Origin of the sequence: Streptomyces sp. NPDC053513, assembly GCF_044544765.1 — a bacterium.
In the GTDB taxonomy this organism is placed as follows: Bacteria; Actinomycetota; Actinomycetes; order Streptomycetales; family Streptomycetaceae; genus Streptomyces; species Streptomyces litmocidini.
On the sequence record NZ_JBITXP010000001.1, the window covers coordinates 548,183 to 661,815 of the forward strand.

Sequence of the window (113,633 nt, forward strand, 5' to 3'; positions counted from 1 at the left end):
AGCCGGTCGAGGTCGAGCGCGTGGTCTCCCATGTCACGCCACCGGGGCCTGGGGCGCGGGGATGCCGTAGGTCTCGGGCTCGGCTCCGACGCCGCCCGGCCACTCGACGGCGATCGCGTCGGCGGTCCAGCCGCCGTCGGCGAGGGCGACGGACTTCTCCTTGGGGTGGGCCCAGAGGGCGAGCCGGTCGCCGCCGATGCCGATGGCCTGGCCGGTCACTCCGTCGGAGTCGTCCGAGGCGAGGAAGGTGATCAGTGCGGCGACGTCCTCGACGGTGCCGAGGCCCTCGTCCTTGCGCAGCCAGTCCGGCAGCGGCTCGCCCGTGCGCTCGGACTCCTCGATGACCGGGGCGAACGCCGGGATGGTCTTGGTCATCTCGGTGGCGGCGACCGGGACGACGGCGTTGACGGTGATGCCGGCGCGGCCCAGCTCCATGGCCCAGGTCCGGGCCATGGCGACGATGCCCGCCTTGGCGGCGGCGTAGTTGGTCTGGCCGAAGTTGCCGCGCTGGCCGGCCGGGGAGGAGATGAGGACCAGCCGGCCGCCGGTGCCCTGCTCGCGCATGCGGACGGCGGCGGCGCGGGCGCAGGTGAAGGTGCCGCGCAGGTGGACGCGGACCACGTCGTCGAAGTCCTCGTCGGTCATCTTCCACAGCACGCGGTCGCGCAGGATGCCGGCGTTGGTGACGAGCACGTCCAGGCGCCCGAACTCCCGCACCGCCGTGTCCACCAGCTCCTGCGCGGCCGCGCTGTCGCCCACCGCCGCGACGACGCCGGTCGCCCGGCCCCCCTCGGCCGTGATGGCGGCGACGGCGTCGTCGACGACGGCCTGGTCGACGTCGTTGACGACGACGGCGGCGCCGGCCGCGGCGAGAGCCTGGGCGTAGGCCAGTCCGAGACCGCGTCCGCTGCCGGTGACGACGGCGACCTTGCCGTGAAGATCCATGAGAGGTGCCTCCCGTGAAGGGGGTGGAAGGGAAGGGGGATGCGCCGAGAGTCCCGGCACGAGCCGGGATCGACAGGAATCCTGATGAACGCCAGTCTGAGCATTAACAGGATTCCTGTCAATGTTTTAGGGTGAGAGGTGCCGCCACCCCGGCGGCAGCCGGTTCGGGAGCGGTACGGCCGTCCCGGGCGCACCTTCACCACGGGAGGACGAACGTGAGCACCTCACTGCTCTACCTGCTCAAGAGGACGGAGCTGGCGGTGCGGGCCCGCCTGGAGGAACTGGTCAGGCCCGCCGGGATCACGGCCCTGCAGTACACCGCCCTGACGGTGCTGGAGCGGCACGACGGCATCTCCGCCGCCCAGCTCGCCCGCGACTCCTTCGTCACCGCCCAGTCGATGGCCGACATGGTCCGCGCGCTGGAGGGCCGGGGCCTGATCCGCCGCGAGCCCAACCCCGCCAACCGCCGCGAACGCCTCATCCTCCTCGCCGACCCGGGGCGGCGACTGCTCGCCGAGTACGCCGGACCGGCCCGCGCCCTGGAGGAGCGCATGGTCGCCGACCTGAGCGCCGAGGAGATCGAGGTGCTCAGGACGGCCCTGATCGGGGCGTGGCGCTCTCTGTCCTAGAAGGGGACAGGGGAAGGGGTCAGCCGCGAGGGGCGTCGTGCTCGACGTACCGGCGGATCTTCCACAGCGTCTCGGGGCGCGGTTCCTTCGCGCCGTAGGTGCGGTCGGCGGTCACCGGGGCGATCGCGATGCGGCCGTCACGGAACAGGGCCGCGGAGTCGGCGTCCTTCACGGTCTCGGTGCAGGGCTCGCCCGGCGTCTCCTCGCAGAACCCGAGCCCGATCTCGAAGGAGTCGTCGCCGGTCCGTTCGTACGCGTGCCAGACGACGGCCCCGTGGCCGACGCTCGTCCAGGCGGGGGCCTTGGCGGGCGTCCCGGTGCTGACGTCGGGGTAGTCGACCTTGAGTGCGAAGTCGTCGGTGAGCAGTCCGCGCTGCCTGAGTCCCGCGACGAAGCGGGCACCGAACTCCGCGTTGGCGCGGTAGTTGACGCGCGGGAAGGACGTGTTCGTCTCGTCGCCGGCCGAGGAGAAGGCGATGGCGGGGACGTCCTCGTCGATCGCGGCGACGGCGGCCCCGACCGTACCGGAGTCGTTGACCTGCGCGGAGACGTTGGGGCCGGAGTTGATGCCGGTGAGGACGAGGTCGGGGGCCTCCGTCCAGCCCGCCTCGGCCTTCAGACCGGCACGGAGGGCGAGCTTGACGGTGTCGGCCGGGGTGGCGGACGGGGAGTCAGCGGCGCAGTGGCCGTCGGCGAGGCAGACGCCGTAGACCGCGCCGCCGGACGGCGCCTGGGCGCAGTCGTTCTCGTATCCGGCGGGCAGGGCGGTGCGGCGCTGGGCGGTGAGGACTCCGCCGTTGGTGACGGCGGTGCCCTTGCCGGACTGGGCCTGCCACGGGGCCATGACCACGACGTCGGCCCCGGCGGCGCACATCGCGCGGCGCAGCTCGTACAGGCCGAGGCCGTCGGAGTTGCTCGCCTTCGCGGCCCGCATCGAGTCGTCGTTGGAGATCAGGATCCGCATCCCGGCGAGCGGGCGGGCCGGGGGCGCCGTGGGGGTGGTCGCGTACGCGGTCACTCCGGCCGCGGCGATCAGCACGGCCCCCACGGCCGCGAGTCCGAGTCTGCGCGAGGTCGGTGACATCGACGACATGGGCGTGTTCCCTTCGGTGGGGAGAGGGTGCCGGGCGGCGCTCGGTCAGGTGGCGCCGCCCGGCGTCGCGGCCCCGGTGAGGCCGCGAGTCCGGGAAAGGAGGTGCGGGGCCGCCGCCTCAGCGCACCGACTTGACCGGGATCACCGCCGCCGCGCCGAGCAACGTGAGCAGGGCGGCCGTGAGGTAGAGCCCGTCGTAGCCGATCGCGCCGACGAGCAGGGCGGCGAGGAACGGGGCGAGGATCTGCGGGCCGGCGTTGGCGATGTTCAGGACTCCCATGTCGCGGGCCGCGTCGTCGGCGCTGGGCAGGACCAGGGTGACGAGGGCGGTGTCCACCGCCATGTAGCAGCCGAACGCGAGGCCGACGACGACCGTGAAGATCAGCATGCCGGTCCAGTCCGGCTTGACGACCGGTACGAGCATCGCGACGCCGCAGAGGGCACAGGAGAGGCCGACGAGCGGCTTGCGGCGGCCCGTGCGGTCGGAGAGCAGGCCGCCGAGGACCGTGGCGAGCAGGGTGACGCCGGCGTCGACGGGGGCGATGAAGGCGACGGCCCCGGTCGCGTCGAGTCCTTCGGGGAGCTCGATGTGGTCCTGGAGGATGTACATCTGGAAGAGGGAGACCGAGAAGAAGCCGAGCATCATCAGGAAGCGGCCGATGAAGACCCAGCGGAAGTCGGCCGACTTGAGGGTGTCGGCGAAGGCGGCCAGCTGCCTGCCGAGCGGCACCGGTTCGGCCTTCGGCCGGCGTCGCTCGCGCATCGCGGCGGTGAAGAGGACGGCCGCGCCGGCGACCGCGGCGCCGAGCACGAGGTACCCCGGGGCGATGTCGCCGGGGACGAACAGGGCGGCGGTGGAGATGCCGACGGCGGACCCGATGGGGGTGCCGATGCCGACCATCGCCGAGGCCAGGCCCCGGCGTTCGGCGGGGACGCGGTCGGGGACGACGGCGGTCAGAGCGGCCTGGTAGACGTTCATCATCGCCTGGACGAGACACCAGCCGATGGTGACGAGGAGGACCGTGCGGGCGGCGCCGAGGAGCGCGAGCGCGCCGAGTGCCGCGAGGCCGCCGCACAGGATCCAGGGGTTGCGCCGTCCCGAGCGGTCGGAGAGGAGCCCCGCCAACGGGTTGAAGAGGGTGGCGAAGATCGCGGCGACGCCGGAGACGAGACCTAGGTTGGCGACCTTGTCCGCCGGGTCGACCAGTTCGACCTGGACGGGCAGCAGCACCACGCCGACGCCCATGTAGACCATGAACATGGCGGCGTTCGCCACGGTGAGCAGCGGCATCAGACGCGGCAGGGCGCCTCGGTCGGCGACCGGGCCGGGGGCCTTCGGCTCCGACTCCCCCAAGGCGGCCGGTCTGACTTCGGATGCGTTCATGTCGTTCTCCTCGGCCGCGGCCCCCGGGAGACGGGGCGTGCGACGGGTCATGCGCGAGCGGGGCGGGGGGCACGGGGGTGTGGTGCTGGCGGTGCGGTGTCCTGCGGGTGGTGCGGTGGGGTGCCGGTGGTGCGGCGTGCTGCCGGTCAGCTGTCGAAGCCGAGTCCGAAGCGGTCGAGGGTGCGGAGCCAGAGGTTGCGTCGCCCCTCGTTCAGGTCGGCGCGCGCCATGGACCACTTGGTGATGTTGATGCCGATCGAGCGGACGGGCTCGGGCGGGAACGGCAGCGGCTTGCGGCGTACGAGTTCCAGGCCGGTCCGTTCGGTGTACTCGCCGGCCAGGAGGTCGAGCATCACCTCGGCGCCGAAGCGGGTGGCGCCGACGCCGAGTCCGGTGTAGCCGGCGGCGTAGGCGACCTTGCCTTGGTGACACGTGTCAAAGAAAACGCAGAAGCGGGTGCTGGTGTCAATGGCCCCGCCCCAGGCGTGACTGAAGCGAACCGCTTCCAGCTGCGGGAACGTCGTGAAGAAATGTTCGGCGAGTGTCGCGTACGTCTCGGGCCTGCGGTCGTGTTCGGGACGGACCCGCCCCCCGTGGTAGACGGCGTCGTAACCGCCCCAGAGGATGCGGTCGTCCGCGGAGAGCCGGACGTAGTGGAACTGGTTGGCGCAGTCGGCGAAGCCCTGCCGGTTCTTCCAGCCGACGGAGGCGAGCTGGTCCTCCGTGAGGGGTTCGGTCATCAGCGCGTAGTCGTACACGGGGACGGTGTACGGACGGTGACGCCGGATCAGGGACGGGTAGGCGTTGGTGGCGAGCGCGACGCGGCGGGCGGTGATCCGGCCGTAGGGGGTGCCGACGGCGACGACGGCGCCGTGTTCGTCGAGCGAGGTGGCGGGGGTGTGCTCGTGGACGCGGACGCCGAGGTCGAGGCAGGCCCGCTTGAGGCCCCAGGCGAGCCGGGCCGGATTGACCATGGCCACGTCGCCCTTGTTCCAGACGCCGCCGAGGAAGGTCGGGGAGTCGATCTCGGCGCGGACCGCGTCGGCGTCGAGCAGGAGGGGCTCGCCGCCGTGTCGGGCGGCGGCCTCGGCCTCCTCGGCGAGGCCGTCGAGCTGGTAGCGCTCGGTGGCGACGACCAGGGAGCCGGTGCGCTCCCAGTCGCAGTCGATGCCGTAGCGCTCGATCGCGTCCTCGATGGCCTGGAGGTTCTCGCGTCCGAGGCGTTCCAGGAGGCCGATCTCCCCGGGCCAGCGCTGGAGCCCGTTGGCCAGGCCGTGGGTGAGGCTGGACTCGCAGAATCCGCCGTTGCGGCCGGAGGCGGCGCCGCCGACCTCGTCGGCCTCGACCAGTACGACGTCGGCGGAGGGATCGCGTTCCTTGGCAACGAGTGCGGTCCACAGGCCGGTGTAGCCGCCGCCGACCACGAGGAGGTCACAGGTGGTGCCGCCGACGAGGGCGGGGGCGGGTTGCGGCCGGCGGGGGTCGTCGAGCCAGAACGGGGTGTGGTCGACGTCCCGGAGCGCGTTGAGGTGGTCCATGGGTGTTCCTTCGGGGTCGCGGAGACGCCCGAGCGCGGGAAGCCTCCGAAGTGCCGCCCATGAGACTCCGCCGCGCGGAACAAGGTCAATGGTGTTGACGTAAGCGCCGCGTCACCCTTCCGGGCCCGGCTCCGGTCGCAGTGCCGCCACCGCGTTCAGCATCAGTTCCAGGGCGAACGGATAGCCGCTGTCCCGCATGTCGGCGGCGAGCAGGGGGAAGGTCGCGGCGACGTTCGGGTGGGTGTCGGGCGACAGCCTGCCGTAGACCGCGTGCCAGACCTGCTCCTCCTTCTCCCGGGCGGCGGGCGGCAGGGCGAGCGCGGCGGCGTCCTGGGCCGCGAAGGCGAGGGCCTGGTCGACGAAGGCGTGGTAGATCCGCACGGCGAGGGCGTCCGGGAAGCCGGCCGAGCGCAGCACGCCGAGGATCCGCTCGACGGCCCGGGTCTCGTAAGGCCGGCCGGTGGTGCGGTGGGCCGCGAGGGCCGCCGCCCGCGGGTAGGCCTGGTAGCAGCCGTGGATGCGGAGTCCCAGCTCCCGCAGGTCCGTTCGCCAGTCGCCGGTGGCCGTCCAGCCCTCCTGCGCGCGGCCGATCAGCTCGTCGGCCACGGCGAGGAGCAGGGCGTCCGTGTTCCGGAAGTAGCGGTACAGGGCCGTGGGGTCGGCGCCGAGCGCGGCGCCCAGCCTCCGTACCGACAGGGCCTCCGCGCCGTGTTCGCCGATCAGGCGCAGCGCGGTCTCGACGATGAGCCGCTCCGAGAGGACGGCTCCCTGCTTGGTGGGGCGGCGGCGCTGCCGCCTGCCTTCGGGGACCACGCGTTCGGACATGGCCGGAACCTTACGTCAACACCATTGACGTGTAAACGGCCGCCCGCTTGCATGACGCCACCAACCGACACACATGTTCTGGAGCGCCCATGACCACGGCCGATCTGGTCTTCACCCACGGCCCCGTCTTCACGGCGGACCCGGCCCGCACCCGGGCGACCTCGCTCGCCGTCGTCGGCGAGCGGATCGCGGCCGTCGGCCACGACGAGGTGCGGGATCTCATCGGGCCCGGCACGGAGGTCGTCGACCTGACGGGGAAGCTGCTGCTCCCCGGCTTCCAGGACGCCCACGTCCACGCCGTCGGCGGCGGCAAGGAGTTGGCGGAGTGCGATCTCACCGGCACGGTGGGCGTCGCCGACTACCTGGAGCGGATCCGGGAGTACGCGGACGCCCACCCGGAGCGCGCCTGGATCACCGGCGGCGGCTGGTCGATGGAGAGCTTCGAGGGCGGCCTGCCCACCCGGCAGCTGCTCGACTCCGTCGTCCCCGACCGGCCGGTCCTGCTGTCGAACCGGGACCACCACGGCGCCTGGGTCAACTCCCGCGCCCTCGAGCTGGCCGGGCTCACCGCCGCCACTCCCGATCCGGCCGACGGCCGGATCGAGCGGGAGGCGGACGGCTCCCCCAGCGGCATGCTCCAGGAGGGCGCGATCGGCCTGGTCGGCCGGCTGGTGCCGGAAGCCACCGCCGAGGACCGGCTCGCCGGACTGCTGCGCGCCCAGAAACTGCTGCACTCGCTGGGCATCACGGCCTGGCAGGACGCGCTGCTCGGCTCCTTCGGCGGCATGGCCGACCCCTCGGAGGCGTATCTGACGGCCGCCGGCGACGGCTCGCTGACCGCCCGGGTGACCGGGGCGCTCTGGTGGGACCGGGAGCGGGGCTCCGAGCAGATCCCCGAACTGGTCGCCCGCCGCGAGAAGTTCACCCTCGGCCGGTTCCGGGCCGGCTCGGTGAAGATCATGCAGGACGGCATCGCGGAGAACTTCACCGCCGCCATGACCGCCCCGTACCTGGACGGCTGCGGCTGCGCCACCGCCAACAGCGGGCTGAGCTTCGTCGACCCCGGGGCGCTGCGCGGGTACGTGACCGAGCTCGACGCCCTCGACTTCCAGGTCCACTTCCACGCCCTGGGCGACCGGGCCGTCCGCGAGGCCCTGGACGCGCTGGAGGCCGCGATCACCGCGAACGGGCGGCGCGGCAACCGGCACCACCTCGCGCACCTCCAGGTCGTCCACCCCGACGACCTGCCCCGCTTCGCGGCGCTCGGCGCCATCGCCAACATCCAGCCGCTGTGGGCCGCGCACGAGCCGCAGATGGACGAGCTGACCATCCCGTTCCTGGGCCCCGAACGCGCCGCCTGGCAGTACCCGTTCGGAGATCTGGTGCGGGCCGGGGCCACCCTCGCCGCCGGCAGCGACTGGCCGGTCAGCAGCCCGGACCCGATCGCGGGCATCCACGTCGCCGTCAACCGCCGCGACCCCGAGGCCACCGACGACCGGGTCTTCTACGCCGAGCAGCGCCTCGACCTCCCCACGGCGCTCGCCGCCTACACGGCGGGCACCGCGCACGTGAACCGTCTCGACGACACCGGCAGCCTGCGCCCCGGCCACCTCGCCGACCTGGTCGTCCTGGACCGGGACGTCCTCACCGGCCCGCCGGAGGAGATCGCCGAGGCCCGGGTGGAGCGGACGTACGTCGGCGGGCGGTTGGTGCACTCCCTCTGACCGCGTCTACGCCCGCGGCCGCACCGACGACGCCCGGACGTCGAGGCGCGTCGGTACGAGCGTCCCCGCGGGCTCCCGGCGGCCGTGCTCCAGGACCGCGACGAGGTGCTCGACGCCGGCCTCCGCGACCGCCTCGGGCCGCAGGCTCAGGGTGGTGACCGGCGGGTCGGTGTGGAGGGCCGTGGCGTCCTCGCTCACCAGGACGACCAGCAGGTCGTCCGGGACCTCGTAGCCGTGGCGGCGCGCCGCCTCCAGGACGAGGGGCGGGCTCGCCTCGGCCACGACCAGGAGGGCGTCGGGACGCTCCGGCCCGTCGGCGGTCAGGGCGGTCTCGACGCCGCGCACCACCGGCCCGTTGCCGGCCTCCTCGACGCGTACGGTCCGTTCCGGCAGGCCGTGGGCGGCGCACCACTCCCGGTGGGCGGCGAACACCTCGGTGTGGAAGCGGGTGGTGCTGTCCGGCACGACGAGGACGGGCCGCCGGGCCCCCTGCTCCCGGAGGTGGTCGAGGGCCTCGCGGACGGCGCCGCCCGCGTCGACGTCCACCCAGTAGGCGCCCGGCGTCCCCTCGACGGAGCGGTCCGTGAAGACGGGGACGCCGGCGGCGAGCAGGCCCTCGACGACCGGGTCGTCGGCGACGGGGTCGGCGACGACCACCGCGTCGAGGGACAGGTCGGCCCACTCGCTCTGCAGGGAGCCGGCGGGCAGCAGCACCACGGCGTAGCCGCGGCGCAGCGCGGTGGCCGCGGTGGCGCCGGTCAGCCGGGCGAAGTACGGCGACTCGAGAAAGGTCCAGGGAGTGGCGGCGAACTCGCCGACCACGTATCCGATCAGCCTGGCCCGTCCCGCGCGCAGATGGCGCGCGGTGGCGTTGGGCCGGTAGCCCATTCTGCGCGCGGTCTCGCGGGCCCTCTCCCGTACCTCGGGGGAGAGTCTGCCGGTGCCGTTGAGCGCCGCCGAGACGGTCGTCTTGGACAGGCCCGCCTCGCGGGCCACGTCGACGAGGCGGACGCGCGGGGTGGGCGGCGAGGGCTGCCCGCCGTGCCGTGAAGCTTCGGTCATGGGGGTGATGCTGCCACCCTCGCGACCTCTGCAAAACCGTTCCCGCAAAGTCGGGTGCGGGTCTTGTGCGGGAACGTTCCCGCACCAATACTCGCCCCATCCCCCCGAGCCCGTCACTACACCCGTAAAGGGGTGGGTCCCATGCGCATGCCCAGAGCCATCGCGCTTCTCGTCTGTACCGCCGCACTCGCGGCCACCACCGGCGCCTGTTCCGGCGCCACGAACCCGCCCGCGGCCGGCGGCGGCACGACCTTCAAGGCCGACCCCACCTCACCGCCCGCGCAGGGCCCGCTGGACTCCTTCACCTGGTCCCTGTACGCCGAGCCGTACACGCTCGACTACGCCCTCGCGTACGACTACCCGCCGAACACCGTCCTCGCCAACGTCTGCGAGCAGCTGCTGCGGGTCACCCCCGACATGAAGATCGTCCCCGGTCTCGCCGTGAAGTGGTCGCGGCCCGACCCGCGCACCCTCGTCTACACCCTGCGCCCCGGGGTGAAGTTCCACGACGGCACCACCATGACCGCCGACGACGTCGTCGCCTCCCTCAAGCGCCAGATGGACCCGAAGACCGGATCGCCCTGGGGCTCCTCCTTCAAGACGGTCGACTCCGTCGAGAAGACCGGCCCCCTGGAGGTGACCATCCGCCTCGGCAAGGCCGACGTCCTCTTCCACGAACTGATGGCCGCCTCCCCCGGCACCGTCGTCAGCGCCGCCTCCCTCGCGAAGGAGGGCAAGGACTACGGCACCCCCGCGGGGAAGCTGAACTGCACCGGCCCGTACGCCCTCGACCGCTGGGCCCAGGGCGACAGCATCACCCTCAGGAAGAACCCCGCCTACTGGGACAAGACACTCTCCCCCAAGTCCGAGAAGGTGCGGTTCACCTTCGTCGAGGACGCCGCGGCCCGCTCCAACGCCTTCCTCTCCGGCACGGCCGACGGCGGCTACATGGTCCCGTCCTCCTCCTTCAGCCAGCTGCGGGGGAGCAACAAGGGCACGCTGCTCTTCGGCCCGAACACCGCCGCCGCGAACCTCGCGGTCCTCGACTTCCACGGCGCGCTCGGCAACCTCAAGGTCCGCAGGGCCCTGTCGATGGCCCTCGACCGGAAGAACATCGTCAAGGCCGCGGCCGGCGGCGTCGGCGTCCCCGCCAAGGCCCCCGCCGCGCGCGGCGCCTGGGCGCTGGCCCCGGAGAGGACGGCGGAGCTCTACGACACGCTGCCCGAGCCCGTGTACGACGTCGAGGCGGCGAAGAAGCTCGTCCAGGAGGCCCACGCGAGCGGCCGCAGGGTCACCCTCGTCACCAGCACCCTGGCGCCCGAGATCAGCGTCGTCGCCAACGCCGTCCAGGCCGCGGGCCGCCAGATCGGGCTCGACGTCGTCCTGAAGCCGGTCTCGCCCGACGCGTACAGCAGCATCTTCGTCGACCCGGACGCGCGCGAGGGCCTCGACCTCGTCATCACCAACGGCTACGACAACACGCCCGACCCGCTGGAGTTCTACCAGTACCTGCGCACCGGCGACTTCGGGAACTACGGCCGCTGGTCGAACGCCGAGTTCGACGTCGCCTTCGACCGGGCGAACTCCGAGCCGGACCCGGCCAAGCGCGCCGAGCTCACCGCCAGGCTCCAGAAGATCGCCCTGGACGAGCTGCCCGTCATCCCCGTGTACGAGGCGCCCTACTCGGTCTTCCTCGGCAAGCGGATCACCGGCGCCCCGACCGGCATCGCCCAGCTCTACTTCCCGTGGGCCGCGACGATCGGGGCCCCGAAGCGATGACGCGCTACCTCGTCGGACGGCTCCTCGGCCTGGTGGCGGTGCTGTTCACGACCTCCCTCGTGGTCTTCGGCTCCGTCCACCTGGCCCCCGGCGACCCGGTGTCGTTCCTGCTGCACGGCCGCCCCGCGACCCCCTCGGCCGTGGCGGCCCTGCGGGCGGAGCACCACCTCGACGACCCGCTGGTCACCCAGTACGCGAAGTGGCTCGGCTCCGTGCTGACCGGCGACTTCGGCCGCTCCTCCCAGTACCACCAGGACGTGGCCTCGCTGATCGGCTCGCGCCTCACCGGCACCGCCCTGCTCGTCGGCTGTGCCGCCGTGCTCGTGGCGGTGCTCGGGGTGGCCGCCGGCGTCCTCGCCGCCCTGCGCCCCGGCCTGCCGGACCGGTTGGTGCTCATCGGCACCGGAGTCGCCACCGCCACGCCCTCGTTCGTGACGGCCATCGCGCTCGTCTCGCTCTTCTCCGTGCGGCTCGGCTGGTTCCCGGGGCCGGGCGGCGGCGCCCCGGCGGACCTCTCCGAGCGGCTGTACCAGCTGACGCTGCCGGCCCTCGCCCTGGCGCTGTCCTTCGCGGGGCTCCTCGCCCGGGTGACCCGCTCGGCGATGCTCGACGAACTGGGGCGCGAGCACGTCGAGGTGGCGCGCGCCCGGGGCGTCGCGGGCCGGTCCGTGGTCCGCCGGCACGTGCTGCGGAACGCGCTCGGGCCCGTCGTCACCGTCGGCGGCACGATGCTCGCCGGCCTCCTCATCAGCACCTCGATCGTCGAGACCGCCTTCGACGTCCCCGGCCTCGGCTCGCTGCTCGTGCAGTCCGTCACCGCGAAGGACTTCGCGGTCGTGCAGGCGATCACGCTGCTCAGCGTCGCGGCCTTCGTCCTCGTCAACCTCGTCGTCGACCTGCTCGCCCCGCTCATCGACCCCCGTCTCTCCCTCGGGGAAGGCTCCTCATGACCTCCACCACCTCCGCGCTGCCGTACCGCAGACCCGGGTCACGCGCCCTGCGCCTCTTCGGCCGGGGGCCGCTGTTCGCGGTCTCGGTCGCGGTGCTCGCCGCACTCGTCCTGGTCGCCCTGCTGGCGCCGCTCCTCACCCCGTACGACCCCGAGGCGCTCGACCTGTCGGCGAGTCTCGTCGGCACCACCGGCGACCACCTGCTCGGCACCGACCAGTCGGGCCGGGACATCCTGTCCCGGCTGCTGGTCGGCGCCCGCACCGGGCTGCTCGGGCCGCTGCTCGTCGTCACCGTCTCCACGCTGCTCGGCACCCTCCTCGGCGTGGTGGCGGCCTGGCGCGGCGGCTGGGTGGACACGCTGCTCTCCCGCTCCATGGACCTCGTCTTCGCGATCCCCGGCCTGCTGCTCGCGATCCTGCTGGTGTCGGTCGTCGGCTCGGGACTCACCGCGCCCGTGATCGCCATGTCCGTCGCCTACACCCCGTACGTGGGCCGGCTGGTGCGGGGCATCGCGCGTCAGGAGAAGGCCCGGCCGTACATCGAGGCGTACCGGGTGCAGGGCTGGTCCGGCTGGACGGTCTGCGTGCGCCATCTGCTGCCCAACATCGCGCCGACGGTCTTCGCGCAGTCCGCGATGAACTTCGGGTACGCGCTGATGGACCTGGCGGCGCTGTCCTTCCTCGGCTTCGGCGTGCAGCCGCCGGCCGCCGACTGGGGCGCCATGATCAACGAGGGGCAGGCGGCCGTCCTGCAGGGGGCGATGCTGCCGGCCCTCGCGCCCTCCGCGTGCATCGTGCTCGCCGTGGTGGCGTTCGGCATCGTCGGCGAGGGGCTCGCCGACCGGATCGCGAAGCGGGAGCGGTGAACGCGATGAAGACGGCCACGCCTTCCCCGGTCCTGGAGATCGAGGGCCTCGGCGTCCGCCTGGCCGACGACCGGGCCGCCCGGCCGATCCTGGACGGGGTGAGCCTGAGCGTGCGGCCCGGGGAGACGGTCGGCCTGGTCGGCGAGTCCGGCTCCGGCAAGTCCGTGGCCTGCCGCAGCGTCCTCGGACTGCTGCCCGCCGGCGCCCGCACCGAAGGGCAGGTCCGGGTCTCGGGGCGGGACGTCCTCGCGATGGACCGCGCGGAACTGACCGCGCTGCGCGCCCGGCGGGTCTCCATGGTCTTCCAGGACCCGCGCGCCTCCGTCAACCCGCTGCGGCGGGTGGGCGACTTCCTCACGGAGGGGCTGCGCGCGGCCGGGACGCCCGCCGCCGAGGCGACCGCCCGCGCCGAGGAACTCCTCGACGCGGTCGGCATCCGCGACCCGCGCGGCGCCCTGCGCCGCCGTCCGCACCAGTTCTCCGGCGGCATGCTCCAGCGGGTCGTCATCGCGGCGGCCCTCGCGAGCGAGCCGGCCCTCCTCGTCGCCGACGAGCCGACGACGGCGCTCGACGTCACCACCCAGGCCGAGATCGTCTCGATCCTGGCCCGGCTGCGGGCCGAGCGGGGCACCGGGATGCTGTTCGTCACCCACGACCTCGAACTGGCCGCCGCCGTCTGCGACCGGGTGTACGTCATGTACGCGGGCCGGATCGTGGAGACCCGGTCCACGGACGAGCTGTTCGACGCGCCGCGCCACCCGTACACGGCGGGCCTGCTGGCCTGCACCCCGCGCATCGAGCCGGGCGCGCCGGCCCCCCGGCCCATCCCGGGCCGCCCCGTCTCCCTCGCGGAGGCGCCGCCCGGCTGCTCCTTCGCCGCGCGCTGCGCCCACGCGGTGCCGCGCTGCGCCGAGGAGACGCCCGCGCTCGTACGCCACGGGGACGGGCTCGCCGCCTGCCACCGCGCCGAAGAAGGGATCACGCTGTGACCGTCGCGCTCAAGGAGGGTCTCGTCGTCGACGGACTGCGCAAGCGGTACGGGGACCACACGGCCGTCGACGGCGTGTCCTTCGCGCTCACGCCCGGCTCCTGCCTCGCCCTCGTCGGGGAGTCCGGCAGCGGCAAGACGACCACGGTCCGGATGCTCGTGGGTCTGGAGCGCCCGGACGGCGGCACGGTCCGCCTCGACGGCCGGGACCGCTCCACGCGGGCCCGGGGCCGGGCCGAACGGCTCGCCAGGGCCCGGGAGATCCAGATGGTCTTCCAGGATCCTTACCTCTCGCTCGATCCCCGGGTGACCGTCGCGGGCTGCCTGGACGAGGTCCTGCGCCTCCACACCGGCCTCGACCGGGACGGGCGCCGGGCGCGGGTCTCCGAGCTCCTCGACCAGGTGGGGCTCGGGGCGCGCGAGGCCTCGGCCCTCCCCCGGGGCCTCTCCGGCGGGCAGCGCCAGCGCGTGGCGATCGCGCGCGCCCTCGCCGTGGAGCCCCGGGTCCTCGTCCTCGACGAGGCGGTCGCCGCGCTCGACGTGTCGATCCAGGCGCAGATCCTCGAACTCCTCGGCGCGATCCGCCGCGAGTCGGGCATCGGCTATCTGTTCGTCACCCACGACCTGGCCGTGGTCCGGCACGTCGCGGACGAGGTCCTGGTGCTGAGGTCCGGCCGGGTCGTGGAGACGGGCCCGGTCGCGCGCGTCCTCGACGCGCCGGAACACCCGTACACCCGGCTCCTGCTCGACTCCGTCCCCCGCCGCGGCCGGCGGCCCGCGGGGCGGTGACGGGCGGGACGCGGCGGCGGGCCCGTCCCCTGTGCGGGCCCGCCGCCACGACCGCCCCGTCCGCCGGACCGGACTCGGGCACCCCGGGGTCGGGCGCGACCGGGCCGCCTCCCGGGCGCGCGCCGGTCAGTCCTCCAGCCGGGCGAGGACCGCGCGCATCGAGCGCTCCAGGACCGCCCGGGACTCGTCGGTGGGATCGACGAGTTCGAAGGCGTGGTGGGCGTGCGGCGCGTCGATGACCTCGACGTCGGCCCCGCGCTTCTCGGCGGCGGCGAGGAACTCCTCGACGGTCGCCGCGAGGACCTCGTGCTCCAGGCCTGCGCGGGTCAGGACGACCGGCGGCCCGTCCGCCGTGCCCACGGTGTCCACCGGTCGGAAGCGGGACTCCACCGTCTCCCAGCCGGGCAGCGGCGCCAGGGCGGGGTAGTTCGCCGCCACGCACCGCAGCCACGGCGGGGGCGCGGCCAGCCAGTCCGCCGCGAGGAGCCCGCCGGTGGAGAAGAACCAGAGCGCGATCCGGTCCCCGTCGACGCGCGGATCGGCGCGGACCCGCTCGACGGCGTCGGCGAGGTCCTGGGCGGCCAGCGGGTAGTCGACGAGGCCGTGCAGCCGGAGGTCCACCGTGACGCCGACGACGCCCGCGCCCGCCGCGTAGCGGCCGTATCCCAGGAAGCACGGCGTGTCCCGCGGGGTGGGCCGCCGGTCGGGTTCGATGGGCCCGCCGTGGACGAAGACGACCGCCGGCCGGGGCCCTTCGGCGTCCGGGAGGTGGAGGTCGGCCCGTCCGAGGCGCTCGCGCGGCCGCTCGGGCACGTCGACGAGGAAGGGCAGGAGGTGGGACGGCAGTTCGTGGCCGTTCTCGGGCGCCGTCACCCGGTGGCCCTCGCCGGCGGCCGCGCGGAGCAGCGCCTCGGCCAGTTCCCCGGGCGCGGAGAGCATCGGCCAGTGGCCGGTGGCGAGTTCGAGGAAGCGGAACCGGTCCTCGGTCAGCACCCGGAACTGGGGCGGCCCGGAGGCCACCGCCATCTCGACCAGGGCGATGCTCTGTCCGTTCGCGGTGCACAGGACGCCGGTGGTCGGCAGGGTGTCCGTGGCGCCGGTCAGGCGGAGCGGCTCGGTGAGCGTGCGGCCCGGCTGGGGCGCGGCCTCGCGCTCCAGGCGCGCGAGGGCGTCGGCGGGGATCCCCTCGACGCTGCCCCACCGCGACCAGGTGCCCGGGGCGGGCGGCGGGACCGCCGCCTCGGGCCGCCCGGCGAGCAGTTCCCGGACCTCGGGGTCGGGTACGGAACGCACGGCGGGCTCGCCGGCCCGCGGGGGTCCCGTGTCCACGGAGACGATCCGGGCGACGCGTCCGGCCCGCCGGTCGGCGGCGCCGAACACCGGGTGCAGGCCGTAGCCGTGGCCGACGAGGACCACCTCGTCGGCCGTGATCCCGTCGAGCAGCCGGACGAGCTCCTCGACGTGGGTCTCCAGGCCGGTGTCGGGACCGGCCCCGGCGCGGCGGTCCCCCGTCCCGGTCAGGGTCACCGGGTACGCCTCCGCCCCCGCCCGCCGCAGCCGGGCGGCGGTCTCCTCCCACACCCAGCCACCGGTGAAGGTGTCCGACACCAGCACGAACGCCGTCATGACCGTCTCCTCGTCACTCCTCGGGGATGTCTCGCGGTCACGTTAGGAACTCCCCCTGCGGGAGATTCAAGTCCGCCGGTCGCACGGCAGAATGGACGGGCCCGGAGATCATCGGATCGGGCTGGAGGAGGTTCGTCCCGTGTCGTCCGACGGTCTGTGGAGCATCGGCGAGCTGGCCGCGCGGGCGGGTGTCACCGTCAAGACCGTGCGGTTCTACTCCGATCGCGGTCTGCTGCCCGAGGCGGCCCGCAGTTCCGGCGGGCACCGCAGGTACGGGGCCGAGGCTCTCGACCGGCTGCGGTTCATCCGGTCGCTGCGCGCCCTCGACCTGCCGGTGCCCGAGGTGGAGCGGGTGCTCAGGGACGAGGGGCCCGACGACGTGCTGGAGGAGGCCGTCGCGGGGCGGTTGCGGGACGTGGGTTCCCAGCTGGTGGCGCTGCGCTGGAAGGAGGCCTCCCTGCGGCTGCTCCAGGAGTGCGCCGCCGGGGAGCGGACGGAGCGGCTGCGGCTGCTCGGCGCGCTGCCCGCCCCTCCGGACACGGACGCCCTGGTCCGGTTCTGGCGGCGGGCCCTGCCGGTGCGGCTGCCGGGGCGGGTGGTGGCCACGGTCCTCGACGCGGTGGTACCGCAGCCGCCGGAGGAACCGGGTCCCGAGCAGGTGCTGGCGTTCGCGCGGCTGCACGCGCTCGTCACCGACCCGCGCCTCGAACGGCCGGAGTTCCGGCCCGCGCCGCCGCTCCCGGACGGCGAGTACCGGCCGGCGGTGCTCTACGAGGGCCTCGCCGAGGCGTACGGGATCGCCTCCGCCGAGGTGCGGGCCGGGCGGGCGCCGCAGGACGGCGGGGCCCTGGACTGTTTCGTCTCCGCCTACGCCCGGGCGCGCGGGGAGGCGGACACGCCGGACTTCCGGCGCCGGCTCGTCGGGCTGCTCGCCCTGGACGACGGCCCGGTGCTCCCCCGGTACTGGAAGCTGGCCGCCGGCCTGTTCGCCCCGGACCAGCCGGTCCTCGGCATGCTGCACCACCACCTCTCGACGGCCCTCCGCGGCCAGGTCCACGGGCCGGCCGCCTGATCCCTCCCACATGGTGGGCAGCCCGCCGTCCACGTGCTGGGCGCCGGGGTGGCGGATCTCGCCGCCTCCCTTCCGTCGCCGCAGGTCAGAGAGGTACGGAGGGGGTGTCAGGTGGCGCAATACTGCGGCAACACCATCGGGGCCGGTCCGCCGCTACGTTCCCTGCCATGCCCGCCGAACCCGCTCCCGCCGCCCGCCCCGTCGCCGCCGCCCGCCGTCGGCGGCTGCGCGCGGACCAGGCGCGGCAGCTCGCCGACCTGCTGCGCCACCAGATCCTCGCGGGCGGCTTCCCCGGCGGCGTCCTCCCCCTGGAGGACGCCATCGCGGCCGACTACCGAACCAGTCGCAACACCGTCCGGCAGGCGCTCGACCTGCTGCGCGGCGAGCAACTGGTCGACCGGCAGCCGGGGGTCGGGACGGTGGTGGTCTGCGAGAAGTACCCGCACGGTCTCGACCGGCTCCAGGGCCTCGCGGAGACCCTGCACGAGCACGGCAGGGTCACCAACGAGATCCGGACCATGGGCCCGGTCGGGGCCCCGGGGCCGGTGGCGCACCGGCTGGGCCTGCCCGAGCACACGGACGTGCTCTGCGTCGAGCGGCTGCGCCGGCTGAACGGACTGCCGCTCTCGCTCGACCTGTCGTACCTCCCGATGGACATCGGGGGCGAACTCCTCGGCTGCGACCTGGAGAACACGGACGTGTTCCGGCTCCTGGAGCAGTTGACCGGCGGGCCGCTCGGGCACGCCGAGATCACCCTGGAGGCCGTCAACGCCGACGCGCACTCCGCCGCCGTCCTCCAGGCGCCGCGCGGTGCCGCCGTCCTGATGCTGGAGCGGCTGACCCGTCTGCCCGACGGGCGGCCGGTGGACCTGGAGTTCATCCGCTTCCGCGGCGACCGCATCACCATGAGCGGCGTGCTCCGCCGCTCCCTCTGACCTCCCCCGCTTCCCCGTACACCCCTTTTCCGGAGACAGCCATGCCTGTGGTCCCCCAGCGCGGTGACGTGCCCGTCACCATCGACGAGTCGAAGTGCATCGACGGCTGCACCCTGTGCGTCGACATGTGTCCGCTCGACTCGCTCGCGATCCGCGAGGAGGACGGCAAGGCCTACATGCACGTGGACGAGTGCTGGTACTGCGGCCCGTGCGCGGCCCGCTGTCCCACCGGCGCGGTGACCGTCAACATGCCCTACCTGCTCCGGTGAAAGGCCGAACTCCCATGCGCACGACAAGACTTGCCCTGACCCTTCCGGTCGCCCTGCTCGTTCCGCTCGCCACCGCCTGCGGCGGCGGGACCGACGACGCGGCGGACGGGAAGACGGTCACGGTGACCGTCGGCTACCAGTCGAAGACCATCAACACCGTCACCGCCGGCACACTGCTGCGCTCCCTGGGCTACTTCGAGGAGGAGCTCGCGTCGCGCGGGAAGAAGGACGGCGTCACCTACCGGGTCGTCTGGCAGGACTACGCGACCGGCGCCCCGATCACCGCCCAGATGACGGCGGGGAAGATCGACATCGGCTCGATGGGCGACTTCCCGCTGCTGATCAACGCGGCGCGCGGCAAGCAGCTCAAGGAGCCGACGCGGCTCGTCGCGGTGACCGGGTACAACCTGCGCGGCGGCCTCAACACCGTTGTCACCGCTCCCGGTTCGCCGCTGCGGACGCTGAAGGACCTCAAGGGCCGCAAGGTGTCCACGAGCGTCGGTTCGGCCGCCGACGGCACGCTCGTCCGGGCCCTGCGGAGGGCCGGGCTCGATCCGGCGAAGGACGTCGACAAGGTCAACCAACAACCGAGCGTGGGTGCTTCGGCCCTGTCGGCGGGCACCGCCGACGCCCTCTCCCAGTTCGTCGCCTGGCCCGGTCTGCTCGCCTTCCAGGGCCGGGCGACGGCGCTGTACGACGGGGCCGAGCTGAACCTGCCGACCTTCCACGGGGTCACCGTCCGCGAGCGGTTCGCCAAGCGGCGGCCGGAGGTCCTCGACGCGTTCCTGCGCGCGCAGCGGCGGGCCACGGACGAGCTGCGCCGCCGTCCGGTGGCGTCGGCCGAGTCGGTCGCGAAGGAGACGGGGCTGCCCGCCGAGGTGGTCTACCTCTACAACGGCGCCCAGGGCATCGCCACCTTCGACCCGGCGCTCCGCCCCGAGCTGGTCGCCGCGCTCAAGGAGGACGTGCCGGTCCTGGCGGAGGCCGGTCTGGTGAAGGACGTCGACGTGGACGCCTTCGTCGACGCGGCCCCGCTGCGACGGGCGGTCCCGGGGGCCTCGTATCCGAAGGCGGGTGCCGCCAGGTCCGAGCTCTGGCTGAAGGGGCAGGAGTCGACCCGTACCTTCGACAGCCCCGGGGCGCTCCTCAAGGCCGTCAAGGGCGCGGCGGTCCGGGCCGCGTACGTGCCGGACGCGGTGACCGGGACGCTCTGGTTCGCGGACCGCGCGGTGTGGGTCCAGGGCGGCGGGCAGTGGCGCGCCTTCGTGACCCGGGAGGGCGCGGAGCGGTACGTCGCGGCACACGCCGGCTCCCGGATCGTCGGGTACGCGGACGCCGTGAGGCTCGCGTCATGAGCTGGGGCCGCCGTCTGGTCCGGATCGCCTCGCCGCTCGCGGCGCTCGGCGTCTGGCAGTTGCTGACCTCCCTGGACGTCAACCTGTGGCTGCGGTTCGAGCAGTTCCCCACGGTCGTCGAGGTGGCCTCCGCGCTCGCCGACCGGATCGGGACCGAGGCGTACTGGCAGGACCTCGGCCACAGTCTGCGCCGGATCGCGCTGGGCTTCCTGCTCGCGGCCGTCCTCGGGGTGGCCGCCGGGACGGCCGTCGCCCGGTCGCGGTGGGCCGCGGACGTCCTGGACCCGCTGGTGGAGGTGGTGCGGCCGGTGCCGGCCATCGCCCTGGTGCCGGTGGCGATCCTGCTGCTGCCCACCAACGAGCAGGGCATCGTCTTCATCACCTGCGCCGCCGCGTTCTTCCCCGTCCTCGTGTCGACCCGGCACGCGGTGCGGGCCCTGGACCCGGCGTGGGAGGAGGCCGTGCTCACCCTGGGCGGCGGCCGGTTCCGGGTGCTGTTCTCGGTGGTCCTGCCGGGCGCCCTGCCGGGTGTCTTCGGCGGTCTCTCGGTGGGCATCGGGGTCGCGTGGATCTGTGTGATCTCGGCGGAGATGATCTCCGGCGAGTACGGGGTGGGCTACCGCACCTGGCAGGACTACACGGTCGTCGACTACCCGGGCGTCTTCGTCGGCATGGCCACCATCGGCGTCCTGGGCCGGCTCACCTCCACGGCGGTCGAGGCCCTCGGCCGCCGGGTCACCGCCTGGCTGCCGAGCGCCGCGGAGGGCGGCACGGCCGGCCCGGACCGTTCGGCCCGTCCGGCGGGCTCCGCGCCGGCGCCCGCGCACCGCACGGACACGGCGGACACGGCGGGGCCCGCGCACCGCGCAGACACGACGGACACGACGACCCCGGCAGTCCCAGCGGACCCGCCGGACCCGACGGACCCGACGGACCCGACGGACCCGACGGTCTCGGAGCGGCCCGCGGGTCCCGGGGCCCTCGCCGGCCCCGCCCCCGACGCCCCGGCGGGCTCCGCCGCCGCCCGTGCCTCCGTCGCCCCGCCCGTACCCGACAAGGAGCCGGTCACATGACCACCGTGAGCCCGCCCGTCACCGCCGTGCCGACCGGCGCGGAACTCGCCCTGCACGGCGTCCGGCTCGGTCACCCGGGCGGTGCCGCCGTGTCCGGCCCCCTCGGGCTGCGGATCGCGCCCGGTGAGCTCCTCACCGTGGTCGGCCCCTCCGGCTGCGGGAAGACGACCCTGCTGCGGACGCTCGCCGGGCTGCTGCCCCCGCTGGAGGGGCGGGTCACCCAGGACGGGGAGCCGGTCCGGCGGCCCGGCGCCGACCGCGCCTTCGTCTTCCAGCACGACGCCCTGCTGCCCTGGCGGTCGGTCCGGGCCAATGTGGAGCTGCCGCTCGCGATCCGCCGCGTCCCGCGCGCCGAGCGGCGCCGCTCGGCCGAGGAGTGGCTGGAGCGGGTCGGACTCGCCGGGCACGCGCACCGGCTGCCGGGCCGGCTGTCCGGCGGGCAGCGGCAGCGCGTCCAGCTGGCCCGGGCGCTGGCCGGGCGGCCCCGCGCGGTCCTGATGGACGAGCCGTTCGGCGCGCTCGACGCGACGACCCGCGCCGGGATGCAGGACCTGCTCGTGGAGATCCTGCGCGGCACCGGCGCGACCGTCGTCTTCGTCACCCACGACGTGGACGAGGCCCTCCACCTCGGCGACCGGGTCCTCCTCTTCGGGTCCGGCGAGGTCCTGGACGTGCCGCACCCGCGCTCGCGGGACGCCCGGGACGCGCCCGTCACGGCGGCGCTGCGCCGTCGCGTCCTCGACTCCCTCTGACAACCCTCCGAAAGGCCCCCCGTGGACATCCCCCTGACCGTCCCCGATCTCGCCGACGCGACCGAGCTCTCCTGCGACGTGCTCGTGATCGGCGGCGGCACCGCCGGCACGATGGCGGCGCTGACCGCCGCCGAGCGCGGGGCGGACGTCCTGCTCCTGGAGAAGGCGCACGTCCGTCACTCCGGCGCCCTGGCCATGGGCATGGACGGCGTCAACAACGCCGTCGTGCCCGGCCGGGCCGAACCCGACGACTACGTCGCCGAGATCACCCGGGCGAACGACGGCCTCGTCGACCAGTCCACCGTCCGCCAGACGGCGACCCGCGGCTTCGCGATGGTCCGGCGCCTGGAGTCGTACGGGGTGAAGTTCGAGAAGGACGAGCACGGGGAGTACGCGGTCCGGCAGGTGCACCGGTCCGGCTCATACGTGCTGCCGATGCCCGAGGGCAAGGACGTGAAGAAGGTCCTCTACCGGCAGCTGCGGCGGCGCGAGATGCGGGAGCGGATCCGGATCGAGAACCGGGTCATGCCGGTCCGGGTGCTCACCCACCCGGACGACGGGCGGGCCGTCGGCGCGGCCGGGTTCCACACCCGCACCGGGGAGTTCGTGATCGTCCGCGCGGGGGCCGTGATCCTGGCCACCGGCCCCTGCGGGCGGCTCGGCCTGCCCGCCTCGGGGTACCTGTACGGGACGTACGAGAACCCGACGAACGCCGGTGACGGCTACGCCATGGCGTACCACGCGGGCGCGGCGCTCACCGGGATCGAGTGCTTCCAGATCAACCCGCTGATCAAGGACTACAACGGGCCGGCCTGCGCCTACGTCGCCAATCCCTTCGGCGGGTACCAGGTGAACCGGCACGGCGAGCGGTTCGTCGAGTCGGACTACTGGTCGGGGCAGATGATGGCCGAGTTCGCGGCCGAACTCGCCTCGGACCGGGGGCCGGTGTACCTGAAGCTGAGCCATCTCCCCGAGGAGACCATCGGCGCCGTGGAGTCGATCCTGCACACCACGGAGCGGCCCACCCGGGGCACCTTCCACGAGAACCGGGGGCACGACTACCGGACCCACGACATCGAGATGCACATCTCGGAGATCGGCCTGTGCGGCGGGCACTCGGCCTCCGGGGTGCGGGTGGACGATCGTGCCCGCACGACCGTGCCCCGGCTGTACGCGGCCGGGGACCTGGCCTCCGTACCGCACAACTACATGATCGGGGCTTTCGTCTTCGGCGACCTGGCGGGCGAGGACGCCTCCCGGTACCGGGCGTACGAGGGCGAGTTGGACCGGGAGCAGCTCGCGGCCGCCCACGAGCTCGTCTACCGGCCGCTGCGGAACCCCGACGGTCCGCCGCAGCCGCAGGTCGAGTACAAGCTGCGCCGGTTCGTCAACGACTACGTGGCGCCGCCGAAGACGGGGGCGAAGCTCTCCCTGGCCGTGGAGGCCTTCGACCGGATGGCGACGGAGATCGCCGGGATGGGCGCGCGGACGGCGCACGAGCTGATGCGGTGCGCGGAGGTGTCGTTCATCCGGGACTGCGCCGAGATGGCGGCGCGGGCCTCGCTGGCCCGGACCGAGTCGCGGTGGGGCCTCTACCACGAGCGGCTCGACCATCCAGAGCGGGACGACACGGGCTGGCTGCACCACCTGGACCTGCGCAAGTCCCCTTCCGGGGCGATGGAGTTCACGGCCCGGCCGGTGGAGCCGTACGTCGTGCCGGTGCCGGAGTTCTCGCCGCCCGGTGGCCCCGAGCGGCTCCTCGGCGAGGTGGATCTCGTGCCGGTGGCCACGGCCGGGGCCCGGGACGCCGCCCCGGCGGCGCCGGCTTCGCGTCCGTCCGCCGCCGAGGCACCGGACGCGGCCGGCGCGCCCGCGCCGCCCCACCCCCGGCTGCTGCGGCTGCTCTCGCTCGTCGAGGACTCCCCCGATCTGGAGGCGTTCGGGCCGTACCTGTCCGACGCCGATCCGGCGGTGCGGGCCGCCGCGGTCACCGCGCTCGGGGAGACCGCGCCGGCCGGGACCGGTCCGGTGCTCGCCGCCCGGCTGCGGGACGAGGCGGCTCCGGTCCGGGCGGCGGCCGCCGCGGCGCTGCGGGAGCTGGTCGAGGTGCTGCCCGCCGGACCGGAACTCGCGGAGGGCCTCCGGGAGGCCCTGGACGTGCCCGATCCGGCCGTGCGGGCGGCCGCGCTCGACGTCCTGCGGGCGCTGCGGCTCGGGGACGCCGGGCTGTACGCGGACGCGCTCGCCGACGCCGCCGTGGAGGTGCGCGTCCAGGCCGTGCGGGCCCTGGTGTCGGTGGACGCGGTCGGGGAGCTCGCGCGGGCCGCGGCGGACCCGGCGCGGGAGGTCCGGGTCGCGGTGGCCCGTGGGCTCGCGGCCGTGCGGAACCCCGCGCCGGAGCCGCTGGCGCCGCTGCTCGACGACTCCGATCCGCTGGTCAGGGGCGCCGCCCTGGCCGCCCTGGCGGGCACCGGCTGCCCGCCGGCGTACGCGGCGGGGGCGGGAGCGGCGCTCGGTGACCGTGCCTGGCAGGTGCGGTCCGGGGCGGCGACCGCGCTCCGGGCGGCGGCGCCCGGTCTCGCCGTCCCGGCGCTCGCGGGGGCGCTCGCCGATCCGAACGCGGACGTGCGCAAGGCCGCCGTCCTGTCGCTCCTCGCCCACCGGGCCGAACCGGCGGCGCGCGCCGCGCTCGCCGGGGCGGCCGACGACGCGGACGCCGACGTCCGCGCGTACGCCTCCCGCGCGGCCCGCTGAGCCGTTCGGGGTACCCGGGGTGGGGTGATCGGCGGCACGTGGGTGAGTGCGCGCTTGCGGGGCAGTCGGGCGGGGAAGGGGCGCACGGACTCAGGACGACGAGGAGGTGGTGCCGGTGTCGGGGCCGACGACCGGGGAGGGGATGGGAGCACCGTGCTGGCTGCATCTGTCCGCACGCGATCTGGAGGCGGCGAAGCGCTTCTACGGGGCGGTGCTCGGGTGGACGTTCCGCCGGGGCGCGCTCGGCGACGACGTGCACGTGGTGGGTGAGCGGGACGGGGTGCCGGTGGCCGGGATCGCGGCGGTGGCCGCCGAGCCGGGGGTGCCGGTGGCCTGGACGGTGTTCTTCTCCGTCGACGACGCCGACGCGGCGGTGGCGCGGATCCGGGAGCGCGGTGGCACGGTCGGCGTGGGGCCGCTGGCGTACCCGCTACGGGGCCGTGCGGCGATCGCGACGGATCTGGAGGGCGCGTTGTTCGGCGTGTGGGAGGGGCGGCTGGTCTCGCGCTGGCACGTCGGCGAGCGGCGGGCCCCGGCCTGGGTGGAGCTGCACACCCGTGACGCGTTCGACGCGGCCGTATTCTACGGCGGGGTGCTCCGCTGGGCGGACGGGAGCCCCGGCTGCTGCGAGGTGTCGTACGAGCACGACCGGGTGGTGCTGCGGCGGGACGGCGAGGCCGTCGCCCGGCTCGACAGCGGTCCGGTCGAATCCGCCTCGCCCCGGCCGCAGTCGAGGCCCCGCTGGCTGGTCCGGTTCCGGGTGCGCGATCTGGCGGCGGCCCGGGAGGCGGTCGTGGCGCACGGCGGGGAGGTGGTGCCGGGGAGCGAGTGGGGCGGCGTGCGGTCGTCGGACGGCGACGAGGAGCGCCGGGTGATGGTCCGGGACCCGGACGGGGCGCTGTTCACGCTGGAGGCGGAGGAGGAAGGGGGGCAGAGGGAGGAGGGGAAGGCCGGGGGCATGTGATCCACAGCTCTCCGTTCGAAATCTCCTTGTGAGGACCGTAGATGATCCTGCAATCTTCGTCTTGCGCAGGATCAGATTCGGCACGCATGGGATTTCAGGAAGGGCAGGGCTCCATGAGCGGCGAGCGCCCCGAGCTGTACGAGATGTTCGACGAGCGGTTCCTCACGGGACGGTGCATGTACGGGGACGACGCGCTGGAAGTCCTCCACACGGGCTGCCGCTGGGCCGAGGGGCCGATCTATCTGCCCGCCTGGCGGCAGCTGATCTGGAGCGACATCCCGAACGACCGGATGCTGCGCTGGGACGAGGAGACGGGTGCCGTCGGCGTCTTCCGCCGCGCGGCCGGGCACACCAACGGCAACACCCTGGACCGTGAGGGCCGGCTGATCTCCTGCGAGCAGGGCAACCGCCGCGTGACGCGCACCGAACACGACGGCACGGTCACCGTGCTGGCGGACCGGTGGCAGGGCAAGCGCCTGAACAGTCCGAACGACGCGGCGGTGAAGTCCGACGGCTCGATCTGGTTCTCCGACCCGGACTTCGGCATCACCAGCGACTACGAGGGCTACGTCGCGGAGAGCGAGATCGGCTCCAACAACGTCTACCGCATCGATCCCGACAGCGGCGAGGTCCGCCTCGTCTCCGACGAGTTCGCCGCGCCCAACGGGCTGGTCTTCTCCCACGACGAGAAGCGGCTGTTCGTCTCCGACACGCGGGCGGGCTTCATCCGGGTCTTCGACGTGCGCGAGGACGGCACGCTGTCCGACGGCAAGGTCTTCGCCGACGCCTCGGCCCGCGAGGAGGCCCGCTTCGACAACCTCCGCTTCGACGCGGACGGCCGCCTCTGGGCCGCCGCGATGAGCGACGGCGTGCACTGCTACGACCCCGACGGCACCCTGATCGGGCGGCTGAACGTCCCGGAGCCCGTCGCCAACATCGCCTGGGGCGGCGCCAAGCGCAACCGCCTCTTCATCGCCGCCCAGACCAGCCTGTACTCGGTCGTCATGAGCGCCACGGGCACCCACCCGACCGGCCCCGGCCACCGGCCCTGGGCGGGGACGGCGGCCTGAGGCACGGCCGGACGGCCGTCAGTCCGCCGCGGCGCGGGCGGCGACGCCGGCGAGGAGCCGCTCGCGCTGGGCCGGGTCGGTCGCCAGGTCGAGGGCGGTCCACGCCATGGCGAGGCCGCCGTCGAGGACGGCACGGTCGGCGGCGGCCGTGGTGCCGTACCGGGTGAAGTCCGGGTGGTGCATGATCGTGTCGCCGCAGTCGTACCCGATGGACGGGTGGATCGTCGGGACGAGGTGCGAGACGTTCCCCATGTCGGTCGAACCGCCCCGCAGGCCGGGATCGTGGGGAAGGACGGTCCGGCCGAGGGCCTCGGCGGCGGCCCGGTAGCTCCGGCCCATGGCGAGGTCGTGGCGGAGGTCGGCGTAGTCGTTGCCGACGGTCTCCAGGAGGAGCTCGGCGCCGGTGGCGAGGGCCCCGGCCTCGAAGCAGGCCCGCACCCGGGCCCGGAGCTCGGCGAGCTCCTCGCTGGTGCCCGCGCGGACGTCGTACGTCGCGGTGGCGCGGTCGGGAATGACGTTCGCCGCGTCGCCGGCCGAGGTGACGACGCCGGAGACGACGGCTCCGGGGACCATCTGCTGGCGGTGGGCCGCGATCGCGACCTGGGCGATCATCATCGCGTCGGCGGCGTTGACGCCCCGGTGCGGCATCGCGGCGGCGTGCGCGGGGACTCCGGTGTACGCGACGGAGAGGCTGCTGATGGCGAGGGTGTTCAGGCCCACGGCGTCCTGCGGCGCCGCGTGCACCATCATGGCGGCCGCCACGTCGTCGAAGGCCCCGGCGCGGAGCATGTCGACCTTGCCGCCGCCGGACTCCTCGGCGGGGGTGCCGAGGAGCGCGACGGTGAGGCCGAGGTCGTCGGCGAGCGGCGCCAGGGCGAGGGCGGCGGCGACCGAGGCCGAGCCGTTGACGTTGTGGCCGCAGGCGTGGCCGATGCCGGGGAGCGCGTCGTACTCCGCGCAGATCGCGACGACCAGGTCGCCGGAGCCGGCGGTGGCGCGGAAGGCGGTGGGCAGCCCGTACGCCTCGCGGGTCACGTCGAAGCCGGCGCGCTCGACGAGGTCGGTGATGCGGCGGGCCGCGCGGTGTTCCTCGTAGGCGAGTTCGGGGTCGGCGTGCAGGGCGTGGCTGAGCCCGAGGACCGTGTCCTGGTGGCGGGTCAGGGCGGCCCGGATGTGGTCGTGGGCCTTGGTCGTGGTCGTCATCGGAGGTCCTTGGGCGGGGTGCGGTAGAGGAGGGCGGCGGCGCCGCCGGCCAGGGAGATCACGGCGCACAGCACCCAGGAGGTGGTGTAGGCGTCGAGGTCGGGCAGGACGCGGCCGGCGGGGGTGTGCCCGGCGAAGACGGTGAGGACCGCGGCGGCGCCGAGCGAGCCGCCGACGTTGATGATCAGCTCGTTGATGCCGGAGCCGACGGACGTCCGGTCGTGGGGGACGGACTCGACGGCGAGGGTGCGCGTGGAGTGCTGGAGGAAGCCGTTGCCGAGCCCGGCGAGAGCCGTGCCGAGGAGGAAGAGCGGCGCCGAGGAGTGCAGGGCGAGGACGGCGCCGTATCCGACGGCCATGAGGGCGGAGCCGGTGACCAGGGTGATCCGGTCGGTGACGCGGGCGGCCACGGCGGGGGCGGCGAGCGCGCCGAGGGCCATCGCGAGGAGGTTGGGGAGCATGCCCAGGCCGATGACGGCGGGCCCGTAGCCGAAGCCGTACCCGGTCTCGTCGGGGCTCGTGCCGAGGAAGACCGGGTGGGCGACCTGGAGCCCGAGCATGCAGAAGCTGAAGGAGAGCGTCACGACGGAGACCACGACCACGTTGCGCCGGGCGAACATCCGGACGTCGATCATGGGCTCGGCGGTGCGGAGCTCCACGAGCACCCACAGGGCGGTGACGAGCACGCCGCCGATCAGGGTGGCGAGCGTCCGTGCGGAGGTCCACTCCCAGCCGGGGGTGCCGCCGAGGCCGAGGGCGAGCATCAGGGCGACGAGACCGACGCAGAGCAGCACCGCCCCGGTCCAGTCGACGGAGCCGCCGGGGCGGTCCTCGGACTCGGGGAGCAGGGGCCAGGTCACGAGCAGCGCGAGGGCCACGCCGGCGGCGGGCACCCAGAGGGCGGCGGTGGGGCTGTCGACGGTGGCGGCGACGAAGCCGCTGGCCAGCAGGCCGAGGGAGAGGCCGCCGATCAGCGCGGCCACCATGCGGCTGATGCCGCGGCGGCTCTCGGCGTCGCCGCCGTCGGGACGGTTGCGGAGGACGCCGACGAGGAGCGGGAAGAACCCGGCGATGGCGCCCTGGAGGATCTGGCCGGCGAGCAGCACCGGGAAGGAGCGGCTCAGCCCGACGAGGACCGAGCCGGCGAGGACGATCGCGAGGTTCCAGCGCAGCAGCCGGCGGTGGCCGTGGAGGTCGCCCATGCGGGCGAGGACCGGGGTGAACGCGACGCTCGCGAGCAGGTTCGCGATGCTGATCCAGTTCAGGTCGGCCGCGGTGACCTTCAGGGTGTCGGTGAGGCCTTTGAGCAGCGGCGAGAGGAAGCCCTGGGTGATGCCGCTGGAGAGCTCGACGAGTGCGACCGAGGCGATGACCGCGCCGGCGGGCACGGGGCGCACGGCTCTTCTTCGTACGGGGGCGGTGCGGGTACCGGCGTCCGTCATACGTACTACCTCTTCGGGAGGGCCGCGTGGGCTCGATGGGGAGGGGGGCCGCCCGGCGGGTGGGGCGCGGGGGCGGAAGATGCACCACAATGTGGCGAGCGGACGGCACTTCGGGCAAGAGTCGACGGTCAAGACGGCCGATTGCGGCGACAGGCGGGCTTCCCGTGGCGGATTCGGGCACACCGAGAACGCCCGGGCCGCCTTCGGGCGGGCCCGGGACGCCTCCCGGCGGGACCCGGGGCCTTCGGGCGGGCGCGGGGCACCCTCCGGCGGAGCCCGGGGCCTTCCGGCGGAGCCCCGGGACGTCTCCGGCGGGCGCGGGACGCCTCCGGCTGGCCCTGAGGCGCCTCCGGGTGGCCTCGAAGCACCTCCTGGCAGGCCCGCGGGGTGCCTTCCGGCAGGCGCGCGGGGCGCCCTTCCGGCCGGTGTGCGGGCGTGCGACCGGGAAGAGGAGAGGGAGCGGAATGGTGGCGGAGCGAGGTCCATGGCACGGCGGTGGCGCCCGGAGCGGCGGGGCCGGTGGTTCCGGCCCGGCCGGCGACCTGGACGCGCTGGACCACGGAATCCTGAAGGTCCTGCACCGCGACCCCCGCGCGCCGTTCGCCGAGGTGGCGGCGGCCGTCGGCGCGCACGAGCGGACCGTCGCGCGCCGCCTGGAGCGGATGACCGCCGACGGGCGGGTGGCGTTCGTGGCGGCGCTGATCCCCGAGTACCAGTACGAGGGGGTGACGGCGGAGATCGCCGTACGGTGCGCGCCGGGCCGCGTCCACGAGGTGGCGCTGACGCTCGCCGCCCTGGACGAGACGCGCTCGGTGGAGGTCGCCACGGGGGCGCTCGACGTGTTCGTCGAGCTCCAGGCGGCCGGTCACGACGCGCTGCTCACCCTGGTGGACACGGTGATCGGCCGGCTCGACGGGGTCGTGGACATCCACTCCGCGGTGGTGCTCCGGCTGCTGCTCACGGCCAGCGACTGGGCACCGTACGACGACGAGCCGACGGACGTGCGGCGGCACGCGATGGAGGGCACCCCGCTCCCGGAGCCGCCGGTCGTGGACGGGCTCGACCGGCGGCTCGTCGAGCTGCTCCGGCGCGACGCCCGCATGTCGACGACCCGGCTCGCCCGGGGGCTGAGCGTCGGCGAGACGACGGCCCGGCGGCGCCTGGCCCGGCTGACGGCCTCGCACGTGCTGCACCTGCGGCTGCACGCCGACCCGGCGGTCCTGGGCTATCCGGTGGAGGCGCGGTTCCGGCTGGGGGTGCCGCACCGGGAGCTCGACCCGGCGATCCGCCTGCTCGCGCGGGAGTCGGCGGTGCGACACCTGGTGGTGACGAGCGGCGGGACGAGCCTGCTCGGGTACTCCAGCCACCGGGACACCCGCGACTTCCAGGAGTTCACGACCCGGGTCTTCGCCCGCCTGGAGGGCGTGACGTCGACGGAGACGGCGCTGCTGATGCGCACGTACAAGAGAGCGGGTTTCAGGGCGGTCGGGGGCTGAGGGGAGCGGCAGGGCGGCGCACCGGGGGCACCTGGATCCGCGCCCCGCCGCCTGTGGCGAGGGCCCCGCCGGGTGGCGCGTGTCCGTGGCCGGCGGGGCCCTCGCGGGGCGGCGGGCGCCCTGCGCGGGCCGCCCGCCGGTCGGGGGTGCGCCGCCGCGGGCCGTCCCCACGTGCTCCGCGGCGGCGCGCCCCGGTCCGCGCCGCCGTCAGGCGGCCGTGGCCCGCGGGGCGGGGCGCGGGCCGGTTCCGGGCTCGGCGTCCCGGTCGTCGCCGGCGGCCGGCGCGGCAAGCCTCGCGGGGATCAGCGCGGCGACGACCGCCGCCACGAGGCCGACGCCGCAGCCGATCAGCATCGCGACCCGGAAGCCGTCCTCGGAGGGCAGCACGTGACCGCCGAGGGTGGTGGTCAGCTGGGCGAGGACGACGCCGATGACGGCGGCCGAGACGGAGGTGCCGATGGAGCGCATCAGCGTGTTGAAGCTGTTGGCGGAGGCGGTCTCCTCCTGCGGCACCGCGCCCATGATGAGCGCCGGCATGGCCCCGTAGGCGAGCCCGACGCCGGTGTTGCAGATGAGGGTCACGGTGAGCAGGCCCCAGGTGGAACCCATCAGGGCGAGGGAGGAGCCGTACCCGGCGGAGATGACGAGCGCGCCGACCGAGAGCGTGACCTTGGGGCCGCGGGCGGCGGAGAGCTTGGCGCCGAGGGGCGCCAGGATCATCATCATGAGGCCCGCCGGGGCCATCCAGAGCCCCATGGCCATCATCGACTGGCCGAGGCCGTACCCGGTCGCCTCGGGCAGCTGGAACAGCTGGGGGACGACCAGCGACTGCGCGTACATGGCGAAGCCGACGAGGACCGACGCCGCGTTGGTCATCAGGACGACCGGGCGGGCGGTGACGCGCAGGTCGACGAGCGGGTCGGCGGTACGCAGCTCCCAGGCGCCCCAGGCGAGCAGGACGACGACCGCGACGGCGAACAGGCCGAGGGTGGTGCCGCTCCCCCAGCCCCAGGTCGCGCCCTTGGAGACGGCGAGCAGCAGGGCGACGAGCCCGACGCCGAGGCCGAGGGCGCCCGGCAGGTCGAAGCGGCCGGGGGCCGCGGCGCGCCGTCCGGCGGGGACGACGCGCCAGATCAGGGCGCCGACCAGGGCGCTCAGTCCGGCGGCGACCCAGAAGAGCACGCGCCAGCTGGCGTTCTCGGCGACGGCGGCGGAGAAGGGCAGGCCGAGGGCGCCGCCGACGCCCATGGAGGCGCTCATCAGGGCGATGGAGCCGCCGAGCCTCTCGGGCGGCAGGATGTCGCGGAGCAGGCTGATCCCGAGGGGGACGACGCCCATGCCGAGGCCCTGGAGTCCGCGTCCGACGATCATGGGGACGACGGAGGAGGCGAGCGCGCAGACGACCGAGCCGGCGACGAGCGGGATCACGGAGGCGAGCAGGACGCGCCGCTTGCCGAGGGTGTCGCCGAGCCGGCCGGCCACGGGGGTTGCCACGGCTCCGGCGAGGAGGGTGGCGGTGATCACCCAGGAGGCGTCGGAGGCGGTGGTGCCGAGCAGCCCGGGGAGGTCGCTGATGAGGGGCACCACCAGGGTCTGCATGAGCGCGGCGACGATGCCGGCCAGGGCGAGGACGCCGACGACGCCGCCGGGGCGGGCCTCGGGCTTGGAGCCGTCCACGGGTTCTCCCTCGTGCTTTCTTCGGTTTTCGGGATCAGTTATATGCATCATGCACATCAATTGCTGCATACACAAGCTGTGCATGATGCACATCTTCTCGGGACAGGGGAGAATGGCCCTCATGGACAAGCCCACCCACCTGGTCGAGTTCGAGAGCATGCTGCTGGGACGGCACGCCCACCTGTACGGGCCCCGCTCACGAGCGGCCGGCGGCCACCTCGACCGCAGCGCGTACGTCCTCCTCACCCGCATCCGGATGCACGGGCCGATGTCCATCGGACAGCTCAGCGAGGCCTTCGGCCTCGACGCCTCCACCCTCAACCGGCAGACCGCCGCGATGCTGCGCGCCGGGGTCGTGGAGCGCATCCCGGACCCGGAGGGCGGCATCGCCCGCAAGTTCCGCATCACAGAGGAGGGCGAGCGCCGCCTGGACGCCGACCGGGCCTCGAACGTGGAGGGCCTGGAGCGGGTGCTGGAGGAGTGGTCCCCCGAGGACGTGGCCCGCTTCGCCGCCTACCTCGAACGCTTTAACCGGGACATCGAGCGGCTCGAAGGCCGCCCCTGGCCGCGTCCCTAGGGGGTCTCTTGCCGCATCGCGGCCCGCCGGTCCGCTGTCCCCAAGGCGGTGTTGACGAGCGCCACGGCGGCGAAGGAGAGGGCCCACACCGGCCGGTCGAGGGCCTGGAGCGCGGCCGCCGCCGCGCCGAACACCAGGGCCTTCACGAGCAGAACTCCCGGGAGCGGCACCGGGATCCGCGCCCTGGGGGCGGCGAACAGCCCCCACACCACGGCCGCGACGGCGGGCGCGGCGACCGCGAGCAGCAGCCGGAGCGCCGCGTTCTCCGCGCTCTCCCACCCCCACCGGGCCAGTACGGCCAGGGCGGCGAGTTCGAGCAGGAACGCCAGCCCCTCGTTCAGCACGTGCAGGGGCGCGGGCAGCTTCATCGGAACCTCTCGGCGTCGATCACACGGGCGACCGCGCCGAGCGTAGGCGCCACTTCGGTCAGAAGTCTTTACCCGCGGGTCCCGGCGGCGGTAACTTCCCGCCGACGCAATGAGTTTCAGAAACTTTCCGACTGTATTTCCAACGGTGCCGATCCCCGCTCCTCCCACCGGCCCGTACGGAACGCGCCTCCGTCTGGAGAATCCGATGAGCCGCATCCGCCTCCCGCTGCCGGCGCGCCCGGTGGCCGTCCTGGCCGTGGCCGCCGGCCTGCTCGGCCTGCTCGCCGCCCCGCCCGACACCCCCGCGCCCCGCACCGTCCCCGCCGCGGCCGTCGCGGAGAACACCGTGACGGTCCACTACTGGACCAGGACGAAGAACTGGGCCGCCCACCACCTGCACTACGCCCCCGACGGCGGCTCCTGGACCACGGTGCCCGGCGTCGCCATGGAACCCGCCTGTACGGACTGGGTGAAGAAGACCGTCAGCCTCGGCACCGCCGCCGGGCTCCAGGCCGCCTTCAACGACGGCAGCGGCACCTGGGACAACAACGGCGGCGCGAACTATGCCCTGGGGACCGGGAACATCACTGTCAAGGACGGGGTCGTCGCGCACTCCGACCCCTGCGCGGACACCACGCCCGCGCCCGCCGCGAAGGCGACGGTCTACTACTCCACCGAGACGCTCGGCTGGTCCACCGCCAACATCCACTACCAGCCCGCGGGCGGCGCCTGGACCGCCGTCCCCGGCGTCGGCATGCAGGCCGCCTGCACCGGCTGGTGGAAGCGGGAGATCGACCTCGGGACGGCCGCCTCCCTCAAGGCCGCCTTCAACAACGGCAACGGCACCTGGGACAACAACGGCGGCGCCGACTACGCCCTCGGCGCGGGCGTCTCCACGGTCCGGAACCGGGTGGTGACGCCGAACGCGGCCGACCCCTGCGCCGCCACCCCGCCCGACACCCGCGCCCCGACGGCCCCGACCCGGGTGACCGCCGCCGCCGACGGCGTCTCCGTACTGCTCGCCTGGGACCCCTCGACCGACGACCGCGGCGTCACCACGTACCAGGTCACCCGGACCGGCGGCAGCGGCGGCACGGTCGTGACCGACGTCGGCTCCACCGTGCACTCCGACACCGGCCTCGCCGAACGGACCACGTACACCTACACGGTGAGGGCCGTGGACGCCGCCGGGAACGTCTCCGCCGCCTCCGCCGCCGCGACCGCCACCACCGGCGACAGGCCGGCCACGCCCGCGACCGGCAAGCCGCTCGGCACCGACCCGCGCAAGGACCCGATCTACTTCGTCCTCACCGCCCGGTTCAACGACGGCGACCCGTCCAACAACCGGGGCGGCAGCCAGCACGTGAAATCGGGCAACGCGGCGAACGGCGACCCCATGTTCCGGGGCGACTTCAAGGGCCTCATCCAGAAGCTGGACTACGTCAAGGGCCTCGGGTTCTCGGCGATCTGGGTCACCCCCGTGGTCCTCAACCGCTCGGACTACGACTACCACGGCTACCACGGCTGGGACTTCTACCGGGTCGACCCGCGCCTGGAGTCCGCCGGTGCCTCCTACCAGGACCTCATCGACGCCGCGCACGCCAAGGGCATGAAGATCTACCAGGACGTCGTCTACAACCACTCCTCCCGCTGGGGCGCCAAGGGCCTCTTCGTCCCGACCGTCTACGGCGTGCGGGACAGCCAGTGGAGCTGGTACTACGACGAGAGGCAGCCCGGCTTCGAGTACGACGGCCTGACCATCGACGCGAAGACCGGCAAGTCGTACTACAACGGCGACCTGTGGTCGACGGCCGAGCCCGCCGGGAACACCTGCGTGAACTGGGGGAAGCCGACCGGCGGGAAGAGCGCCGAGGGCTACACGGTCTACAACTGCCAGTGGCCGAGCCCCACCTCGGGCATGTTCCCGAAGGAGCTCTACCACCAGTGCTGGATCGGCAACTGGGAGGGCGAGGACTCGCGTTCCTGCTGGCTGCACGAGGACCTGGCGGACCTGAACACCGAGAACCCGGCCGTCCAGAACTACCTGATCGGCGCCTACGCCAAGTACATCGACATGGGCGTCGACGGATTCCGCGTGGACACGGCCGTGCACATCCCGCGCACCACCTGGAACCGCCGCTTCCTGCCCGCCGTCCAGGAGCGGGTCGCCCAGCGTCACGGGGCCGAGGCCGCGCAGAACTTCTTCGTCTTCGGCGAGGTCGCGGCCTTCGTCAACGACAAGTGGAACCGCGGCTCGGTGAACCACTCGGCGCAGTTCTACACCTGGAAGGAGCGGAAGGAGTACGACCCCGACGACGCCGAGGCGGCGCTGGAGATGTACGACTACGAGCAGCAGCAGGGCACCGGCAACCAGCCCACGTCCACGAACGCCTTCCTGAACGGGAACAGCTACCACGCCCCCGACCACAGCCGCTTCTCCGGCATGAACGTCATCGACATGCGCATGCACATGAACTTCGGCGACGCGCAGAACGCCTTCTCCAACGGCAAGGACTCGGACGACAGTTACAACGACGCCACTTACAACGTCGTCTACGTCGACAGCCACGACTACGGCCCGAACAAGTCCTCCGAGCGGTACGCGGGCGGCACCGACGCCTGGGCCGAGAACATGTCCCTGATGTGGACCTTCCGCGGCATCCCCACGCTCTACTACGGCTCGGAGATCGAGTTCCAGAAGGGGAAGAAGATCGACTGCGGGCCGACCTGTCCGCTGTCGACCACCGGCCGCGCCTACTACGGCGACCACCTCGCCGGCTCCGTCACGGCCTCCGACTTCTCCCAGGTCTCCTCGGCCTCCGGCGCCGTCGCGACCACGCTCCAGCAGCCCCTGGTCCGGCACGTGCAGCGGCTCAACCAGATCCGGCGGGCGATCCCCGCGCTGCAGACGGGCCAGTACTCCACCGAGGGCGTCTCGGGCGGCATGGCGTTCAAGCGCCGCTACACGAGCGGCTCGACGGACAGCTTCGCGCTCGTCACGGTCTCGGGCGGCGCCACCTTCTCCGGCGTCCCGAACGGCACGTACACCGACGCGGTCACCGGCGACGTCCGCACCGTCACGAACGGCACCCTCCCGGTCGCCGCGCCCGGCAAGGGCAACCTCCGGGTGTACGTCCTGAACGGCCCCGGCAGGATCGGCACGGCCGGCCCGTACCTGAGGTAGCAAGACCCGGCGAGGGGGCGAAGGACGGGAAAATCGCCCCCTTGTCGCCATGCTCAAGTCAAGATTCTGTTACACGAACGGGCTTGTCGGACAGAAGGCTTCCTTCCGCCCCGTTTGTCTGCGATCTTGCGTCCACCCCACACATCACAGGGCCCGGTCGGCGCCATCCGCTCCACCGGGTCATCGGAGGACGCATTGTTTTCCCACATATCCGGCCGGATGAGACTCTCGGCCCTCGCGCTCGGCACGACCCTGGCGCTCGGCACGACCGCCGGCCTCGCGCAGGCCGCCCCGCTGGACAACGAGCCCCTCGGGTCCCGCGCGGCCGGCCCCGCCGCCGCCCCCGCGATCGCCGCGGCGCCCGCCGCCTGGGCCGCCGGCACCCGTGCCTACCTGGTCATCACGACCCCGGGTGACACCACCGCCGTCCGTGCCGCCGTCGCGAGCAACGGCGGTTCGGTCTTCGCCTCGTACGACGCGATCGGCGTGATCGTCGCGCACTCGACCTCCGCCTCCTTCGCCGCCACGATGCGCGGCGTCTCCGGCGTCCAGAAGGTCGGCGCGACCCGTACCTCCGACGTCCCCGCCGACGCCTACAACCCGGCGCTCCCGGCCAACCCGGCGCAGGCCGCCGCCCCCACGACGGAGCCGGTCCGCTCGGACATGACCCAGATCAAGGCCGACCAGGCCTGGGCCGTCAACCCGGGCTCCGCCACGGTCAAGGTCGGCATCCTGGACACCGGCGTGGACGACCAGCACCAGGACCTGGCGCCGAACTTCAACGCCGCCGACTCGGTCTCCTGCGCGTACGGCAAGCCGGACACCCGCGCCGGCGCCTGGCGCGACGTCGACGAGCACGGCACCCACGTGGCCGGCACGATCGCGGCCGCCAAGAACGGCAAGGGCGCCATCGGCGTCGCGCCGGGCGTGAAGATCTCCTCGGTGCGCGTCGCCGAGCCCGGCACCACGCTGTTCTTCGCCGAGAACACCGTCTGCGGCCTGGTGTGGGCCGGTGACCACGGCTTCAAGGTCACCAACAACAGCTACTACACCGACCCGTGGCAGTTCAACTGCCCGAACGACCTCGACCAGGCGGCCATCCTGGAGGGCGTGGGCCGCGCCCAGGCGTACGCCGAGAGCAAGGGCTCCCTCCAGGTCGCGGCGGCCGGCAACTCCAACGTCGACCTGGCCAACAAGACCACCGACTCGACGAGCCCGAACGACTCGACGCCGGTGAACCGGACCCTCACCAACGACTGCCTCGACATCCCGGCCGAGCTGCCGGGCGTCGTCACCGTCGCGGCGAACGGCACCAGCGGCACCTCCAAGGCCTCGTTCTCCAACTACGGCCGTGACATCATCGAGGTCTCGGCCCCCGGCGAGTCCGTCTACAGCACCGTCCCCGGCGGCAAGTACGCCTCGCTGAGCGGCACTTCGATGGCCTCCCCGCACGTGGCGGGCGTGGCCGCGCTGCTGGCCAGCGCCAACCCGGCGTACACCCCGGCGGACATCCGCGCGAAGCTCGGCGAGCAGGCCACCGACCTGGCCTGCCCGGCCGACGCCCGCTGCACCGGCACCACGGCGAAGAACAGCTTCTTCGGCGAGGGCCGGGTGGACGCGCTGAAGGCCGTCGGCGGCTCGACCCCGCCGCCGGCCGGGAAGTACTTCGAGAACCTCACGGACTACGCGATCGCGGACAACTCCACGGTCGAGAGCCCCCTCACGGTCAGCGGCGTCACCGGCAACGCGCCGGCGACCCTCAAGGTGGGCGTGGACATCAAACACACCTACATCGGTGACCTCAAGGTCGACCTGATCGCCCCCGACGGCTCGGTCTACAACCTGCACAACCGGACCGGCAGCGGCACCGACAACATCGTCCAGACGTACACCGTCAACGCCTCCTCCGAGGTGGCGAACGGCGTCTGGAAGCTCCGCGTCAGCGACAACGCGAGCGCGGACACGGGCCGGATCGACGCCTGGAACCTGACCTTCTAGGACACAACCGGATCTTCCCGTACATACCGACCCGGGAACGGGGCCGGAGCCGCGAGGGTTCCGGCCCCGTTCGCGTACCCGCGGTAACTCCCAGGGAAAGAAAGTCCGCACCGAGGGGTAGGCCTCCCCCGGGCCCTTGCTATACGTTCCGTCTAACAAGCTTGCTAGACGCGACGTCTAACAAGAGTCCGAGCCGCCGAGCGACCCCGAGGAGCCGCACCATGGCCAGCAGCACCGCCCGTCCCGACAACGAAGACCACGACGTCGCCGCGCGGCTGCTCCTGTCGGCCGCGAAGCTCTCCTACGACCCCGCCGCCGAGGTCGACTGGGACACCCCCCTCGACAAGGACTTCCACGGCCAGAGCCCGGAATGGAACAGCCTCTACGGGACCGCCTACTGGAACGAGATGACCGAGGAGCAGCGCAAGGAGCTGACCCGCCAGGAGTCCGCCTCGGTGGCCAGCACCGGCATCTGGTTCGAGATGATCCTCCAGCAGATGGTGCTGCGCGACATGTACGCCAAGGACCCCACCGATCCCCGGTTCCAGTGGGCCCTCACCGAGATCGCCGACGAGTGCCGCCACTCCATCATGTTCGCCCGGGGCGCCCAGAAGCTCGGCGCCCCCGCCTACCGGCCCAGGCGGGCGGTGCTCGAACTCGGCAGGGCCTTCAAGACCGTCGGCTTCGGCGAGGCCGCCTACGCCGGCATCCTCGTCGCCGAGGAGGTCCTCGACGTCATGCAGCGCGACTGGATGCGCGACGAGCGGGTCGTCCCCTTCGTCCGCACGATCAACAACATCCACGTCGTCGAGGAGTCCCGGCACATGAAGTTCGCCCGGGACGAGACGCGCCGCCGCCTGGCCCGTGCCGGCCGGGCCCGCCGCAACTTCCACGCCCTGGTCGTCGCCATCGCCGCGTACTACATCGTCACCAGCCTGGTCAGCCCCGACGTCTACGCGAAGGCCGGCCTCGACCCGGTGCGCGCCCGGCGCGAGGCCGCCGCCAACGAGCACTACAAGGCGCAGATGCGCGCCAGTTGCGCCGGCCTCATGGAGTTCCTGGCCTCGGCCCGCCTGCTGACCCGGCCCGCGCTCTTCTTCTACAAGCGCGCGAACCTCATCTGACCCCCTCCCCCGGATCCGAGCTGAGCCGACGACATGACCTACGCCATCACCCAGACCTGCTGCAACGACGCCACCTGTGTCGCCGTCTGCCCGGTCAACTGCATCCACCCGACGCCGGACGAGCCGGACTTCGGCACCACGGAGATGCTCTACATCGACCCGAAGAGCTGCATCGACTGCGGGGCCTGCGCCGACGCCTGCCCCGTGGACGCGATCTTCCCGGCCGACCGGCTCACCGAGCGGCTGCGGGAGTACGAGGGGATCAACGCCGCCTACTACGCGGAGCGCGAGCCCGCCCCGGTCCTCGCCTCCCCGACCTTCCACCGCTGGGGCGAGCCGGCCTTCGACCGCTCGATCCCCGCCGACTTCGCCCCGATCCGCGTCGCGATCGTCGGCACGGGACCGGCCGGCATGTACGCCGCCGAGGACCTCCTCCTGCACACCAACGCCGAGGTGACGCTGATCGACCGGCTGCCGGTCGCCGGCGGTCTCGTCCGGTACGGCGTGGCACCGGACCACCCGGCCACCAAGGGAGCCGGGGAGACCTTCGCCCGCTTCCACTCCCACCCCCGGGTCCGCATGCGGCTCGGCGTCGCGATCGGCACGGACGTCACCCCCGAGGAACTCGCCGCGCACCACGACGCGGTGGTCTACGCGGTGGGCGCGCCCTCCGACCGGCGGCTCGGCATCCCCGGCGAGGACCTGCCGGGCAGCGTCTCGGCGACCTCCGTCGTCTCCTGGTACAACGCGCACCCGGAGACCGGCGCGGACGCCGTCCGGCTCTCCGCCGAGCGGGTCGTCGTGGTCGGCAACGGCAACGTGGCGCTCGACGTCGCCCGCGTCCTCGTCACGGACCCCGAGGCCCTCGCCCGTACGGACATCGCCGACCACGCGCTGGCCGCCCTGCGGGACGCGCGGGTCCGCGAGGTGGTGCTCCTGGGCCGCCGGGGCCCCGAGCACGCCGCGTACACCACCTCCGAACTGCTCGCCCTGAAGCACCTGCCCGGGGTCGACCTGGTCGTCGACGACCACGACCCGCGCACCGGCGCGGCGATCGACGCGGCCGCGCCCGGCGCGAAGGCCGCGCTCCTGAAGGGCGTGGCCCGGGAGGCGGTGGACTGGACGCGGGCCCCGGCGCGGGACCGGCGCCGGATCGTGCTGCGCTTCCACTCCGCCCCGGTCGAGGCCCTCGGCACCGACGGCGTGCGGGCGGTCCGGGTGACGGAGGCCGGCGAGCCGTCCGGTACGGAGATCGGGGCGGGGCTCCTCGTCCGGGCCATCGGCTACCGGGGCGTACCGCTCGCGGGGCTGCCGTTCGACGAGGAGACCGGCACCGTGCCGCACGAGGCCGGCCGGGTCGTGGGGCTGCCCGGCAGCTATGTCGTCGGCTGGATCAAGCGCGGGCCCTCCGGGGGCATCGGAGCCAACCGGGCCTGTGCGGAGGAGACGGTGGGGACGCTGCTCGCGGACGCGGTGGCCGGGGCGCTGCCGAAGCCGACGGGCACCTCCCAGGAGTTCCGCCGTCTCGCGCGGAGCCGCAGCGGGCGGGGGCTCGTCGACGCGCGCGGGCTCGCCTCCATCGACCGGGCCGAGCGGGCGCGGGGCCGGGACGCGGGACGGCCGCGGGTCAAGCTGGCCACGGTGCCGGAGCTCGTCGCGGCGGCGCGGGGCAGGCGCGTGCGCCGGTCGGGCTGAACGGCCCCTCCACGGGAGCCGGCCCGGGACGGCGGGCCGGTGCGGAGCGGGGCGTCCGGGTCAGACGGAGACCGGGGCGCCCAGCGCCTGGCGGAGCACGATCGCGTTGAGCCGTACCGCGAAGGGCACGACGTCGGTCAGGTCGAGCGCGAGGGTCTCGGCCTTCGGCAGCTCGACGGTCACGTCGACGCAGAAGGCCAGGGCGTACATGTGGTCCCCGGTCTCCTCGTCCTGGAGGGCGAAGAACAGGTCCCGGTAGAAGCGGGTGCGGCCCCCGGACTCCTCGTAGAAGGAGAGTCCGGGCTGCCCCTGCTGCGCGGCGAGCCCGGTGAAGGCCTGGACGAGCTCCCGCTCGACCGTGGCCCAGAAGCCGGCCTCCGCGCACTCCGGCGGCAGCGCCTGGCGGACGGCCTCCTTGAGGGAGAGGACCATGACGAGGACGGGGGCGTGCTCCTGGAGCCCCCAGCCCCGGACCATCTTCACCACGTCGCTGTCCGGGACGGCCGAGGCCGCCCGGTGGATGGCCTCGAAGTCGAAGTTGACGGTCGCCGGGGCGATCGCCTCCTGGAACACCCGGTCGATGGACCGGGCCTGCGCGAGGTGGTCCGGTGCCACCTCGACGACGGTCCTGAAACTGGCGGCCAAAGCTCCTCCTGGATGATCTCGGTGATCAGGAGGGGTCAGTATGCCGAGGTGCCGGAGGCAGCGGCACCGACCGTCCGCCGTACGGACGGCCCGGGCGCGACGGGCGTCCGCCGTACGGGCGGTTCGGGCGCGACGGGCGTCTGCCGTACGGGCGTGACGGACGGTTCGGGCGTGACGCGCCTTCGCCGCACAGGCGGTTCGGACGTGGCGGACGGGCCGCCGCGACGGACGCTTCAGGCGCGACGGACAGCTCAGCCGTGACGGACGGTTCGGGCGTGACCGGACGTTCAGCCGCGGCCGCGGCGCGGCTTCCCGCTCCGGCCGGCGCCTCCGCCGCCCTTGCGGGACGCCGAGGGGCGGCCGGCGGTGCGGGAGCCTCCGCCCGGCTTCCCGGTCGTCCTCGCGGGCTTGGCGGCCTTCTGCGGCTTGGGCTGCTTCTGGCCCTTCTTCTCCTCGGCGCGGCGGCCCCGGGTGCTGTTCACCGTGCGGCCGCGCACGATGCCGATGAACTCCTCCACCAGGTCGGGCGCCTCCTCCGCCGCCGGCCACGACAGGGCCACCCGCGACTGCGGGACGCCGACGAGGGTCCGGTAGGTGAGGTCCTTGCGGTGGTGCAGCCGGGCCAGCGACTGCGGGACGGCGAGTACGCCGACGCCCGCGGCGACCAGTTCGATCGCGTCGGCCGTGGTCGCCGGGCGCTCCATGGCCGGGCGGCCGGGCGGCCGCTCCCAGCCGAGGGTGTCGTCGAGGGGGTGCAGGACGAGCTCGTCGGCGAGGTCCTCGGCCGACACCTCCTCCACGGCCGCGAACAGGTGGTCCTTGGGGACGACGACGACCGTCGTCTCCGTGTAGAGCGGGATCGCGCTGAGGTCGTCCCGGTCGACGGGCAGCCGGACGAGGCCCGCGTCCGCGGCGCCCTCCCGGAGCGCGCCGAAGGCCTCGGCCGGGGTCACGGAGAGGAGCGTCAGGGGTACGTCGGGCAGGCGCTCGTTCCAGATCCGCACCCACTTCGCGGGGGTCGCTCCCGGCACGTAGGCGAGCCGGAAGGAGGCGGAGGGAGAAGCGGGGGAAGAGGAGGAAGCGTCCGTGCCTGTCACCCCGCCAGGTTACCGGTAGCCGCTGTGGTCGGAGCTCGCCCGCATGCTCGATACCCTTGACACCATGACGTCGCACCAGAACACCCAGACGATGAAGCCCGCGACCGCGGCGAAGAAGCTGGGTGTGTACCTCGAGGCCACCCCCGCAGAGTTCCAGGAGGGTGTCGTCTCGCGCACCGAGCTGAACGAGCTCCAGGCCAATCCGCCGGCCTGGCTCCAGGAGCTGCGCAAGAACGGTCCGCACCCCCGTCCGGTGGTCGCGGCGCGACTGGGCGTCTCCATCGCCGGTCTCGCGCGCGGCGGCATCACCGAGCCGCTGACCACCGAGCAGATCCAGGCGCTCAGGGAGGAGTCCCCGGAGTGGCTCCAGAAGGAGCAGGCCACCCAGGCGGAGGTCCGCAAGGAGGCCGTCCGCATCAAGGAGCGCAACGAGGAGCGGGCGCGCCGGCAGCAGAGCGCCTGATCTCCCACCCCGCGGAAACGCCACGCCGGTCCGTACCGAAGCCCCTCGGTACGGACCGGCGTGGCGTTTCCGCGGGTGAGGGAGGCATTCCCTCATGAGTGACACCAGCACCGCGTACGAGCCGCCGGTCGTCGTCGGCGTGGACGGGTCCGAGCACAGTCTCCGGGCCCTGGAGTGGGCGCTGAGCGCCGCGGAGGGCATGGGCGCGCCGCTGGTGGTGGCCCATGTGCGCTCGGAGGCGCTCCAGCTCGGCGCCGCACGTATCGCCTCCCTGGGCACGGCGCCGGAGCTGCCCGACACCGTCGCGCGTGCCGTACGGACGGTGGTCGAGGAGCGGGGGCACCGCGTGCCGGTGCGGTACGACTCGCTGGACGGGTCCGTGACGGACGCCCTGCCGGCGGCGGCGCGGGGGGCGCGGCTGCTCGTGACCGGCTCCCGGGGGCACGGCGGCTTCGCGAGTCTGCTCCTGGGCTCGACCAGCCGGACGCTGGCCATGACGGCGCCCTGCCCGCTGGTGGTCGTCCCGCACGAGGCGCGCGCCGCCGCGCTCACGGACGGGGCGGAGGCGGGGCGGGTGCTGCTGGGCCTGCACGCCGAGGAGACTCCGGACGAGGCGGTGGGCTTCGCCTTCGAGACGGCTCACCACCGGGGCGTGCCGCTGGAGGCGGTGACGGCGTTCCGGCTGCCCCTGCCGCAGGGCGCGGTCCTCGCGGCGCCTTCCCCCGCCCTCCAGGTGCCGCCGCCGCCCGTCCCGGACGAGGTCGCGGAGACGGAGGAACTGGTGCGCGAGGTGGAGCGGGAGCAGGAGGAGCGGCTGCGGCCGTTCGCGGCGCGGTGGCCGGGGGTGGAGGTGGTCCCGGTGGTGGTGCCGGGGGACGCGGCGGGGCGGCTCGTGGACGGGTCTCGGGACGCGGGTCTCGTGGTGGTGGGGCGGCATCACCGGCACCGCTTCGGCTCGCTGCTCCTCGGTTCCGTGGCCCACGCCGTGCTGCACCACGCGCACTGTCCGGTGGCGGTGGTGCCGCCGGAGGCCTCGGGGGGCCGGGCATGACAGTCCCCGGCGGTCCTGATCGGTGCACGTGGGCGTCGGCCGTCGCCGGCCACTCCGTGCCCGATGGGCCCCGCCGGGGGCCTGGCCAGATACTGGTGGGGAGTCACGCGGGCCTTCGGACGTCTCCGTCGGCGGGTGCGGCTCTCTCCGGTTGTCCGGTGTAAGAACGAGTGTCCTCCCTTTTTCGCCCATTTCAAGAGGTTCGCCGTTTTTGTTACGCGCCAGGGGCGACTGTCAGAGGCGGCTGATAGACAGGTCTCATGACGACCGCAGAGCACGCCGCCACCGCCGCCCGCAACGTCCAGCCGCCGCCCGCCCGGGCCTCGCTCGGCGCGGGGGTCGTGGTGACCGACGATTCCGGCCGCGTCCTGCTCGGCCTGCACCGCTCCGGGGTGTGGGAGCTGCCGGGCGGCATGGTCGAGCCGGGCGAGTCGATCGAGGCCGCCGCCGTCCGCGAGCTGGCCGAGGAGACGACGCTGGCGGCGGACGCCGCCGACGTGGAGGTCCTCGGGCTGATCCTGGACTCCGTCACCTCGGCGCAGCTGACGCGGATGACCGCGGCGACGGCCGTGCGCGGCTTCCGGGGGGTGCCGTCGGTGGCGGAGCCGGACAAGATCGAGCGCTGGGAGTGGAGGGACCCGGACGACCTGCCGGAGGCCCTGTTCCTGCCGTCGGCGCAGGTGCTGCGGATGTGGCGGCCGGGACTCGCGATCCCCGGCGGTCCCTTCCACCGCTACGCCCTGGGCCGACTGCCCGACTGAGGCCGCGCCGGTGCGGTGCGTCACCGCGCAGGCCCCGGCGAGCGTGGCTAGCGTGGCCGGAGGAACACGTCGTCGAATCGCAAATCGAATCGGAAATCGAATCGGAAGTGGGAGTCACCGTCATGGCCGCACGACCTGAAGGCACACCGGTCTGGACCGACGCGATGTACACCGACGTCGAGGGCGCGAAGACGTTCTACGGCGATGTGCTCGGCTGGAGCTTCGGCGAAGCCTCCACTGAATACGGCAACTACACGCAGGCGTACAAGGACGACAAGGCCGTCGCGGCCGTGGTCCCGCCGATGCCGGGACAGGACGGAGAACCGGCGTCGGCCTGGTGTCTGTACCTCGCCTCGGACGACGTCGCCGCCACGGCGGAGAAGATCCGGGCCGCGGGCGGCACCGTCCTGATGGAGCCGATGCGGGTCGGCGACTTCGGCTCGATGTGCATCGCGCGGGATCCGTCGGGCGTCGCGTTCGGCGTCTGGCAGGGGGGCGAGCACGAGGGCTTCGAGCGGGAGGGCGAGCCCGGCTCGTACGCCTGGGCCGAGATCTTCACCCGGGAGCCGGCGAAGTCCGACGCCTTCTTCACCGAGGTCTTCGGCTACAACTCCAAGAAGATCAAGGACGAGCACATGGACTACCGGGTCTTCGACCTCGGCGGCCCGCAGCCGGTGCTCGGCCGGATGGTGATGTCGGGTGAGGATTTCCCGCCGGAGATCCCCTCGTACATCCAGATCTACTTCGCCGTCGACAACTGCGACCTGGCCGTCGACCGGGCCGTGGCCCTCGGCGGGAAGAAGGTCTTCGGGCCGATGGACAGCCCGTTCGGCCGGTTCGCGGCGATCGTGGACCCGCAGGGCGCCGCGTTCGCGGTGATCGACGAGAAGACGACCGTCGGCGACATGCCCGAGTTCGAGTGAACGGTGCGGCGCGGCGCCACGGGCGCCGCGCCGCCGTGCGTCAGGCGCCGTCGCGGACGGCGACGATCCCGTTGAAGACCCCCACGTACGCGGTGCCGTCGGGGCCGATGGTGATCGGCGCCCAGTTGTTGTCGTAGGCGAGCCCGGTGCCGGTGAAGCGCGAGAAGGCGCGCTGCCCGGTGCGGAAGTCGACGGCCGTGAGGTACCAGGCGTCGATCCCCCAGGCGTTGGGGCGCTTCTCGTAGAAGTAGAGCAGTCCGTTGGCGGTGGAGAGCTTCGGGACCGTGGAGGGCGAGCGGACGTCGCTCTCCCAGACGGTGTCGCAGCCGCTGCCGTCGGCGCGGACGTCGATCCGGGTCGCGCCGCCGACGACGCTGCGGCCGAGGAGGAGCGTACCGGGGTTCTCGTAGCCGTAGTTGTTCTCGACGACGAGGCTGTCGCCCCAGCTGATCAGGGAGTTGTCGGTGGTGGAGGCGCCGGAGCCGAAGACGGGCACCTTGCAGACGAGCCGCTCGGCTGCGGGCACGTCGGCGCCCCGGCGGTAGACGAGGACGTTCATCCGGTCGTCGGCGTTGTCGGTGATGGCGACGTACTGGTCTCCGGTGCCGAAGAGGTCGGGGGTGGTGCCCGAGCCCTGGTTCACCGAGCCGGGCTTGGTGCCGGTCCCCCGGTCGTACGTCTCGCGCCACTGGACGCGGGGGACGCCGTCGGCGTCGGCGCGGAAGGCGTACAGGGCGTGGTCGGTGACGATGGAGACGCCGTCCTCGGCGACGGAGAAGGAGTTCTGGATCTCCTCGCCGTCGAGCCGGATCGCGCGCAGGGCGCCCGTCGCGGGGTCGACGGTGCCGACGCGGCCGAGGCGGGTCACCCACCAGATGCGGCCGTCCCAGTCCGGCATGACGGAGGTGACGGGGTCGCAGACGCCGCTGGGGAAGAGGTTGGTCCAGGTGACGCAGTCGTGCGGCACGAGAGAGGTGAGGTCCCAGTCGTTCTCGACGGCGAACTCCCAGGAACCGTCGGTCTTCTGACGGTGGGCGATGCGCAGGACGTGCTGCCGGGAGTCGGCGAGGACGACCCGGTCCCGGTCGTCGAGGTAGAAGTAGGCGCCGCCGGAGGTGTCCTTGAAGATCTTCTCGAAGTCGAGGCGGGTGACGGCCTCGACGGTGGAGGAGCGCTGCGGCAGCTTGTACTCGGCGAGGGTGGCTAGGGTGCGGGGATCGAGCAGCTTCAGGAGGAAGCCGCTGAAGGTGCCGCAGACGGTGACGAGGCGGCCGGCGGCGTCGAAGGTGACGGTGGCGCACTCGCCGCCGAGGGCGGCGATCTTCTCGCTGGTGACCCGCGGGTCGCGCCCGAGCGGCCCGGACCAGGGGTAGGTGCCGCTGCCGGCGCCGTCGGCGTGCATGCCGCTGCGGCCGTTGGGGGCGAGGTACGGGTGCTGGGCGGGGCCCTCACCGGGCACGGGCCGCGCGGTGGCGGGGGCGCCCTCGTAGTGATCGACGAGGCGGTGGCCGGGGGCGAGGGGGATCTCCTCGGCCTGGGCGACGGGCGCGGCGCCCGCCAGAAGGGTCGCCGCGAGCGCGGCGACCAGCGCGAGCGCGCGTGCTCGTCTGCGGGGCGGTGGGGTGGTCAAAGCGGCTCCTCGGGTCCTGACGGGTGTCGCGCCGGCGGCCGACGCTAGGACCGAGTCCGTGAAATGTACATGGAAGTGCCCTGTGTTTCATGGGCAGTTCACGACACTGAAACGATCACGGTCTGAGGCTGGAGACCACGTCGGCGGTGGCGGCGACGCCGTTGTGGATGATGGGGGCCATGCCGGTGCCGGCGAAGAAGAAGCCGAGCAGGGCACAGACGAGGGCGTGCGTGACCTTCAGGCCGCCGTTCCGCAGGAAGATCTTCTCGAAGTGCACCCACGCGGACTGCGCCGTGAGCGGGGTGAAGGGCGGAGTCATCGTCTGCCCATGCCACCAGAGCAGGTTCGACATGCCAGACGGCAGCGTGAGATCCGGGCCGGCGCCCTCACCGCTACCGCCGGAGCCGATCCAGGTGGGGGGCGACGAAATCAGCCCCGACTGACGGCGCCCCGGAGCCCTGGGGAGAATCTGAGGAGAATGCGCGACGCTGGGGAGTGAACGGCTGACTGCCCCGCCTGCGGCTCCACTCCCCTGCACGGCCTGGCAGAAGCCGGAACCGCCACTGTGTTCGTCACGCAGTGTGCCGGGCGGGCTGGCATGCGCCTGCTCGATGTCGCACAGCCCGCAGCGAGAACGGGTGGCACAGCGTCTGCCATGCCACCCGTTCTCTTACGAGTTGGTGCGTGACAGCGGGTGGGCATGCCCTGCCGGTGAAAGGCATGGTGGATCGTTCGGTCCTGGCGCATCCGTTGTTCACAGGTGTCTCGAGGACTCATCTGTCGCCGCTGGTCGGGGAGTTGGCCCTGCCATGGGTGGCCGGGGACGGAGGCCGCCTGCACCAGGCTCGAGGCGGGGCCAGGAAGCGGGCGGCGGGAGCGGGTGCCCGCCATCGGCTGGTGTTCGTGAACCGGCTTGTCGCCACGCTCATCCACCTGCGTCACGGCCTCCCGCACGCGGTCCTGGCCCTCCTTGACGAAGTGGACCGCTCCACCAGGACCCGGGCGGTCGGTGAGGTGCGCCGCCTGTTGGCCGGGAGAGGATGTGCCGTCCCGGAGCGGCCCGGGCTGCGACCGCGGCCCCTGGAAGACGTCTTCGCCTACGTCCAGGCCGAAAGGGTCCGGTTGCGGCTGGACGCCACCGCCGCCCGCACGGCCGGCATCGCCAGGCGCTTCCCTACCTTCGACCTGGTCCAGGTCCTCCTCGACGACGGCTACCTCGGCCAGAACAGAGACCGTCGCGGCAAGGCTCTCACCCAGCCGCGCAAGCTACGGCCGGGCGCAACACTTCTCTTCCTCGAACACAACGAACGCCGGCGACACGAGCACTCCTCACAACGGATCACCGTCGAACACGCCCTCGCCGACCACGAACACGGGAAACAACCGACGCGCTGGACCCCCGCGGAGAGAACCTTTCTGCCACCTCCCATGCCATCGCCACCCTCGTCTCCGACCGCAACATCATCGCTTGAAGACGGCACTGAACAGGGCAGACATGTCCCACCCGCTATCACGCACCAACTCGTAAGGGTCTGGTTCTCCCATTCATTCCCATTGCAGAGACAGTCCCGATGCACCTCTTGCACGAAGGAGACCAGTCCGTCGCGGCTGCGGACTTCACTGTCAGGAGTCAGCGACATGAAGTGAAAGTACTTTGCGCCTCGGTCGCGGAGTTTTGGATGCACCTTGCACTTGGGATGCCGTGCCTGTCATCTGCGTTGACGGTCCGCCGGCGTCCGCGACTTTTCACGGCTGGCGGCACGCTTCGTGACTGGGGTGATCGTGTTCGATTTGCGAACCGCGCCCGACGGGCAGAGCATTACAAGAAAGGCGAAGTAGGCCCTCACAGGGTAGATAAGGACAGTCGCCGGGTCCGGTGCGCGCGTCATACCGGCGTGTGTCCTACGGTGAAATTCAACAAGACCCATGCGATCAGTTCGAGCGTGAACACCACGCCTGATCACCGGATCACCGGATCACCGGCAAAGCGGTGCATGAACTTCATCGTTAACGGACTGCAGTGAGGTCGGGGCACGCCGACCTGAGATACGTAACCTCTTACGTGCATAGTTATGCTTTTCGGGCTTTCCTCAATCCGGGGCGACAGCCGCCACGACTTGAGGTGTGGCACGCTTTCCTCCTATGGCTTGCTTCCGCGCGCAGGAAGGCTGCTCACCTGGCGGAATATTCGAGGCCGGGGCCATCGAATGAGAGTTCAGCCCGATTTTCCAGGAAGGCATCCATAAGATGCATTACAACCCCGTCCTTCCCCTGTACGGCATCAAGTCGAACGGTGACCTGCACTGGTACGGCCACGACGGATGGGAGGAAGGCACCGCCGACTGGTTCGGCGGTGCCGGCGGGTACAGGATCGGCGACGGCTGGGATATGTACGACACCGTCTTCGGCGGCCGCAGGGGCGCGATCTACGGCATCAAGCCGAACGGCGATATGCACTGGTACCGCCACGACGGGCGGGAGAACGGCGCCGTCCTCTGGACCGCCGGTAGCGGCGGGAACCAGATCGGCGAAGGCTGGGACATGTACGACACCGTCTTCTACGGCGGAGACAGCGTGATCTACGGCATCAAGCCGAACGGTGACCTGCACTGGTACCTCCACGAAGGATGGGAGGAAGGCACCGCCGACTGGATCGCCGGTGCCGGCGGGAACAAGATCGGCGAAGGCTGGGGCATATACGACACCGTCTTCTGCGGCGAGGCGGGCGCGATCTTCGGCATTAAGCCGAACGGTGATATGTACTGGTACCACCACGACGGATGGAGCGACGGCACCGCCCGCTGGACCGCCGGTGAGGGGTTGAAGATCAGCGGCGGCTGGGACATCTACAACAGCGTCTTCGGTGGCTATGAGGGTCACATCTATGGCATCAAGCCGAATGGCGATCTGCAGTGGTACGCCTACCGCGGGTGGCAGGGGGAGGGTGACATCAAATGGACGGCCGGTGAAGGCGGGTTGAAGGTCGCCAGTGGCTGGGACATGTACGACACCGCCTTCACCGGTCAGCTGTATTACCTCCCGATCGAGGAGTGATGAAGACGACGTCAGCTTCCTCTGCCGTGGAAGGGCGCTCAACGGTGACCAACGCCGACGACTGCCGCTACTGAACTTGATTGGGCGATGTCGGACCGTTCGCCTGACGGTGGTCGGTCCGTTCCGGTAGCCCTGAACTGTGAGATACGCGCAGGGCGGCGGGTTGACCGACGTCGGAAGGGCCGCGAGGGAGCGGGTCCGACTGCAGGCCGTGACACGCTTCCGAGGCGGGCAGAAGAACAGGGACATCGCCGCGACGCTGCGGGTCAGTGAGCGGTCCGTGGAACGGTGGCGCCGTCCGTGGCGCGAGCGCGGTGAAGCGGGGGTCCTGTCGAAGGGATCGCCGGGGCGGCCGAGGCTCGGCGAAGCACAGATCGCGAGGCTGGAACGGGAACTGGAGCGTGGGCCGCTGGTCCACGGCTGGGCCGACCAGCGGTGGACACTGGCCCGGATCAAGACGCTGATCGGCCGGCTGTTCCACGTGAGCTACACCGTGGAGGGCACGTGGCTGCTGCTGAAGCGGCACGGCTGGTCCTGGCAGCAGCCGGCTCGGCGGTCGATCGAGCGTGACGACGCGGCGGTCGAGGTACGGAAGAAGGAGACCTGGCCGCGGGCAAGAGCACTGCGGCGGCATGTGACGGCTGGATCCTCTTCGAGGACGAAGCCGGGCAGTCGATGACGCCGCCGCGAGCGAGAAGCTGGGGACGCAAGGGCTCAACGCCAGTGGTCCGGGTCCGTGGCCGGGGCTCGGGCCGGGTGCCCATAGCCGGGTCGACCTGCTACAAGCCGGGGAAGCGGTCCCGGACGTTCTACTCGGTCCGCGAGTACCGGGACCGCAAGGGCGAGCCGAAGGGCATCGGCGGGCGCGACCTGTGCGACCTGCCGGTCAGAGCGCACATCCAGCTCGGCGGCCCGATCGTGCTGGTCTGGGACAACCTGCGCATGCACCTGGTCGAGGCGATGCGCCGATTCATCGCCGACCACGCGGACTGGCTCACCGTCTTCCAACTTCCCAGTTACGCAACGGGCTTGAACCCCAAGAAGGCATCTGGTCACTGGTCAAACGTGACATCGACAACCTCGCCGCAGCCGACCTCGGCCAGATCACTCGCGCCGTCAAGCGCAGGCTCAAGCAGATCCAGTACCGTCCGGACCTGGTCGACGACTGCCTGACCGGCACCGGCCTGGTCATGTACGACTGACCGACACCACGCGTTCGGAGTCAGCACCGCCCACCGCATGACCGTTGGTACATGATCACTGCACCACTCCAAGGGGCATGACCACCTCCCGCCCCCACCCTGTCGGCACGCCTTCGCTCTCTGGACACACCGGAGCCTCGAAGCCGCCTAAAACGGATGGCCGACAGCCTCCCGCCCGGTCATCCTGACTCGATGGGAGACAGAGCCAACGTCATCGTGGTCCGCGAGAACGGCACACATGAGCTGTACCGGACCGGCTGGGCGGTCGGAATCGACCTCGACCTGCTGGAAGGGCCGACGCCGGTTCTCGCCATGCTTCCCGGACTCCGCCAGGACGGCTGGTGGTTGGACGACACCATGGCCCAGGGCGGGATACTGCTCGACCTCGGCCGGAAGGTACTCCTGTTCTTCGCCTGGGAGGGGCCCAGCACTGAGCTCCGCCACCGCGCGGCCGTGTTCGAGCTGATCCGAGCCGCGTGGCCGGGCTGGGAGGTCCGCTGGCTGTACGACGGCTCGGCCGAACTGCGTGAGTACGTGGGGCTGGACCCGGAGTACGTCCGCTGCCGCGATTCGGCCCCCTCTGTGGCCCCGTTCCTCGCCCCCGACGACGAGGACTTGGCCGGGCCCGATCCGGGCGGTGTGGTGATCACGGTCAGCACCGGCCGCTGCCACGTCGCCTCTGACGCCTTCGACCACCCTGTCCGCGAGGGCGCCACCCTGCTCGACCGCCTGGCAGACGCCCCCGGGCACGGAGGCTGCCACCTGCACGTCAACTCCGGCATCCATCTCGACCCGGAACGCCGCCGTCTGGGCTGGTGGTCCCTCTACTCCTCGCCACAGGCTTACCAGGTACCAGAGTTGTGGCCGGGCTGGACGGTGGAGTTCTGGCAGGACGACTGGGAACGCCACGTCAGAGCCAGCGACCTCTTCTCTCCGGCGGCGTTCAACGCCGGAGAGGAAGCCAGAGCCGCGGTGCTCATCGAGGCCGGGGAACGCCTGGCTGTCCGGGCCCGCAACCGTGCCTATGTCACCCGTCTACGGACCGCACCGGGTCGATCCCAGGCAGGATGAACGCAACCGGCCTGATCACGGACGACTGGCCGACATCACGCATGCAAGCTCAGGCAGTAGCTTCGAGCGTTTCTAGACAGTGACTAAAATTCGCCCTTGAATGACAGTGTGGCGGTCAGTAAATTCAGCTGCCCGCCGGACTGTTGTCCGGCGCCGTAGGTCGACATGCAGGGAGACAGGGATGCGCAGCAGGTTTCGAACCTGCCGCTGACTCGTGAAACGCGGGCCAGCGGGGTTCTTCATCAACTTGGTTGCCCTGACAAGGCACCGTCCGAGGGAGACGTATGCCCTCAGTCGGACACCAGGTGACCCCGCTCGCGTATCCGAGGAGTGCACTTTGCTGGACCGTTTGATCGACCTCCTGTCTCAGACCCGGACCCTCCGCGCCCTGCTGGACTTCTGCACCGTCGTGGTCCGTCTGCTGCCCGCGTTGGTCGTGGTCGTGGCGCTCATCCCCTCGTTCGTCGTCTTCGCGTTCATCTCCGCCGGGGCACGCAGGTCGGTTCTCGACATCGTGGACCGCCTCACGAACTGGACCCTCGCCCGCTACTGAACTCGATTGAGTGATGTCGGTGCCGTTCGCCTGACAGCTGGCCGGCGGCACCGACCTGGCCCTGTGAGCGTCGGGTCGACGGACCCGAAATCGGTCGAAGCCCGAAGCTGCTGGTCGGCTACGGTGGCGGCATGCCTGAAAGTCTGCCCGAGGATGTAGCCGACGTGCTTGGCCTCGTCCTGAACCCGGACGAGCCGATTCACGTCGCCCTCCGACGGCAGGTGCCCCGACTCAGGGTGCGATCCCGCTGCAGGTGTGGGTGCGGCACTGCCTACTTCGACCTTGACGCCGACGCGTTGGAGCCCGCGCCAACGGGCCCCGGCACCGTCGTGGCTGCCGACGTACAGCTGTTCACCGAAACCGGCGAGTGCCCTGGTGAGGTCTTGGTCTTCGCGCAAGGCGGCTACCTCTCATGGCTGGAGGTCTGTTCTTGGAGCGATGACGTCGAGGTGAACCTCTCCGCGGCGCGGCGCTGGCTACAGCCGTCGTCCTGAACCCGAGCCGGTAACAGCCGACGTCTCGGACCCTGACGCCGCCACCACGAGTCGACCGACATCACGAGTTCAAGTTCAGTAGCTCCACAGCAGGCGGGGGCGTTGTTCGTTCAGTCCGCCGCAAGTCAGACGGTGTCTCACGTGGCGATCTTGCCTGCTGTAGAGCGGTAGGCGCTCAGGGGACGGTCTGTCAGGCTGGCCGGCTGAGCCGGCCGCCCACGACGGTCGGGAGGGACGTGGGCATCTCGTCGGTGACCCAGGCGAACTCCAGGGCCGCGAGCGTGGCTCCCTGGTCCGTCCACACGAGGACCTCGCCGACGTAGGCGCCGGACGGGTCATGGACGTGCGCGTCCACGGGAACGAGCTCGGTCGGCAGTGCCGCATGCTCGCACGGTTCCCGGACCTGCAGATCGACGCTCACGGAGCCAGGCCCCCAGACAGCGGTCACCTCGGTGCGGTCCAGCTGATTCCGCAGTTGCGACGCGCCATCGAACTCCGCCGACAGGATGTGTTCAAGCACTGCGCGCTCGTCGGCGTTCAACGAGCGCGGGTCGATGGAAAGAGGAGCCATGCGCCCATTCTGAGGTGGCGAGGGCAACCAGCCCAACGACTTCACCAGCCGTCGCCGGGTGGCCGGCAGCGGCATCATGATCGTTCGTGGGTGGGGATCTGTCGCAGCGGCTCGTGCCGGATGATCTATGGGCATCGGTCGAGCCGGTGCTGCCGTCCTTCCGCTCGCGCCCGCAGGGCGGCGGCACCGCGCCGGTCGACCGAGGCAAAGCGGTCAGCAGACTGCACGTTCTGACCGACGCGCAGGGGCCACCCATGATCATGGGTTTCAGGGCCTGGCTGTCGTGGGTGTGGGCAGTCGAGAGGCCGACGAGGAGGGGCAGGCAGTTCGCGTCCGCCGGGGCGTGCGTCTTGGAACCCGGCCTGCCTCGATCCACGGGGCTCGGACCGGTGAGTTCACCCCCCTTCGCCCTGACGTGGGCGGAGTCGAGCACGTAGAGGATCGCGGCGAACAGCGTCCATCAGGTGCGTCCGGCGTCCCGCCACCCTGCGGCCGCACCCGAGAGGGCGGGATCAGCGGCTTCGCGATCTCCCACAACCCGTCCGGAACGATCCACCTCCACGTACCCCCCCGCGGGGTGTACCGATGCCCGAACGGCTGGTGGATCGGCTCGGCCACACGCGCGAGGGCCCACCTGCGGGCCTCCGCGATCGCCGGTGGCTGTGCCTGCGCGTGCGTCTGCCGAACCATCACGAACGCCGCGCCGGGCCCATGCCGACCACGTCGGGTCAAGCACGAGGACGACGGAGCCCTGCACCGCCGACTGGGCGCGGCGTCGCCCTGAGCACGTACGCGGCTTCGTACCACCGCATCCCTTGTTCGAACAGGTCCGGGGCTGCTGCGGCTCAACTCGTCTCAGAACTGAGCGAGTTCGTGATTGCGCAGTCGAGGGCCCGTCAAAGCGACGCCAAAGATCAGCAGTCATCCCGTATGCCCCTGATCGCATGACAGGTCAGCTTTATGGATCTTGAATTGGTCCCCCCGGAGTGTAGGGTGGAACCACGTTGATTTCAGCAGGCCCGGGGGGGCTCGTGCGGCCTGTATCGCAACTCATGCGAGTGTTGACGCTCGCCGTGCGGCTATCGCTCAGATGCGCACGATCCCCCTCGGCTCGGGTGAAATCAAAGGAAGCCGTTTTCCTGCCTTTGAGGTCGACCCCATACGGGCGGCGCCTATTCATTTCTTGTCATTACGCACGATCCGGCAGCGGCCCAGTAGGACGAACGAACGATCACCGTCCGCGACGGACGACTCACGGAAGAGGTAGGGAGGTGAGGCGCAAACCCACGCCAATGGTGCGACTGAGCCGAGGTCGCCACAACGTTCGGTCCCTACCCGTCACGCGATTCTCCGTACGAGACGTGCCGGCGGAGTCGAGTGCCGGCATGCTGCAGCGCCCCGCCTTCTCATTGCTCACGTCCGTGGGGACGGTTCCGGGAGTGGGCACCTTCGCGGCCGTCCTGGTATTGACATCAACAGCCTCGTCGCAGATCGACGAGCGTTTCAGCGCCCTGAGTGCGACTTCCACGATTGTCCGGGGCAGGAATTTCGATGTCTGACACGACAGAACCCGCCGGCGTATGGCAGTTGTCGGGTCAGGGATCGCCGCCCAGCTCGGTACCTCAACCGTCGAGGCCCAGCCGGCGGTCTTCATCGGCGACGAGGCGTTCACCGTGACCGGTGTGATCGGTGATTCGGCCTGGCGACCGGTCTGCCGGCCGGCCTGCATCCGGCCTGGAGAGCTCCCCGCATCACGCCGGTAGAGGCGCTGCGCCACTGAGTGCGAGGAGCACGGCCGGCATGCGCCACGCACGTGGACCACCTCACGTCACGTAGAGAAGGAAAACCCATGCACGTCCTCAGGCGAACGACCGTCGCCACCACTGTCATGCTCGCGGCAATCTCGCTCGGCGCCTGCTCCTCGTCCGGATCGGCCTCCGGTCCGGCGGAGGACAAGGCTCCGGTCGATCGGGCCAACTGGCCTGCGGAGGTGCCCACTTCCGGACTGGTCAAGGGCCTGGAGCTGCCCCTTGAGTCCTACCTGCCCTCCTACGCGGACCAGGTCGTCGTCGACACCGCGCTGCGCACCCTGCAGACGCGGTGCATGTCCGAGTACGGGCTGACCGTCGATCTGCCACGTCCCGGCGCGAACCCGCCGCCCTACAGCAACGCCCTCTCGATCGAGCGGCGTTACGGGATCAGCGACCGCGCACAGGCGCAGAAGTACGGGTACGGGCTGCCGAAGGAGCTGACCCGGAGCCTCGAACCCGTCGAGAAGGGGCTTTCAGGCGTCGAGGTGGAGGTCCTGACCGGGCAGAAGAAGCCCGAGTTCGCCCCGCCCAAGGGTGCCAAGGTCAGCGTCGGCCGTTTCGGCGGGGTCCCGGAGCCCGCGCGCGCCGAGTACAACGGAAAGAAGCTGCACGAGGGCGGCTGCGCCGGCTGGTCGAAGCGGCGGCTCAAGGTGAACGAGGGGGACGCGGGCTTCGTCTCCCACCTCGCCTCGACAAGCCTCTCCGAGTCCCGGCCGCTGAAGCCGGTCGAGAAGGCCCTCAAGAGCTGGTCGGCCTGCATGAAGGGCAAGGGCCGCAAGGCCGCCGATCCGTACCGGGCGATGGAGCAGGGCTACGCCGACGGCGACGGCACCACCAAGAACGCGATCGAGCTCGCACTGGACGACATCGACTGCAAGGAGCAGACCCGTCTGATCGAGGTCTGGTTCAAGGAGGAGTCGGCCGTCCAGAAGCGGCTGATCGAGGAGAACAAGGACCGGCTCGCCGCCGTCAAGAAGCGGATGGGCGAGGTCCTTGCGGCCGCGAAGGCCGTCAAGTAACCAGAGAAGGAACACAGTTGAGACAGATACGTTTTCGTCGGCGCGTGCCGGTCACCCTTGCGGTGACCACAGCGCTGGCGATACCGCTGAGCCTGCCCGCGCAGGCCGGGGAACCGAAGCCGCCCAAGAGCGCGGCGCAGGGGTGGAGCGATACCGCCCAGCAGCAGAAGAAGCTGCCCCAGAAGCCCTCCGTGATCCCCGCGAAGGACCGCGCCGGCCTGCTCGGCAAGGGCTACGAGAAATCCGCGGACACCGCGGTCACCACGACCGGTGACGGCACCGGCTTCCACCTCCTTGCGGGCAAGGAGAGGGACGGCTACCAACTCCGCACGGTGGCGAGCCTGTTCGAGGACGGTTTCGCCTCGGACACCTGGATCGGCAACCACTGCGTCACCGAGTCCGGCAAGTACGCGGCCGTCTCGTACGCGCCCCGGATGTTCACCAACAAGCCCGAGCTGATGGTGCGCGGTGCCTTCACCGCGGTGGTAGACCTGACCTCGGGCAAGGTCACCAAGCTGCCGTTCCAGTCGTCGCTCGCCTACTTCTCGCCCGGCTGCGGCCAGGGAGATCAGGCGGTGTTCACCCAGCTCAGCCATGACGGCGACGCAAAGCAGCAGACCCGTCTGATCACCGTCGACGCGGCCACCGGCAAGGAGTCGAAGCCGGTCACGCTCGCCGGCCAGGTCACCTCGGCGATCCCCACCCGCGAGGGCATCGTCGCCGCCCACGGCAACAAGCTGGTACGGATCAACGGCACGGCCGAGAAGACCCTGGCGTCCACCACCACGGTGCCATTCCAGATCACCGCCGACGCCGACGGCGGCATCACCTTCATCGACCGCGAGCTGGACAAGAAGGCGTCCGTCAAGCCGGCCGCCTGGGCCAAGCACCTGGACCGTACGAAGGTGAGGCAGGGCAGGAAGACCGAGCCCGTCACCGTCGCCTCCGGCGGGCTGTACGCCTGGGACCTGACCCGCTCGGCGCGCGGCGAGGTGTTCGTCACCGGTGACGCCACCTCCAAGGCCCTGCCCAAGCGGGTGCACAACCCCGGCGGGCTCCCCAAGGGCGCCGCGATCTCCAGCCACGCCCAGGCGGCCCTGACCACCACCTGGTCCGACGGGAAGACCACCCTGGTCAACCCGGAGGACGCCGCCAAGCCGCGCCCCGCCCGTACGGCCCTGCGCATGCTGGACTCGGGCAGGTCCGTCACCCTCGACCTGCGCCCCGGCGCGCACCGCGTGGGCGACGGGGCACAGGGGCACGCGCTGTCCCCCGCTCTGCGCACCGGCGGCCCGGTCGGCTCCGGCCCGGACACGGGCAGGAAGAGCACGGACGGCCCGTCCACGCGGACCGCCCGTACCCAGGCCCTCACCGCGCAGGCCGACAGCCCGAGCGAAGGCACCGGGGAACGCTACTGCGCGGTGGCCCGCAACGACCCGAAGAAGCAGGCGTTCCAGCCCACACCGCGGCAGGTCGAGTGGGCCGTGGACCAGGCGGTCGTCGGCTCGCTGAACTTCTACCGCGACAGCAACTGGAAGAACACCGGCATCGCCGGCGGTTACCAGCCCCAGGGCCTGTTCCCGCCGACCGTCCTGGCCGGTGACCCCAACGGCAAGCTCGACAACGAGGACCCGGCCGTCACCGACAAGTGGCACATTCCCGCGCAGGTGATGCTCGGCATCACCGCGCAGGAGTCGAACATGTGGCAGGCCACCCGCTTCGCCGTGCCCGGTGTCACCGCCAACTCCCTGATCGGCAACTACTACGGTGTCGACTACGCCGCTTCGGGCGAGCAGCTCGACCCCTGGCGGATCGACTGGGCGGACGCCGACTGCGGTTACGGCATCACCCAGGCCACCGACGGCATGCGCCTGGCGGGCAAGACCAAGCCGGGCGAGACCGCTCTGTCGACGGTCGCGCAGGAAGCCGTCGCCCTCGACTACACGGCGAACATCGCCGCCGGGGTGCGCATCCTGTCCGAGAAGTGGAACCAGACCTACAACGCCGGGATGAAGATCAACGGCGGCCACCCCAGGTGGATCGAGAACTGGTTCTTCGCCCTGTGGGCGTACAACTCCGGCTTCTACGACACCGCCGACTCCGCGGGGCACTGGGGCGTGGGCTGGACGAACAACCCGGCCAACCCGCTGTGGAAGGCCAACCGGGTGCCGTTCCTGCAGCACGCCACCGACCCCTCCAAGGACGACTACAGCCACGCCGCGCACCCGCAGGACTGGCCGTACGAGGAGAAGGTGATCGGCTGGGCGGCACGCCCGATCTCGGCGATGTTCGCTCCCGGTGACTTCCAGGCGGGCTACAAGGGCGCATGGTGGAACACCAACGCGGACCGCGCGAGCGCCAAGCCTCCGATCGACCTGTTCTGCAACGCGTCGAACAACTGCAACCCGGCCAAGATCGGCGACAACGACTCCAACGACCCGGGCCTGGGTGCCTGCACCCTGGACGCGGGCAACAGCAAGACCAACCCGCACTGGCTGCACTGCTGGTGGAACCAGCCGGTCACCGAGGCGCAGTGGAAGAACTGCACCACGGGGGCCAAGTGCGGCAACGGTGTGCACCGCTTCTCGACGTCCTACGGCGAGCAGCCGGATGCCGGCTCCTACCCGCCGGACTGCGCCACCACGGCTCTGCCTGCCGGCGCCCTGGTGGTCGACGACCTGGCGGACGGGACCGTACCCGCCGGCGTGGACGCCAAGCGGGGATGCGGGGCGGTGAAGTCGAGCGGCACCTTCGACTTCACGTACGTCCCGTGGGACACCCAGATGGATCTCACCAACGACGGTACGGACAACCCGACCACCGTCACCACGTATCCGGGGAAGATCGACACGCATCAGATCGGTGCGGGCTACGGCAACCACTTCTGGTTCACGCACACCCGCTCGCCCGAGGCGAACCCGGCCGACGCCGAGCGTCTGAAGGTGACCGGCACGTGGAAGCTGAACGCTCCGCTGACCAACACCACGCGCCAGGCGAAGATCTTCGCGCACATACCCGACCACGGGGCGCAGACCACCAACGCCGTGTACCGGATCCAGACGCCCGAAGGGGAAGAGGAGGCGGCGATCTCGCAGGCGGCGAACCAGGCCAACAAGTGGGTGGACCTGGGCGCCTATGAGTTCGGTGACCAGATCCCCGAGGTGCGGCTCGACAACTTCAGCGGTGGCAACGGGTCGGTGGACATCGCCTTCGACGCGGTGGCGTTCGTACCGGGCACGTACCAAGGTGAGGCGCTGACCGGCAGCATGAAGGCCGACCTGACCGCTCCGGATCCGGCGCCGGTCGAGCCGGACGAGGACGTCACCAACGGCTCCTTCGCCGCGGCCCGCAGCTTCTCGGCGAAAACCGCCACGGTGGCGCCGATGGCATCCCTGGGCACCGCGACGTGCTCGACGGTCAACCACTCCCTCGGCCGCAAGCGCACCACCGCCTGTATCCACAGCGACTACGGGATGACGGAGTACTCGAACACCGTCCCGGTCGTCCCGCTCGGAAGCGCGGCGTTCGACGTCTACGTGACGTACTTCCTCGACCCGAAGAGTGCCGAGTTCTCGCAGGTCGCCGAGATCCGGCTGAAGTCGATGGACGGTTCGGTGAACTCCGCCACCTTCGACTTCGCGGCCAAGTGCCGCGGTTACTGCGACGTCACCAGCGTCGACTGGAACGGGTCGAAGACCTTCGCCAAGGGCGACACGCTCCGGCGGACCGTCGTCACGCGGTTCAAGTGGACGCCCAGCGGGGGCGCCACCAGGAACCCGATCACCCCGTACCTGTCCCTCGGCGGCAAGGTCAACAGCACTACGGTCGTCAATCCGTCCGAATTCGAGAGTGGCCAGCTGATCATCCGCTGCGACACCGAGGTCTCCGGCGCGGGCACCGGCTGTGTGTTCCCCGGCTACAAGCCGACGTATGTCATGAACTCCAAGAAGTACCCCGGGGCCGCGGCACACATCGACATGATGTGGCGCAAGACCAACATCAAGTGGGGTCAGCGCAGCAGCGGCAAGTCGCTCACCTACCTGGGCAACAAGATGTCCGTCGACGGTTCCGGCAAGGTCCAGTCGGACCGCAACCGCCAGCTCATCTGCGCCAGGCAGTGGAAGGCCTACAGTGGCACCGGTGACTTCAGCGACATGTGGAGCCTGGAGTCAGGCTCGCCACAGACCGACTTGAAGAGCTGTGATGAGTTCGTCTTCGCCAACGCGGCCCAGAGCGCCGGAAACTCCGCGGGCCCCAACCCCGTCGCCTACAGCGGCAAGGAGTGTGTGCAGACGTACCTCCGGCGCAACGCCGACGACACCATGACGCTCCTTCTCCGCCCGGATGCCCCTGCACCGACGTGGAAGGAGCCGTGTGGCCGGTCCTCGATGTCGAACTGGCAGAACACCCAGTCGATGCGGCCGTTCGGCGCCTTCATCAAGGAACAGCGCTTGATGGAGGACGACGGCTACTGGGTCGACCTCGACGGATTCACCGCGTCCGCTCCGTAACCGGACCATGAGAAGTGCCCCCCGGCCGTTCTTCGGTTCCGGGGGGCACCTCTGTTTCACGGCGTCGCGGCCTCACGACCAGACGAGTCGCCCATCGACAACGGAACAGACCGGATGGTCACCCGCGCCGATCCTCGTCAGGATCTCCGCCACGGAGTCGAAGTAGTGGGCCAATGACGCGTACTCGCCGGTGATCGTGGGCTCACCCACGAACCATCTTCCGACACGTCCGTCCGTCGCATCGATGAACTTCCCCGTCCAGGCGTCCTGATCCGACAGGAACGGGATCCACTCCTCGCGCCATTCGTCCCCACCGGACAAGGGGTGATTCGCGTAGAGCTTCTCCATCGCCCGGATGCCCAGAAAGAAGCTCCCCTCGTCCGGGAACCCGTCGTAACCGCAGCAGGCGACGTCGTCGTCCACCTCGTCCTCGGGAAGATCCAGGTTGTTCTGCAGCAGCCACGCCCGCAGGTCCTGAGGCAAGGAGACGCCCATGCGCTCCTCGGCGTCCGCGAGCATCCGCTCCGAGGCCGGGCCGGGCAGGTCCGCGTGATCGGCCGGAGCATGCTCCCGGAGGAGATCCATGACGCGGGACCAGCTCTCCACCACACTCATTCCCCGCTGCCCCTCTCCGCACGAATTCGCTATGCCACTCAACGGGCCCGCCCACTGTAGCCGGACAGCACGGCGGGCCGGTCGAAGAGCCCTCGGGCCGCTGGAGCCTGCGCTCTCCGCGGTGTGCGCCGTAGTGCGGAAGTCCTGGCGCCACAACCAGGTGCCGCTGCCCGCGCCGTCGGCGTGCATGCCGCTGCGGCCGTCGGGGGCGAGGTACGGGTGCTGGGCGGGGCACGGGCCGCGCGGTGGCGGGAGCGGGTGAGAAGTACACGGAACCGCCCCTGCTTTCATGCGGCGTCCACGAGCGGACCGGAAGACGTCCCTGACCGGGGCCGATAATGAGGGGGTGACCGAACGATCTCTGCGCGTGGTGCTGGCCGAGGACTCCGTCGTCCTCCGGGACGGGATGGTCGAGCTGCTCGGCGCCCGCGGATGCGAGGTGGTGGCCACCGCGGGAACGGCGGACGAGCTGCTCGCCGCGGTGGCCCGGCACCGGCCCGACGTCGCCGTGGTCGACATCCGGATGCCGCCCACCCACACCGACGAGGGCATCCGCGCGGCCGTGGAGATCCGGGCGACCGCGCCCGAGGTCGGCGTCCTCGTGTTCTCCCAGCACATCGAGACCGTCTGGGCCTCCCGGCTCCTCGCCGGCGGGGCGACGGGCGTCGGATACCTCCTGAAGGAACGCGTCGCCCGCACCTCCGAGTTCGTGGACGCGCTGCGCCGGGTGGCGGGCGGCGGGACGGCGCTCGACCCGGAGGTGGTCGACCGGCTGGTGCGCGGCGGGCGCGGCGGCCGGCTGAACACGCTGACGCCGCGCGAGCGGGAGGTCCTGGAGCTGATGGCCCAGGGCCACTCCAACCGCTCCGTCGCCGAGCGGCTGGTGGTCTCGGAGCGGGCGGTGGAGAAGCATGTCGCCGCCGTCTTCACCAAGTTCGGCCTGCCGGCCACAGAGGCGGACAACCGCCGGGTGAAGGCCGTACTGGCCTATCTGTCGGAGACCGGCGGGTGAGGGCGGTGCTCGCCCCGCCGCCGGGGGCCGGCGGGTGAAGGCCTCGCTCCTCCGCCGGAGGCCGGTTGCGGAGGCGCCCCCCTCCTCGGCCCGCCGACCCTGGCCGGCGGGTGGGCGTCGGCTTCGTCCGACCGGTCGCGGCCTGCGGTCGGCAGGGGGTCACAGTCTCGCGGGCAGTTCGGCCGTGACCTCCGTCGGGCCGCCCGGCGGACTGTCCACCCGCAGGGTGCCGTCCACCGCCGCGAGCCGCTGGGCCAGACCGGCGAGCCCGGTGCCGCCGCCGGGCGCCGCGCCACCGCGCCCGTCGTCACGGACCGTCAGACGCACCCGGCCGGCCCGCACGACGGCCGCGAGGTCGGCCGTCCGCGCACCGCTGTGCCGGGCGATGTTGGTGAGCAGCTCCGCCGCGCAGAAGTAGACCGCGCGCTCGACGGTCTCGTCCGGGCGTTCGGCGAGGTCCATGCGGACGGTGACGGGGACGGGCGAGGTGGCGGCAAGTCCCGGCAGTGCCTCCCCGAGACCGCCGTCCAGGGCGACGGGATGGATGCCCCGGGTGAGGAGCCGCAGCTCGGCGACGGTCTCCTCCGTCTGGCTCCGGGCGCGGTCCAGCAGGGTCCGCAGCCGGGCGAGGTCCGGGCCGGCGGCCGGAGCGAGCGCGTCCTCGGTCAGCGAGAGGGTGATGGCCAGGGCCACGAGCCGGGCCTGGGTGCCGTCGTGCAGGTCCCGCTCCAGGCGGCGCAGCCGGTCGCCGTTCTCCGCGAGCAGCGCGGCGCGGGCCGCCTCCAGCTCCCGGACCCGGCGCTGGGCGCGGGCCGGACCGAGGAGCAGTCCCGCGAGCCGCCGGTTCGCGCCGGCGAGGAGGCGCAGGAGCCCGGGCGCAGCGGTCAGCAGGGCGAGGCCCAGGAGGACGGAGGGTCCGTCCAGCCGGACCCCCGGCGGGGAGTCGGGTTCCAGCAGGCGGCCCCAGAGCGGGAAGCCGATGAGCCATCCGCACGCGAGGGGCAGCACCACCGCCGCGGCGAAGCCGAGGACGCCGAGCGGCAGCCGCAGGACGAGGTACAGCAGGGTCCGCCAGGCGACCGGGTCGGTCAGTACGGCCCGGCCGCGGGCGAGGAGGCCGTCGGGGCACGGAAGTGCGGCCGGGGCCTCGACGCGCGCGCCGAGCAGCGCACCGACCAGACGCCGGTGCGGGGCGCCGAGGCCACGCGCGCCGAGCAGCGCGAGGACCACGAACGGAAGGCCGAGCACGGTGAGCGAGAGCAGCGTCCCCGCGTACACGACGGCCAGCGCGTACACCCCGCAGACCAGGGCGACCGGCAGCCCCAGGACGGCGAACATCCACTCGCCGGCGCGGACGGAGAAGTACCGTCGCCGGGTGGCACCGGCCGCGGGCCGGACGGCGTCGGACGACGCGGCGTCGGACCCGCCGACGCCGGACCGGCCGGCACCGGACCCGCCCGCGGCGGCCCCCGCACCGCCGGACGGCCCGGCACCGTCCCCCTGTTCACCACCGGACACCGGGCTCCGCGCCCCCGGATCGTCGCGCGGCGCGGGCTCGTCGTCGGACGGCCGGTTCTCCGGAGGGCCGCCGTGCGTCGTGTCAGTCACGGCCGCCGCCCACGAGTTCCGCCGCCGGGCCCCGGATCGCGCGCAGGCCGGAGCCGAGGATGCCCGGGACGGTCAGCGCGGCCGCGCCCGCGACGATCGCGCCGCAGGTCGCCGCGGGCACGGACGGCATCGCGGAGCCGGTCGCCGCCGCGCTGAAGGCGGCGGTGGCGAGCGCGGCGACGGTGGCGCCGAGGAGGACGCCGACCGCGGTGGTGAGCAGGGCCTCGGCGGTGAGCATGCGCAGCAGTTGGCGCCGCGTCGCACCGACCAGGCGCAGCAGCGCGAACTCGCGGCGACGCTCCCCGGTGACGGCGACGACCGTGTTGATCGTGGAGACGGCGGCGAAGCAGGTGAGGAGCGCCAGTTCGGCCTGGCGCAGCCAGACGTCGGTGGCGGAGGCGGCACCGGTCGGTCCGGCCGCTCGTTCGGCGGTACGTGTCATGATCGTCATGGTCGCCGACAGGCCCACGAGCAGCGCGACCGGCACCACGGCGGAGGTCAGCCGCCGGGCGTGGCCGCGCAGGTTGGCGTCCGCGAGCCAGCCCGTGCCGGGCAGCAGCGCCCGCAGGGGCGCGCCCAGGACGGCGACCAGGGCGCGTGCCGCGAGCGGCCCGGTCAGGCCGACCGCCACGAGCAGCACGAGCGAGCCGAGCAGCGCCGCCTGTCCCGCCTTGTCCAGCTCGTCCGGGGGCCGTGTGGCGGACAGCCGCAGCAGCAGGCCGCCGCCCGCCAGGGCGGCGACGCCGGCGACGAGGCGCGGTGGACCGGTCCGTCCTTGTTCGGTGGTGGTCGCGGTGAGCGCGGCCGCGGGCGCGATCCGGGAGATCCGCCGGACCGCCACGGCCGAGGCGGCGAGCCCGACGGCGAGGGTGATCGCCAGGGCGACGAGGGCGGGCAGCGGCGTCACGGGCACGTCCAGTGCCGGCGCGGCCATCCCCCGCCGCTGCAGGGCACCGAGGAGGCCGTGCGCGGCGTACACGCCGGCGAGCGCGCCGGGCGCGGCCACGGCGAGTGCGGTGAGGACGATCTGTACGCGGACCAGGCGCCGTACCTGACGGGGTGTCGCCGCGATCGTGCGCAGCAGCGCGAGCTCGCGGTGCTGTCGGCGCAGGGCGAAGCCGATCGCGTTGACGACGACGAAGAAGGCGACCAGGACGGCGATCTCGCCGAAGGCTCCCGCGATCACCCTCAGCCCGGGTCCGGCCACCGGTGCCCGGCGGGCGGTGGGTGCGGTGGCCTCGGTCGCGAACAGCGAGCCGAACAGGGTCGTCGTGGCGAGGAGGAGGAAGAGCGCGACGGCGAGTCCGGCGAAGGCGGCCGGACGCCGGCGCAGCTGTCCGAGGGCGAGGAGGGTCATGAAGCTCACCCGCCCAGCCGGCCGAGGCGGGCCGCGATCCCGGCGGCGGTGGGCCGGTCCAGTTCGTCGACCACGCGTCCGTCGGCGAGGAGCAGCACCCGGTCGGCGTACGCGGCGGCGACGGGGTCGTGGGTGACCATCGCGCAGGTCCGTCCGTCCCGGTCGACACCGTCGCGCAGGAGGGCGAGGATCTCGTGTCCGGTGGCCCGGTCGAGCGCGCCGGTGGGTTCGTCGGCGAAGAGGACGGGGGGCCGGGAGACGAGCGCGCGGGCGATGGCCACGCGTTGCTGCTGGCCGCCGGAGAGCTGTCCGGGGCGGTGCCGTTCGCGTCCGGCGAGACCGACGCGGGCGAGGGCGTCGAGGACGCGGCCGCGGTCCGGGCGGTCCCCGGCGAGGCGGCCGGGCAGCTCGACGTTCTGGGCGACGGTCATGGCCGGCATCAGGTTGAACGCCTGGAAGACGAAGCCGATCCGGGTGCGCCGCAGTGTCGCCAGTTTCCGTTCCGGGAGCCGACTCACCTCGGTGTCGCCCCACCAGACGGTGCCGCGGGTGGGGCGGTCCATGCCGGCGAGGCAGTGCAGCAGGGTCGTCTTGCCGGATCCGGAAGGGCCCATCACGGCGGTGAAGGTGCCGGGTGCGAGGGTCACCGACACCCCGCGCAGCGCGTGTACGGAGGCGGTGCCGCGCCCGTAGGCGCGGTGCAGGTCCTCGGCGCGGGCGGCGGTCGCCGTCCTCGTGTCCGTCGTCGTCTCAGCCATGCCCTCATCCTCGGCGGGCACGGCGGGTCGGGTCGATCGTGCCCGCCCCCGCATCGGGGGTTCGGATATCCGAACCCCCGTGGGGCGGGTCAGGGCCTGAGGCTGGAGACCACGTCGGCGGTGGCGGCCACGCCGTTGTGGATGGTGGGCGCCATGCTGGTGCCGGCGAGGAAGAAGCCGAGCAGGGCGCAGACGAGGGCGTGCGTGACCTTGAGGCCGCCGTTCCGCAGGAAGATCACGGCCAGTACCAGCAGCAGCACCACGACAGAAATGGAAACGGCCATCGCTCTCACGTCCCTCCGTCGCCGCACCGGAATTGCGGCGTTCGGCGGACAGTGTGACGGAATGCGCGGTCCGTCCGGGCGTATGGCGGGGCGGCCATACGGGTGAGATTCGGTCAGGGCCCGGTGGCCAGGCGGTCCTGCCGGTGCGACCGTACGGTCGCACCGGCGGTTCAGCAGGACGCGGTCGTGGCCCGCACCCGGAGGTCCCCGCTCCGTCAGGCGGGCGCGGGCAGGTCCGCCAGGGTCGCGATCGCGTCCTGGTGCCGGCCCGTCGAACCGAGCGCGATCTGGTCGGACTTGGCCCGCTTCAGTGCCAGGTGCGCCGGGTGCTCCCAGGTCATCCCGATCCCGCCGTGCAGCTGCACGCATTCCTCGGCGGCGCGGACCGCGACCTTGGAGCAGTAGGCCTGGGCCACCGCCACGGTCAGCGGGGCGTCCGGGGCGCCGGTGGCGAGGGCGTCGGCGGCGGCGCGGGCCGCGGCCCTGGCCCCGACGAGGTCCAGCCAGAGCTGGGCCATGCGGTGCTTCAGGGCCTGGAAGGAGCCCACGGGCCGGTTGAACTGGTGGCGTTCGCGGGTGTACCGGACGGTCTCCTCCAGACACCACGCGGCGAGGCCGAGCTGCTCGGAGGCGAGCAGTCCCGCACCGGCGAGGAGGCCGCGCCGGACGGCCGCGCGGGCCGCCTCGCGGTCGGCGAGCCGGGTGCCGCTCCCGGGCTCCGGGGTGACGCGGGCGAGGGGACGGGTGAGGTCGAGCGGGGTCTGCGGCTCGACGGTCGCCTCTCCGGCCGGTACGGCGTACAGGCCGTCGGCGCGCGGGACGAGGAGGACGTCGGCCGCGACGGCGTCGGCGACGCCCGCGACGGTGGGGGCGGGCAGCGGCCCGGCGCCGGTCACGTCGGACGGGGACGGTTCCGCGGGCGGGAACGGCTCCGCGTCCGGCGCGGTCGCCAGGGGTGCGGCGAGCACCGCGACCGTCCGGCCGCTCGCGAGCTCCGCCAGGAGGTCGACGGCCGGGCCGCCGCCCTCCCCCGCCAGGCCGAGGAGCGTCTCCGTGGCCACCACCGCGCTCGTGAGGTACGGCAGCGGCGTCACCGCGCGGCCCAGCTCCTCCAGGACCACCGCGGCCTCGCGGTGGCTCGCGCCCTGGCCTCCGAGCTTCTCGGGGACGAGGAGCCCGGCGGCTCCGACATCGCCCGCGAGGGACTTCCAGAGGCCGGGGACGTACGGGTCGTCCGTCTCGATCCGGTCGAGCAGGGTCCGGTGGCCGGCCCGGTCGGCGAGCAGGGCGCGGACTGCCGCCCGCAGGTCGTCCTCGGTCTCGGAGTACAGAAGATCAGTCATCGCGCGAGGTCCTTCCAGGCGACGTCCTTGTCGTTGCGGGGCTCCGGCGGCAGGCCGAGGACCCGCTCGGCGACGATGTTGAGGAGCACCTCGCTGGTCCCGCCCTCGATCGAGTTGCCCTTGGAGCGCAGATAGCGGTAGCCGGCGTCCCGGCCGGTGAAGTCGACGAGCTCGGGGCGGCGCATCTCCCATTCGCCGTACAGCAGGCCCTCGTCGCCGAGGAGTTCGACCTCCAGGCCGCTGATGGCCTGGTTGAGCCGGGCGAATCCGAGCTTCGTCGCGCTGCCCTCGGGGCCGGGCTGTCCGGCGACGAGCTGCTGGCGGAGGCGTTCGCCGGTGAGCCGGGCGACCTCGGCGTCGACCCAGAGGTCGAGGAGGCGCCGGTGCAGTTCGTGGGTGCGCAGCTCGGGGCGCTCGCGCCAGGTCGTGGCGAGCTTCCCGATCATGCCGCCCTCGCGGGGGATCCGGGCGCCGCCGATGGAGACCCGCTCGTTCATCAGGGTGGTCTGGGCGACCCGCCAGCCGTCGCCGACCTCGCCGAGGCGGTGGGCGTCGGGGATGCGGACGCCGGTGAGGAAGACCTCGTTGAACTCGGCCTCGCCGGTGATCTGGCGCAGCGGCCTGACCTCCACCCCGGGGTCGGTCATGTCGCAGACGAAGTAGGTGATGCCCCGGTGCTTGGGGGCGTCCGGGTCGGTGCGGGCGATGAGGATGGCCCAGCGGGCGAGGTGGGCGCTGGAGGTCCACACCTTCTGCCCGTCGACCACCCAGTCCTCGCCGTCCCGCACGGCGCGGGTGCCGAGCGCCGCGAGGTCGGAGCCGGCGCCGGGCTCGCTGAAGAGCTGGCACCAGACCTCCTCGCCGACCCAGAGGGGGCGCAGGAAGCGCTCCTTGACCTCGTCGGAGCCGTACTGGAGCAGGGTGGGGGCGGCCATGCCGAGGCCGATGCCGATCCGGCGCGGGTCGTTGTCGGGGGCGCCCGCGGCGGCGAGTTCGGCGTCGACGACGGCCTGGAGGGCGCGGGGCGCGTCGAGTCCGCCGAGGCCCGCGGGGTAGTGCACCCAGGCGAGTCCGGCGTCGAAGCGGGCCTTGAGGAAGTCGGTGCGGTCGGTCGTGGCGGGCGGGTGCTCGGCGAGCAACCGCCGTGTGCGGGAGCGGAGTTCCTCGGCGTCGGTCATGCGCGGGCTCCTTCCGGGAGGACGACCAGGCGGCCGGTGGTGGTGCCGTCGGCGACGCGCTGGACGGCGTCCGCCGCGTCCGCGAAGGGGACGCGTTCGCCGATGAGCGGCTTGATCAGCCCCTTCGCCGCGTAGGCGGTCAGGGTCTCGTGGCAGCGGCCGACGGAGGCCGGGTCCTTCGCCGCGTACAGGCCCCAGTGGAGGCCGAGGACCGAGTAGTTCTTCACCAGGGCGTGGTTGAGGGCGGGTGCGGGGACGGTGCCGCTCGCGAAGCCGACGACCACGATCCGGCCCTCGAAGGCGACGCACTTGGCGGACTGCTGGTAGGCCTCGCCGCCGACGGGGTCGTAGACCACGTCGGCGCCCCGGCCGCCGGTGGCGGCCTTGACGGCGGCGACGACGTCCTCGGAGTGGCGGTCGATCACCAGGTCGCAGCCGAGGGCGCGGGCGACGGCCGCCTTCTCCGGGCCGCCGACGACGCCGATGACGGTGGCGCCGGCCGCCTTGCCGAGCTGGACGGCGGCGCTGCCGACGCCGCCCGCCGCCGCGTGGACGAGGAGGGTCTCTCCCTCCTTCAGGGCGGCGCGGCGGTGCAGGCCGAACCAGCCGGTCTGGTAGCCGATGTGCAGCGCGGCGGCCTCGGCGTCGTCGAGCGCCTCCGGGGCGGGCAGGAGGCCGGCGGCGTCGGCGAGGACGTACTCGGCGAAGCCGCCGTGCGGGAGGGCGGCGGTGGTGACGACCCGGCGCCCGTCCCCGGTCTCGGCGCAGACCTCGACGCCGGGGGTGAAGGGCAGCGGGGGCCGCACCTGGTAGTGGCCGCGGCAGAGCAGGGCGTCGGGGAAGTTGACGTTCGCCGCGCGGACCTTCAGGAGGACCTGGCCGTCGCCGGGCGTGGGCGGTTCCACCTCTTCGCGGCGCATCACCGCGCGCGGTTCGCCGTTCTCGTACACACGCCATGCCTGCATCCGGAATGCCTCCTCCGTACCGAGCGGTCGGTGGCATACTAAGCGGTCGCTTGCCTCGGGGGAACCGCCCGGCCGGACTTCTTGCCGGGTCGGCGGGACTTCTCGGGGGGTCAGCCGGACTTCTTGGGGCGCGCCCTGACGTGCATGCGCTCCCCCTGCGGTCCGAACAGGCTCAGGAACTCCACCGGGCCCTCGGCCGTCGGCCCGAACCAGTGCGGGACGCGCGTGTCGAACTCGGCCGCCTCGCCGGCGGCCAGGACGACGTCGTGCTCGCCCAGGACGAGCCGGAGCCGCCCGGAGAGCACGTACAGCCACTCGTACCCCTCGTGCACCCGGGGCTCCGGCGCCTCGTGCGCCTTCTCCTGGATCACCTTGTACGCCTGGAGCCCGCCGGGCTGCCGGGTCAGGGGGTACATCGTCCGCCCGTGGCGCACGATGGGCTTCGCCTTGACCCGGGGGTCGCCCACCGGCGGGGCCCCGACCAGCTCGTCCAGGGGGACCTGGTGGGCGCGGGCGAGCGGCAGGAGCAGTTCGAGGCTGGGCCTGCGCTGCCCGGACTCCAGCCGGGACAGGGTGCTCACGGAGATCCCTGTGGCGGCGGAGAGCTCGGCGAGCGTCACCCCGCGGTCACGGCGGACCCGGCGGAGCCGGGGGCCGACCTCGGTCAGCACGGCGTCGATGCGGTCGTCTTCGGTCATGCGAGTCATACGGCCAGTGTTGCAGAAACGGCAAGGTTCCTTGCGGAACGGTCGAGGTCGCGGCCGCCCCCGGCGAGGGTTCGCCCGGCCGGATGAAAGAGGGCGGTCGGGGCTGCGCCGCACGGACCCGGGGGTGAGGATCGGCCATGGTGACCACATTCGGCCACGGACGACACAAGGACGGGACACCTCCATGCTCGGTACGCAGTTCACCCAGGGCTCCCCCAGCTGGCTCGACCTCGGCAGCCCCGACACCGAGGCCGCCGCCGCCTTCTACGGGGCCGTCTTCGGCTGGGAGTTCCGGTCGGCGGGACCGGAGGCCGGCGGCTACGGCTTCTTCCAGCAGGACGGCCGCACGGTCGGCGCCCTGGGGCCGCTCGACGACGGCGCGCGCAGCGCCTGGACGGTCTACTTCCAGACCCCGGACGCGGACGCCACCCAGAAGGCCGCCGAGGCGGCGGGCGGCAAGGTGCGCGTCGAGGCCTTCGACGTCATGGACGCCGGCCGCATGGCCTGCCTCACCGACCCGGCCGGTGCCGAGTTCGCCGTCTGGCAGCCCGGCAGGGTGAAGGGCCTGGAGCGGACCTCCTCGACCCACACCCTCCTCTGGACCGAACTCCACGTCCCCGACCCGGAGTCCGCGCTCGCCTTCTACCGGACCCTGTTCGGCTGGCGCTGGTCGGAGATGGACGCCCCCGGCATGACCTACCGGGTGCTCTCCACCGCCGAGGGCGACCAGGAGGACGCCTCCTTCGGCGGCGTGGCGGAGGCCCAGGAGGGCATGACGCCGTCCTGGGTCCCGTACTTCGCGGTCGAGGACGCCGACGCGATCGCCGACGCGACCCGGGGCAGCGGCGGCTCGGTCCTGATGCCCCCTGCCGACATCCCCGACGTCGGCCGCATCGCCTGGCTCGCCGACCCCTTCGACGCGATCTTCGCGGTGCTGAAGCCTGCGCCGAGGGGGTGAGCGGGATCCGTTCCCGCCGTCAGCGGCCGAAGAGTTCGAACGTCACCGCCGGGCGGCCGCCGAAGCGGTCCGAGGACCGGGACGTCGCCGTGGTGAGGAAGGTGCGGACGTACTCCTCCGGGTCCTCGTCCGTCAGGGCCTCGATGTAGGCGCGGTGGCAGAGGAGGGAGCGGATCGCGCGGTCCAGGCCCGGGGTCGCGTCGACCGCGTGGGTCGGGGTGCTGGAGGCGGCGACCGCGACCCAGCGGACGCCGTTCCAGGGCTCCAGGCCCCGCTCGGTCAGTTCGGGGAAGATCCAGCGGTTTCCGGCGTCGGCGGCCGCGTCCAGCGTGGCGCGGCCGACGGCCAGGTGGTCGGGGGTGTTCCAGGGGGCGCCCGGCCCCCCGCCCCAGGTGTCGCGGTGGTTGAGGGTGATCACGAGCTCCGGGCGGTGGCGGCGGATCGCGGCCGCGATGTCCCGGCGCAGGCCGAGCCCGTACTCGATCACGCCGTCGCGGTGGTCGAGGAACTCGACGGTGTCCACGCCCACGACGGCGGCGCTCTCCCGCTGTTCGCGCTCGCGGAGCGGGCCGCAGACGTCCGGGGCGAGGGTGTCGATGCCGGCCTCTCCCCGGGTGGCGAGGACGTAGGCGACCTCCTTTCCCTCGTCCGTCCAGGCGGCGACCGCCGCCGCGCAGCCGTACTCCAGGTCGTCGGGGTGGGCGACGACGCACAGCGCGCGCCGCCAGTCGCCGGGCATCTCCGGGAGGTCCATCGCATCCGTGTCGATCATGACCGCAGGATACGGGCCGCGTCCGACGCCGTCGGGCGGAACGCCCCGGCGAGGATCACCGAGCGCGAGACGTGGCGCGGGCGGTCCGGGTTGAGGCCGCGCCGGTCCGCGAGGGCGACCGCGAGCCGCTGGACGCGGACGAGGGCCGCGACCGGATCGATCGCGTCGGCGGCGAACAGCGCGCCGGTGGACTCCACTTCGTCGCGCAGGCCGGAGGGTTCCGGACCGATGCAGCAGACCAGGCTCGAACGGTCGCTGATGGTGATCGGGCCGTGGCGGTACTCCATCGCCGCGTACGACTCCGTCCAGGCGCGGGCCACTTCGCGCAGCTTGAGCGCCGCCTCGTCGGCGAGCCCGACGGTCCAGCCGGTGCCGAGGAAGGTGAACTGACCGCGCCGCTCCCAGGCGGCGGGCAGCCGCTCGTACAGGACGAGTTCGGCGTCGGCGATCGCCGGTCCGAGGTCCACCCCGAGCCCGGCGCGCAGGAGTTGGAGGGCGGTGGTGGCGAACCGGGTCTGGACGACGGAGCGTTCGTCGGCGAAGCCGAGGTCGACGATCCGGTCGGCGAGGCGCCCGGCGGGGCTGTCGGGGACGCCGGTGACGACGAGCGTCGGGACGCGGCCGGCGGCACGGGCGAGCAGGTCCACGACCTCGGTGGTGGTGCCGGAGCGGGTGAGGGCGACGATCCGGTCGTAGCCGCGGCCGAGCGGGGTCGCGTCGGAGGCGGGGAACGCGTCGGTCTCGCCCGCGCCGAGGGACTCCCGCAGGGCCGCGTAGGCGCGGGCGATGAAGTAGGAGGTGCCGCAGCCGACGACCGCCACGCGCTCGCCCCGGGACGGCAGCAGGCCGCCGTCGCGGTCGGCGATCTCGGCGGCACGGCGCCAGCAGTCGGGCTGGCCGGCGATCTCCGCGCCGACGTGGGTGCTCATGGTCCGGGTGCTCATGGTCCGGGTCCTCTCCTCGCAGGGGCCCTCGCGGGTCCGGACCGAGTTGTATCCGCACGCGAGCAGAGCACACCATGAGCAATCCGAACTCACCGCTTGGACTTTTGTGGCTCCCCCGTCGACCGCCCGCCGCAGGAGGCCCGGACCACCAGGCGCGGTCTCAGCTGCACCTGGTGGAGCGGGGCCGCGTCCCCCTCGGCGAGCCGCCGGAGCAGGATCTGCGCGGCGAGGCGGCCGAGCTGGTACTTGGGGGGCGAGACGGCCGTCAGCGGGATCTCCGCGACATCGGCGAACTCGTTGTCGTAGCTGATCAGGGCGAGGTCCTCGGGCACCCGGAGCCCGGCCCGGCGGGCCGCTCCGAGCATCAGGGCGGCCTCCCGGTCGCCGAAGCAGAGCGCGGCGGTCACACCGGCGGAGCGCAGCGCGGCGAGCGCCCGGTCGGCCCGGTCCGGGTCCCAGCGGGCCATCACGTCCCGCTCGTGCGCCGGGGCGGCGGGCAGCCCGAGGTCGGCGAGCGCGCGGGCGAAGCCGGACTCGATGGGCGCGGTGGTGGGCGCGTCGGTGCGGGCGACGAGCCCGAGCCGCTCGTGGCCGAGGGCGCGCAGATGGCGCACGGCGTCGTAGGCGCCGCCCTCGTGGTCGGTGCAGACGTGCTCGGTGGGGTCGCCGGGGCCGTGGGCGGCGAGCCGGCGCTCGACGAGGACGGCGGGGACGGGCAGGGCGAGGAGCTCCTCGGCGCGCCGGCCCGGGTCGGTGGCGGTGTGCAGGCTGGGGACGAGGAGGAGCCCGTGGACCCCGGCGGAGAGGAGCCGTTCGACGGCGGCGTCCTCCTCGGCGGGGTCGTAGTGCGAGCAGGCGAGGACGAGCCGGGCGCCGACCGCCGCGAGCTCCCTCTCGATGCCCTGGAGGACGCGCGGGTAGTAGAAGGCGGTGTCGGGGACGAGGACGCCGACGATCCGGCGGTCGGCCCGGTCCTGCTCGGGCCGGTGGGCGGAGAAGGTGCCCGCGCCCTGGCGCCGTTCGACGAGGCCGAGGGCGACGAGGTCCTCGTAGGCGCGGCGGACGGTGGTGACGGAGAGCCCGGTCTCGGTGGCGAGCGCCCGCTCGGTGGGGAGCTTGCTGCCGGGGGGCCAGGTGCCGTCGAGGATGCCGCGCCGCAACTCCGCCATGAGGGCCCGGAACTTCAGCTCCCGGCCGGAGGCCGGTGTCTCGCGTGCCGCCATCCGGGCCCCCTCGTGCGCGCCGGGGCTCGTGCCCCGGTGTCATTGCTGATCGATTGCGCGCCGAATCCTATGACCTGTGTCCTCAGATCTCTCCCCGCGCGAGGGCGAGGAGCCGGTCGAGGACGCGGGGCCCGCCGGCCCGCACGCCGTCGTGCTCGAACTCGTCGGTCACCCAGGTCCGCAGGCCGCGCACGGCGCGCGCGGTCTCCAGGGAGTGGGCGGTGTCGACGTACATGTCGTCGTGGTAGACGGCGGCCGCCACCGGCACCCGGTTGGCGGCGAGGCGCTCGGGGTCGTACAGCGGGGGCCAGTCGGCACGCGCGGCGAGCAGTTCGGCGGTCTCGCGGAGCGGGCGCAGGGCGGGGTCGGTGGTGAAGTGCCAGGGGTGGACGGTCTCGCCGGTGAAGAGCGGGGTCGCGCCCTCGGCGAGCGCCGCCCGGGCGTCGAACTCGGGGTGCTCGGCGCGGATCCGCTCGGCGGCCCAGTCGGTGGGGCCCTGCCCCTGGGCGTAGATGGCCTCGTGCAGCACGGCGTACAGCGGGTGTCCCGCGTACGAGAGGTGGGCCTGGACCTGCTCCAGGAAGGCGTCGGAGAGCTCGGGTCCGCCCGGGGTGGGCACGAAGGCACCCTCCAGGAGCAGGTGGAGCTGGTGGGTGCCCTCGCCGGAGCCGAGGAGGATGCCGAGGGACTGGAAGGCCTCGACGGTGAGGAGCCCGCCGCCGGGGAGGGCGACCTCCCGGTCGAGGAGGTGGGCGGCGATCGCGCGGGCCCGTTCGGCGTCCTGGGGGTAGCGGGCGAAGTGGGCCTCGTTCTTCCGCCGGATCCGGGGGTACGCGGCGCGGTAGACCTCGTCGGCGGTGGCGTCGAGGGAGGGCAGGCCGCCGGTGACGAGGACGGTGTCCAGGCCCTCGGGGGCGGTGGAGAGGTAGTGGGTGGCGCAGAAGCCGCCGAAGCTCTGGCCGAGGACGGTCCAGGGGGCGCCGCCGGTGAGGCGGCGCCGGATCAGCTCGCAGTCCTTGACGATGGAGTCGGCGCGGAAGTGGGCCAGGTAGTCCGCCTGTTCGGCCGGGCCGCCGCGCAGCGGCAGGGTCTGCCGGTTGGCGGGGGTGGAGCGGCCGGTGCCACGCTGGTCGAGGAGGAGGACGCGGAACTCCTTCACGGCGCGGCCGAGCCAGGCCTGCGGGCCGATGAACCGGCGGGCGCCGAAGCCGGGGCCGCCCTCCAGGTAGACCAGCCAGGGAAGCTTCTCGCGGCCGGGTCCGGCGTGGCCGCTCGCGACGACCTCACGGCCGAAGACCTCGATGCGTTCGCCGTCGGGGCGGGCGTGGTCGAGGGGGACGGGGAAGCGGTGGTCCGTGAGGACGAGACCCGGCTGCCGGTAGGTGGTCACGCTGCTCTGCTCCTGTTCGGTACGCCCCCCGCGCGGACAGTGGATCACACAGCGGGGGTGTTCCGGGGCAGGCCCCTTCCCCTGGCGTCGACGTCCCCGGGGGCGCTCAGGGGCCTCGGGGGGGCGTCCTCGGAGGCCTCGGGGGGGCGTCCCCGGGGGCGCCCCCGCCCGCGGGCGCTCAGGGGGCGATGGGCAGCTGCCGCTTGTGCTCGGTGAGTTCATAGCGGCGGACGATCGTGGCGTAGGCGGCCTCCGCGACCGGCTTGCCCTCCAGGAAGTCGTCGATGTCGTCGTAGGTGACGCCGAGCGCGTCCTCGTCGGCCTTGCCCGGGTCGAGGGTCTCCAGGTCGGCCGTGGGCGTCTTCCACACCAGCTCGGCGGGAGCGCCCAGCTCGTCGGCGATCGCGCGGACGCGCCGCTTGGTCAGGCCGGTCAGCGGGACCACGTCGGCGGCGCCGTCGCCGAACTTGGTGAAGAAGCCCGAGACGGCCTCGGCGGCGTGGTCGGTGCCGACCACGAGGCCGTCGTGGGCGCCGGCGACCGCGTACTGGGCGATCATCCGCTGCCGGGCCTTGATGTTGCCCTGCACGAAGTCCTGGTGGCGGGCGTCGCGGAAGGTCGTCCCGCCGGCGAGGCAGGCCTCCAGGGCCGCGTCGCTGGCCGCCTTGACGTCCACGGTGAGGACCCGGTCGGCGCGGATGAAGCGGAGGGCGGTCTGGGCGTCCTGCTCGTCGGCCTGCACGCCGTACGGCAGGCGCATGGCGTAGAAGGTGGCGTCGTGGCCGGCGGCGCGGGCCCGCTCCACGGCGAGCTGGCAGAGCCGGCCCGCGGTCGTGGAGTCGACGCCGCCGCTGATGCCGAGGACCAGGGAGCGCAGCCCGGTGGAGGTGAGCCGCTCGGTGAGGAAGGCCACCCGGCGCTCGATCTCCGCCTTCGGGTCGAAGGCGTCGGCGACCTGGAGGTCCCGGGCGATCTGCTGCTGGAGGGCGGTGGACGCCGGGTCGGTCACGGAAGTCTCCTCGTCAGGGTCGGTCGACGGTGTACCCGCTGGTACGGGGTGCACCGGAGTCGACTCTACGCGCCGCCCGCCGGAACCGTGGACGCGTCCCCGGCGGCCGGGGCCGGGCCGTCCGGGGTGCACAGGACCTCGACCCGCTGGACGAGGTTGTTGGCGAAGCCGCCGCGGTTCCAGGGTGCGGTGAGCGGCTGGACGTTCCCCTCGGCGTCGGTGGCCCGCACGGTCAGGTGACGCAGCCCCGGCGTCGCGTTCCAGGTGGCGCGCCAGGCGGACCAGGCCCAGGGGTGCGCGGGGTCCCGTTCGGTCTCGGCGTCGGTCCAGACCGCCCCGCCGTCCTCGCTGACCTCGACGCGGACGATCGGGCCGTGCCCGGACCAGGCGCGCCCGGCGAGCGGCACGGGACCGGGGCGCACGACGCGGGTGCGGGACATGAAGTCGGGGAAGCCCGGCGGCGCCATCAGGGCCCGGGGCGCGATGAGCGTGACGGGCTCCCCCGGTTCGTCCGCCTCCCGGCGCAGGCGGTAGGCGACGCTCTGCTGGAAACCGGTGTACGGGGTGTCGGTGAGCGTGATGTCGTGGAGCCACTTCACGTGCGCCATGCCGTACCAGCCGGGGACGACGAGCCGGAGCGGGCTGCCGTGCTGCGGCGGCAGGGGTGCGCCGTTCATCGCGTACGCGACGAGGACGTCCCGGGCCGGGTCGGCGGCCGTGGCCAGGGGCAGGCTGCGGCGGTAGTCCTGCTCGACGCCCCGTTCGACCCCGTGGTCGGCGCCGGTGAACACCGCCTCGGCCGCGTCCTCCGCGATGCCCGCCTCGGCGAGGAGGGCGGCGAGCGGGACGCCGGTCCAGTCGGCGGTCCCGACGGCCTCGACCAGCCAGGGCTGGCTGACGGGGCGGGGGACGAGCCGGGCCCGGCCGTTCCCGGCGCACTCCAGGGTCACCCGGCGGGTGACGGCGGGCCGGGCCCGGAGCGCCGCCAGGTCCAGGTCGAGCGGCCGCAGGACCCGGCCGCCGACGGTGAGCCGCCAGCCGTCCGCGTCGGTGGCGGGGATGTCGTAGTGCACGAGGACGTAGTGGAGTCCGGGCGGGGTGACGTCGTACCGCAGGGCTTCGAGGGGCAGTCCGTGGTTCCGGGCGGCGAGGGCGAGCTCCTGCTCGGTGACGCCCTCCTCGGGGCCGGCCACGCGTCCCGGCGCGCTGATGTCGCTCAGATCGCTCAGGGATCCGTCCATGCCCTCATGGTGCGCCCCGCCCGGGGGCCCGGCACGTCGGGCCGGGGCGGGCCGGCCCCGGGGCCACCGGGCTTCGATGTGGGCCGCTCCGCGGGCCCGGCCGGGCCTCGGCACGAGCACCCCGCGAGTCCTGCCGGGCCCCCGCGCGGGCCCGGCCCCTCGCCCGGATGGACCGCCCGGGGCCGCCGGGCGACTCGACGCGGGCAGTCCTCACGGCCCTGCCGGGGCCTCGGGGCGGGCCCGTCCCTTCGGGCCCCGCCGGGTCTCGGGTGGCCCCGTCTCCTCGGCCCTGCCGGGCCCCGGCGCGGCCCCGCCCCCTCAGCCCTGGCGGGGGACGCGCAGGGCACGGTCGAGGCCGGCCTGCGGGGGGCCCGTGAGGGCGCGGACGAAGATCTCCTCGTAGGCCGGTTCGCCGATCGTCGCGCGGGCGGTGTCCGCGTACTTCTCGCTCAGGGCCCGCAGACCGGGCAGGCCGCGCCGGGGCTGGCCGGTGGAGCGCCAGTACGCCTCGCCCGTACCGCTCACGTCGGCGGCGCGCTCGCCGTCCCCGGCCGCCGCCAGGGCGGTGGCGAGGACGTCGAGTCCGAGGGCGACGCCGAGGCTCGCGCCGAGGCTGCGGGTGCCTTCGAGCATGGCCCGGGCGTGCCCGGCGGCGGTCGCCGGGTCGCCCTCCAGGAGGCCGGTGAGGGCGAGCTGGTACTCGAGGGCCGTGCGGATCCAGTGCTCGTCGAGCTCCTCGCACCGGGCGCGCAGCCGGAGCGCCCGCTCCCGGGCCTCGGCGAGGCGGCCGAGGCCGGTGAGGGCGAAGACCCGCACGAGCCGGCAGCGGAGCCGGGCGGCGGAGTCGGCGGGACCGCCCCGGGCGGCGTCGAGGACGTGGCCCACGACGACGTGCGCGGCCGTCGGCCGGCCGGTGGTCAGGGCGATGAGCCCGGCGAGGGCGGCGGCGTCGAGGGTGAGGTCACCGGGCCGGTAGCGGTGGCGGTCGCGGTCATCGGGGCGGGCGTGGTCACGGTCGCGACCGCCGGGCCGGTCGCGATCTCCGGGCCGGTCGCCGTCGCAGTCACCGGTCCGGTCGCGGTCGTCGCGAGGAGTTCCCCCGTACGGCGAGGACTCGACGTGCTCCGCGTACCTGGCCTCCCGGGCGCAGCGCTCGCTCACCTCCTGTGCCGGGCCGGACTCGCCCTGCAGGACCAGGGTGACGCCGAGGGCCCACAGGGCGCGGGCCCGGGCGCGGCCCCGGGCGCCGCTGAGGAGGAGGGCCTGTTCGAGGCCGTCGCGGGCCTCGTGGAGGCGGCCCCGGCAGGACCAGGCGAAGGCGACCGAGCCGACGAGGTCGAGGGCGGCGTCGGGATCGGTGCGCAGCAGCCGGTCCAGGGCGGTGCGCAGGTCGGTGTGGTGCGCGTCGGCGGTCCGGTGCCAGCGGAGTTGGCGGGCGCCGTGCCACGCGGTCTCGGCCCGGCGGGCCAGGCCCAGGAAGTGGGCGGCGTGCCGTTCGGCGACCGTCGCGGTCTCGCCGGTGCGGTCCAGCCAGGTCGCCCCGTACTCGCGGATGGTGTCGAGCATGCGGAGTCGGCCGGCGGCGTCCGGCGGGCGGACCACGGAGGAGCGGACGAGTCCGTCGAGCGCGCCGGGCAGGGTCGCGCGATCGAGGGGGCCGCCGGCGCAGACGGCGGTCGCGGAGGCGAGGTCGAAGGGGCCGCGGAAGACGGAGAGCCGGGCCCAGAGGAGGCGTTCGAGGGGGGTGCTCAGCTCGTGGCTCCAGCCGATGGCGGCGCGCAGGGTCTGGTGGCGGCTCGGCCAGACCCGCTCGGTGTGGGCGAGCAGGTCGAAGCGGGCGCTCGGCGGGGCGTCGAGGCGGGTGCCGAGCTGGTCGCGGACGGCTTCGGCGCCCTGGAGGCGGATCTGCGCGGCGGCCAGCTCCAGGGCGAGCGGGATGCCTTCCAGGCGTACGCAGATCTCGCCGGCGGGTCCGGCGGCGGGGAGGTCCTCGCCGGCGGCCCGGCGGAGGAGCTCCAGGGCGTCGCGTCCGGCGGGCGGCAGCGGGTCGAGGGCGACGACCCGCTCCCCGCGGACGCCGAGGGGGCGGCGGCTGGTGGCGAGGACGGTGAGTCCGGGGGCGGCGGCGAGGAGTTCGGTGACGAGCCGGGCGCAGGGTTCGGCGATGTGCTCGCAGGAGTCGAGGACGAGGAGCAGCCGGTCGTCGGCGAGGCGGCGGCAGAGTCCGGCGGTGGACGTGCCGGGGATGTGGTCGGCGAGGTCGACGGAGTCGGCGACGAGCGGGACGAGGAGCCGCTCGCCGTCGAGCTGGGAGAGGTCGGTCCACCAGGCGCCGTCCGGGTGGGCGTCGGCGGCGCGGTGCGCGGCGCGCAGCGCGAGCCGGGTCTTCCCCACTCCCCCGACGCCGGTCACGGTGACGAGTCGGTGGTCCGCCAACGCGGCGGAGACGCGCTCCAGTTCCGTGCGGCGCCCCACGAAACCGGGGTTCTCGTCCGGCAGATGTCCACGCACGGGAGCAGTCTCCCTCATGTGCGCCGCGAACGGACCGGTGGAACCGGTTCGTTACGCCGTCGGTCTCCGTCCCCGGGGTCCCGTTCCGGAGCGGAAAATCGTTTGACCCGGCTCCGGGGCGGGGCTGCACTGTGCGGGGCGCCACGGACGGTGGCGCCGGTGTTCCGGGAGGCAGCAGTACCGATGGAGATCCGTCCCACGACCGACCAGGACCGCGGCGTCTTCGTCGACACGATGCACACCGCGTTCGGGCTCTTCCCCGAGACGCCGGCCGAGGACGGCGGCGGGGTCTGGTGGTCGGCGCTCGAGATGGAGCGCGGCCTGTTCGCCCTGGCGCCGGACGGACGGCCCGTCGGCACCGCCGCTTCGTACTCCTTCGAGCTCACCCTGCCCGGTGACGTCCTCGTCCCGGTCGGCGGGGTGACCGCCGTGGGCGTGCTGCCCTCGCACCGGCGTCGGGGCGTGCTCGGCGCGATGATGCGGCATCAGCTCACCGAGCTGCGGGCCCGGGGAGACCTCCTCTCCGTGCTGCTGGCCTCCGAGGCCACGATCTACGGCAGGTTCGGCTACGGTCCGGCGACCTCCACGCAGCAGCTGACCGTGCCGCGCGGGCGGGCCGCGCTCGCCCCGTCCCGGGCCCCCGGGGCGGCCGGCGCCGCGGCGACGGGGGCGGACGCCGGCTCGGTCGAGGTGCTGCGGCGTGCCGAGTGCGGGGACGTCCTCGAGGCGGTCTACGACCGGTACCGCCGCACGCAGCCCGGCGCGTTGTCCCGGCCGCCCCGCTGGTGGGCCCTGCGGGCGGGACGGCCCCCGGTCGCCCCGGCGCCGCGCTACGTCGCGGTCCACCGGGACGCCGACGGGACCCCGGACGGGTACGCCAGTTACGCCGTCGGCGAGGACCGCACCCTGACCGTCGACGAGACGATCGCCTGCGACGACGCCGTCTTCACGGCCCTGGCCCGGTTCGTGCTCGGACACGACCTGGTGGGCACGGTCGTCTTCAAGCACGTCCCGCCCGGGCATCCGCTGCGCTGGCAGCTGGCGGACTTCCGCGCCGGTGAGGTGGGCAAGGACACCGACGGGCTCTGGGTGCGGCTGCTCGACGTGCCGGGCGCGCTGACCGCGCGCGGCTGGTTCGCGGACGGCGAGCTCGTCCTCGACGTGCAGGACCCGTTCCTCGGCGAGCACGGCCGCCATCTGCTGACCGTCCGGGACGGCAGGGCCGCATGCGTCCCGACGGACCGGGAGCCCGACCTCTCCCTGGACGTGCGGGACCTGGGCACGGTCTACCTCGGCGGCACCGCCCCGAGCACCCTGGTGCGCGCCGGGCACGTCCGGGCCCACCGGCCGGACGCGGCCGCCCGCGCCGACGCCCTGTTCCGCGGCGAGCGCTCCCCGCACTGCCTGCACTGGTTCTGAGCGCGCGACGCACCGGGATCACCGTCCTTCGACCGTGACGACGACCGAGTGCCACCCCTGTGCCCCGTCGGGCATGGTGTCGGTGCGGCGTTCCGGCTGGGTGGCGCCGGTGCCGTCGGTGGCGCGGACGGTGAGGGTGTGGCGGCCGGGGGTGGCGGCCCAGGGGTGGACCCACTGGCGCCAGGTGTCGGCGCCGTCCTCGGCCGCGAGCCGGGCGTCCTGCCAGGGGCCGTCGTCGATCCGTACCTGGACCCGGCGGATGCCCCGGTGCTGGGCCCAGGCGACCCCGGCGACCATGACGGTGCCGGCGGCGGGGCGGGCGCCGGGGCGCGGGGTGTCGATGCGGGACTGGGTCTTGACGGGGGCCTGCGCCGCCCAGCCGCGCGGGACCCAGTAGGCGTCGTACGCGTCGAAGGTGGTGAGCTCGATCGACTCGATCCACTTGCAGGCGGAGACGTATCCGTACAGGCCGGGGACGACCATGCGGACGGGGAAGCCGTGGGCGAAGGGCAGGGGCTCGCCGTTCATCCCGAAGGCGAGGAGGGCGTCGCGGCCGTCCATGACGGCTTCGACGGGGGTGCCGATGGTCATGCCGTCGACGGAGCGGGCGACCAGCTGGTCGGCGGGGCCGCCCTCGGAGGGCGGGCGGACTCCGGCCTCGCGGAGCAGGGGGGCGAGGGGGACGCCGAGCCAGCGGGCGTTGCCGACGAGCGGGCCGCCGACCTCGTTGGAGACGCAGCACAGGGTGATGTCCCGCTCCACCGTGGGCCGGGCCATGAGCTCCCGCAGGGTGAGGGTGCGTTCCGCGCGGACGCCGAGGCCGTGGACGCGCAGCCGCCAGCGGTCGGCGTCGACCTTGGGGACGAGGAGGGCGGTGTCGACGCGGTAGAAGTCCCGGTTCGGGGTGACGAAGGGGCCGAGGCCGGGGACGTCGAGCCGCGCTCCGGCGGGCACGGCCGGTGCGGGGGAATCGGGCCGGGGCAGGCGCAGGGCGTCGCGGGAGGCGGCGGCGTTCTCCTGTACGGGGCTGCCGACCGCGCGGCCGAGCGCGGCGGCGCCGGTCGCGGCGAGGCCGGTGGAGGCGGCGACGACGAGGAAGCCGCGCCGGTCCGCCCCGGCGGTTCCGGGTCGCGCGGTTCCGGGTCGGGGGGTGAGGAGCCGGCCGGTCAGGGCGTAGAGGAGGAGCGCGCCGGCCGCGGCTCCGACGAGGGAGGGGACGGCGTCCACGGCGGACTCGGAGTCGGGGCGGGTGACGGCGGCGAGGGCCCCGAGGACGCCGAAGGCGGCGACGGCCGCCGTGCCGAGTGCGCGGTGGCGCAGGGCGAGCAGTCCGACCGCGAGGGCGAGGAGGGCGAGGAGGAGCAGGATGCCGAGTTGGAGGACGGCCTTGTCGCTCTCGCCGAAGGCGCGGATCGCCCATTCCTTGAGGGCCGCCGGGGTCCGGTCGACGACGGCGCCGCCGACGGCCGGGACGGGGCCCGCCTCGGGGCGGACCCGGGAGGCGACGAGGTCCGCGACGGCCAGGGAGACGTACGCCGAGACCAGGCCGCCGAGGGCGGCGAGGAGGCGGTCGGTGCGGGTGGGTTCGTGGTGCGGCTCGCGCGGGTTCCGGGTGGCGTCGTTCATGGTGGATGTTTCGGCACGCCGGGCCGCGCGGATGGGCTGCGTCACCCGTATGGGCCCGGCGCGTGTCCGGGGGCTCAGCGTGCCTCCGGGCGCTCTCCCGGTGTGGCCAGTTCCTCCACCGCCTCGGCCCCGACGACCGCGCCGGTGGACCTCTTGCCGCGGCGCAGCCGGCGTTCGAGCCAGGAGGCGAAGGTGGTGAGGGCGAAGTTGAGGGCGATGAAGATCACGGCGACGACGGTGAAGCAGGCGATCGTGTTGGCGCCGTAGTTGGCGCTCATCGGGCGGACGGAGGCGAGGAGTTCGGAGAAGCCGAGCATCGCACCGCCGAGGGCGGTGTCCTTGACGATGACGACGAGCTGGCTGACCAGGGCGGGCAGCATGGCGGTGACGGACTGCGGCAGGAGGACGTGGGCCATGATCTGGCCCTTGCGCATGCCGATGGCCTTGGCGGCGTCGGTCTGGCCGGTGGGCAGGGCGAGGATGCCGGCGCGGACGACCTCGGCGAGGACGGAGGCGTTGTAGAGGACGAGGCCGGTGACGACGGCGTACAGGGGGCGGGTGTCCGGGCTGATGTCGGTGAACTCGGAGTAGGCGGCGTTCGCGAAGAGCATCAGGATCAGGACGGGGATGGCCCGGAAGAACTCGACGACGGTGCCGGCCGCGGCGCGGACGGACCGGTGGTCGGAGAGCCGGAGGATGCCGAGGAGCGCGCCCAGGGGCAGGGCGATGACCATGGAGAGCGCGGCGGCGATCACGGTGTTCTTCAGGGCGGGCAGGATGTACGTCTCCCAGACGCGGGCGTCGGTGAAGAAGGGCGCCCACTTGGACCATTCGAGCTGGTTCTTGTCGGCGAGGCTCGTCACGACCCACCACACCACGGCGGCGAGCGCGATCAGGAACAGCACGCTCCACAGGACGTTGCGCCGGCGGGCGCGCGGGCCGGGGACGTCGTAGAGGACGGTGGGCTTGTCCTTCACCGCTTCACCGCCACCTTCTTGGCCACCCAGCCGAGGAAGAGGCCGGTGGGCAGGGTGAGGCAGAGGAAGCCGACGGCGAAGATCGCGGAGATGAGGATCAGCTGGGCCTCGTTCTCGATCATCTCGCGCATCAGCAGGGCCGCTTCGGCGACGCCGATGGCGGCGGCCACGGTGGTGTTCTTGGTGAGGGCGATGAGGACGTTGGCGAGCGGGCCGACGACGGAGCGGAAGGCCTGCGGGAGCACGATCAGGCGCAGGACCTGGGGGAAGTTCAGTCCGATGGCGCGGGCGGCCTCGACCTGTCCGAGGGGGACGGTGTTGATGCCGGAGCGGAGGGCCTCGCAGACGAACGCGCTGGTGTAGGCGGTGAGGCCGAGGACGGCGAGGCGGAAGTTGATGGTGGTGAACCGGTCGGCGCCCATGGTGACGCCGAGGGTCTGGAAGAGGCCGAGCGAGGTGAAGACGATGATGACGGTGAGGGGGATGTTGCGGACTATGTTGACGTAGACGGTGCCGAATCCCCGCATGAGGGGGACGGGGCTGACGCGCATCGCGGCCAGCAGCGTCCCCCAGACGAGGGAGCCGATCGCGGAGTAGACGGTGAGCTGCACCGTCACCCAGAAGGCTCCGAGCAGGTCGTACCCCTGGAGGAAGTCGAACACGACGGCCTGCTCACTGGACGATGACGCCGATCTTCGGGGCGGGCTCGTTGTGGTAGCCGGCGGGGCCGAAGTTCTTCTTGACCGCCGCCTCCCAGGAGCCGTCGGCGACCATCTTCTCCAGGGCCGTGTTGATCTTGGCCTTGAGGTCGCTGCCCTTCTGGACGCCGATGCCGTAGTTCTCGTTGCTCATCTTGAAGCCGCCCAGCTTGAACTTGCCCTTGAACTCGGGCTGCGAGGCGTAGCCGGCGAGGATCGAGTCGTCGGTGGTGACGGCGTCGATGACCCCGTTCTCCAGTCCGGTCAGGCACTCGGAGTAGCCGCCGTACTCCTGGAGTTGGGCGTTGGGGGCGATCTTGTCCTTGACGTTCTGCGCGGAGGTCGAGCCGGTGACCGAGCAGAGCTTCTTGTTGTTCAGGTCGGACGGCTTCTTGATCGAATCGTCGTCCGCCCGGATCAGGACGTCCTGGTGGGCGAGGAGGTAGGGACCCGCGAAATCGACCTTCTCCAGCCGCTTGTCGTTGATCGAGTACGAGGCCGCGATGAAGTCCACGTCGCCGCGCTGGAGCAGCGTCTCGCGGTCGGCGCTCTTGGCCTCCTTCCACTCGATGTCGGACGGCTTGTGGCCGAGCTGCTTGGCGACGTAGGTCGCCACGTCCACGTCGAAGCCGGTGTAGGTGCCGTCGGGGGTCTTCAGGCCGATGCCGGGCTGGTCGAACTTGATGCCGACGGTGATCTTGTCGCCGTCGCCGTTGTCTCGGGGCGCGCCGCCTGCCGCGGCGTTCGCGAATCCTGCCGAGGTGACGGAGAGGACGACGGTCGCGGCGGCCGCCACGACGGCCCTGCTGGTCCTGAGCGGGTTCATGAGGATCACCCCTGGGGGCTGCTGATCGGGCGACCGACCGGGCGGCGGCCGCGGCGCGGCGCGGTGCGGTGCGGTGCGGTGCGGTGCGGTGCGGAGGATCGTGGAGGGACACGGGCTCCCGGGCGGGTCAGTGGTGCAGGATCTTGGAGAGGAAGTCCTTGGCGCGGTCGCTGCGCGGGTTGCCGAAGAACTCGTCCGGGGTCGTCTCCTCGACGACCCGGCCGTCGGCCATGAAGACCACGCGGTTGGCGGCGGAGCGGGCGAAGCCCATCTCGTGGGTGACGACCACCATCGTCATGCCGTCCTGCGCCAGTTGCCGCATGACCTCCAGGACCTCGTTGATCATTTCCGGGTCGAGCGCGGAGGTCGGCTCGTCGAAGAGCATCACCTTCGGATCCATGGCGAGGGCGCGGGCGATCGCCACGCGCTGCTGCTGTCCCCCGGAGAGCTGCGCCGGGTACTTGTCGGCCTGCGAGGCGACGCCGACCCGGTCGAGGAGGGAGCGGGCCCTCTCCTCGGCCTTCTTCCGGTCCTTCTTGCGGACCTTGATCTGACCGAGGGTCACGTTGTCGAGCACGGTCTTGTGGGCGAAGAGGTTGAAGGACTGGAAGACCATGCCCACGTCGGCCCGCAGGGCCGCCAGTTCGCGCCCCTCGGCGGGCAGCGGCCGCCCGTCGACGACGATCTCGCCCGCGTCGATGGTCTCCAGGCGGTTGATCGCCCGGCACAGCGTCGACTTCCCCGAGCCGGACGGCCCGATGACGACGACGACCTCGCCGCGGTGGATCGTGAGGTCGATGGACTGGAGGACGTGCAGGGGACCGAAGTGCTTGTCGACCCCGCGCAGTACGACGAGCGCGTCGCCGCCGTCCGGGACGGGCATGGCACCCTCCTGGGTCGCGCCCCCGCTTGCCGCTCCCTCCCACGTTCATGCTCCGCCCTCCACCCGCCCGGCGCACTCCGGGCGACGGGCGTACGGAGGGTGAGCGCACCGGCACGCCGCGGAGCCCCGGCCCCGCGGCGGTCCCGCCGGGCGGCCCGGGACCTGCGCGGGGCGACGGCCGGGCCCACACTGGGGGTGGGGAGCCGAGTGTGCGAGGAGGGACCGCCATGAGCAGAGCCGCGCCCAAGGTCAGCACGTTGCCCCAGGAGCACCGGGAGCGCCTGATGGCCTTCGCCGAGGACGTGTACTTCGAATCCGGTCACCGCCTGTTCGAGGAGCAGCAGCACGCCGACCGGTTCTGGATCGTGAAGACGGGCGCGGTGACCCTCGACGCGAAGGTGCCGGGCCGGGGGTCGCCCGTGATCGAGACCCTGCGCCACGGCGAGCTGGTCGGGCTCTCCTGGCTGTTCCCGCCGTACCTGTGCCAGTCGGGGGCCGAGGCGATGACGCCGGTCCGGGCGTACGAGTTCGACGCCCCGGCCGTGCGGTCGATGTGCCACTCGGACACGGAGTTCGGCGCGGCGGTCGTCTTCTGGGTGGGGTCGATCCTCGCCCACCGCCTCCATGTGACCCGGGTCCGCCTCCTCGACCTGTACGCCCCGCACGGCAGCGGCGTCCTGGCCTGACCGGCGGCGCCGGGCCTGACGGCGGCCGTACGGAAGCGGCGCCCGGGCCCGACGCCGCCGCCGTGCGGGCGGCACGCCACCGGGCAGGCCCGGGCAGGCTCCGGACCGGTTCCCGTCGGGTGCCGCCCGGTCCCGGTCCGGCCGGGCCCCCGTCCGGCCGGGCTCCCGGTCCTGCCACGGCCGAGCCCCGTCCGGTCGGGCCCCGGACCGGTCCCGGTCCGGTTCCCGGCGGGTCCCGGCGGGTCCCGGCGGGTCCCGGCGGGTCCCGGTTCGGTCAGGCGAGGAGGACGTCCGCCAGGTCCGCCCGGCCGCTGACGCCGAGCTTGCGGTAGATCCTGCCGAGGTGGTTCTCCACGGTCCGTACGGACAGGACGTACGTCTCGGCGATCTCCCGGCTCGTGCTGCCCCGCGCCGCCATCAGCGCGATGTCCCGCTCCCGGGCGCTGAGCGGCACCGCCGCCGCGGCCCCCGCGAGCGCCGGGGTGGCCGCCTCCTGGCACCGGCCGCGCAGCGCGAGGGCCCGTGCGGCGGCCCTCGCGGCGCTCGCCGCGCGGTCCCGGCGCCGCCACGCCCCGGCCGCCTCCCCGAACGCCTCGGCCGCGTACAGGTGCAGCCCGAGTGCGCCCATCCGCTCGGCGACGGCTTCCAGGGCCGCCGGATCGGGCCCGTCCGCCGGGGCCACCGCCGCGGCGTGGGCGGCCCGGACCTCCGCGAGCGAGCCCTGGACGAGCGCGGTCGCCGCCGCCAGCTCCGCCGCGACGGCACCGGCCCCCGCGCGGGAGCCCCGCGGCCCCCAGCGCAGGACGTCGTGGAGCAGCGCCGTGGCGACGGTCGCCTCGCCACGGGCGAGCGCCGCACGGGCGGCACCGACCATCAGCTCCCGCGCGGGCCCGTCCGCTCCCCGCAGCAGCCGGACCCAGCCGTGGGCGCGGAGCGTGTCGACCTGACAGAGCGGGCTGTACGGCGGGGGGACCGGCCCCGGTCCGTCCGCGCCGGGCACGTGGGGAGGCCTCGGCCCGACCGCCTCCGACGCGTGGGGAGGCACGAGCGCCGGGGCCGGCGGCAGTGCCTCCGCCTCCGGGGCGACACGACCCGTCTGGGCCGCGGCGAGGACCAGGCCCGCGAGGGCGCGCTGCTCGGCGAAGGGCTGGCCGCAGAGGCGGGCGAGGGCGCGGGACTCGCGGAAGTGGGCCAGGGCGTCGGTGACGAGGCCGCGTTCGAGGGCGATGCGGCCTCGGACCCAGGCGAACCAGACGGTGAGCGCCGGGACCGCGTCCCGCATCGCCTCCTGTCCTTCGAGGGCGGTGCGTTCCGCCTCGTCGAGGCGGCCCGACTCCAGGAGGGCGGCCGCCACGAGGTACAGGCTGCGGGCCGGGTAGTAGGCGGTCCACCGGTCGGCGAGCCCGCTCTGGACGGCGTAGGCGTGCCGGCCGGTCCGTACTGCCTCGTCGACGCGTCCGGCGGCGAGCCGCACCCGCAGGTGCGCCTGCAACAGCAGCACGTCCGCCTGGGTCCACGCGCCGCCGTCGCCGCCGGGTTTCGGGTCGGCGCCCTCGGCCAGGGCCAGGACGCCGGCCGCCTCGTCGTTGCGGCCGGCGGCGCTCAGGAGGCCGGCCCGGCAGGCCGTGAGCACGGGCCGGGCCCCGATCCGGCCGGCGGCCCGGTCCAGCACCCCGAGCGCGGCGGGGGCATCTCCGAGGCCGTACAGGTGGTGCTGGGAGAGCGCCGCGGCGGCGGACTCGACCTCGCCCGGCGTGCGGGCCTCGGCGAAGGCCCGTTCCAGGACCGGGATGCTCTCGGTGAACTCGCCGCGCTGGCCGAGCCCTTCGCCGAGCAGCAGCCCGGCCACGACGTGGGGGCCCCGCGCCAGGGCGGCCCGGGCGAGGCGGCACATGGTGTCGACGTCGCCGTCGTCCAGGGCGTGCCCGGCCGCGCGGACGAGCAGGTCGGGGTCGGCCGTGCCGGTGGCGTCGAGCTCCCAGCGGGCGAGGGAGAGCGCGTCGCCGCGTCGCCGCGCCCCGTACTCCCGTACGCGCCCGGCCTGTTCCAGCAGGAGGGCGCGGGCGAGGAGGCGGGGCGTGCCCCGGCGGAGGAGCAGGGCGTGCCAGGGGTGGGCCAACTGGACCCGGCTGCGCCGGTCGTCCTCGGTGACGACGACGAGGTCCTCCTCCTCCAGCGCGGCGAGGGCCTCGGGCGTCACCCGCGCCAGGGCGTCGGCGAGTCCGAGCGGGCCGCACAGGGCGAGCAGCCGCAGCAGGGTCCGCCGGTCCTCCGGGAGCCGGCGGAAACGCCCCTCGGCGGGGGCGTCGAGCAGGGTGTCGTCCAGCGGTCCTGTGAGGCACCACACGTCGTCCACGGGCCGCAGGGTGCCTTCCCGGACGGCGGCGCGCAGGATCTCCCGGGTCCACAGGGCGTTGCCCCGGCCCGCCTCCCACAGGGCCCGGACGGCGGGGGCTGTGACGGGCGCGCCGAGCGTGTCGGCGAGGAGGCGTGCGGTGGTGGCCCGGTCGAAGGGGCCGACGCGGAGGTGTTCCACGGCGTCCTGGTGCCAGAGCGCGCGCAGCGCCTCGGGCCAGTCCGCGCCCCGGGGCAGGGTGGCGACCAGGAAGAAGCCGGGTGCCGGGGCGGTGGCCGCGTCGGTGGCGAGCGCGGAGAGCAGGGTGAGGGAGGAGTCGTCCAGGTGGTGGATGTCGTCCACCAGGAGCAGGGTGCGGGGCCGGCCCGCCGGGGCGGTGAGGAGGTTCCGTAACTCCTGGAAGTGACGCCCGAGTTCACCGGGGAGCGCGGGGCCGGTGAGGTGGGGGGCGAAGGCCGCGAGGGGGACGTGCGCGGCGGCCTCGCTCACGGGGAGCCGCACGGTCCGGTGGTGTGCGGCGGCCTCGTCGGCGAACTCGACGACGAGCCTGCTCTTCCCTACGCCCCCCTCCCCCGTGACGACGACGCCCCGGCAGCCCGGTCTGCGCAGTCCGCCGCGCAGGCGCTCGAGTTCGACGTGGCGCCCGGTGAAGGGCAGGGGCTGCCCGGGGAGGGGCGGAGTCTGCTCACCAGAAGGAAGGGGCCGCTCGGTGGAGGGCAGGGGTCGCTCGGTAGAAGGAAGAGGCCGCTCGGTGGAGGGCAGGGGTCGTCCGGTGGAGGGCAGGGGTCTTCCGTCGTCCGTCATCGGCGTCCCCACCCCCTTCTCCGTCCTTGTGTCGCTTGTCCGTTGAGTAGGTGTCCGCCGGGGTTTGAGTAGGTGTCCACTCTGTCGCCGTTCCCCCCGGCGGCGGAGGCTATGCGGCAGGCGGGCACCACGGTCGGAAGCCCGCCGGCCGTCGGAAGTGCTTCGGGGGGAGTGCGACATGAGCGCCGTGCCGGCGTCGGGGGTGTCCGGGGAGCTCGTGCTCCTCCGCGAAGGGTGTACGGGTGCGGCCGGTCTGGAGGCGCTCGCGGTACGGGGCGGTCTGCGGGTCCGGACGCTCACCCCGCCCACGGGGGGCGGGGAGGGTGACTGGACCGCCCGGCTCACCGGCTTCCTGGGGGCGCCGGAGAGCCCGGACCGGATGGTCCTCGCGGCGGAGGGCCGGGCCTGTGGCGCGGTGTTCGAGCTGGCGGACCGGCATCCGGAGCGGGTCGTCGCCGTGGTGGCGATCGCCCCGGAGGCGCCGGTGGCGGACGTCCCGCCTCCGGGCCTCGCCTGTCCGGTCCTGGTGCTGCCGGGCCCGGACGACGGGTCCGGGCCGGCCGTCGAGCGGTTCCTCCTGGACCTGCGGACGGGACCGGCCGAGGAGGGGTGCCCCGTGGGGAACCGGGCGCTCTCCCCGGCGGATCTGCACGAGCCCGCGGTCATGCGCCGCTTCGCGGCGGCCGGGCCGGTCCACCGGCTCGCCTCGCCCGGCACCGTACCGACCTGGGTCGTCACGGGGCACGAGGCCGCACGGGCGGTCCTGTCCGATCCGGGCCTCCGGGGGGACACGGCGACGACGGCCGGTTACCGGCCGCAGCCGCCCGGGCTGGCGGCCGTCCACCCCGGCGGCGCCGACACGGTCACGGTCGACGCCGAGGAGCACGGCCGGCTGCGCGGACTCGTCGACCGGCACCTCACCGACGAGTGGGTCGACTCGCTCCTGCCCCGGCTGCGCCGGGTCGCCGACGGGTTCCTGGACGCGCTGCCCCGGGACCGGGAGGTCGACCTGGTGGCCGCGTTCGCGGTCCCGCTGCCCGTGGCCGCGCTCTGCGAACTCCTGGGCGTGCCGGAACCGGACCGGCCGTACCTCGCCGACTGGCTGGTCCGGCGGGTCCCGACGCCGCCGCCCGCCGCGCACGAGGACGTCGACGCCTACCTGGGCGGTCTCGTCGCGGAGCGGCGGAAGCGGCCCGCCGACGACCTCCTCGGCAGGATGTCCGAGGCCGGCCGCGACGAGGACGTGGTCGCGGCGGCCCGGCTGCTGCTCGTCTCGGGGGCCCGGCCGACGACGACGCTCCTCGGGAACGGCGTCGCCGCGCTCCTCGCCCATCGCGACCAGTGGCGGCTGCTCACCGGGGACCCGGACGCGGTCGCCGGGCCGGCCACCGAGGAACTGCTGCGCCACGTCACGCCGTACCCGGTGGGGTTCGCGCGGCGCGCCGTCGCCCCGGTCGACACGGCCGGCGTCCGGATCCCTGCGGGCCACCGCGTCCTGGCCTCCCTGACGGCCGCGAACCACGACCCGGCCGTGGTCCCGCACGACCCGGCCGTCGTGCCGTCGGCGGGAGCGGCCCGGGGGCCCGACCTGGGGCGCGCCCCGTGCCCCCACGCCTCCTTCGGCCACGGGCGGCACGCGTGCCCCGGCGCCGGCTTCGCCCGGGCGGTGGTCCGCACGGCGCTCGGCACCCTGGCCCGTCGGTTCCCCGGCCTGGACCTGGCCCCCGGCACACGGGAGTTGCACTACCGCAGGAGCCGGGTGCGGTACCTGCTGGCGCTGCCGGTCCTCCTCGGGCCCGAGCGCCGCGCGTAGCGCCCCGCGTCCGGCCCTTTCCTCCACCCTTCTCGCACGGGAGACGTCCGCATGGAAGCCACCACGATTCCGGAGCTGATGGCCTACTGTCAGGCCGATCCGGCCTTCTTCGAACCGCCGTGGCACATGCGGGACGAGGACAGCCTGTTCGGGGCCGGGAGACGGCCCTGCCCGCCCGGCTGGCGCCGCCGCGCCAACGGCCTGTGGACGGTCCTCGAGCCCGAGGACGGGCGGCTGCCCGAGCAGGGCTGGAAGATCCACGTGTCCGCCACGGACGCCGACGCGGACGCCGTCTGCGACCTGGTCTCCGCGTTCTGTCTCGCCCGGGGCGTCACCTTCAAGTTCCTCCGCAGCGGGGCCGCGCTGCGCCTCATGAACAGCAAGTACGCCGACCGCGGCGGCAGCGGCAAGCTGCTCACCCTGTACCCGGCGGACGACGCCGTCCTCGGCGGGCTGCTGCCGGAGCTCGCGGCGCTCCTGAAGGGCTTCACCGGCCCGTACGTCCTCAGTGACGTCCGGTACGAGGACTCCCCCGTGTACGTCCGGTACGGCGCGTTCGTGCCGCTGACGTACACGGCGCCCGGCGGCGAGCTCGTGTACGCCGTGCGGGCGCCGGACGGCTCGCTGGTGCCGGACCGGCGCGACCCGGTCTTCACGGTCCCGGAGTGGGTGACGGTCCCGGAGGTGCTGCGGGAGTCGGTCGGGCGCCGCACGGCGGGCGGCGGGGAGTTCCCGTACCTGATCGAGAAGCCGCTGCACTTCTCCAACGGCGGCGGGGTCTACCTGGCCCGGGCCCGGGACGGGGGCGGCTACGTCGTCCTCGTGGAGGCCCGGCCGCACGCGGGCCTCGACCGCGACGGCGCCGACGCCGTCGCCCGGCTGGCCCGGCAGCGGGAGGTCCTGGAACGCCTCGACGGCCTCGACTGCGTGCCCCGGGTCCTCGACCACCTGGTCGTCTGGGAGCACCACTTCCTCGTGGAGGAGTACGTCGAGGGCCAGACGCTCATGGAGGAGGTGTTCTCCCGCTATCCGCTGGGGAGCCCCGAGCCCTCGGCCGAGTGGCTCGCCGAGTACACCGAGTGGGCGACCGGCGTCCTGGCGAAGGTGGACCGGGCCCTGACGGCCGTCCACGCGCGCGGGGTGCGCTTCGCCGACCTGCATCCGGCGAACGTCATCCTGCGGCCCGACGGGCGGGTGGCCCTGATCGACTTCGAGATCGCCGGCGACCTCGACGACCCGAAGCCGCCGGCGCTCGGCGCGCCCGGTTTCACCGCGCCCGAGGGGGTGTCCGGGCGGGAGGCCGACGCGTACGCCCTGAACTGTCTGCGCCAGTGGATGTTCCTCCCGATCAACCCGCTCCAGGAGCGCGACCCCGTCAAGTACGCCACCCTCACCGACGTCATCACCGCGCACTTCCCGGTGCCCGAGGGCTTCGGCGCCCGTCTCGTCCGCAAACTGGGCGAGGGCCGTGAGCCCTTCGGCGAGGACACCGCGGCCCGGCTGTTCGCCAGGGCTCCCGAGGACTGGCCCGCCGTCCGGGACGCGCTCGTCGCCGGCATCCGGGCGAGCGCGACCCCGGACCGCACGGACCGGCTCTTCCCGGGCGACCCCCAGCAGTTCGGCACGGGCGGCATCGGCGTCGCCTCCGGAGCCGCCGGGGTGCTGTGGGCGCTGCACCAGGCGGGCGCCGCCGTACCGGAGGAGTACGGGGAGTGGCTGGCGGCGGCCGTGCGGCGGGTGAGGGACCCGCGTCCCGGCCTGATGGACGGCCTGCACGGCGTGGCGGCGGCGCTCGACGCGCTCGGACGCCGCGCCGAGGCCCTGGAGGTGCTGGACCGGGCCCGCGCGCTCCACGCGGGGCTGCGGGCGCCCGGCCTCCACTCGGGTCTCGCGGGCGCCGGGCTGAGCCTGCTCGGGTTCGCCGAGCTCACCGGCGACAGGGAGCTGCGCGCGGAGGCCCTCGGCATCGGCGAGAGGCTCGCCGCGGAACTGAGACGCGAGAACGGCTCCTTGATGTTCCCTCCGCAGGGGCGGGTGGGGCTCGAACACGGACTGACGGGAGTGGCGTACTTCTTCCTGCGGCTCCACGAGCTCACCGGCGACCCGCGCCACCTCGGCCTGGCGCGGACGGCGCTGCGCCGCGAGACGGACCGGGGACAGTTCCTCCCGGACGGGGGCTTCCGGCTCCTGTACGGCAACCGGCACCTGGCCTACCTGGGGCCCGGCAGCGGCGGTCTCGCGCTGGTCCTCGCCCGGTACCTCGCGCGCCTCGGTGACGCCCCGGACCCCGATGCCGCCGAGTTCGCGCGGGTCGTCGCCGGGGTGCGGCACGCCTGCCGGGCGCCGTTCGTCCGCCATCCGGCGCTGTTCATGGGGCGGGCCGGCATCATCGCCACCCTCGGTCTTCTCGACGTGCCCGAGGACCGGCCGCACGTGCGCGAACACGTCCGGCGGCTGTCCTGGCACGCCGTCTCCCACGAAGGCCTCCCGGCCTTCCCCGGCAACCAGCTCCTGCGCCTGTCCATGGACCTGGACAGCGGTTCGGCGGGCGTACTGGTCGCCCTCGGCGTCGCGTTCGAACGGAACGCGTCGATCGTCCCCTTCCTCGATCTGCGGGCGCCCGCGACCGGGGAGCCGCTTCCGGACCACGGAGGGAGGTGAGAGAGATGGCCTGCGTTCTCCAGCTGCAGTCGCTCGGCGAGGCCGAGTCCGCGCACCCGTGCAACAGCTGGGTGACCTCCTACAAGGGCACCTGCTGACGGGTCCGGTGCCGGGGCCGCTTCCACGGCGGCCCCGGCACCGGCGATCCCCGCGGACGCCGGCATCGACGACTCCGACAGGGCACCGGCATCGGCGGTCCCGACGGGGCCCGGCGCCGACGCCCCGGCAGAGTCCCGGCACCGGCGTCCCCGACCCGCTTCGAGGAATCCCGTGAAGACACCGCCCCACCGCCCCGACGGCCCGCCCGAGCGGCCCACGACCTCCGTCCGGCGCGTCCTGCTCGACCACATCCGCCCCTCCTGGCCGGCGCTCGCCCTCGGCGGTCTGCTGAGCCTGGTGACCACCGCCGCCGGACTGGCGATCCCGCTCGTGGCCGAGCGGCTCATCGACGGCCTGACCCACGACCGGCCCCTCGGCGGCGTGCTGTTCGCGATGGGGGTCCTCGTCGCCGTCACCGCGCTGGCGGGCCCGGTCGCGCAGTACGTGCTGCGCCGGGCCGCCGAGACGGTCGTCCTCACCGCGCGGCGGCGCCTGTCCTCGCACCTCCTGCGGCTGCGGATCGGCGAGTTCGACCGGACCGAGCCCGGCGACCTGATCGCCCGGGTCACCTCCGACACGGCGCTCCTGCGACAGGTCACCACCGACGCCCTCGTCGGCACCGCCATGGGGGCGCTCACCCTCGTCGTGACCACGGTGCTGATGGGTCTGCTCGACCCGGTGCTCACCGGCGTGACGCTCGGCGTGCTGCTCCTCGCGGGCTGGGTGGTGCGCACGGTCATGGTGCGCGTCAACGAGGCCGGGACCGCCGCCCAGGAGTCGGTGGGCCTGGTCGGGGCGGCCCTGGAGCGGGCGCTCGGCGCGCTGCGCACGGTGAAGGCCTCCGGAGCGGAGGACCGGGCCGAGGCCGCCGTCCACGAGGCGGCCGAATCCTCCTGGCGGGCCGGGGTGCGGGCGGCGAAGTGGCTGGCGCTCGCCGGCAACACCGCCGAACTCGCCGTGCAGACCGCCTTCTTCACCGTCCTCGCGATCGGCGGCAGCCGGGTCGCGTCCGGCGCCCTGGACGTCGGCCGGCTCATCGCCTTCCTGATGTACGTGTTCTACCTGGTGCCCGCCGTGCAGCAACTCGTCGGCGGTGTCAGCCAGTACCACCTGGGGACGGCCGCGGTGAACCGCATCCGGGAGACGGAGGCGCTGCGCGCCGAGCCGACGGGCCGGTCCGCGGGTCCGGAACCGGCCGACTCCCCCGTACCGGCCTCGCTGGAGTTCCGGGACGTGCACTTCCGGTACGGTCCCGGACTGCCGCCCGTGCACCGGGGGGTGAGCTTCTCCGTGCCGTCCCGGGGCACGACGGCGTTCGTCGGCCCGTCCGGGGCGGGCAAGACCACCCTCTTCTCGCTCCTGGAGCGCTTCCACGAGGTCTCGGCCGGCAGCATCCTCCTCGACGGGCGCCGTCTGGACAGCTGGGACCTTCGGGAACTGCGCTCCCTGATCGGTTACGTGGAGCAGGACGCGCCCGTCGTGTCCGGTTCCCTGCGGGAGAACCTGCTGCTCGGCCGGCCCGGCGCGAGCGGTCCCGAGCTGGACCGGGTCCTGCGCACGGCCCGCCTCGACGAGCTGGTGGCGCGCCTGCCGGAGGGCCTGGACACGCCGGTGGGGCACCGCGGCACCCGGCTCTCCGGAGGGCAGCGGCAGCGGGTGGCGATCGCCCGCGCGCTGCTCCGCCGCCCCCGGCTGCTGCTCCTGGACGAGGCGACGTCGCAGCTGGACGCGGTGAACGAGGCCGCGCTGCGGGACACCGTCGCCGACGTGTCGCGGACGACGACCGTCCTGATCGTGGCGCACCGGCTGTCCACGGTCGCGATGGCGGACCGGATCGTCGTGCTCGACGGAGGTGTCGTACGGGCCGTCGGCACGCACGCCGAACTCCTCGCCGGCGATCCGCTCTACGCCGGGCTGGCGGCCACCCAGTTCCTCGAACCCACCCCCTGAACCTGGAAGGAGGACCGACCGATGGAATGCCCGTACGCCGGATCCGCCCGGCCGCCCGTGATCGGCGCGGAGATGCTCAGGGACCACGCGGCCCTGACGCGGCTGCGCGAGCGCGGCACGGTGGAGGTGAGTCTCGGCGGCCGCGAGGACGGCCTGATGGTCACCCGGTACGAGGTGGCCGCCGCCGTCCTGGTCGAGCCGGCCCTGCGCGGCGAGCACCCGCTCGCCGTGTCGATGCGCACCGGCGCGGACGAAGAGGCCTGTGACGAGGAGCAGTTGTTCTTCCTGCCGACCGAGGAGCACCGCCGGCTGCGCCGCACGGTCTCCCGCCACCTGACCCACCGCCGGGTCGCGGCGCTCGTCCCGCGCGTCCGGCGGGAGGCCGATCTGCTGCTCGCGGCCGTGCCGCCGGGCGAGGCCGTCGACCTGGTGCGGGTGTTCTCCCGCCCGTTCCCGGTCGCGGTGCTCTGCGAACTCCTGGGGATCCCCCGGGCGGAGCGGGGGTACGTCCGCGACTACCTGTACGGCTGGATCGCGGAGTACGGCGGGGCGAGCACCGTCACGGAGAGCGCGGGACACGCCCTGTCCCGCTATCTGAAGGGGCTGGTCGGGGCACGGGCCGAGTCGCCCGGGGACGATCTGATCAGCGCGATGCTCCGGCAGGGCGGCGAGGACGCCGAACTGCTGCGGGAGGACGCCCTCGCCGCCGTCCGGTTCCTCCTCGTCGCGGGCCACCGACCGGTCACCCGGCTGATCACCGACGGCCTGGAGCTGCTGCTGCGGCAGCGGGAGCACTGGGAGCGGCTCGTCGCCGACCCGGGCCGGCTCGACGCCACCGTCGAGGAGCTGCTGCGGCACGTCACCCCGACGACGCTCGCGTCCCGCTACGCCGGGGCTCCCACCGAGGTGGACGGTGCCGCGCTGGCCGGGGGCGGCGGGGTGCACTGCGCGCTCGCGGCCGTCAACCGGGACCCGGACCGCTTCGAGGACCCGGACCGCTTCGACCCCGACCGGACGCCCCGTGCCCACCTGGCCTTCGGCCTCGGGCACAAGCACTGCCTGGGCTCGGCGCTCGCCCGCGCCGAGCTGCGGATCGCCTTCGGCACCCTGCTCGCCCGCTTCCCGCGCCTGGCCCTCGCCGAACCGGCCCCCGGCGTCGAGGAGGAGCCCGAGCGGCGCCGCCTGTGGGTGGTCCTGGCCCCGGACGGCGACCACGAACCCGCACCGCGCTGAAGGAGCCGCCGTGGAGATCCCCGACCACCCGCTGGAAGTCCTGTGGGACATCACGTACGCCTGTCCGCTGCGGTGCACGCACTGCTACTCCGAGTCCGGGCGGCGCCCGGCCCGGCGCCTCTCCGGTGCGGACATGCTGCGCGCCGCCGACGCGATCCTGGCCCTCGGGGCGCGGGGGGTGTGCCTGGCCGGGGGCGAGCCGCTGCTCGTGCCGGAACTGTTCGCGGTCGCGGAGCGGTTCACGGCGGCCGGGGTGTCGGTGTCGCTGTTCACCAGCGGCTGGACGCTCGACCGGGCGTCCGCCGGGGCCGCCGCGCGCGCCTTCTCGACGGTGAGCGTGAGTCTCGACGGGGCCACGGCCGCCGTCCACGACCGGATCCGCGGCCGGCGCGGCTCCTTCGACCGCGCGGTGGCCGCCCTGGGGCTGCTCGACGGAGCGGGGAACGCGGCGATCGGCGTCGACTACGTGGTCATGCGGAGCAACGCCCACCAGGTCGAGGAGTTCCTCACCGCCGTCGCGCCCCGCCTCCCGGGCCTCGGGCAGGTGTCGTTCGGGGCCGTCGTCCCGGAGGGGCTCGCCAGCCGGCCGGGCTTCGCGGAGCACGAGCTCCTGGACGACGCGCGGGTGCGGCTCCTGGGCAGCGCGGAGTACGGGCGGCGGCTCCAGGAGCTCGCGCCGCCGGGCGTCCGGGTGACGAGCACCGACAACCTGGCCCTGCGGATGAGCCCCGACCTGGTCGCCGCGGGCGTGTGCCTGCCGGTGCTCCAGATCGAACCGGACGGCGCGGTGCGGGCGATGGCGGCCTACGAGGGAACCGTCGGGAACGTCCTGACGGACGATCCGGCGGAGCTGTGGCGGCGGGCCGTCGCCCGCTGGCACGACCCGTTCGTACGGGAGGCCCTGGGTGCGGTGCGGACCATGCGGGAGTGGGCGGAGGCCACGCGGGCGATCGACCTCCGCTTCGGCACGGAGGCGGACCGCCGGCGGATCGCCCGCCGACCGGAGTTCCTCCCGGGCGGCTGACTGCTACCGGACGGTAGGGTGGAAGCGCAGCACCGCACCATCCCGTCCGTACACCCCGGCGACGAGCGGCGAGGCCCCGCATGAGCGATCCGACGACGGCACGCGAGGCGATCGCCCTCGTCACCGACGACTTCCACGAACTCCCCTTCGCGGAAGGCCCGCTGACCGGCGACGGGCCGATCGGCTGGCCCGGCTACTCCGCCGCGCACGCCCGGGCCGCCGACCGCACCGGCGAGACCGAGTCGGTGGTCTGCGGCACGGGCGTGGTGGGCGGGGTGACGGCGGTGCTGATCTCCTTCGAGTTCCGGTTCCTCGGCGGATCCCTCGGCGAGCGGACGGGCGCGCGGGCCGCCGCCGCCCACGCCCTGGCCCGGGCGCGGCGGCTGCCCGTGGTCGTCCTCCCGGCCACCGGCGGCAGCCGGATGCACGAGGGCATGCGCGCCCTCCTGCAACTGCAGCTCCTGGCCCGCGAGTCGGAGGCCACCCGGGCCGCCGGGCTGCCGCAGATCGCCGTGCTGCGGGATCCGACCACGGGCGGCGGCTGGGCCACCCTCGGCGCCGGCTCCGACGTCGTCCTCGCCCTGCCCGGCGCCCAGGTCGGCTTCGCCGGTTCCCGCGTACGGCCGCCGGACGCGGACCCGGCCGCGTACACCGCCGAGGCGCAGCTCGCCCATGGCCACCTCGATGCGATCGTGCCGCCCGCGGCGCTGCGCGAGACTCTCGGACGCTGGCTGTCGCTGCTCGTCCGGCCCGCCGAGGGGCCGGTCCCGCCGCCGTACGCGCTCGGCGATCCGGGGATGCCGCCCGCCGCGAGCGGCCGGGAGGCGGTGGCGCGCGCCCGGCGTCCGGACCGGCCCCGGGCCGACGCGTACCTCGACGCCCACTTCACCCTGCGCGAGGAGATCTCCGGCGACCGCTGCGGGGGCGTCGACCCGGGCATGCGGTGCGGTTTCGGGCGGCTCCCCGACGGCCGGACCGTCGCCTACGCGGCCCAGTGCGGCACCGCGACCCGGCCGGCCGGCTTCCGCGCGGCGGCCCGCCTGGTGCGCCTGGCCGACCGTCTCGGCATCCCGGTGCTCACCCTCGTGGACACCCCGGGCGCCGCCAACGACCCGGCGGCGGAGCGCGCGGGCGCGGGGACGGCGATCGCCGACCTGTTCGCCGCCGTGGCCTCCGCCCGCACCCCGCTCACCTCGCTGCTCATCGGCGAGGGGGGTTCCGGCGGCGCCCTGGCGCTCGCGGCGCCGGGCAACACCTGGGTCACGCCGGACGGTTACTTCTCCGTCATCGCGCCCGAGGCGGCCGCCGCCATCCTCAAACGGGCTCCCGAGGAGGCCGGGACCACCGCCGACCAGCTGCGGCTGCGGCCCCGGGACCTGGTGGACCTCGGCGTCGTCCGGGGCGTCGTGGGGCCTGCTCCGGAGCGGCCCCGGACCTGACGAGGGGCCCGGGGCCGGCGGTCGCCCGAGAGCTCTCGCTCCTTGCCCGGGATCCGCCTACTCGCCCAGGGCCTTCTTCAGTCCGGCCTTGTCCATCGAGGAGCGGCCGTGGATGTTGCGGCGCTGGGCCTCGGCGTAGAGCTGGTCGTAGGTGGGGCCTTCCGAGCCGCTGTGCGAGCGCTTGCCGCCGCGGCGCGAGGAGGACATGTCCTGCGTGGAGCTCTTGCTCGCGGTCTTCGACTCGCCGGCCCGCGCCCGCTCCTTGTTCACGGTGCGCGCGGCGATCTCCTCGGCGCGCTTCTCGCTCTCGCCCCGGTCCAGGGCGCTCTCCTTGATGTGCTCGTACTGCCGCTCCCGCTTGGCGTTCGATCCGCGCGGCATGACCCGCTCCTCTCCGTCCGGATGCGATGACCCCCGCGTCCGACGCCTGCCCGGCGCCGTCGGGTCTAATCCGGTTCGTCCCGCTTCCTTCGGGGCGGGCGGTCGACCTCCAGCCAGACCACCTTGCCCACGGCTCCCTGTCCCTTGTCGAGGCTGCCCCAGTCGCCGGCGAGCCGGTCCAGGACCATCAGGCCGTGCCCGCCGGGCAGCGCGGGGGACCGTGGCACCCGCACCCGCGGATGCTCCGGGCTGGCGTCGTGCACCTCGACGCGCAGCCGTCCCCTGCCGTGCCGCAGGACGAGCTCCTCGGGGCCGCCGGCGTGCAGGCAGGCGTTGGTGACGACCTCCGACACGAGGAGCAGGACGTCCTCGACCCGCTCCCCCGCCTCCTCGCTGTCCGGGGGGATCCACCCCCAGTCGGCCAGGGCCTTCGCCGTGAAGTCCCGGCAGCGCGAGACGACGCCGCGCGTCCCGTGCAGCACCAGCCTGCGGACCTGGTTCGGAGGACCGTCCTCGCCGTCAGCCATGAATGTCTCCCCCGTCTCGCCCGTCCCGCGTCCCGGCGTCCTCGTCGGCCAGCGCCTCCACCGCGTCCGCGTACACCCGGAAGACCGTCCGGGCCCCGGTGATGTCGAACATCCGGTTCACCGGCGGGTGGAGTCCGGCGAGGTCCAGGAGCCCGCCCGTCTCCCGCAGGCGCGCGCGGGCCCGCAACAGCTCGTTCAGGCCAGTCGAGTCGCAGAAGGTCAGGCCTGAGCAGTCCACGACTACCCGCCGGGCCCGGGCGTATTCGTCCAGCGCCCGGCGCAGCGGGCCGGCCGTGTCGTGGTCGAGTTCGCCGCCCAGTTCGAGGACGACCACCGCGTCGGGCGTCCCGGGCCGGGCCCGGACGACGAACCGGGGGGTGGGGGGCGGCGGCCGCTCCCCCGTACTGTCGTCGGCGCCCATGGACACCGGCCCACCTCCTCGTACCGCTCGGCGAGACCACCTCTTCCTTTCATTTTCGGGCAGACGGCCGCGATCGACACCCCCTGGGGGTGCCGGCTCCTCAGCGGGGCCGGACCGCGCCGTCGTAGACGTGGTCGGGGGTGACGATCGAGGTGATCGCGCGGGCGAGCGGCGTGGACGGCTCCTGGCCCTGGCTGAGGCTGTCCGTGTTGATCATGATGACGAGCGTGGCGTCCCGCTCGGGCAGGTAGACGGTCACCGTCTCGTACCCCGGGATCGAGCCGTTGTGCCCGATCCAGCCGTTGGCGTCGAAGATGCCGAGGCCGTAGCCGAGGCCGGGGTGGCCGGTCGGCAGCGTCCTGAGCCGCTGCGCCTGCGTCCCGGGGCTGAGCAGTTCGCCGGTGGCGAGGATCTTCGCCCAGCGGCGCAGGTCGTGCATGTCGGAGATCATCGCCCCGGCCGCCCAGGCCCAGCTGGGGTTCCAGTCGGTGGAGTCCACGACCGCGCCGCTGAGCGTCTGGTTCGTGTAGCCGCGGGGGTGCGGCTCGGGGAACTCGGGGCCGTGGGGGAGGAACGTGTGGCGCAGGCGGGCCGGGCGGAGCACGCGCTCGCGGAGGAAGGCGGTCAGGGGCCGGCCGCTGACCTTCTCCACCACCAGGCCGAGGAGCACCAGGTTGCTGTTGGAGTACTCGAACTTCGCGCCCGGCGCGAAGGTGTTCTTGTGCCTGAAGCCGTAGGCGAGCGCCTCCTCCGGGGTGAAGGAGCGCTGCGGGTCGCTGAGCAGGTCGTGGATGAAGTCCGGGTCGGAGGTGTACGGGAAGAGGCCGCTGCGCATCTCGGCGAGGTGGCGCAGGGTGATCCGGTGGCCGTTCGGCACTCCGTGGATGTAGCGGGAGACGGGGTCGTCGAGGCGGATCCGGTGGTCGTCGACGAGCTTCAGGAGGGCGGTGACCGTGAAGGTCTTGGTCTCGCTGCCGATGCGGACGAAGCCGTCGGTGGTCATCGGCTCGCCGGTGACCTTGTCGGCGACGCCGGTCGCGTGGACGTAGCTTCCCCTGCCGGGCATCCACAGGCCGACGGCGACGCCGGGGATGCCGGCCTGCTTGCGGACGTCCTCGACGGCCCGGTCGAGCCGGGCGGTGAGCTCGGGGCCGAGTCCGCCGGGCGGGCAGTCGTCCTCGCCGTGCCCGACGACGGCGTCGCCGCTCACGGCGTGGACGGCGGCGGCGGGCGCGGCCGTCACGGGGGCCAGCACGGACGCCACGAGCAGGGTCGCGGCGAACAGCCGGCGGGAGGGGGTACGGCGCATGTCGGGAGTGCCTCTTCCGGTCACGAGCTCGGGGTCACGGGCTCAGGAGGGGCATCATCACCACCGGGGCGGAGGCGGTGGCGCCGCGGTCCGGCGCGTGTGCGGCGAGTCCACCCGTACGGGGCCACGGGGGTAACCGGTACGGCCTCGGGGTCGGATAATGGCCGTCCCTGACCACCGTGGAGACGAAGGACCGATGACGCTGAAAGAGGGCCTGCGGGTGAGGCTGGCGGTGGACCTCGGGCTCGGCCGGGTCGTCCCGGTGGGCGAGGACCCGGTGGAGGAGGCGGCCGGGGCGGGGTTCCTGGCTCTGGCCGCGGGTGTCGAGGGCACCGTCGAGCGGGTGGACGAGGACCGGCCGCAGAGCCGGGAGGTCCGTGAGTACGAGCGGCTCAAGTCGCTCCTCGACGACTTCGGCCACCAGATGCCCCCGGGCAGCAGGCGGCAGTTGGAGGAGCAGATCGGCTCGCTGGAGCCGGCGTGGACCGCCCATCGGGAACGGATGCTCCGTCTGACGGTCCGTGTCCGCTTCGACAACGGCTTCGTCCTCGACGACGCGCCCGGGGACCTCTTCACCGCCGTCTGAGCACGCGTTCGCCTCCGTCCGCACGCCGGGCTCCCCTCACTCCCGGCGTGCGGTTTGCGATATCCGCAAACTTCTTTGCCACTCCCCCTCCTTCGGTCCGACTCTGGGCGACGTCCGGTCTCGTCGAAGGGGGAACACATGTCCACGCAGTCCCTGACCGCCGCCCCACCCGCACCACTGAGCTCGCGCCGCCGCTGGACGGTGCTGGCGGTCTGCGCGCTCAGCATGTTCCTGGTCGGCGTCGACGCCACCATCGTCAACGTGGGCCTGCCCGAGATCGGCCGGGGCCTCGACGCGGGCACCCGCGGCCTCGAATGGGTCGTGGACGCGTACACCGTGGTCATGGCCAGTCTGCTCATCGTCTCCGGCGCCCTCGCCGACCGCTTCGGGCGACGCCGGGTCTTCCGGGTCGGGTTGCTCGTCTTCGGCCTGGCCTCCCTCGTGTGCGCCCTCGCCCCGTCGCTGGGCGTGCTGGTGGCGGCCAGGGCCGTCCAGGGGATCGGCGCCTCGATGCTGAGCCCGGTGGCCCTGGCGATCGTGGTGAGCGCGATGCCCGACCCGCGCGAACGGGCCCGCGCCATCGGCGTCTGGGCCTCGGTCTTCGGGCTGAGCATGGCGGCGGGTCCGGTCACCGGCGGGGCGCTCATCGCCGCGTTCGGCTGGCGCGCGGTGTTCTGGTTCAACGTGCCGGTGGTGGTCCTCGCCCTCGTGCTGGTCGCCCTGTTCGTGCCGGAGTCCCGCGGGGAGCGCGCCCGCCGTCTCGACCTGCCCGGTCAGCTGCTCCTCACCGTGGTGCTCTGCCTCACCGTCGGCCTCCTCATCGAAGGCCCCCGCATCGGCTGGACGTCGCCCGCGGCCCTCACCGGTTACGCGCTGACCGCGGCGGCCACGGCCGGCTTCGTCCGGGTCGAACTCCGGCGTGAGGAACCCCTGATGGACCTCGGCCTGTTCCGCCGCCCGCCGTTCGTCACGGCGGTGCTCGGCGCGACGGCGGTCTTCGTCGCCCTCAACATGACCCTGCTGCTCAGCACCCTCTACCTCCAGCAGGCCCGGGGCTGGACCCCGCTCGCGACCGGTGCCGCGACCCTGCCCATGGCGCTCGGCGCCACGCTGTGCGCGCCCTGGTCGGGCGTCCTGGTGGGGCGTGTCGGGCCCCGGCGCCCGCTGCTCCTGGCGGGCGGGTTCACCACGGCCGGCGGCCTCTGCCTGGTGGGCCTGGGCGGGGACACGAGCGTGGCGCGGATCCTCCTCGCCTTCCTGCTGATCGGCATCGGCTTCGGCTTCGCCAACGCCCCTCTGACGAACACCGCGGTCGGCGGCCTGCCGCCGTCCCGGGCCGGCGTGGCGGGGGCGATCACCTCCACCTCGCGCCAGGTCGGCGTGGCGGTCGGCATCGCCGTCGCCGGCGGACTGGTCGCGGGCGCGGCCCCGGCCGCCCTCCCCGCCGCGACCCGCCCGGGCTGGCTCGTCGTGTCGGCGTGCGGCCTCTTCCTCCTGGTGGTGGCGCGCGCCGCGAGGCCGAAGGCCTGAGGAGCCCGCAACCGCTACGGGGCGACCGCGCGGGTGCCGGGCCCCGGGGCACGCCACCCCGCGGCGAAGGGCCGTCAGATGCCGGGCCCGTGCCTGGGATTCGGGTTCTGCGGCGGATGCCACCAGGTCGCGAGACCCCACAGCGCGAGTCCGGCGACGGCCACGCAGACGAGCGCCGCCGTCCACGGGCGGAGCCGTCTGTTGCCCGCTGCCCAGGTCAGCGGAGGGACGACCAGACCGGCGAAGAGAATCAGCGGCAGGTCGACGAGAATCACACCCCAGTCCCGTGCCTGCGCCTCGAAGCCGCCGTCGATGCTGTACGCGGCCCTGGGCAGCGCGAAGGCGCCCGCCACCGTGACGCCGACGACGGCGAGCAGGCAGCCGACGGCGCTCTCCATCCGGTCCCGCGATTCCTGTGACGGGTTCTCGTTCATGCCCGGGACGGACGCGGGACGGCACCGCCCGGTTCCGTAGGGCCGCGCTCCGGCGGACGCGGCGCTACCGAGTCAGGACGATCGCGGTGAGTATCACTCCGTCGCGCACGAGCCAGCGTCCGGTGAAGTGGTCGCGCCGGACGTGGCCGGTCACCGGGCCGGGGACGAGGAGCCGGGCGGTGAACGTGCCCGTGTGCTCCGGCGGGTGCGGGCCCGTGCCGGCCGGGGCCGGTTCGAAGTCGACCGACGCCTCGTCGAATCCGAGCTCCCTGCGGGTCAGCGGGTACCAGGTCTTGAAGACGCTCTCCTTGGCGCTGAACAGCAGCCGCTCCCAGGGGACGTCCGGCGTCCGGGCGGTCAGCGCCCGCAGACGGTCCCGCTCCCCGGGCAGCGACACGCCCTCCAGGACCCCTTCGGGGAGGGGGCCCGCCGGCTCCGCGTCGATGCCGAGCGACAGGACGTCCGTGGTCCTGGCCAGGGCCGCGGCCCGGTATCCCGCGCAGTGCGTCATGCTCCCGGCCACGCCGTGCGGCCAGCGCGGCTCCCCGCGCCTGCCCGGCGTGAGGGGCGTCTCGGGGAGGCCGAGGCGGCGCAGCGCGAGCCGTGCGCACAGCCGTACGGTGGCGAACTCGCGCTGTCGGCCGACGACCGCGCGGGCGACGGCGGCGGCCTCCTCGGGGAAGAGCGTGACGGGCTCCGTGTCGTCACGCCGCCAGGCGGAGGCGACGGTGTCCGGCAGCAGTTCCGCGATCATTCGGCGCGCTCCCCGGCCTCTTCGGTGGCGCGTTCCCATGCCCGCAGGAGCTCGCTCGGCAGCCGGCCGCGGTCCGGTACGACGAAGCCCTGGGCCCGGCCCCACGCCCGGAGTTCGTTCGAGGAGATCCCGCCGGGGCGCATGACCGGCAGCGCGGGGACCACCGGGGGCGGAGGGAGCGGGAGTTCCGCGCCGCCCTGCCGCTCGTCGACGGGCCGCGCGTCGGGAGCCTCCGCCGAGGAGGCCTGCGGTCGGACGGTGGAGGTGATCGGTGACGGCATGGCCGCGACAGTACCGCTCCCGACCGACACCCCCGCCGGTCGGCCCCCGTGCCCGGAGGACCGCACACCGTTCGCCGGCGGCCCCGCGCCGGAGGACCGCACACCGTTCGCCGGCGGCCCCGTGCCGGAAAACCCGCGCCTCCCGCCGTCGGCCTCACGGGTCGGCCTCACGGCCGGAAGGCCGTACCGCCTGCCGCCCGGCCCTCGGCCGGACGGCCGTATCGCTCGCCGACCCGGCGGTCGCGGGCGACCATGGGACGCGGGAACCTGTCGGGGGGCGAGCAGTGCGGGAGGCACGCGTGGCGCACCACCGGACCACCACCGACGTCCTGGTCGTGGGCGCGGGCCCGGTCGGCCTGAGCGCGGCCGCCGAGTTGCGCCGGCACGGCGTGCACTGCCGGCTCGTCGACCGGCTGCCCGCGCGGCTCCCGTACGCGAAGGCCGTGGGGATCCAGCCGCGCACCCTGGAGCTCTGGGACCGGATGGGCCTGGTCCGGGCCGTGCTGGAGGCCGCCGTGCCGCTGCGGGGCCAGCTGACCTACGTGGACGGCCGCGAGCAGGGCCGCATCGAGCTCACCATGCCGCCCGAGGTGCCCTACGGCTTCGCCGCGCTGCCGCAGTACGAGACGGAGCGGCTCCTGGAGCAGTACGTCGCCCGCCTGGGGACGGTGGTCGAACGCGGCACGGAACTGGTGTCGTTCACGCAGGACCGGGACGGGGTCACGGCGCGGCTGCGCACGGCGAAGGGTGCCGACGAGGAGCTGCGGGTCCCGTATCTGATCGGCTGCGACGGCGCGCACAGCGTCGTGCGGAAGGGGCTGGGCCTGTCGTTCGCGGGCGGCGCGTTCCAGGAGGAGTACATGCTCGGCGACGTCGTGGCCGACTGGGACCTGCCCCCCGGCTACGGCGTCCGTTCGACGCGCAGGAGCGCCGACGGTTCCACCGCGGACGTGCTGGTGTGCGTCCCCCTGCCGGGGGCGGGGCGTTACCGGATGTCGATGAGGCTCCCGCCGGGGTTCTCCCCGGCCGGTGGACCGGCCGCGCCGGACGCGGTGGCGCACGGCCCGCAGGGCGGCCGGGCCCCCGGGCTCGCCGACCTCCAGGCCGTCGTCGACCGTCTCGCGCCGCGTCCGGTACGGCTGTCGGGGCTGCGCTGGTCCTCCGTCTTCCGCATCGGCCACCGGATCGTCGACCACTACGGCCGGGGCCGGGTCTTCGTGGCCGGGGACGCGGCGCACATCCATCCGCCCACCGGCGCCCAGGGCATGAACACCGGTGTGCAGGACGCCTGCAACCTGGCCTGGAAGCTCGCCCTCGTGGTCCGGGGCGAGGCGGGGCCCGCGCTGCTCGGCACGTACGACGCCGAGCGCCGTCCGGTCGGCGAGGAGGTCGTGGGCCGGACCGTGCGGCACGCCGTACGGGGGATCGAGGCCGACCCGGAGGACCGGAGGACGCTGCTGCTGCGCGAGGCGCAGCTGCTGGTCGGTTACCGGGGCGGTCCGCTCTCCGGTGTTCCGTACGGCCCCGAGGAGGCGCCCCAGCCGGGCGACCGGGCCCCGGACTGCGCGGGTCTGACCACGCCGGTCGCCGCCTACCCGCTGCGGCTCCTCGACGTCCTGCGGGGCCGCCCGGGGCACGTGGTGCTGCTGTACGGGTCGGACGGGGCCGAGCTGGCCCGCGCCGCCGCGGCGGCGCGGGCGACGGGAGGCCTCCCGGCCGTCGTGATCCTCGCGGCCGGCGCGGACGGGTCCGCTTGGCCCGGCGACCCGTCCGTGCCCGTGTACCGTGACGCCGCCGGGGAGTTCGGGCGTCTCTACCTCCCCGGCGGCGCGACCGGTTTCCTCGTCCGTCCCGACGGGCAGCTCGGTGCCCGTTTCCCGTCGGCGGACACGGCCGCCGCCCTGAGCGGTTGGCTCAGGGCCCTGTCCGTGCGGCCGGACACACCGCTACGGGACCCAGTGGTTGCCTGAAGCCGTGATCATGACCTGGAGCTGGATGCTGGCCGAGAAGTAGCTGCTGGTGTCGACCGGGGTCGCCAGCATCTTGTTCCACAGGGCGTCCAGCCAGGCCTGGCTGCCGGGGTCGGTCATCGCCGCCACCGCGAACGGGGCGAAGAAGGCGGCCTCGCTGCCCGAGGAGATCGGAGTGCCGTTGAGCTTGTAGCCCACGGCGATCTTGTTCGGGTCGCCGCCGGTCTTCGTCTTGATCCAGCCGTTGAGCTTCCGGGCGGCGGCGAGGGAGGTGGCGTCGCCGCTGGTCACCGCGTCGTCGGCGATGCGCCACGGCGTACGGCAGGCGTTCCACCAGTAGGAGCCGTCGTTGGGGTCCTCGAGGACCTGCCCCGGGGCGGGCCTGGGCGTGGTGTTCGTGTCGACGACGAAGTCGGGCAGGAGTCCGGTGCCGGAGGCGTAGGTGGACTGGAGGCGGGAGATCTGCGTCTGGTGCGCGCTGCGCACGGCGTCCCAGGTGGTGTCGCCCGAGGCCGCGCGGAAGGCGCGGAAGTGGTCGACCATCCAGTCCGAGGTGCGGGAGATCCAGTAGTACTGGTCGCCCGAGCTGCTCCAGTCGCCGAGCTTCAGGAGTTTGGTCGTGGGGTTGACCTCGTCCTTCTTGATGGCGGCGATGTGCTTGAGCGCGAGGTCCCTGTAGTCGTACGTGCCGCTGCTGCCCCACTGCCTGTCGGCGAGGAGCAGGCCGTAGGCGACGTCCATGTCCCCGTCGGTGGCGCCGTCCCCGCCGTTGACGCTCTTGCAGGAGGCGTCCTGCTCGGCGGCGAGGAGGTTCGGGTTGACGGAGGACGGGTGGTCGATCTTCCACTTGACGAGGCCGTCGAAGATCTTCTTGGCGTCCGGGTCGGCGCCCGCCATGGTGGCGGTGACGACCATGCCGTAGCCCTGGGCCTCGGCGACGTAGGGGTGGTCGGCGTCGGGCGAGATGATCTGGTACCAGCCGTTGCCGCAGTTCTGCCGGACGAAGGCGGCCTTCCACCGGTTGTAGTAGTCGACGACCTTCTGGTCGAGGGCGGACTGCGTGCCGGAGGGCTTCAGGACGCCGGCGGCGTAGGGCTTGAGGTGGCTGCCGAAGGGGACGGCCGGTCCGCCGCCGCCCCCGCCGGTGCCGGTGGGCGCTCCGTACACCTGGAACTCCCAGAGGGAGTAGCCGTACGGCGTGCCGCGGCCCGTGCCGTACATCCGGACGTACCGGCCGCTGCCGGAGACCGTGAGGTCGTCGGTCGCCCCGTCACCGGCGGTGGTGGAGTAGACGTCCGTCCAGGCCGACCCGTCGGTGGAGGTCTGGATGCGGTACGCCTTGCCGTACGCGGCCTCCCAGTCGAGCTTCACGCGGGAGATCGTGTGGTTGGCGCCGAGGTCGATCCGTATCCACTGCGGGTCGACCCCCTCGGCGCTCGCCCAGCGGGTGGCCGTGCTGCCGTCCACCGCGAGGCCGGGCCCGAAGGCCGAGGTCTCGACGGACGAGGCCGTCACCGTCTTCCCGCCGGACACCAGGCCGTCGGCGGCCTGCGCCTGCGGCATGACCGTCAGGGGCAATGCCAGCAGACCCGCGAGCCCGAGAAGCGAGACGCTTCGTCGACGCATGTCAACTCCCTTTCCCTCCATGGCCAATGGTTAGGAAATGTTCCTAACCATTGGCGGGGAGAGTAGAGAGACCGCCCCTCCGGCGCAAGACCCCGTGCACGGGCGGGCTCAGGTGCGCGCGTCCCGCAGCGCCGTGTGAACCGCCCACACCACCGACACCAGCGGCACCGCCACCACCGCGCCCACCACCCCCGCGGCGATCGAGCCCGCGACGACCGAGATGGCCACCACCAGCGGATGGAGCCGCACCGCCCAGCTCATGACCAGCGGATGGAGCAGGTGTCCCTCGATCTGACCGATGATCACGATCAGGGCGATGACGAGGCCCGCCACCAGCGGGCCCTTGGAGGCGAGCGCCACGACGGCGGCGATCGCGAGGGCGATCGGCGAGCCGATGAGCGGGACGAAGGCGGCGAAGAACTCCAGGAGGGCCAGGGGCACCGCCAGCGGGACCCCGAGGGCCCAGAGGGCGATGCCGACGAGGACGGCGTTCGTCCCGGCCACCAGGACGATGCCGTGGGTGTAGCCGGTGAAGGTGCGCCAGGCCGCCCGGCCGCCGATGCCCACCCGGCCGCGCACCGACCGCGGCAACTGCTCCTGGAACCAGGACCAGTGGCGGTCCCCCGAGTGGATGAAGAAGACCGAGGCGAACAGGCCGAGGGCCAGCGTGGCGAAGACGGCGACGACCTGGCCGGCTCCGCTCACCGCCGTGCTGAGCAGATCCGACCGATGGCTGGAGAGGTAGTCCCCGATCTTGGCCTGCAGGCCGGAGAGCGTGCCGGGGTCGAGGCGGAACGGCGGCCGCTCCAGCCAGTCCTCGATCCGCCCGACGCCCGCCCGGAACTCGCGCACGAGCGTCGCCCGCTGCCCCGCGACCGCCTCGCCGACCAGCGCGAGCACCCCGAGGACGAGCACGATGCTGCCGATCAGGGTGAGGGCGACGGCCAGCGGGCGGGGCAGCAGCCGGGCGACCAGGTCGGCGACGGGCCGGAGCAGCGCGGTGATCACCAGCCCCAGGAAGACGGCCACCCCGATCTCGTGGAAGCGCCCGAGCACCGCGAACAGGCTGTAGACGAGGAGGCCGACGGCGAGCAGCCGCCACGCGTAGGCGGCGGCCGTACGGAGGAAGGGGGAGACCGTCGGGGGTGTGCCTGGCTGCATGGCCATCGACGTACCACCGCCGCCTCGTGGCACCACCCCCGGGGCCCCGGATTCGCCCGACCCGGGCGCGGCATTCGGCCGTCCGGCGAGTGCGGGCGCTGATGCGCGGCGCGAACGGTCGCGGGGACACCGGGACGACGGGCGGCGCTCAGTCGCCGGTGAGCAGCATCGCGAGGGCCACCAGGCCGAGCAGCACGAGGTACGCGCACGCGTGGAGCCGGT

96 protein-coding genes and 3 pseudogenes (2 of these 99 running past the window's edge) are annotated in these 113,633 nt (G+C 73.5%); 49 read left to right on the forward strand and 50 right to left on the reverse strand.

All coding sequences use genetic code 11. From position 1 onward, the window contains the following. Both ACIGW4_RS02275 and ACIGW4_RS02280 read right to left on the reverse strand, forming a co-directional pair. Positions 1-32, reverse strand: the 5' portion of a protein-coding gene (locus tag ACIGW4_RS02275; protein ID WP_123456994.1) for an amidohydrolase family protein. 856 nt of this gene lie to the left of the window's left edge; the window shows 32 of its 888 coding nt (coding positions 1-32); its start codon is at positions 30-32; its stop codon lies beyond the left edge, outside the window. A gap of 1 nt (position 33) precedes the next feature. Next, complete coding sequence (locus tag ACIGW4_RS02280) at positions 34-945, reverse strand: SDR family NAD(P)-dependent oxidoreductase (protein ID WP_359591123.1); 912 nt, start codon at positions 943-945, stop codon at positions 34-36. Positions 946-1,160: 215 nt separating this feature from the next. Between ACIGW4_RS02280 and ACIGW4_RS02285 the strand changes: the two genes are divergently transcribed. Next, a complete protein-coding gene (locus ACIGW4_RS02285) occupies positions 1,161-1,574 on the forward strand; it encodes a MarR family transcriptional regulator (protein WP_359591125.1) in 414 nt (137 codons plus the stop codon). Between the two features lie 19 nt (positions 1,575-1,593). Here the strand turns inward: ACIGW4_RS02285 and surE are convergent, their stop codons facing one another. The 4 genes from surE to ACIGW4_RS02305 form a co-directional block, all read right to left on the reverse strand. Further along, positions 1,594-2,667, reverse strand: a complete 1,074-nt coding sequence (gene surE, locus ACIGW4_RS02290; protein ID WP_399577914.1) for a 5'/3'-nucleotidase SurE — start codon at positions 2,665-2,667, stop codon at positions 1,594-1,596. Between the two features lie 118 nt (positions 2,668-2,785). Next, on the reverse strand, positions 2,786-4,051 hold the full coding sequence (locus ACIGW4_RS02295) for an MFS transporter (protein WP_399577915.1): 1,266 nt from the start codon (positions 4,049-4,051) through the stop codon (positions 2,786-2,788). Between the two features lie 146 nt (positions 4,052-4,197). Next, on the reverse strand, positions 4,198-5,589 hold the full coding sequence (locus tag ACIGW4_RS02300; protein WP_398706610.1) for an NAD(P)/FAD-dependent oxidoreductase: 1,392 nt from the start codon (positions 5,587-5,589) through the stop codon (positions 4,198-4,200). Between the two features lie 111 nt (positions 5,590-5,700). Next, positions 5,701-6,414, reverse strand: coding sequence for a TetR/AcrR family transcriptional regulator (locus ACIGW4_RS02305; RefSeq protein ID WP_123456989.1), 714 nt, complete (start codon positions 6,412-6,414; stop codon positions 5,701-5,703). 89 nt (positions 6,415-6,503) lie between these two features. Here ACIGW4_RS02305 and ACIGW4_RS02310 point away from each other — a divergent pair, with 89 nt between their 5' ends. Beyond that, on the forward strand, positions 6,504-8,138 hold the full coding sequence (locus ACIGW4_RS02310; protein WP_399577918.1) for an amidohydrolase: 1,635 nt from the start codon (positions 6,504-6,506) through the stop codon (positions 8,136-8,138). A gap of 6 nt (positions 8,139-8,144) precedes the next feature. On the opposite strand, the gene ACIGW4_RS02315 is transcribed toward ACIGW4_RS02310, so the two are convergent. Further along, positions 8,145-9,200 carry a LacI family DNA-binding transcriptional regulator gene (locus ACIGW4_RS02315; protein WP_359591132.1) on the reverse strand — a complete coding sequence of 352 codons (1,056 nt, stop codon included), beginning with the start codon at positions 9,198-9,200 and terminating at the stop codon, positions 8,145-8,147. 141 nt (positions 9,201-9,341) lie between these two features. On the opposite strand from ACIGW4_RS02315, the gene ACIGW4_RS02320 reads away from it, so the two are divergent. Genes ACIGW4_RS02320 through ACIGW4_RS02340 form a run of 5 tightly spaced genes read left to right on the forward strand, consistent with a single transcriptional unit; the run spans position 9,342 to position 14,572 of the window. Continuing rightward, positions 9,342-10,979 carry an ABC transporter substrate-binding protein gene (locus tag ACIGW4_RS02320; protein ID WP_399577920.1) on the forward strand — a complete coding sequence of 546 codons (1,638 nt, stop codon included), beginning with the start codon at positions 9,342-9,344 and terminating at the stop codon, positions 10,977-10,979. After that, positions 10,976-11,929 (forward strand): ABC transporter permease, encoded by a 954-nt coding sequence (locus ACIGW4_RS02325; protein WP_399577922.1) that lies wholly within the window; start codon positions 10,976-10,978, stop codon positions 11,927-11,929. The genes ACIGW4_RS02320 and ACIGW4_RS02325 overlap by 4 nt, the downstream gene beginning before the upstream one ends. Continuing rightward, positions 11,926-12,795, forward strand: a complete 870-nt coding sequence (locus ACIGW4_RS02330; protein ID WP_123456984.1) for an ABC transporter permease — start codon at positions 11,926-11,928, stop codon at positions 12,793-12,795. The genes ACIGW4_RS02325 and ACIGW4_RS02330 overlap by 4 nt, the downstream gene beginning before the upstream one ends. A 5-nt stretch (positions 12,796-12,800) precedes the next feature. Continuing rightward, on the forward strand, positions 12,801-13,784 hold the full coding sequence (locus tag ACIGW4_RS02335) for an ABC transporter ATP-binding protein (protein WP_399578184.1): 984 nt from the start codon (positions 12,801-12,803) through the stop codon (positions 13,782-13,784). Continuing rightward, positions 13,781-14,572, forward strand: coding sequence for an ABC transporter ATP-binding protein (locus ACIGW4_RS02340; RefSeq protein WP_260174612.1), 792 nt, complete (start codon positions 13,781-13,783; stop codon positions 14,570-14,572). Before ACIGW4_RS02335 ends, ACIGW4_RS02340 begins: the two co-directional genes overlap by 4 nt. 126 nt (positions 14,573-14,698) lie before the next feature. On the opposite strand, the gene ACIGW4_RS02345 is transcribed toward ACIGW4_RS02340, so the two are convergent. Beyond that, positions 14,699-16,198 (reverse strand): dienelactone hydrolase family protein, encoded by a 1,500-nt coding sequence (locus ACIGW4_RS02345; RefSeq protein WP_398706601.1) that lies wholly within the window; start codon positions 16,196-16,198, stop codon positions 14,699-14,701. Between the two features lie 139 nt (positions 16,199-16,337). On the opposite strand from ACIGW4_RS02345, the gene ACIGW4_RS02350 reads away from it, so the two are divergent. The 9 genes and pseudogenes from ACIGW4_RS02350 (at position 16,338) to ACIGW4_RS02390 (ending at position 26,442) form a co-directional block, all read left to right on the forward strand. Then, positions 16,338-17,270: a MerR family transcriptional regulator gene (locus tag ACIGW4_RS02350; RefSeq protein WP_398706599.1), complete on the forward strand. Its 933-nt coding sequence runs from the start codon at positions 16,338-16,340 to the stop codon at positions 17,268-17,270. Between the two features lie 167 nt (positions 17,271-17,437). Continuing rightward, complete coding sequence (locus ACIGW4_RS02355; RefSeq protein ID WP_123456980.1) at positions 17,438-18,205, forward strand: GntR family transcriptional regulator; 768 nt, start codon at positions 17,438-17,440, stop codon at positions 18,203-18,205. Between the two features lie 41 nt (positions 18,206-18,246). After that, complete coding sequence (locus ACIGW4_RS02360) at positions 18,247-18,474, forward strand: ferredoxin family protein (RefSeq protein WP_030689518.1); 228 nt, start codon at positions 18,247-18,249, stop codon at positions 18,472-18,474. Between the two features lie 14 nt (positions 18,475-18,488). Further along, positions 18,489-19,829, forward strand: a complete 1,341-nt coding sequence (locus ACIGW4_RS02365) for an ABC transporter substrate-binding protein (protein ID WP_399577927.1) — start codon at positions 18,489-18,491, stop codon at positions 19,827-19,829. Beyond that, positions 19,826-20,662, forward strand: a pseudogene (locus ACIGW4_RS02370) (ABC transporter permease); the annotation flags it as partial. The gene ACIGW4_RS02365 and the pseudogene ACIGW4_RS02370, both read left to right, overlap by 4 nt. A 236-nt stretch (positions 20,663-20,898) precedes the next feature. Beyond that, positions 20,899-21,654, forward strand: coding sequence for an ABC transporter ATP-binding protein (locus ACIGW4_RS02375; protein ID WP_399577929.1), 756 nt, complete (start codon positions 20,899-20,901; stop codon positions 21,652-21,654). A gap of 33 nt (positions 21,655-21,687) precedes the next feature. Next, on the forward strand, positions 21,688-24,408 hold the full coding sequence (locus ACIGW4_RS02380) for a fumarate reductase/succinate dehydrogenase flavoprotein subunit (RefSeq protein WP_399578186.1): 2,721 nt from the start codon (positions 21,688-21,690) through the stop codon (positions 24,406-24,408). Between the two features lie 142 nt (positions 24,409-24,550). Continuing rightward, complete coding sequence (locus ACIGW4_RS02385) at positions 24,551-25,372, forward strand: VOC family protein (protein ID WP_399577932.1); 822 nt, start codon at positions 24,551-24,553, stop codon at positions 25,370-25,372. A 113-nt stretch (positions 25,373-25,485) separates the two neighbouring features. Then, positions 25,486-26,442, forward strand: coding sequence for an SMP-30/gluconolactonase/LRE family protein (locus ACIGW4_RS02390; RefSeq protein WP_359591158.1), 957 nt, complete (start codon positions 25,486-25,488; stop codon positions 26,440-26,442). Positions 26,443-26,460: 18 nt separating this feature from the next. On the opposite strand, the gene ACIGW4_RS02395 is transcribed toward ACIGW4_RS02390, so the two are convergent. Further along, complete coding sequence (locus ACIGW4_RS02395; RefSeq protein WP_399577935.1) at positions 26,461-27,645, reverse strand: amidohydrolase; 1,185 nt, start codon at positions 27,643-27,645, stop codon at positions 26,461-26,463. Beyond that, positions 27,642-29,087: an MFS transporter gene (locus ACIGW4_RS02400; protein ID WP_399577937.1), complete on the reverse strand. Its 1,446-nt coding sequence runs from the start codon at positions 29,085-29,087 to the stop codon at positions 27,642-27,644. The genes ACIGW4_RS02395 and ACIGW4_RS02400 overlap by 4 nt, the downstream gene beginning before the upstream one ends. A gap of 464 nt (positions 29,088-29,551) precedes the next feature. Between ACIGW4_RS02400 and ACIGW4_RS02405 the strand changes: the two genes are divergently transcribed. After that, positions 29,552-30,583, forward strand: a complete 1,032-nt coding sequence (locus ACIGW4_RS02405) for an Lrp/AsnC family transcriptional regulator (protein WP_398706590.1) — start codon at positions 29,552-29,554, stop codon at positions 30,581-30,583. A 207-nt stretch (positions 30,584-30,790) separates the two neighbouring features. Here the strand turns inward: ACIGW4_RS02405 and ACIGW4_RS02410 are convergent, their stop codons facing one another. Next, positions 30,791-32,260, reverse strand: a complete 1,470-nt coding sequence (locus tag ACIGW4_RS02410) for an MFS transporter (RefSeq protein ID WP_399577941.1) — start codon at positions 32,258-32,260, stop codon at positions 30,791-30,793. 121 nt (positions 32,261-32,381) lie between these two features. On the opposite strand from ACIGW4_RS02410, the gene ACIGW4_RS02415 reads away from it, so the two are divergent. Next, on the forward strand, positions 32,382-32,837 hold the full coding sequence (locus ACIGW4_RS02415) for a MarR family winged helix-turn-helix transcriptional regulator (RefSeq protein WP_123457665.1): 456 nt from the start codon (positions 32,382-32,384) through the stop codon (positions 32,835-32,837). Here the strand turns inward: ACIGW4_RS02415 and ACIGW4_RS02420 are convergent. Beyond that, a complete protein-coding gene (locus ACIGW4_RS02420; RefSeq protein ID WP_399577944.1) occupies positions 32,834-33,205 on the reverse strand; it encodes a YrdB family protein in 372 nt (123 codons plus the stop codon). The two genes, ACIGW4_RS02415 and ACIGW4_RS02420, sit on opposite strands and share 4 nt — an antisense overlap. A 205-nt stretch (positions 33,206-33,410) precedes the next feature. Between ACIGW4_RS02420 and ACIGW4_RS02425 the strand changes: the two genes are divergently transcribed. The 4 genes from ACIGW4_RS02425 to ACIGW4_RS02440 all read left to right on the forward strand — a co-directional run bounded on the left by ACIGW4_RS02425 (position 33,411) and on the right by ACIGW4_RS02440 (position 41,206). Next, positions 33,411-36,389, forward strand: a complete 2,979-nt coding sequence (locus tag ACIGW4_RS02425; protein WP_399577947.1) for a carbohydrate binding domain-containing protein — start codon at positions 33,411-33,413, stop codon at positions 36,387-36,389. Between the two features lie 219 nt (positions 36,390-36,608). After that, a complete protein-coding gene (locus tag ACIGW4_RS02430) occupies positions 36,609-38,387 on the forward strand; it encodes a S8 family serine peptidase (RefSeq protein WP_359591150.1) in 1,779 nt (592 codons plus the stop codon). 221 nt (positions 38,388-38,608) lie between these two features. Continuing rightward, entirely contained in the window at positions 38,609-39,511 is a 903-nt protein-coding gene (locus ACIGW4_RS02435) for a diiron oxygenase (RefSeq protein WP_123456966.1), read from the forward strand. A 33-nt stretch (positions 39,512-39,544) separates the two neighbouring features. Beyond that, positions 39,545-41,206 carry an FAD-dependent oxidoreductase gene (locus ACIGW4_RS02440; protein ID WP_123456965.1) on the forward strand — a complete coding sequence of 554 codons (1,662 nt, stop codon included), beginning with the start codon at positions 39,545-39,547 and terminating at the stop codon, positions 41,204-41,206. A 60-nt stretch (positions 41,207-41,266) separates the two neighbouring features. Here ACIGW4_RS02440 and ACIGW4_RS02445 read toward each other — a convergent pair whose 3' ends face one another. After that, a complete protein-coding gene (locus ACIGW4_RS02445; protein WP_123456964.1) occupies positions 41,267-41,851 on the reverse strand; it encodes a Type-2Aa cytolytic delta-endotoxin in 585 nt (194 codons plus the stop codon). Between the two features lie 287 nt (positions 41,852-42,138). After that, the gene (locus ACIGW4_RS02450) at positions 42,139-42,948 is read right to left on the reverse strand and encodes a LysR family transcriptional regulator substrate-binding protein (protein WP_399577952.1); all 810 of its coding nucleotides are present in this window, start codon (positions 42,946-42,948) and stop codon (positions 42,139-42,141) included. Positions 42,949-43,012: 64 nt separating this feature from the next. On the opposite strand from ACIGW4_RS02450, the gene ACIGW4_RS02455 reads away from it, so the two are divergent. The 4 genes from ACIGW4_RS02455 (at position 43,013) to ACIGW4_RS02470 (ending at position 46,146) form a co-directional block, all read left to right on the forward strand. After that, a complete protein-coding gene (locus tag ACIGW4_RS02455) occupies positions 43,013-43,411 on the forward strand; it encodes a DUF5997 family protein (RefSeq protein WP_399577955.1) in 399 nt (132 codons plus the stop codon). Between the two features lie 94 nt (positions 43,412-43,505). Continuing rightward, the gene (locus ACIGW4_RS02460) at positions 43,506-44,462 is read left to right on the forward strand and encodes a universal stress protein (protein ID WP_399577958.1); all 957 of its coding nucleotides are present in this window, start codon (positions 43,506-43,508) and stop codon (positions 44,460-44,462) included. Positions 44,463-44,722: 260 nt separating this feature from the next. After that, entirely contained in the window at positions 44,723-45,223 is a 501-nt protein-coding gene (locus ACIGW4_RS02465) for an NUDIX hydrolase (RefSeq protein ID WP_399577961.1), read from the forward strand. A gap of 122 nt (positions 45,224-45,345) precedes the next feature. Next, positions 45,346-46,146 (forward strand): VOC family protein, encoded by an 801-nt coding sequence (locus tag ACIGW4_RS02470; protein WP_123457663.1) that lies wholly within the window; start codon positions 45,346-45,348, stop codon positions 46,144-46,146. Between the two features lie 40 nt (positions 46,147-46,186). Here ACIGW4_RS02470 and ACIGW4_RS02475 read toward each other — a convergent pair whose 3' ends face one another. Together ACIGW4_RS02475 and ACIGW4_RS02480 are read right to left on the reverse strand one after the other, a co-directional pair. Beyond that, positions 46,187-47,776, reverse strand: a complete 1,590-nt coding sequence (locus tag ACIGW4_RS02475) for a hypothetical protein (protein ID WP_399577964.1) — start codon at positions 47,774-47,776, stop codon at positions 46,187-46,189. Positions 47,777-47,891: 115 nt separating this feature from the next. After that, entirely contained in the window at positions 47,892-48,095 is a 204-nt protein-coding gene (locus ACIGW4_RS02480; protein WP_359591164.1) for a hypothetical protein, read from the reverse strand. On the opposite strand from ACIGW4_RS02480, the gene ACIGW4_RS02485 reads away from it, so the two are divergent. From ACIGW4_RS02485 to ACIGW4_RS02520, 8 genes and pseudogenes are all read left to right on the forward strand, one after another. Beyond that, positions 48,079-48,219, forward strand: a complete 141-nt coding sequence (locus tag ACIGW4_RS02485) for a Rieske 2Fe-2S domain-containing protein (protein WP_399577967.1) — start codon at positions 48,079-48,081, stop codon at positions 48,217-48,219. The two genes, ACIGW4_RS02480 and ACIGW4_RS02485, sit on opposite strands and share 17 nt — an antisense overlap. 277 nt (positions 48,220-48,496) lie before the next feature. Continuing rightward, positions 48,497-49,248 (forward strand): annotated as a pseudogene (locus tag ACIGW4_RS02490) (transposase family protein). Between the two features lie 775 nt (positions 49,249-50,023). Continuing rightward, entirely contained in the window at positions 50,024-50,830 is an 807-nt protein-coding gene (locus ACIGW4_RS02495; RefSeq protein ID WP_399577971.1) for a tachylectin-related carbohydrate-binding protein, read from the forward strand. 139 nt (positions 50,831-50,969) lie between these two features. Beyond that, positions 50,970-51,509, forward strand: a complete 540-nt coding sequence (locus tag ACIGW4_RS02500; protein WP_399577974.1) for a winged helix-turn-helix domain-containing protein — start codon at positions 50,970-50,972, stop codon at positions 51,507-51,509. Next, positions 51,506-52,003 (forward strand): transposase, encoded by a 498-nt coding sequence (locus tag ACIGW4_RS02505; protein WP_399577977.1) that lies wholly within the window; start codon positions 51,506-51,508, stop codon positions 52,001-52,003. The genes ACIGW4_RS02500 and ACIGW4_RS02505 overlap by 4 nt, the downstream gene beginning before the upstream one ends. 221 nt (positions 52,004-52,224) lie before the next feature. After that, a complete protein-coding gene (locus tag ACIGW4_RS02510; RefSeq protein ID WP_399577980.1) occupies positions 52,225-53,103 on the forward strand; it encodes a hypothetical protein in 879 nt (292 codons plus the stop codon). Between the two features lie 337 nt (positions 53,104-53,440). After that, on the forward strand, positions 53,441-53,656 hold the full coding sequence (locus ACIGW4_RS02515; RefSeq protein ID WP_359591171.1) for a hypothetical protein: 216 nt from the start codon (positions 53,441-53,443) through the stop codon (positions 53,654-53,656). Positions 53,657-53,787: 131 nt separating this feature from the next. Then, positions 53,788-54,150: a hypothetical protein gene (locus ACIGW4_RS02520; RefSeq protein ID WP_398706568.1), complete on the forward strand. Its 363-nt coding sequence runs from the start codon at positions 53,788-53,790 to the stop codon at positions 54,148-54,150. A gap of 190 nt (positions 54,151-54,340) precedes the next feature. Here the strand turns inward: ACIGW4_RS02520 and ACIGW4_RS02525 are convergent, their stop codons facing one another. Both ACIGW4_RS02525 and ACIGW4_RS02530 read right to left on the reverse strand, forming a co-directional pair. Beyond that, entirely contained in the window at positions 54,341-54,721 is a 381-nt protein-coding gene (locus ACIGW4_RS02525; RefSeq protein ID WP_399578188.1) for a hypothetical protein, read from the reverse strand. Between the two features lie 250 nt (positions 54,722-54,971). Then, positions 54,972-55,327, reverse strand: a pseudogene (locus ACIGW4_RS02530) (hypothetical protein); the annotation flags it as partial. Between the two features lie 1,243 nt (positions 55,328-56,570). Here ACIGW4_RS02530 and ACIGW4_RS02535 point away from each other — a divergent pair. After that, the gene (locus tag ACIGW4_RS02535) at positions 56,571-57,551 is read left to right on the forward strand and encodes a hypothetical protein (protein WP_399577984.1); all 981 of its coding nucleotides are present in this window, start codon (positions 56,571-56,573) and stop codon (positions 57,549-57,551) included. A gap of 44 nt (positions 57,552-57,595) precedes the next feature. Next, positions 57,596-62,062, forward strand: a complete 4,467-nt coding sequence (locus ACIGW4_RS02540; RefSeq protein ID WP_399577986.1) for a hypothetical protein — start codon at positions 57,596-57,598, stop codon at positions 62,060-62,062. Positions 62,063-62,134: 72 nt separating this feature from the next. Here the strand turns inward: ACIGW4_RS02540 and ACIGW4_RS02545 are convergent, their stop codons facing one another. After that, positions 62,135-62,677: an SMI1/KNR4 family protein gene (locus tag ACIGW4_RS02545; protein WP_359591180.1), complete on the reverse strand. Its 543-nt coding sequence runs from the start codon at positions 62,675-62,677 to the stop codon at positions 62,135-62,137. A gap of 346 nt (positions 62,678-63,023) precedes the next feature. On the opposite strand from ACIGW4_RS02545, the gene ACIGW4_RS02550 reads away from it, so the two are divergent. Next, positions 63,024-63,689 (forward strand): response regulator transcription factor, encoded by a 666-nt coding sequence (locus ACIGW4_RS02550; protein WP_123456953.1) that lies wholly within the window; start codon positions 63,024-63,026, stop codon positions 63,687-63,689. A 159-nt stretch (positions 63,690-63,848) separates the two neighbouring features. Here ACIGW4_RS02550 and ACIGW4_RS02555 read toward each other — a convergent pair whose 3' ends face one another. From ACIGW4_RS02555 to ACIGW4_RS02590, 8 genes are all read right to left on the reverse strand, one after another. Then, positions 63,849-65,297 (reverse strand): sensor histidine kinase, encoded by a 1,449-nt coding sequence (locus ACIGW4_RS02555; protein ID WP_399577989.1) that lies wholly within the window; start codon positions 65,295-65,297, stop codon positions 63,849-63,851. After that, entirely contained in the window at positions 65,290-66,654 is a 1,365-nt protein-coding gene (locus ACIGW4_RS02560; protein ID WP_398706558.1) for an FtsX-like permease family protein, read from the reverse strand. The genes ACIGW4_RS02555 and ACIGW4_RS02560 overlap by 8 nt, the downstream gene beginning before the upstream one ends. 5 nt (positions 66,655-66,659) lie before the next feature. Continuing rightward, positions 66,660-67,412 carry an ABC transporter ATP-binding protein gene (locus ACIGW4_RS02565; RefSeq protein ID WP_123456951.1) on the reverse strand — a complete coding sequence of 251 codons (753 nt, stop codon included), beginning with the start codon at positions 67,410-67,412 and terminating at the stop codon, positions 66,660-66,662. A gap of 89 nt (positions 67,413-67,501) precedes the next feature. Continuing rightward, the gene (locus ACIGW4_RS02570) at positions 67,502-67,696 is read right to left on the reverse strand and encodes a hypothetical protein (RefSeq protein ID WP_123457658.1); all 195 of its coding nucleotides are present in this window, start codon (positions 67,694-67,696) and stop codon (positions 67,502-67,504) included. Between the two features lie 215 nt (positions 67,697-67,911). After that, entirely contained in the window at positions 67,912-69,039 is a 1,128-nt protein-coding gene (locus tag ACIGW4_RS02575) for an acyl-CoA dehydrogenase family protein (RefSeq protein WP_399577992.1), read from the reverse strand. After that, positions 69,036-70,217 carry an acyl-CoA dehydrogenase family protein gene (locus tag ACIGW4_RS02580; RefSeq protein ID WP_398706554.1) on the reverse strand — a complete coding sequence of 394 codons (1,182 nt, stop codon included), beginning with the start codon at positions 70,215-70,217 and terminating at the stop codon, positions 69,036-69,038. Before ACIGW4_RS02580 ends, ACIGW4_RS02575 begins: the two co-directional genes overlap by 4 nt. After that, positions 70,214-71,182 carry an NADPH:quinone oxidoreductase family protein gene (locus ACIGW4_RS02585; RefSeq protein ID WP_399577995.1) on the reverse strand — a complete coding sequence of 323 codons (969 nt, stop codon included), beginning with the start codon at positions 71,180-71,182 and terminating at the stop codon, positions 70,214-70,216. The genes ACIGW4_RS02580 and ACIGW4_RS02585 overlap by 4 nt, the downstream gene beginning before the upstream one ends. Before the next feature lie 110 nt (positions 71,183-71,292). Then, a complete protein-coding gene (locus tag ACIGW4_RS02590; protein WP_123456947.1) occupies positions 71,293-71,880 on the reverse strand; it encodes a helix-turn-helix domain-containing protein in 588 nt (195 codons plus the stop codon). A gap of 193 nt (positions 71,881-72,073) precedes the next feature. On the opposite strand from ACIGW4_RS02590, the gene ACIGW4_RS02595 reads away from it, so the two are divergent. Then, positions 72,074-72,847: a VOC family protein gene (locus tag ACIGW4_RS02595; RefSeq protein ID WP_359591185.1), complete on the forward strand. Its 774-nt coding sequence runs from the start codon at positions 72,074-72,076 to the stop codon at positions 72,845-72,847. A 19-nt stretch (positions 72,848-72,866) separates the two neighbouring features. Here ACIGW4_RS02595 and ACIGW4_RS02600 read toward each other — a convergent pair whose 3' ends face one another. The 7 genes from ACIGW4_RS02600 to ACIGW4_RS02630 form a co-directional block, all read right to left on the reverse strand. Beyond that, positions 72,867-73,619 carry a PIG-L deacetylase family protein gene (locus tag ACIGW4_RS02600; RefSeq protein ID WP_123456945.1) on the reverse strand — a complete coding sequence of 251 codons (753 nt, stop codon included), beginning with the start codon at positions 73,617-73,619 and terminating at the stop codon, positions 72,867-72,869. Continuing rightward, positions 73,616-74,548, reverse strand: a complete 933-nt coding sequence (locus ACIGW4_RS02605) for an SIS domain-containing protein (protein ID WP_398707086.1) — start codon at positions 74,546-74,548, stop codon at positions 73,616-73,618. Before ACIGW4_RS02605 ends, ACIGW4_RS02600 begins: the two co-directional genes overlap by 4 nt. Before the next feature lie 104 nt (positions 74,549-74,652). Further along, on the reverse strand, positions 74,653-75,786 hold the full coding sequence (locus tag ACIGW4_RS02610; protein WP_399577999.1) for a GntR family transcriptional regulator: 1,134 nt from the start codon (positions 75,784-75,786) through the stop codon (positions 74,653-74,655). Positions 75,787-75,868: 82 nt separating this feature from the next. Further along, positions 75,869-77,176 carry an alpha/beta fold hydrolase gene (locus ACIGW4_RS02615; protein ID WP_398706548.1) on the reverse strand — a complete coding sequence of 436 codons (1,308 nt, stop codon included), beginning with the start codon at positions 77,174-77,176 and terminating at the stop codon, positions 75,869-75,871. A 178-nt stretch (positions 77,177-77,354) separates the two neighbouring features. Next, on the reverse strand, positions 77,355-78,185 hold the full coding sequence (gene nadE, locus ACIGW4_RS02620) for an ammonia-dependent NAD(+) synthetase (RefSeq protein ID WP_123456942.1): 831 nt from the start codon (positions 78,183-78,185) through the stop codon (positions 77,355-77,357). Between the two features lie 65 nt (positions 78,186-78,250). Continuing rightward, a complete protein-coding gene (locus ACIGW4_RS02625) occupies positions 78,251-79,426 on the reverse strand; it encodes a sulfite oxidase (RefSeq protein ID WP_399578003.1) in 1,176 nt (391 codons plus the stop codon). Between the two features lie 318 nt (positions 79,427-79,744). Continuing rightward, on the reverse strand, positions 79,745-81,937 hold the full coding sequence (locus ACIGW4_RS02630; protein WP_399578006.1) for an ATP-binding protein: 2,193 nt from the start codon (positions 81,935-81,937) through the stop codon (positions 79,745-79,747). A 183-nt stretch (positions 81,938-82,120) separates the two neighbouring features. On the opposite strand from ACIGW4_RS02630, the gene ACIGW4_RS02635 reads away from it, so the two are divergent. Further along, positions 82,121-83,356 carry a GNAT family N-acetyltransferase gene (locus ACIGW4_RS02635; RefSeq protein ID WP_123456939.1) on the forward strand — a complete coding sequence of 412 codons (1,236 nt, stop codon included), beginning with the start codon at positions 82,121-82,123 and terminating at the stop codon, positions 83,354-83,356. 18 nt (positions 83,357-83,374) lie between these two features. Here ACIGW4_RS02635 and ACIGW4_RS02640 read toward each other — a convergent pair whose 3' ends face one another. The 5 genes from ACIGW4_RS02640 to ACIGW4_RS02660 all read right to left on the reverse strand — a co-directional run bounded on the left by ACIGW4_RS02640 (position 83,375) and on the right by ACIGW4_RS02660 (position 88,366). Continuing rightward, positions 83,375-84,982, reverse strand: coding sequence for a molybdopterin-dependent oxidoreductase (locus ACIGW4_RS02640; protein ID WP_399578008.1), 1,608 nt, complete (start codon positions 84,980-84,982; stop codon positions 83,375-83,377). Between the two features lie 74 nt (positions 84,983-85,056). Beyond that, positions 85,057-85,959, reverse strand: a complete 903-nt coding sequence (locus ACIGW4_RS02645) for an amino acid ABC transporter permease (protein ID WP_399578010.1) — start codon at positions 85,957-85,959, stop codon at positions 85,057-85,059. Beyond that, the gene (locus ACIGW4_RS02650) at positions 85,956-86,621 is read right to left on the reverse strand and encodes an amino acid ABC transporter permease (protein ID WP_123456936.1); all 666 of its coding nucleotides are present in this window, start codon (positions 86,619-86,621) and stop codon (positions 85,956-85,958) included. Before ACIGW4_RS02650 ends, ACIGW4_RS02645 begins: the two co-directional genes overlap by 4 nt. Positions 86,622-86,631: 10 nt before the next feature. Next, a complete protein-coding gene (locus tag ACIGW4_RS02655; RefSeq protein WP_123457656.1) occupies positions 86,632-87,483 on the reverse strand; it encodes a glutamate ABC transporter substrate-binding protein in 852 nt (283 codons plus the stop codon). Between the two features lie 127 nt (positions 87,484-87,610). Further along, positions 87,611-88,366, reverse strand: coding sequence for an amino acid ABC transporter ATP-binding protein (locus tag ACIGW4_RS02660; RefSeq protein WP_399578011.1), 756 nt, complete (start codon positions 88,364-88,366; stop codon positions 87,611-87,613). Positions 88,367-88,593: 227 nt separating this feature from the next. Here ACIGW4_RS02660 and ACIGW4_RS02665 point away from each other — a divergent pair, with 227 nt between their 5' ends. Beyond that, entirely contained in the window at positions 88,594-89,052 is a 459-nt protein-coding gene (locus tag ACIGW4_RS02665; RefSeq protein WP_359591192.1) for a cyclic nucleotide-binding domain-containing protein, read from the forward strand. Between the two features lie 274 nt (positions 89,053-89,326). Here the strand turns inward: ACIGW4_RS02665 and ACIGW4_RS02670 are convergent, their stop codons facing one another. Continuing rightward, a complete protein-coding gene (locus tag ACIGW4_RS02670) occupies positions 89,327-92,212 on the reverse strand; it encodes a LuxR C-terminal-related transcriptional regulator (protein ID WP_399578014.1) in 2,886 nt (961 codons plus the stop codon). A 178-nt stretch (positions 92,213-92,390) separates the two neighbouring features. On the opposite strand from ACIGW4_RS02670, the gene ACIGW4_RS02675 reads away from it, so the two are divergent. The 6 genes from ACIGW4_RS02675 (at position 92,391) to ACIGW4_RS02700 (ending at position 102,431) form a co-directional block, all read left to right on the forward strand. Then, positions 92,391-94,025: a cytochrome P450 gene (locus ACIGW4_RS02675; protein WP_359591194.1), complete on the forward strand. Its 1,635-nt coding sequence runs from the start codon at positions 92,391-92,393 to the stop codon at positions 94,023-94,025. A gap of 51 nt (positions 94,026-94,076) precedes the next feature. Continuing rightward, a complete protein-coding gene (gene lanKC / locus ACIGW4_RS02680; RefSeq protein ID WP_399578016.1) occupies positions 94,077-96,686 on the forward strand; it encodes a class III lanthionine synthetase LanKC in 2,610 nt (869 codons plus the stop codon). Between the two features lie 270 nt (positions 96,687-96,956). Continuing rightward, entirely contained in the window at positions 96,957-98,735 is a 1,779-nt protein-coding gene (locus tag ACIGW4_RS02685; RefSeq protein WP_399578018.1) for an ABC transporter ATP-binding protein, read from the forward strand. A 21-nt stretch (positions 98,736-98,756) separates the two neighbouring features. After that, positions 98,757-99,968, forward strand: a complete 1,212-nt coding sequence (locus tag ACIGW4_RS02690; protein ID WP_399578019.1) for a cytochrome P450 — start codon at positions 98,757-98,759, stop codon at positions 99,966-99,968. A gap of 10 nt (positions 99,969-99,978) precedes the next feature. Further along, a complete protein-coding gene (locus ACIGW4_RS02695; RefSeq protein WP_359591198.1) occupies positions 99,979-100,992 on the forward strand; it encodes a radical SAM protein in 1,014 nt (337 codons plus the stop codon). 80 nt (positions 100,993-101,072) lie between these two features. Beyond that, positions 101,073-102,431 (forward strand): carboxyl transferase domain-containing protein, encoded by a 1,359-nt coding sequence (locus ACIGW4_RS02700; RefSeq protein WP_123456928.1) that lies wholly within the window; start codon positions 101,073-101,075, stop codon positions 102,429-102,431. A gap of 57 nt (positions 102,432-102,488) precedes the next feature. Here the strand turns inward: ACIGW4_RS02700 and ACIGW4_RS02705 are convergent, their stop codons facing one another. The 4 genes from ACIGW4_RS02705 to ACIGW4_RS02720 form a co-directional block, all read right to left on the reverse strand. Continuing rightward, the gene (locus tag ACIGW4_RS02705; protein ID WP_359591199.1) at positions 102,489-102,812 is read right to left on the reverse strand and encodes a plasmid stabilization protein; all 324 of its coding nucleotides are present in this window, start codon (positions 102,810-102,812) and stop codon (positions 102,489-102,491) included. Between the two features lie 65 nt (positions 102,813-102,877). Continuing rightward, positions 102,878-103,339 carry an ATP-binding protein gene (locus ACIGW4_RS02710; protein ID WP_398706525.1) on the reverse strand — a complete coding sequence of 154 codons (462 nt, stop codon included), beginning with the start codon at positions 103,337-103,339 and terminating at the stop codon, positions 102,878-102,880. Further along, the gene (locus ACIGW4_RS02715) at positions 103,332-103,760 is read right to left on the reverse strand and encodes an STAS domain-containing protein (RefSeq protein ID WP_399578024.1); all 429 of its coding nucleotides are present in this window, start codon (positions 103,758-103,760) and stop codon (positions 103,332-103,334) included. Before ACIGW4_RS02715 ends, ACIGW4_RS02710 begins: the two co-directional genes overlap by 8 nt. 100 nt (positions 103,761-103,860) lie before the next feature. Then, positions 103,861-105,069, reverse strand: coding sequence for a serine hydrolase domain-containing protein (locus tag ACIGW4_RS02720; protein ID WP_399578026.1), 1,209 nt, complete (start codon positions 105,067-105,069; stop codon positions 103,861-103,863). 196 nt (positions 105,070-105,265) lie between these two features. Between ACIGW4_RS02720 and ACIGW4_RS02725 the strand changes: the two genes are divergently transcribed. Beyond that, positions 105,266-105,655 carry a hypothetical protein gene (locus ACIGW4_RS02725; protein WP_399578028.1) on the forward strand — a complete coding sequence of 130 codons (390 nt, stop codon included), beginning with the start codon at positions 105,266-105,268 and terminating at the stop codon, positions 105,653-105,655. Positions 105,656-105,793: 138 nt separating this feature from the next. Further along, complete coding sequence (locus ACIGW4_RS02730; RefSeq protein WP_399578031.1) at positions 105,794-107,185, forward strand: MFS transporter; 1,392 nt, start codon at positions 105,794-105,796, stop codon at positions 107,183-107,185. A gap of 74 nt (positions 107,186-107,259) precedes the next feature. Here ACIGW4_RS02730 and ACIGW4_RS02735 read toward each other — a convergent pair whose 3' ends face one another. From ACIGW4_RS02735 to ACIGW4_RS02745, 3 genes are all read right to left on the reverse strand, one after another. Continuing rightward, on the reverse strand, positions 107,260-107,619 hold the full coding sequence (locus ACIGW4_RS02735; RefSeq protein ID WP_123456922.1) for a hypothetical protein: 360 nt from the start codon (positions 107,617-107,619) through the stop codon (positions 107,260-107,262). A 64-nt stretch (positions 107,620-107,683) separates the two neighbouring features. Further along, positions 107,684-108,373 (reverse strand): 4'-phosphopantetheinyl transferase, encoded by a 690-nt coding sequence (locus ACIGW4_RS02740; protein WP_123456921.1) that lies wholly within the window; start codon positions 108,371-108,373, stop codon positions 107,684-107,686. Then, positions 108,370-108,654 (reverse strand): hypothetical protein, encoded by a 285-nt coding sequence (locus ACIGW4_RS02745; protein ID WP_398706516.1) that lies wholly within the window; start codon positions 108,652-108,654, stop codon positions 108,370-108,372. Before ACIGW4_RS02745 ends, ACIGW4_RS02740 begins: the two co-directional genes overlap by 4 nt. Positions 108,655-108,953: 299 nt before the next feature. Here ACIGW4_RS02745 and ACIGW4_RS02750 point away from each other — a divergent pair, with 299 nt between their 5' ends. Beyond that, positions 108,954-110,624, forward strand: coding sequence for an FAD-dependent monooxygenase (locus ACIGW4_RS02750; protein WP_399578035.1), 1,671 nt, complete (start codon positions 108,954-108,956; stop codon positions 110,622-110,624). On the opposite strand, the gene ACIGW4_RS02755 is transcribed toward ACIGW4_RS02750, so the two are convergent. The 3 genes from ACIGW4_RS02755 to ACIGW4_RS02765 all read right to left on the reverse strand — a co-directional run. Then, on the reverse strand, positions 110,601-112,250 hold the full coding sequence (locus ACIGW4_RS02755) for a glycosyl hydrolase family 8 (protein WP_399578037.1): 1,650 nt from the start codon (positions 112,248-112,250) through the stop codon (positions 110,601-110,603). The genes ACIGW4_RS02750 and ACIGW4_RS02755 overlap by 24 nt on opposite strands. A gap of 108 nt (positions 112,251-112,358) precedes the next feature. Beyond that, complete coding sequence (locus tag ACIGW4_RS02760; RefSeq protein ID WP_123457653.1) at positions 112,359-113,411, reverse strand: AI-2E family transporter; 1,053 nt, start codon at positions 113,409-113,411, stop codon at positions 112,359-112,361. A gap of 148 nt (positions 113,412-113,559) precedes the next feature. Continuing rightward, positions 113,560-113,633: the 3' end of a TSUP family transporter gene (locus tag ACIGW4_RS02765; RefSeq protein WP_399578040.1), read on the reverse strand. 736 nt of this gene lie beyond the right edge of the window; the window shows 74 of its 810 coding nt (coding positions 737-810); the start codon falls outside the window, past its right edge — the gene reads right to left on this strand; its stop codon occupies positions 113,560-113,562.

Coding starts and splice junctions, on each gene's coding strand:
- ACIGW4_RS02280 (WP_359591123.1), bottom strand. CDS start 945: ATGGATCTTCACGGCAAGGTCGCCGTCGTCACCGGCAGCGGACGCGGT.
- ACIGW4_RS02420 (WP_399577944.1), bottom strand. CDS start 33,205: ATGAAGCTGCCCGCGCCCCTGCACGTGCTGAACGAGGGGCTGGCGTTC.
- ACIGW4_RS02595 (WP_359591185.1), top strand. CDS start 72,074: ATGCTCGGTACGCAGTTCACCCAGGGCTCCCCCAGCTGGCTCGACCTC.
- ACIGW4_RS02575 (WP_399577992.1), bottom strand. CDS start 69,039: ATGACTGATCTTCTGTACTCCGAGACCGAGGACGACCTGCGGGCGGCA.
- ACIGW4_RS02710 (WP_398706525.1), bottom strand. CDS start 103,339: ATGGCTGACGGCGAGGACGGTCCTCCGAACCAGGTCCGCAGGCTGGTG.
- ACIGW4_RS02400 (WP_399577937.1), bottom strand. CDS start 29,087: ATGACGGACGCCGGTACCCGCACCGCCCCCGTACGAAGAAGAGCCGTG.
- ACIGW4_RS02715 (WP_399578024.1), bottom strand. CDS start 103,760: ATGGGCGCCGACGACAGTACGGGGGAGCGGCCGCCGCCCCCCACCCCC.
- ACIGW4_RS02455 (WP_399577955.1), top strand. CDS start 43,013: ATGACGTCGCACCAGAACACCCAGACGATGAAGCCCGCGACCGCGGCG.
- ACIGW4_RS02430 (WP_359591150.1), top strand. CDS start 36,609: ATGAGACTCTCGGCCCTCGCGCTCGGCACGACCCTGGCGCTCGGCACG.
- ACIGW4_RS02660 (WP_399578011.1), bottom strand. CDS start 88,366: ATGCCCGTCCCGGACGGCGGCGACGCGCTCGTCGTACTGCGCGGGGTC.
- ACIGW4_RS02585 (WP_399577995.1), bottom strand. CDS start 71,182: ATGCAGGCATGGCGTGTGTACGAGAACGGCGAACCGCGCGCGGTGATG.
- ACIGW4_RS02690 (WP_399578019.1), top strand. CDS start 98,757: ATGGAATGCCCGTACGCCGGATCCGCCCGGCCGCCCGTGATCGGCGCG.
- ACIGW4_RS02510 (WP_399577980.1), top strand. CDS start 52,225: ATGGGAGACAGAGCCAACGTCATCGTGGTCCGCGAGAACGGCACACAT.
- ACIGW4_RS02520 (WP_398706568.1), top strand. CDS start 53,788: ATGCCTGAAAGTCTGCCCGAGGATGTAGCCGACGTGCTTGGCCTCGTC.
- ACIGW4_RS02535 (WP_399577984.1), top strand. CDS start 56,571: ATGCACGTCCTCAGGCGAACGACCGTCGCCACCACTGTCATGCTCGCG.
- ACIGW4_RS02570 (WP_123457658.1), bottom strand. CDS start 67,696: ATGGCCGTTTCCATTTCTGTCGTGGTGCTGCTGCTGGTACTGGCCGTG.
- ACIGW4_RS02565 (WP_123456951.1), bottom strand. CDS start 67,412: ATGGCTGAGACGACGACGGACACGAGGACGGCGACCGCCGCCCGCGCC.
- ACIGW4_RS02390 (WP_359591158.1), top strand. CDS start 25,486: ATGAGCGGCGAGCGCCCCGAGCTGTACGAGATGTTCGACGAGCGGTTC.
- ACIGW4_RS02320 (WP_399577920.1), top strand. CDS start 9,342: ATGCGCATGCCCAGAGCCATCGCGCTTCTCGTCTGTACCGCCGCACTC.
- ACIGW4_RS02725 (WP_399578028.1), top strand. CDS start 105,266: ATGACGCTGAAAGAGGGCCTGCGGGTGAGGCTGGCGGTGGACCTCGGG.
- ACIGW4_RS02305 (WP_123456989.1), bottom strand. CDS start 6,414: ATGTCCGAACGCGTGGTCCCCGAAGGCAGGCGGCAGCGCCGCCGCCCC.
- ACIGW4_RS02315 (WP_359591132.1), bottom strand. CDS start 9,200: ATGACCGAAGCTTCACGGCACGGCGGGCAGCCCTCGCCGCCCACCCCG.
- ACIGW4_RS02480 (WP_359591164.1), bottom strand. CDS start 48,095: ATGACTCCGCCCTTCACCCCGCTCACGGCGCAGTCCGCGTGGGTGCAC.
- ACIGW4_RS02330 (WP_123456984.1), top strand. CDS start 11,926: ATGACCTCCACCACCTCCGCGCTGCCGTACCGCAGACCCGGGTCACGC.
- ACIGW4_RS02760 (WP_123457653.1), bottom strand. CDS start 113,411: ATGCAGCCAGGCACACCCCCGACGGTCTCCCCCTTCCTCCGTACGGCC.
- ACIGW4_RS02605 (WP_398707086.1), bottom strand. CDS start 74,548: ATGAGCACCCACGTCGGCGCGGAGATCGCCGGCCAGCCCGACTGCTGG.
- ACIGW4_RS02590 (WP_123456947.1), bottom strand. CDS start 71,880: ATGACCGAAGACGACCGCATCGACGCCGTGCTGACCGAGGTCGGCCCC.
- ACIGW4_RS02580 (WP_398706554.1), bottom strand. CDS start 70,217: ATGACCGACGCCGAGGAACTCCGCTCCCGCACACGGCGGTTGCTCGCC.
- ACIGW4_RS02675 (WP_359591194.1), top strand. CDS start 92,391: ATGAGCGCCGTGCCGGCGTCGGGGGTGTCCGGGGAGCTCGTGCTCCTC.
- ACIGW4_RS02300 (WP_398706610.1), bottom strand. CDS start 5,589: ATGGACCACCTCAACGCGCTCCGGGACGTCGACCACACCCCGTTCTGG.
- ACIGW4_RS02740 (WP_123456921.1), bottom strand. CDS start 108,373: ATGATCGCGGAACTGCTGCCGGACACCGTCGCCTCCGCCTGGCGGCGT.
- ACIGW4_RS02345 (WP_398706601.1), bottom strand. CDS start 16,198: ATGACGGCGTTCGTGCTGGTGTCGGACACCTTCACCGGTGGCTGGGTG.
- ACIGW4_RS02600 (WP_123456945.1), bottom strand. CDS start 73,619: ATGATCGACACGGATGCGATGGACCTCCCGGAGATGCCCGGCGACTGG.
- ACIGW4_RS02385 (WP_399577932.1), top strand. CDS start 24,551: ATGGGAGCACCGTGCTGGCTGCATCTGTCCGCACGCGATCTGGAGGCG.
- ACIGW4_RS02395 (WP_399577935.1), bottom strand. CDS start 27,645: ATGACGACCACGACCAAGGCCCACGACCACATCCGGGCCGCCCTGACC.
- ACIGW4_RS02325 (WP_399577922.1), top strand. CDS start 10,976: ATGACGCGCTACCTCGTCGGACGGCTCCTCGGCCTGGTGGCGGTGCTG.
- ACIGW4_RS02640 (WP_399578008.1), bottom strand. CDS start 84,982: ATGAACGACGCCACCCGGAACCCGCGCGAGCCGCACCACGAACCCACC.
- ACIGW4_RS02470 (WP_123457663.1), top strand. CDS start 45,346: ATGGCCGCACGACCTGAAGGCACACCGGTCTGGACCGACGCGATGTAC.
- ACIGW4_RS02355 (WP_123456980.1), top strand. CDS start 17,438: ATGCCCGCCGAACCCGCTCCCGCCGCCCGCCCCGTCGCCGCCGCCCGC.
- ACIGW4_RS02425 (WP_399577947.1), top strand. CDS start 33,411: ATGAGCCGCATCCGCCTCCCGCTGCCGGCGCGCCCGGTGGCCGTCCTG.
- ACIGW4_RS02700 (WP_123456928.1), top strand. CDS start 101,073: ATGAGCGATCCGACGACGGCACGCGAGGCGATCGCCCTCGTCACCGAC.
- ACIGW4_RS02495 (WP_399577971.1), top strand. CDS start 50,024: ATGCATTACAACCCCGTCCTTCCCCTGTACGGCATCAAGTCGAACGGT.
- ACIGW4_RS02655 (WP_123457656.1), bottom strand. CDS start 87,483: ATGAACCCGCTCAGGACCAGCAGGGCCGTCGTGGCGGCCGCCGCGACC.
- ACIGW4_RS02375 (WP_399577929.1), top strand. CDS start 20,899: ATGACCACCGTGAGCCCGCCCGTCACCGCCGTGCCGACCGGCGCGGAA.
- ACIGW4_RS02335 (WP_399578184.1), top strand. CDS start 12,801: ATGAAGACGGCCACGCCTTCCCCGGTCCTGGAGATCGAGGGCCTCGGC.
- ACIGW4_RS02505 (WP_399577977.1), top strand. CDS start 51,506: ATGACGCCGCCGCGAGCGAGAAGCTGGGGACGCAAGGGCTCAACGCCA.
- ACIGW4_RS02365 (WP_399577927.1), top strand. CDS start 18,489: ATGCGCACGACAAGACTTGCCCTGACCCTTCCGGTCGCCCTGCTCGTT.
- ACIGW4_RS02670 (WP_399578014.1), bottom strand. CDS start 92,212: ATGACGGACGACGGAAGACCCCTGCCCTCCACCGGACGACCCCTGCCC.
- ACIGW4_RS02310 (WP_399577918.1), top strand. CDS start 6,504: ATGACCACGGCCGATCTGGTCTTCACCCACGGCCCCGTCTTCACGGCG.
- ACIGW4_RS02625 (WP_399578003.1), bottom strand. CDS start 79,426: ATGGACGGATCCCTGAGCGATCTGAGCGACATCAGCGCGCCGGGACGC.
- ACIGW4_RS02545 (WP_359591180.1), bottom strand. CDS start 62,677: ATGAGTGTGGTGGAGAGCTGGTCCCGCGTCATGGATCTCCTCCGGGAG.
- lanKC (WP_399578016.1), top strand. CDS start 94,077: ATGGAAGCCACCACGATTCCGGAGCTGATGGCCTACTGTCAGGCCGAT.
- ACIGW4_RS02635 (WP_123456939.1), top strand. CDS start 82,121: ATGGAGATCCGTCCCACGACCGACCAGGACCGCGGCGTCTTCGTCGAC.
- ACIGW4_RS02295 (WP_399577915.1), bottom strand. CDS start 4,051: ATGAACGCATCCGAAGTCAGACCGGCCGCCTTGGGGGAGTCGGAGCCG.
- ACIGW4_RS02405 (WP_398706590.1), top strand. CDS start 29,552: ATGGTGGCGGAGCGAGGTCCATGGCACGGCGGTGGCGCCCGGAGCGGC.
- ACIGW4_RS02465 (WP_399577961.1), top strand. CDS start 44,723: ATGACGACCGCAGAGCACGCCGCCACCGCCGCCCGCAACGTCCAGCCG.
- ACIGW4_RS02360 (WP_030689518.1), top strand. CDS start 18,247: ATGCCTGTGGTCCCCCAGCGCGGTGACGTGCCCGTCACCATCGACGAG.
- ACIGW4_RS02665 (WP_359591192.1), top strand. CDS start 88,594: ATGAGCAGAGCCGCGCCCAAGGTCAGCACGTTGCCCCAGGAGCACCGG.
- ACIGW4_RS02435 (WP_123456966.1), top strand. CDS start 38,609: ATGGCCAGCAGCACCGCCCGTCCCGACAACGAAGACCACGACGTCGCC.
- ACIGW4_RS02460 (WP_399577958.1), top strand. CDS start 43,506: ATGAGTGACACCAGCACCGCGTACGAGCCGCCGGTCGTCGTCGGCGTG.
- ACIGW4_RS02730 (WP_399578031.1), top strand. CDS start 105,794: ATGTCCACGCAGTCCCTGACCGCCGCCCCACCCGCACCACTGAGCTCG.
- ACIGW4_RS02525 (WP_399578188.1), bottom strand. CDS start 54,721: ATGGCTCCTCTTTCCATCGACCCGCGCTCGTTGAACGCCGACGAGCGC.
- ACIGW4_RS02560 (WP_398706558.1), bottom strand. CDS start 66,654: ATGACCCTCCTCGCCCTCGGACAGCTGCGCCGGCGTCCGGCCGCCTTC.
- ACIGW4_RS02745 (WP_398706516.1), bottom strand. CDS start 108,654: ATGCCGTCACCGATCACCTCCACCGTCCGACCGCAGGCCTCCTCGGCG.
- ACIGW4_RS02440 (WP_123456965.1), top strand. CDS start 39,545: ATGACCTACGCCATCACCCAGACCTGCTGCAACGACGCCACCTGTGTC.
- surE (WP_399577914.1), bottom strand. CDS start 2,667: ATGTCGTCGATGTCACCGACCTCGCGCAGACTCGGACTCGCGGCCGTG.
- ACIGW4_RS02720 (WP_399578026.1), bottom strand. CDS start 105,069: ATGCGCCGTACCCCCTCCCGCCGGCTGTTCGCCGCGACCCTGCTCGTG.
- ACIGW4_RS02705 (WP_359591199.1), bottom strand. CDS start 102,812: ATGCCGCGCGGATCGAACGCCAAGCGGGAGCGGCAGTACGAGCACATC.
- ACIGW4_RS02755 (WP_399578037.1), bottom strand. CDS start 112,250: ATGCGTCGACGAAGCGTCTCGCTTCTCGGGCTCGCGGGTCTGCTGGCA.
- ACIGW4_RS02415 (WP_123457665.1), top strand. CDS start 32,382: ATGGACAAGCCCACCCACCTGGTCGAGTTCGAGAGCATGCTGCTGGGA.
- ACIGW4_RS02735 (WP_123456922.1), bottom strand. CDS start 107,619: ATGAACGAGAACCCGTCACAGGAATCGCGGGACCGGATGGAGAGCGCC.
- ACIGW4_RS02610 (WP_399577999.1), bottom strand. CDS start 75,786: ATGGCGGCACGCGAGACACCGGCCTCCGGCCGGGAGCTGAAGTTCCGG.